Raw genomic sequence first — 104,868 nt, 5'->3', positions numbered from 1 at the left:
GGTCGCCGCCTTCCTCAAGGCCCTTCACAATACATGAAGGGCCTTTTTTGTTTTATATCCCTTCCGATTCACCTTCCTTTCGATTTTATCTTTTCTATAAACAAAAAACTCCCCAACAAAGAAATGCTGGAGAGTTGAAGTCTTTTAACTAAAAATATGTATCTCTGACCCTATACCCTAGGTAGGTCACCATCACCTTTCAAGGGTAGATTGGATTGCCCCATCAAGAAGGTGTCGACATGATGTGCAGCCTGTCGGCCTTCAGAAATGGCCCATACAATCAAAGATTGGCCCCTTCTCTGGTCACCTGCCACAAAAACACCCGGTACATTGGTCTTGTAGTTCAATGGAGAGGCATTGATATTGGTCCTTGGGTCCATTTTTAGCCCCAATTGATCAGCAATAGTGGTTTCGGATCCTGTGAATCCTAGGGCCAATAATACCAAGTCACATTCCCATTCTTTTTCTGAGCCTTCCACTTCTTTCAATACAGGTCGCTGTCCCGGAGCTTTTTCCCAGACTACTTCTGAGGTCACAAGACTTTTTATATTGCCATTTTCATCTGCATTGAAATGCTTTGTGGAAATGCTGAACACCCTTTCCGCACCTTCCTTGTGTGAAGTACTGGTGCGCAATCGCATCGGCCAGAATGGCCATGGTTGATCTTCGGGTCTGTCAGTTGTACCTTTGGGCATGATTTCAAAATTGGTAACGGATACGGCCCCATGTCGTATGGAAGTCCCAATACAATCGGAACCCGTGTCGCCTCCACCTATAACGATGACTTTTTTGCCTTTGGCAGTCAGTTCCTCACCTTTATAGGGAATACCGTCGACCTTGCGGTTGTTCTGTGGAAGAAAGTCCATGGCCTGGACAACTCCTTTCAAGTCTGAACCTGGTATGGGCAGGCTTCTTCGTACTGTGGCCCCTCCGCAGAGTAACACGGCATCAAAGTCCTTCTTCAGATCATTGGCATCTATATCCACACCTACATGTACTCCTGTTTTGAACTCGATACCTTCTTTTTTCATTACGTCAATACGGCGATCGATGATGTTTTTCTCCATCTTGAAGTCAGGTATGCCATATCGCAGTAACCCACCCACCTTTTCATCACGTTCAAAAACAGTGACATGGTGCCCGGCCCTGTTGAGCTGTTGGGCAGCGGCCAAACCTGCGGGGCCTGATCCTATCACGGCCACCTTTTTTTCGGTTCTCTTGAGGGGCGGCTCTGGTTGTACCCAACCGTTTTTGAATGCGGTTTCCACGATGTTCTTTTCAATGTTTTCTATGGAAACTGGGTCTTCATTGATGCCCAATACGCATGCTTCCTCGCAAGGGGCTGGGCACAATCGACCTGTAAACTCTGGAAAATTGTTGGTAGAGTGTAAAATCTTGGCCGCTTTTTCCCATTTTCCTTGATATACGGTATCATTGAAATCCGGAATCAGGTTCCCCAGCGGACATCCGCTATGGCAAAAGGGAATACCGCAATCCATGCACCTGGCCCCTTGGTTTCTAACCTCACCTTCTTGTAGGGGCAATGTGAATTCCTTGTAATTTTTGATACGTTCCTTGACAGGGGCATAGTTTTCATCCTTTCTGTCAAATTCCATAAATCCTGTAGTCTTTCCCATGTCCAAAAATTATAGGGTTTGCATTTTTTCTTGTTCCAATCGTATCAGGGCCTGACGGTATTCTTCAGGGAATACTTTGATGAATTTTGGCAAGTATTCCTCCCAATGTTCCAAAATTTCTTGGGCCAATGGGCTCAACGTGGCATTGTAGTGGTTTTCGATCAATTCCCTTAGTTCCTTGATGTCATTGTCCTCGTTTACGGGAAGCAGGTTCAGCGCCTCGCCGTTGCACTTCCGCTCAAAAGAGCCATCCTTGTTATAAACATAAGCGATACCACCGCTCATTCCGGCCCCGAAGTTTCTTCCCACGGTTCCCAAGATAACGGCAACGCCACCTGTCATGTATTCACAGCCATGGTCACCGATGCCTTCCACTACCGCTTTGGCACCAGAGTTTCGTACGCAGAAACGTTCCCCAGCTTTCCCATTGACATAAGCTTCCCCGGAAGTGGCCCCATATAGTGCCACGTTTCCAATGATCACATTTTCCTCTGGTTTAAAAGTGGATTTAAAAGGAACCTTGACCACCAATTTGGCTCCAGAGAGTCCTTTTCCTAGATAATCATTCGTATTTCCATTGACGACCATGGTGAGGCCCTTGGTGGCAAAAGCACCAAAACTTTGTCCGGCAGATCCTGTGAAATTCAGTCTAAGGGTATTGTCCGGAAGCCCGTCCGCACCATAAATTTTGGATATTTCATTGCTGATGATGGCCCCGACCGACCTGTCCGTATTGTAGATCGGGAAGTCCAAACTGGTCTTCTCTTTTCTGAAAAGTGCAGGGTGCGCCTTGGCGATGATACCAAACTCTATGGATTTGCTGATGTCATGCACCTGTTTTTCGGTATTGTAGAGTTTGGTCCCTTCGGGCACATCCACTTGGTACAATATTGGGGTAAGGTCTATCCCAGCGGCCTTGTAATGTTCTATGGCCTTCTTTCTGTCCAATTTCTGTACTTGGCCCACCATTTCGTTTACGGTCCTGAAGCCCAACTTGGCCATGATTTCCCGAAGTTCTTGGGCCACGAAGTACATGTAGTTGACCACATGCTCCGGTTTTCCTTGGAACTTTTTGCGCAATTCCGGATTTTGGGTAGCAATGCCTACGGGACAGGTATTCAAGTGGCACACCCGCATCATGATACAGCCAGAGGCCACCAAAGGTGCGGTTGCAAAACCGAATTCCTCTGCGCCCAAAAGACACGCAATCGCCACATCCCTTCCTGTCTTCAATTGTCCGTCACATTCCAGTACCACCCTATTTCTAAGGTCGTTCAGTACCAAGGTTTGCTGGGCTTCGGCAATTCCAAGTTCCCACGGTAGTCCTGCATGTTTCAATGAGGTCAACGGGGATGCCCCGGTCCCGCCATCAAATCCAGAGATAAGGATCACATCGGCCTTTGCCTTGGAGACCCCGGCGGCCACAGTGCCCACACCTACTTCCGATACCAGTTTCACATTGATCCTAGCTTCCCTATTGGCCGATTTAAGATCATAGATCAATTGGGAAAGGTCCTCAATGGAATAAATGTCGTGGTGCGGTGGTGGGGAAATGAGCCCAACATAGGGGGTCGAGTTCCTGGTCTTCGCAATGGCTGGGTTCACTTTTGGCCCTGGCAATTGTCCGCCTTCACCTGGTTTGGCCCCTTGCGCCATTTTGATCTGGATCTCCTGGGCATTGGTCAAGTAATTTGAGGTGACCCCAAAACGACCCGATGCCACCTGCTTTATGGCGCTGTTCTTCCAGTCGCCGGTCTGACTTCTATAAAAACGAGCCGGATCTTCTCCTCCTTCACCCGAATTGCTTTTTCCTCCGATCCGGTTCATGGCAATCGCCAGGTTTTCATGTGCTTCCTTACTGATACTTCCGTAGGACATGGCCCCGGTCTTGAACCGTTTTACAATCTCGGTCCAAGGTTCCACTTCCTCGATGGGAATAGGGTCATAGTTCGAAAAATCGAACAGTCCACGGATGGTCATAAGGTTTTTGGATTGCTCATTCACCAGTTCGGAATACTCTTTATAGGTTTCCGGCTCGTTATTGCGCACCGATTTCTGAAGTTTGGCGATAGTCAATGGATTGAACATGTGTTTCTCGCCATTCCTTCTCCAACGATACTCCCCACCAACCTCAATGTCGAGATTGGCTGCTAATTCCTGTGTTGTGAATGCTTTTTTGTGACGTTTGGCCACCTCTTTCTCAATTTCATATAGACCTATTCCCTGGATACGTGTTGGGGTATTCGGGAAATATTTGTCCACTACTTTGGTGTTTATGCCAATGCATTCGAATAGTTGGGATCCTCGATAGGAGTTCAATGTGGAAATCCCAATTTTGTTCATCACCTTCAAGATGCCCTTACCAACAGCTTTGTTGTAATTTTTGATGGCTTCCTCAAAAGTGTAGTCGGTAATGTTGTTCTCGGTCAGTTGTTCGCCTATGATCTCGTTCACCAAATAGGGGTTGATGGCACTTGCCCCAAAACCGAACAACAATGCGAAATGATGCACTTCCCGTGGTTCTGCCGATTCAATGATGATGCTCAACTTGGAACGTCTGCCCATTTTACTCAGGCCGCTGTTCACATAGGAACAAGCTAAAAGTGCAGGTATCGCTGCCATTTCGGAACTCACCATTCTGTCCGATAGGATAATGATGTTGGCTCCTTGGTCAATGGCATCCAGGGCCTGTTGCAATAAGGATTGCAAGGCTTCCTCTAGCCCGTTGTGCCCTTTGGCAATTTCGTAGAGCATGGAAATGGAGACGACTTTATAATCAGGACTGGCATCGTAATTTTTGATCTTGTCCAGATCCTCTTTGGAGATCACGGGGTTTTGGATCTTCAATTTTCTACAGTGCAGTTCGGAAATCTCGAAGATATTTTGGTCGCTTCCCAGTGTAAGGCTGATGTCGGTGATCAATTCTTCCCGGATACCATCCAAAGGCGGGTTGGTCACCTGGGCGAACAGTTGTTTGAAATAATTATAGATCAATTGGGGCCGTTCGGAAAGCACGGCAATGGGCGTATCCGATCCCATGGACCCAATGGGCTCCTTACCATGCTGTGCCATGGGCATGATGATGGTATTGATGTCCTCTTGGGTATAGCCAAAAGCGGCCCGTCTAGTTTTTAGTGGAAATTCCCCAAAAAATACGGGGCAATCATTATAGGGTATATCCTTCAGATGGACTAGATTGTCTTTTAGCCATTTTTGATAGGGATGCTTTTTGGCAATGGATTCCTTGATTTCCTCATCGTTCACAATGCGACCCTCTTCCATGTTCACCAAGAACATTTTACCAGGCTCCAATCGGCCGTGGAATTCAATGTCCTCTGGTTCCAGCTCCACAACCCCGGTCTCGGAGGACATGATCACATATCCTTTCTTGGTGACCGAATATCGGGATGGGCGCAAACCGTTTCTGTCCAATACCGCTCCGATATAGTTCCCATCGGTGAAGGGTATGGATGCCGGTCCGTCCCAAGGCTCCATCAAGCAGGAGTTGTATTCGTAGAACGCTTTTTTGGATTCTGACATTTCGGCATTTTTTTCCCATGCTTCCGGGACCAACATCATCATTACTTCGGGAAGGGAGCGACCTGTCATCAACAGGAGTTCCACGACCATGTCCATGCTGGCGGAATCTGATTTTCCGGGAAGGACTATGGGCAGTATTTTTTTGATATCGTCCCCGAACCAATCACTTTTCATCAATTCTTCGCGGGAACGCATACGGGACACATTGCCCCTTAATGTATTGATTTCCCCATTGTGGCACATGTACCGGAACGGCTGCGCAAGGTCCCAGGTAGGGAAGGTGTTGGTGGAGAACCTTTGGTGGACCAGGGCCAAACGGGTGACCACTCGGGGGTCCAACAAGTCTTCGTAGTATCTGCTGATGTCCTTGGGGACCAAAAGTCCCTTGAAAATGATGATCTTGGTGGAAAGGCTCGGCAAATAGAAGAACTGGCTTTGGGAAAGCTTGCTTTCTATGATGGTATGCTCGGTGATTTTCCGGGCAATGAAAAGCTTGAGGTTGAACTGGAAATCGTCCAATGCCTCTCCCTTTCCTATAAATACCTGTTTCAGATAGGGTTCGGTCTCTGCGGCAATCCTTCCGGGCACGGAACGGTTGACGGGCACATCGCGCCAGCCCAACAATTGCAGCCCTTGGGCTTTCATGTTTTCCTCAAGGGCCTTTATACAAAAGTCCCTTTGGTTTTCCTTTTGTGGAAGAAACACGTTGCCCACGGCATATTCCCCGGCTTCAGGAAGTGAAAATTTGCAGACATCTTTGAAAAAGTCATGTGGGATATCGATAAGGATCCCTGCTCCATCTCCTGTCTTTCCATCGGAACTCACTGCTCCTCTGTGCTCCAGTTTGTCAAGGATCTCGAGGGCCTTGTGTATGATATCGTTGGATTTTCTTCCTTTTAGGCTGCAAATGAACCCGGCACCACAGTTGTCGTGCTCAAATTCTGGCAGATATAGACCTTGCTTTTTCAATTTCATCATTAACGTATTTCTTCAAAAATATCAATTATGATGAATAAAATGCAGGGTTTTAATTGATTATCAGAATAATAATCAACGTATTGAATGAAGGGTTAAAATATATTTAAAATGAAAATAGGAGCAATGTTAATTTATCATTATCTCAAAATAACCTCTTTCAAACCCCTTATCCCTTAAAGAAGATAGGATGAATGGATGTTCTGAGTATATTTTGCAGGGAGAGCTCGTGAAAGTACGGGGGTGTGCTCCGTAAAAATACTTTTCATTGAATATAGCCCCTCAAATCGAAAGGGGTTAATCTTTGATTATGCTTCTGGAGATGACTATTTTCTGTATTTCAGACGTCCCTTCATAGATTTGGGTGATCTTGGCATCGCGCATCAATCGCTCTACGTGATAATCTTTCACAAAGCCATTGCCGCCATGGATCTGTACAGCCTCGACCGCCGTTTCCATGGCCACTTCGGATGCATAGAGCTTTGCCATCGCACCGGAGAGGGTGTAGTCTTTGCCATTGTCCTTGTCGGTGGCTGCTTGATATACGAGAAGGCGTGCGGCCTGTATCTTGGTGTGCATGTCGGCCAGTTTGAAGGCTATGGCCTGGTGGTTGGCGATTTCGGTGCCAAAGGCCTTTCGTTGCTTGGAATATTGGAGTGCCAGTTCGTAGGCGCCAGCAGCAATGCCCAATGCCTGTGCGGCTATGCCGATCCGTCCGCCGGCCAAGGTCTTCATGGCAAATTTAAATCCAAAGCCATCCGCACCGATACGGTTTTCCTTGGGGACCTTCACATCGTTGAAGAGTAAGGAGTGGGTGTCACTTCCCCTAATCCCCAACTTGTTTTCCTTGGGGCCTATTTCAAAGCCGGGCATTCCTTTTTCAACGATAAGGGCGTTGATGCCATGGTGGCCCTTTTCCACATGGGTTTGGGCTATCACCAAGAATACCTCGGCCCTACCGCCGTTGGTGATCCAGTTTTTGGTACCATTTAGGAGATAATGGTCCCCTTTGTCAATGGCTGTCGTTTTTTGGGAGGTGGCATCGCTACCTGCCTCAGGCTCGGACAGGCAAAATGCACCGATGACCTCACCTGAAGCCAAGCGGGTCAGGTATTTTTGCTTTTGCTCCTCCGAACCATAGGTTTCGAGGCCCCAGCACACTAACGAATTGTTCACGGAAACCATCACGGATGCAGAAGCGTCCACTTTGGAAAGTTCTTCCATGGCTAGGACATAGGCTTGGGTGCCCAGTCCGCTACCACCATATTTTTCATTGACCATCATGCCCATGAAGCCCAGTTCGCCCATTTTACGGACCAGTTCATCGGGAAACGTCTGTGCATCGTCCCGTTCTATGACCCCGGGCAAAAGTTCGCTATGGGCAAAATCCTTTGCCGCCTGTTGTATCATCAACTGTTCTTCTGTGAGTGAAAAATCCATAATACTGAAAAATAATTAAAAACGGAGTACAAATATAGTGTTCCAGTGATAATCTTGCATAAAAATGTTGTCATAAACGAGAATGATATAATTTTTTTGAAAACCTTAAGGAGATATTTTTTTTGCTTTCACAATATTTTAAGGGAATAAGATTATGCGGAAAAACTCATTTTGAATATCTTTAACGCTTAGATAACTGCTCAACAAAACGATTCCTTAATTAAACCAAACTTAACATGGAGACCCTCTTAGTTGTCATTTTTGTAATTGGATATTTGGCAATTACCCTTGAACACAATCTGAAGATAGATAAACTTATTCCGGCTTTGGCAATGATGGCCATCCTTTGGGCCATGATGGCCTTTGGCCTTGATGGGTTCACCACTTGGTTCGATTCTGCCAACCATGCGCTTTTGGAGAACTTTTCCTCTTTCGGCCATGAAGAAAAGACCCATCTTTTGGAAGAAACCTTGCTGCACCATTTGGGAAAGACCTCGGAAATCTTGGTCTTCCTTTTGGGAGCGATGACCATTGTCGAGATTATCGACTATTTTGATGGTTTCTCCACCATAAAATCTTTTGTGAAGACCAGGAGCAAGAAGAGGATTCTTTGGATATTTTCCTTCATGGCCTTCATCCTTTCCGCTATCATCGACAACCTTACCGCTACGATTGTGTTGATTTCCATTCTTCAGAAAATTGTCAAGGACAGGGAAATCAGGATTTGGTATGCAGGTCTTATCATCATTGCGGCCAATGCAGGTGGTGCCTGGTCTCCCATTGGGGATGTCACCACCACCATGTTGTGGATCGGCAACAAAGTGTCCACGGCACTGTTGATAGAGCATTTGTTGGTGCCATCGTTGGTATGTATGCTCATCCCTTCGTTTATCGCTTCTTTTCTTCCGGCCTTCAAAGGGGAGATTGATGTGGAGGATGAGGAAATCTCAAAATCAAAGTACAGTTCCATTATGCTGTATTTGGGCTTGGGGGCCATTGTGTTCGTACCTATATTCAAGACCATTACCCACTTGCCGCCCTATGTGGGCATGATGTTGTCCTTGGCAGTAGTGGCCACTTTTGCTGAAATTTACAGTAACCGAAAAATTGCAATCTCCTCTGTTGACCATGACAGCGATGCCGCATCGCACCATAGTCCGGTGCACAGTGCCCTTACTAAGATCGAGCTGCCCAGTATTCTCTTTTTCTTGGGGATTTTGATGGCGGTGGCCGCTTTGGAATCCTTGGGTCTTCTGTTCAATTTTGCTGAAAGCTTGAAACAGGGAATGCCGTTGATGGGTACCGAAATGGCAAGTACCCACGTTTCCGACTTGGTAGTACTTCTATTGGGAGTCGGTTCTGCCGTTATTGACAACGTACCCTTGGTAGCTGCCAGTTTGGGGATGTTCTCAGAGCCGTTGGATGATCAGTTGTGGCACTTCATCGCCTATTCCGCGGGTACGGGGGGCAGTATGCTCATAATCGGTTCCGCAGCAGGTGTTGTGGCCATGGGAATGGAGAAGATAGACTTCTTTTGGTATCTCAAAAAGATATCTTGGTTGGCCTTTTTGGGCTTCATAGGTGGAGCAATATGCTTCATGGTGATGCGATATTTGTTCTAAATCATACTTTAGTCCAAAAATCTCCGTTATAATTGCAACTTAAATTGGGGATATTATATGATTATTTTTCAAGAAGCAACGGAGGGAACCGAGGCTATGGCCTCTATTTCAGAAGAGAAGACCCTGTCCGTGATAGATCTTATCGTTAATGGGGGTACAGGAAGCATTTTGATCATTATTGTGCTTTTTGTGCTTCTGTTCGTAGCCATGTACATTTATTTTGAACGGATTTTTGCCCTCAAGGCGGCGTCCAAGATTGACAAGAATTTCATGAACCAGATTCGTGACCATGTCATGAACGGAAAGTTGGAGGCGGCCAAATTGCTTTGTGCCCAAACCGATTCGCCCGTGGCTCGGCTCACGGAAAAAGGGGTTTCCAGAATAGGCAAGCCTTTGGACGACATCAACACTGCCATAGAGAATGCGGGTACGCTTGAAGTCTACAAATTGGAGAAAAACGTGAGTGTACTGGCCACCGTGGCAGGAGCAGCGCCCATGATCGGGTTCTTGGGGACCGTGATCGGGATGATCCTGGCGTTCCACGAAATGGCAAGCAGTGGCGGACAGGCAGAAATGGGATCGTTGGCCTCGGGCATCTATACCGCAATGACCACAACGGTCGCGGGATTGGTGGTAGGGATTATCGCCTACATTGGCTATAACCACTTGGTGAACCGGACGGACAAAGTCGTCCACCAGATGGAAGCCAATGCAGTGGAGTTCCTGGACCTATTGAACGAACCCATATAGTATTTCTGTCATGAAACTGAAGGGAAGGAACAAGATAAGCCCGGAATTCAGCATGGCATCCATGACGGACATTGTGTTCCTGTTGTTGGTGTTCTTCATGCTGACGTCCAATGCACCCAACGCGCTGGATTTGCTCTTGCCAAAGGCAAAAGGGAAATCCACCAATACGCAGAATGTTTCGGTGACCATCAACAAGGACCTGAACTATTTTGTGAACAATCAGCAGATCAACAAAGAATACATTGAAATTGAATTAAAAAAGGCACTTGAAGGTCAAGACAAGCCAACCATCATCCTAAGGGCAGAAGAAAGCGTGGCCATTAAAGAAGCTGTCAACGTTATGGACATTGCCAATAGGAACAATTACAAGGTCATCTTGGCTGTGCGGCCAAAGTAATGTCATTTTTAGATACGAGACACAAGAAAAAATCCTTCACGCTTACCACACTTCTGTTAAGCGCACTCCTTTTATTGCTTTTTTATATAGGTCTCACCTATCTTGACCCACCCATTGAGAATGGCATAGCGGTGAATTTTGGTACCATGGATTTTGGTAGTGGGGAAGTACAGCCCAAAGAAAAAATAAGGTCCGAGCCACAAGAAGTGGTGAGCGAACCCGTGCAACAAGTACAGGAAGTACAACCACAGGAGGAGACCGTGGATGAGGCTCCCGTGGAGAAGGTGCTGACCAGCGACAACGAGGAGAGCATCAAGATAAAGCAGCAGCAAGAAGCCAAACGCAAGGCCGATGAGGCAGCCGAAAAGGCCAAGGCCGAAGCAGAACGGATCGCCAAGGAGAAAAGGGATGCGGAAGAGAAAAAGCGGCAGGAACAGGAAGCCAAGAAAAAGAATATAGACGCCCTTATCGGAGGCGTTGCAAAATCTGATGGTACAGCCACAGGCAGCGAAGGCGACGACAATAAGGCCGGGGACAAGGGACAGCCTGATGGCGACCCTTATGCTACCAGTTATTATGGCGCCCCAGGGAGTGGGAGCGGTACCGGAGGCTATGGTTTGAACGGGAGATCATTGGCCAGTCAAGGCAAGGTCCAGCAAGATTGCAATGAAGAAGGCAGGGTAGTCGTAAGAATAGTAGTGGGAAGGAACGGACAGGTCATCCAAGCGACCCCGGGCGTCAAAGGGACCACCAATAATGCACCGTGTTTATTGGAACCTGCCAAAAGAACTGCCATGCTCCACAAATGGAACGCCGATTCCAATGCGCCAAGTGAACAGATCGGGTTTGTGGTGGTCAACTTTAAACTGGGGCAGTAGTGACCTATAAGGAAACCCTGGACTGGATGTTCGGCCAGTTGCCCATGTACCAGCAAAAAGGTGCTGCGGCCCTGAACGCCAAGTTGGACAACATCATCCATTTTTCCGACCTTTTGGGCAATCCACACACAAAGTTCAAGACCATCCATGTGGCCGGGACCAACGGAAAAGGGTCCAGTAGCCATATGTTGGCCTCGATACTCCAAGAGGCAGGCTACAAAGTAGGGCTCTATACATCACCGCATCTCAAGGATTTTAGGGAGCGCATCAAAATCAATGGAAGACCCGTGGATAAGAAGTTCGTGAAAGAATTTATCGACGGAAACAAAACCTTTTTGGAGAAACATGGACTGTCTTTTTTTGAGATGACCGTGGGAATGGCCTTTAGCTATTTTGCCAAGGCGAAGATGGATATTGCTGTGATAGAAGTGGGTCTTGGCGGCCGATTGGACTCTACCAACATCATAACCCCAGAAGTGTCCCTCATCACTAATATCGGATTGGACCATGTGCAGATTTTGGGCGATACCTTGGAAAAGATAGCACTGGAAAAAGCAGGGATCATTAAACCTGGTGTGCCTGTGGTGATCAGTGAACGACAACCTGAAACAGAGACCATCTTCAATTTGATTGCCCATCAATTGAAATCCAAGATCGTTTTTGCGGATGAACTGTCCCTTCCTGTCCATACTACAGATTTGCTGGGAGATTATCAAGAGCGAAACATGAGAGGGGTTTTGGCCTGCGTTTGGCAGTTGGAAGGTTTTGATATTTCACAAGATCATATTTCCAATGGATTGAAGAAGGTGGTGGCCAATACGGGATTGATGGGAAGATGGCAAGTTTTAAAACAAAAACCATTGGTGGTCTGCGACACGGCCCATAACAAGGAAGGACTTTTGTGGGTGTTGCAACAGATCAAAAAGCAACAGTACAGGCAGTTGCATATCGTATTGGGTTTTGTGAACGATAAAGATGTGAAGGGTGTATTGCAGATGTTCCCCAAAGAGGCCAAATACTACTTCGTGAAACCGAATATTACTCGAGGTATGGATATGGAAGAGTTGGCATCATTGGCCTTGCAACAGGGGCTTAAAGGTATGGCCTACAAGACGGTGAAGAAGGGATTGAAAGCGGCAATGGCCAGTGCGGAAACAGAAGATATGGTCTATGTGGGTGGAAGTACTTTTGTGGTTGCTGAAGTAGTTTGATTTTTTTCATCCTTTTTGTTTTTTTAATCAAAAACTGTGTTATATTTGCACTCCAATTCAGGAAAATGAATGGGCGCTTAGCTCAGCTGGTTCAGAGCACCTCGTTTACACCGAGGGGGTCGGGGGTTCGAACCCCTCAGCGCCCACAACAATAAAGACAAGGCCTCCGAAAGATTCGGGGGCTTTTTTTATAGTGGTTTTTTGGTGGACGGAACATTTTGGTGTCCACGGATTTCTGAGGGAATTATGTGATGGTTCCCAACTTTTTTAATTGCTTTGCAATATGATTGCCACAATTTGTAGAAAGGCCCATTTCAATGCAGCACATAGGCTCCATAATCCCAAATGGAGCAAGGAAAAGAACATCGAAGTTTTCGGAAAATGTAATAGCCCGAGCTATCATGGCCATAACTTCGATCTTGAGGTGCGGATCAAGGGGGAGGTGGACCCCGATACCGGGTTTGTGATGGACCTGGCCGTATTGGGAAACTTGATAAGGGATGAGGTGGAGGAACGCTTCGACCATAAAAACCTCAATGAGGACTGTCCGGAGTTTCAAGACCTGTTGCCCACCACGGAACATTTCGTGAAGGTCATTTATGACATTTTGAAGCCCAAGCTGAAAAAGGACCAGTTGTTGCAAATTATTCTGCACGAAACACAAAAGAATTCGGCAGAGTATGGAGATTGGTAACTTTTTTCCGATATTGCACCGCTTTTCAATGGGATATTAGCTCAGTTGGTTTAGAGCGCTGCCTTGACAGGGCAGAGGTCACTGGTTCGAATCCAGTATATCCCACTTTTTCTACTCATATTCAGCAATCTTTTTCCGTAGTTTTTGGTTACTGCGCTCCAAGCGTTCGTTTTGGTGCCGTAATCGGGCCAATGCCTTTTGTATAGCTTGTAGGCTCTCTTGTTGTAGGCCGATGATTTCTTCCAGGTCAGATTTGGTGAAGGTTTTACTCATGGTGAATATTTATATTCAAAAAATACTTTAAAATGATAAAACGAATCTTTAAAAGCAACATAAAGATATTCAAAATATTTCAATGAATACAATAAAGCATAAAATTAAGCGAATTTCATGTGGGTCTAAGTGGCTATTTTTGAGATGAAACACCTTCCCATATGGAAAAAGAAGTATTCAATCGTATTAAAGCAGTTTTGGCTGAAAAAGGAAAAACCAATAATTGGTTGGCGGAAGAATTGGATATGAACCGAACAACCATTTCAAAATGGTGCCGAAATGATATGCAGCCAAGGGTTGAAACCTTGTTTCAGATTGCCAATGCATTGGATGTGGATGTACGGGAGCTTTTGGTCTCGACCAAATAACGTTCCTGATAGAAGATGGTCAAAGACATCAATTTTATGCCGTTTTGGGGGTATATAGATTATATAAACAAGTTTCCAACATTAACCAAAAATGAGTATAATTCGGCCAAGACTTACTGATTTTCATAATATACCTATAACTCAAGAAGAAGTCGATTTTGCTATTCCTTTTTTGGACGAGGATATTCCTCTTTATGTGGACCCTTTTCTGTTATGGAAATCGCCATCAATGCAAGACAATTCTTTGCACCTTTCAATAACAAATAGTTTTAACCATATAGGATATTTATTTAATAAAGGATATGAAAAAGATGCCATTGATTTAATAATTCGTGCTTCAGAATGTGATGAAGTTGGATTTGGAAATTCCAAAACCAAAACTGGTAAAAGAATTGGAATTAAACTAGCTTCGAAAATCACGAATCTTTTTAATTCGATACCACAAATTTCAAAGTCAGGATTTATTCATTTCGAAGAAATACAATTACTTGTAGATAATTTTTCAAAAGATAGAGTAAGTGATATAGCTTGTAATTATATCCAATCTTTTCTTGTTGATTATACGATTGAGCAATGCGAAAAATATAAAATACCAATTGAAAAAGTACAGCTTAATAATCTTTATGATTCTAAAACCAATAAATTTATTGAGGAAGAAACCTATCTTCCAATAAATCCAATTACAAAATTACCAATCTTACTTGTTCCCAAAAGATGGTTGCGATTCATTCCTTGGATTAACACAGATGATTATTTCAAAAATTATTACATTAAGAATCTATATGTTGATGGTCAAGAATTACCTGATAAGGTAAAACTTTTAGCATTTAATCGTTCTAATTACGATGTAGTAAAAACATATACAGAAATAAAAGAAAAACAATTTGAAAATTGTAAAAATGACCCTCTTTTTAATCAGATACCAGTAACATCTGCAAAAAGGAAAATTTCAATTATTGAGAAACTTCCAACAGGTAAAACTAATAATGCAGATATAAAATTTGAAGATAATGCTTGTCAACTCTTGGCATCTTTAGTGTATCCACATCTTGATTTTGCCAAAGAACAAAGTCGAACTGAGTCAGGTGTCCAAATTAGAGATATGATTTTTTACAATAATTGTTCTTTTGATTTTCTTAAGGAAATATATGATTCTTACGATTGTAAACAAATCGTGATGGAACTAAAGAATGTTAAAGAAGTAAAACAAGAGCACATTCTTCAATTAAACAGGTATTTAAAAGAACAGTTTGGTCGTTTTGGAATTATTATAACAAGGAATCCACCACCTAAAAAAGTCGTTAAGAATGTAATTGATTTATGGTCTGCACATAGAAAATGCATTTTAATTTTAGATGATTCTGATTTAAAATTAATGACACAAGTATTTAATAGCAAACAGAGATATCCTATTGAGGTCATCAAGAAAAAATATATCGAATTTACAAGGGCTTGCCCTTCATAAAATTAAATTATGACTGAAACAGAAGTATTTAAATTTGAAAAAATACAGAGTCAAATTGATGGAATTTATAAAGAGATAGGTTTGTTATCCCGCAAAAGTCCTAATGACGCAGTAAATAAATTCAAATTAAAATTTATTAATCAACTTTTAATTGATGCAAACGGTTTACTGACAGAAGATTATAAACCGTTACAAGGTTTTGATAGTTTTGATGATGACGATTTACCAACTAATAGTGATGTAACTATGATTTTCGAGCAATATCTTAATTGTCTAGAAAAATTGAGAAGCGATAATATCACTACAAAAGATTATGAACATGGTTGGTTTTGGATAGTTGACGGAGAAGCTTCAAGTATTAAAACTATCAAACCAAAAAAATTGAATATAAAATAAATGGCAAAAAAAAATCATTTACCAACTGAAGCAGAAATTGAAAAATTTGAGATGCTCGATAAATTGATAGAATCTATTTATCTTGAAATGAAAGAATTTTCCAAGAAAAAGCCGGACGAACCACTTAACAAGTTCAAAGTAAAAAGTGTTAATAGAGTTTTAGAGCAACTAAAGGACATACTTAAGGATGAACCGACTGTTGAATTTCTAGACCTTCTCGATGATGAGTCTTTGCCTTCTAACAGTGATTCGATACTGATTTTAGGACAATTTAAAGCATCTATGAAACAATTCCATAGTAAATATTGGCAAAGAGAACCTGGAATTGGATATAGATGGTCGACAAAGGAAAATCCAGTAAAATAACGTTGGGTAACAACGTATATAAAAAATAGCGGTCTTAGTGCGTAAATGAAAGATAAATAATATAATAAAGGTTATTTATAGACCGAAAATTAGCACTTAAAACCCGCTATTTTCATGTACAAGACCGTTAGCAATACTAAATTAAACGATAGGTCTACAGTACATCCAACACCCGCTCCAAGGCCATGCCACGGGAGCCCTTGATAAGGAAAGTGCCCTGTTCAAATGGATTTTTTAGAACATACTCCTTCAAATCTTCAAAGGTCTGGAACTTTTTGGCAATGGCATTTGTCTTGAAAAAGTTCTGGCCAACAAGAAAGACATTATCAAAGCCCAATTTCTGGGACAGGTCGGCCAAAGCTTGGTGTTCCTCGGCCGCAGTTTCGCCCAACTCGAACATATCCCCAATGATGAGGATTTTGTTCGTGGCGTCCATCAAACTGAAGTTTTCCAAAGCGGCCTTCATGCTCGTAGGGTTGGCGTTGTAGGCGTCCAGTATAATCTCATGACCGTTTTTGGATATGATCTGCGAACGGTTGTTTTGGGGTTGGTACGATTCAATGGCCGTTTTGATATCATCCAAGGGGACATTGAAATATTTTCCCATCAATATGGCGGCACAGCAATTGGGAAAATTATATTTCCCAATAAGTTGGGTTTGCATGCGTATTCCTTCCACCTCAAGGACCACATACGGATTGGCTTCAATGAATTTGATGTTGTAATACTGTGGGTCTTTTGTGCTGAACCCTATTTTTTTGATGTAGGTACCCAACTTTTCCAGTTGGATAGGGTCATCGGCATTCATGAAAATATGTCTGTCCTTCGAAATCAGATAATCATACAGTTCGCTTTTGCCTTTTATCACCCCTTCAACACCTCCAAAACCTTCCAAATGTGCCTTTCCAAAATTGGTGATGTACCCAAAATCGGGCTGGGCAATCTTGCTCAACATGGCAATTTCACCTATATGGTTGGCCCCCATCTCCACGATGGCCATCTCGGTATCGTCCTTTATGGACAAAAGGGTGAGCGGGACCCCAATATGGTTGTTCAGGTTGCCTTTGGTGGCGATGGTCCTGTACTTTTTGGAAAGTACGGCATTGATGAGCTCTTTGGTGGTTGTTTTTCCGTTGCTTCCGGTCAGGGAAACCACTTTGGCATTGCTTTGGTTCCTGTGGTATGTGGCGAGGTCTTGAAGGGTTTTCAAAACATCTTCGCATAGCACGAACCGATCCGAAGTCTTATACTCTTCCTCATCGATGATGGCGTATGCCGCGCCTTTTTCCAAGGCATCCTTGGCAAAGGCGTTGCCGTTGAAATTGGGGCCTTTTAAAGCGAAAAAAAGACAGCCGGGCGTTATTTTCCGGGTGTCCGTACATATGGTGGAGTGCTCTGAGAAAAGAGCGTGAAGCTGTTCCAAAGTCATGGACCGAAGATAGAAAAAAGCCCCGATGTTTTGATCGGGGCTTTTTTAAAATACTTTAGGATATGTGCTTATTTGGCTTTTTTATGTCTGACCGTTTTGTTGTTGGTCTTGGACTTGGATCCAACCCTTGACATCGCACATCGGAATCCAATATCGTCGGTTGCCATGTATTGGGGCAGGTACCTGCGTTGGGCAGGGTCTAGCCAGAAGGCCCTATCCCTCCATGAACCACCTTTGTACACACGTACCTCGTCGTTGATCAATGAGGTCCTGTAGTTGGAGGTGTCGTACTGGCGAACGAGTTTTCCTGTGGAATCACGCTCTACCTTGTGCTTGGGCGAATCATACATCTTTCTATTGTCCTCTTCATCGTTGAACTTGTCAAAGAACCTGGATGATCCTGGATCGCCATCCCTGAAACCACGGTTGTCACTTTTGTCAAAATTGGTCCTTAAATAGGTCTCCTGCTCGGTCACAGGGACTTCTTTGATCTCGCCGGGCAGATTGATGGCCACAATTTTTCCGTTGGGCAATGTGTCGTACACGATCTTGTCCTGTAGGATTTCGACCTTGCCATCTTCCCCGATGGCCTTTTTCATGAATACGTTTCCTCTATAGTAGTTGAAATCGCTGATCTCGTCATCCACAATGGGTCGATACACGTCGGCAACCCACTCGCTCACGTTTCCGGCCATATCATATAGACCAAAATCATTGGGCTTGTATGATTTTACCTCTGCGGTAATATCGGCACCGTCATCGGACCATCCGGCAATACCGCCGTAATCACCCTTGCCTTGCTTGAAGTTGGCCAATTGGTCCCCGCGTCCCACACGCTGTCCGTTACGGGTATAGTCACCTTCCCATGGATATTTTTTCCTTCCTCGGTAGTTGTTGTACTCCCGGGTACCCACGAGGGCCTGGGCCGCATATTCCCACTCGGTCTCAGTGGGAAGCCTATATTCCGGCATGATGACACCACTGCTTCTTTTGGCGAACGCATTGATGGAATCACGTTTTTGTTTTCCTTGAAGGGAATCTATCTGTCCCCCATAAACGGACTCAGGATTGTTCAGGTAGGCCTCGGTGCTGAAGGTGCCGTCGACTTCGCCGTTCAATACTTTGTATTTGGCATCCTCGGCCAAATAACCTTCCCTTTCCAGCATCACTTCGTTCACCCTGTCCGTTCTCCATTCGGCATATTGAGTGGCCTGTACCCAGTTTACACCGACTACGGGGTACTCGGCATAGGCGGGGTGTCTGAGGTAGTTGTTGGTCATGGTCTCGTTGAAGCCCAATCGGTTTCTCCATACCAAAGTATCGGGTAGGGCACCGGTATAGATGTTTGCGTAATTGGGGTTGTCCGGAGGGTAGACTGCCTTCAGGTAATCCAAATACTCAAGGTACATCACATTGGTCACCTCGGTTTCGTCCATGTAAAAGGATTGGACGTGCTGTTGTGTAGGTGTGTTGTTCCAATCGTGCATGATGTCGTCTTGGACTTGGCCTTTGGTGAAGGTTCCGCCCTCAACGAAAACAGTTCCTGGAGGGGTTTCCTGCTCCTTGAAGTCCGAATTGTATTGGAATCCGCCTTCTTTGGCATTTATTTTCCACCCAGTGGCTCTGGAAACATCCTTGGAAGAAGAGGAGTTTTTACAACTGGAAAAACTTCCCATTACAACGGTGCAAGAAAGTACAACTTTAATAAGGTGTTTTTTCATAATTTGGGCTTGAGTGCTTAAAAAACTTGGGGTTTCCGCCCCAGTCAATTCAACTTGTTTTGATCTTATTTAATCCTTTCGATGGCATTAGAACGATGTTTTTGCCATTATATTTTGTGCTCGTCAAATAATTGCGGCAATGTCGTCGCCAACATTTGCTATACATTTGTAACGCAAATGGATGTGAAATAGTATTGAATGTTTGGCTTTTAACGGTTCCATGGAAATTATGGCTGGTGGTATGGGCAGACCTCTACCTATTAATGCATTAAAAAAAACACGTCCCATTACAAGAATTTGAGTAAAACACCGTTTATGTTGTAATGTATCCAAAGCTTTTTGGAGCAAAACTTTACTAAACGCTTAAATCATAGAATGAAAAAGTTACTGATATTGGCAGTCCTTCTTACTGTAGCCTTAACCGAACAGACAAGTGCTCAGCAAGAAAGAGCGATCACAACGGCAGTCCCTTTTTTGACCATAGCCGCGGATGCGAGGGCATCTGGAATGGGGGATATGGGTGTTGCCACTTCTTTTGATGCGTATTCACAACAATGGAACCCGGCCAAATATGCTTTTGCCACCCAGAAATCTGGAGTTGGGGTGAGCTATACCCCTTATTTGGAGACCATTGTGAACGATGTGTCCCTGCTGAGCGCCAACTATTACAACAAACTCAATGATAGGAGCGCCTTTGCTTTTGGACTGCGCTATTTCGGTCTTGGGGATATAGAGCTTCGCCAGACCATTGAGCAAGAGGCTACTTTGGTTAAGCCCAATGAATTTGCTTTGGATGGGTCCTATTCCTTAAAATTGAGCCAGAGTTTTTCCATGGCCGTGGCGGGAAGGTTCATCAGTTCGAACCTAAGGTTCCAGGACGGGACACAGGATTCGCAGGCAGCCAATGCCTTTGCAGTGGATGTGGCAGGGTTCTATCGGTCTCCGGAAATAGCTTACAATAACTATAATGGCCGATGGAGATTGGGTTTCAATGTATCCAATATTGGTGGTTCACTTCAATATGACGAGGGCGGCCAAGAAAACTTTTTGCCCACCAATCTTAAGTTTGGGGCAGGGTTTGATTTCATCTTTGATCAGGACAATGTCCTGGCCCTTAATTCAGAGTTCAACAAGTTATTGGTGCCCACGCCCAGGGATTTTGATGGGGATGGGGACATTGATATCGAGGACAACACCGAATACCAAAACATCAGTTTTTTTAATGGGATTTTTGAGTCTTTTGGAGATGCCCCCGACGGTTTCAGTGAAGAACTCAAAGAAGTCACATGGGCGCTTGGTGCCGAATATCGGTTCAGGGAGGCCTTCATGCTGAGAAGTGGTTATTTCAATGAGAGCGAGGAAAAGGGATCTAGAAAGTTTTTCACTTTGGGTGCAGGGTTCAAGTACAAAACGGCGCAGATAGACCTTTCCTATCTGTTCTCCACTTCGCAGGTCAGGAACCCATTGGAGAATACCCTGCGTTTTTCGCTGACCTTCAACTTTGGGGAGGAATTTTTCAACGACTGATAAAGAACAACATAATATTATCCCAAAAACCTATCCCCGTGGATGGGTTTTCTTATTTTTGGGATACACCGAAACATGAATGGAGAAAAAAAGGATTGCCTTTGAACTGCTCATTTTCCAAAGCGATGATGAGTTGTCACAAAACGAGCAAAAATTGTTAAGTGCCGCAGTGCGTGCAAGGGAAAGTGCCTATGCGCCCTATTCGCGATTCAGGGTGGGTGCGGCCGTTCTGTTGGAAAATGGGGAAACGGTCATTGGGAGCAACCAAGAGAATGCTTCCTATCCATCCGGGCTCTGTGCCGAGCGGGTGGCCGTTTTTCAGGCGGGGGCAAGGTTTCCGGGTGTTCCCATTGTTTCCATTGCCATAACCGCAGCCTCGGAAGAACACCAAGTGGATGTTCCGGCAGCACCATGTGGCAATTGCAGACAGTCCATCATCGAATACGAGCAAAAGCAAAAATCACCCATTTCCATATTGCTCAAAGGGGAGAAAGGACCCATTTATAAATGTAGTTCGTTGGCCGATATTTTGCCCTTGGCCTTCAACAGTTCATTTTTGGGCGATTCTTAAATCAATTCTTTTTCCAAAAGGAGATATATATGTATTTTTGCTCCTCGCCCCGAAGGGGGATTTCAATTAATACTACAGTTGATGAAAAAAATCACCAAAGAAGTTTACCTCAAATGGTATGAGGACATGTTGTTCTGGAGAAAGTTCGAGGACAAATTGGCCGCAGTATATATTCAACAAAAGGTCAGGGGCTTTCTGCACCTGTACAATGGTCAAGAGGCCGTTCTGGCTGGATCACTCCATGCCATGGACCTCACCAAGGACCGGATGATCACCGCCTACCGTAACCACGTCCAGCCCATCGGAATGGGTGTGGATCCCAGAAGGGTGATGGCCGAGCTGTATGGCAAGGTGACAGGTACTTCAAAAGGGATGGGAGGCTCCATGCACATCTTTTCCAAAGAACACCGCTTTTATGGTGGACATGGAATTGTGGGTGGACAGATTCCTTTGGGTGCCGGATTGGCATTCGGTGACAAATATTTCAAAAGGGATTCCGTGACCCTTTGCTATATGGGCGACGGGGCAGTGAGACAAGGTTCCCTGCACGAATCCTTCAACTTGGCCATGTTGTGGCAATTGCCCGTGGTCTTCATCTGTGAGAACAACGGATATGCCATGGGAACATCGGTGGCCCGTACCTCACACTCCACCGAGATCTGGAAATTGGGCTTGGGCTATGAAATGCCCTGTGGTCCTGTGGACGGGATGGATCCTGCGATAGTGGCCAAAGAAGTGGACAAGGCCGTGGAAAGGGCCCGTACCGGGGGAGGACCTACTTTCTTGGAAATGAAAACCTACCGTTACCGTGGTCATTCCATGTCTGATGCACAGCACTACAGGACCAAGGAAGAAGTGGAAGAGTACAAGAAAATTGACCCCATCACCCAAGTGAAGGACATTATCTTGGAAAAAGGCTATGCAACTGCGGACGAGATCAAGAAAATCGATAAGCGAGTGAAAGATTTGGTGAGCGAGTGCGAACAGTTTGCCGAAGAGTCGGATTTCCCACCAAAGGAGCAATTGTACGACACCGTGTACGAACAAGAAGACTATCCATTTTTACAACATAAACTTTAAGTAGATGGCAGAAGTAATCACCATGCCTAGATTGAGCGATACCATGGAAGAAGGAACCGTGGCAAAATGGCTCAAAAAAGTAGGGGACAAAGTAGAGGAAGGCGATATATTNGCAATTGTACGACACCGTGTACGAACAAGAAGACTATCCATTTTTACAACATAAACTTTAAGTAGATGGCAGAAGTAATCACCATGCCTAGATTGAGCGATACCATGGAAGAAGGAACCGTGGCAAAATGGCTCAAAAAAGTAGGGGACAAAGTAGAGGAAGGCGATATATTGGCCGAGATAGAGACCGATAAGGCCACCATGGAGTTTGAATCCTTTCATCAAGGAACGCTCCTGCATATCGGCATTGAAGAGGGCGATGGAGCCCCAGTCGATTCACTTTTGGCCATCATCGGAGAAGAAGGGGAGGATATTTCCGCTCTTTTGAACGGAGGTGCGGCCCCTGCTAAAGAAAAAGAAGAAACAAAAAGCGAGCCCGAGCCCAAAGCCGAAAAAAGCGAAGCTCCGGCAAGTGCCCCCAGTTCAATTCCGGATGGCGTGGAAATTGTGACCATGCCCCGTTTGAGTGATACCATGGAAGAAGGAACCGTGGCCAGCTGGTTGAAAAAAGTAGGCGATAAGGTAGAGGAAGGTGATATATTGGCCGAAATCGAGACCGATAAGGCCACCATGGAATTTGAATCGTTCTATTCAGGGACATTGTTGCACATCGGTATCGAAGAAGGCCAAGGCGCCCCAGTCGATTCACTTTTGGCCATCATAGGCCCAGAAGGAACCGATGTGGATGCCATATTGAAAGCACAAGCAGGTGGAGGCTCCAGTGCCCCCAAAGCTGAAAAAACGGAAGAAGATAAACCTAAGGCTGAAAAAGCTGAGGCAGTTGAAGTCCAAACTACTTCACAGGATGGCAACCGTATTTTGGCATCGCCTTTGGCGAAGAAGATAGCCAGTGAAAAAGGAATCAACCTATCACAAGTAAAAGGTAGTGGAGACCACGGACGAATCGTGAAAAAGGACATTGAGAACTTTACACCTTCGCAAGCGACTTCACCAACCGTTGAAAAAGCAGCGGAAAAAGCGGCCCCAGTGGCTCCTGTCAATTTGCCGGTCGGAGAGGAAAGCTTCGAGGAGGTGAAAAATTCCCCTATGCGTAAGGCCATTACCAAGAGTTTGAGCGCTTCCAAGTTTACAGCTCCCCACTTTTATTTGACCATAGAAGTGGACATGGACAATGCAAAAGCTTCTAGGGAACAGATCAACAATCTGCCCGATACCAAGGTATCTTTCAACGATATGGTATTGAAGGCATGTGCCATGGCATTGAAAAAACATCCGCAGGTAAATACTACTTGGACCGATGAGGCCACCATATACAAACACCACATCCACATGGGGGTGGCCGTGGCCGTGGATGAAGGTCTTGTAGTGCCCGTGATCAAGTTTGCCGATCAACTTACATTGACCCAACTTGGGGCCGCTGTAAAGGATTTGGCAGGAAGGGCCAGGGCCAAGAAAATCAAGCTCGATGAAATGGAAGGAAGCACCTTTACGGTTTCCAACTTGGGAATGTTCGGTATCCAAGAATTTACGTCCATTATCAACAAACCCAACTCGGCCATATTGTCCGTAGGGGCCATCGTGGAAAAACCAGTGGTCAAGAATGGACAGATCGTAGTGGGCAATACCATGAAGGTGACACTGGCCTGTGATCACAGGACAGTCGATGGTGCGGTGGGAGCACAATTCCTACAAACCCTGAGGGCCTATTTGGAAAACCCCGTGACCATGTTGGCATAAGCTGTCAATTCGAGCATGCCTGTCGGCAGACAGGCGCAGTCGAGAATACATAAATCAAAAGGCATCCTTTTTTAGGATGCTTTTTTTATCTTTAGAAAATCCAAAAAAGCAAAAACATGAAGACAATCCTATATGCCTTTACTGCCCTTTTCATGATGACCTGTGGTCCAAGCAAAATTGAACAGACCACAGCATTGGGGGCAAAATCCAGATCTGAAGCGACCAAAAAGGGAGAAGGCACATTTACCGATGCAGAGCGCATTGGGAAAATAATGGACTATTTGGCTTCCGATGAGCTAAAGGGTCGGGACTCTGGCAGTGAGGGAATAGAGATGGCCGCAAAATATATTGAGAACCATTTCAAGTCCAGCGGAGTGAAGCCCTATTTTGAAACATATAGGGATACCCTTTCCAATTTTGAGAAACCATCTTTTAACGTTGTGGGAATTGTGGAAGGCAGTGACCCCGCACTCAAGAATGAATATATTGTTATCGGGGCACATTACGACCATATCGGTGTCGTGAAAGCAGAGAATGGGGACGACATAGCCAACGGGGCCAATGATAATGCCTCAGGTACCAGCACGGTAATGGAGTTTGCCCGATATTTTGGCACTCAGAAAACCAATAAGCGGACTTTGATCTTTGCCCTATTCAGTGCTGAGGAAAAAGGACTGTTGGGGTCCAAGCATTTGGCGAAAAAGCTCAAGGAGCAGGGACTTAACCTGTATGCCATGCTCAATTTTGAAATGACAGGGGTGCCCTTGCAGGGAAAGGACTATTTTATGTACATCACGGGATACGATATGTCCAACCTGGCCGAAGTGAGCAACAAATATGCTAAGGAAAACCTAGTCGGATTTTTGCCAACGGCCAAGGAATATAACCTGTTCCAGCGGTCGGACAATTATGCATTCTATCAAGAATTTGGAGTGCCCTCACACACTTTCTGCACCTTCGATTTCACCAATTTTGACCATTACCACAAAGTGGGCGACGAGACGGACATCATGGATTTTGCACACATGGCCACCTTGGTGAACAAAACCATACCCGTGTTGGAAGGCATTGCGAATGCACCAACGCAGGAAATCCAGAAAAAATAACATAGTATTGTCACTCCGAGTGGCGTAGCGAAGTAGGTGGGAATTTTTAGTTCCCAGAATGAATAAATAGTATCTGCCATGGCGAACATCATTATCACGGGAACCAGTAGGGGCATCGGTTTTGAATTGGTAAAACTTTTTGCTGAAGAAGGTCACCATGTCCTGTCCCTATCCCGAAATGCTCGACCTGTCCAGGATTTGAAACTCCCGAATGTCCATGCAATCCCCTTTGATTTGGGCAACCCTGATGATTATGGGCAACTCAAAGGATTTTTGAAGGAATGGAACACTGTGGACGTACTTATCAACAATGCGGGTCGCTTGCTCAACAAACCTTTTTTGGAGATTACCTCCAAGGAATTTGAGGACGTTTACAAAGTAAACGTGTTCGGTGTGGCCGAAATTACCAAGACCGTACTGCCCAAAATGGGTAAAAATGGCCATGTCGTCACCATTAGTTCCATGGGTGGCGTGCAGGGCAGTGTGAAGTTCCCGGGACTATCAGCCTACAGTTCCAGTAAAGGGGCGGTCATCACGTTGACGGAGCTTTGGGCAGAAGAGTTCAAGGAAACCGGCCCCAGTTTCAATGTGCTGGCTTTGGGTGCTGTGCAGACCGAAATGCTGGAAGAGGCCTTTCCAGGCTATCAGGCGCCCGTGACCGCTCTGGAAATGGCTACATATATCAAGGAGTTTGCGTTGACGGGGCAAAAGCTGTACAACGGAAAGTTGCTGCAGGTGAGCAATAGTACGCCATGACAATGACTGCGAGAGTGGTAGTCCGTACTTAAAATGTATCTTTGTTCCAGTGAACACCGCACTCGAAAAATACTTGCCGGAACGGGCCGTACCTCCATGTTTTGAACTCATCAAGACCCATGGGGTGCATCTCAAGATCGTGAACCACAGGGTCACCCGCCATGGCGATTACCGTAGGCTGCCCAATGGGCTTCACATGATCACGGTGAACGCATCATTGAACAAATACCGATTTCTGATCACGCTCATCCACGAAATTGCGCATTTGGTGGCCTTTGAACAATATGGCCGGCGAATATTGCCGCATGGGGTGGAGTGGAAACGTACCTTCCAACATCTAATGGTTCCGTTCATCCGGCCAGAGGTGTTTCCAAATCAATTATTGCCCATCATTGCGAACCATTTCAAGAACCCAAAGGCAAGCAGTAGTACGGATGCCCGTTTGTCCATTGCGCTCAAGGCATTTGATGAGGAGGAAAGAAAGGAGAGTTATGTGTATGAATTGCCAAAAGGCAGTATTTTTAGGCTATATAATGGAAGGTTGTTCCAAAAAGGGGACAAAAAGGTGAAACGCTATGAATGTGTGGAGTTGTCCACGGGTAGGTTATATTTGTTCCAGCCCAATGCCGAAGTAGAGTTGGTTCGAGATAGACCTGAAGGGCCATCAATGTAAAAGCAACAAGACAAATGAACAAGAATTATTACGCCGTCTTGATGGCGGGAGGAGTAGGATCTCGATTTTGGCCTGTAAGCACCACCGCCAACCCCAAACAGTTCCACGATATGTTGGGAACAGGGAAGACATTGATCCAAAAGACATTCGATCGGTTGAACAGGTTTATCCCCACAGAGAACATACTGATCTTGACCAACGAACGCTACAACGACTTGGTGCTGGAGCAATTACCAAAGGTAAAACCGGAACAGGTGGTCTTGGAACCCGCTATGCGCAATACGGCCCCCTGTATTCTTTACGCATCATTGAAAATCCAAAAAATGAATCCCAACGCTGTGATGATCGTGGCGCCCAGTGATCACTGGATCGAGGATGAAGAGGCTTTTGAAAAGGATGTCACCGCATGTTTCGATAAATGTGAAAAGGAAAACGTGCTCTGCACCTTGGGCATTCAGCCCACATTCCCCAATACGGGCTTTGGATACATCGAATTTGAAAAAGGAAGTGACGAAAAACTGAAAACCGTGTCCCAGTTTAGGGAAAAACCGGATTATGAAACGGCAAAGGAGTTTTTGGCCCAGGGCAATTTCCTTTGGAACGCAGGTATTTTCATGTGGAGTGTCCAGACCATAGTGGATGCTTTCAAGAGCTATCAACCTGGGCAGTATGAACTTTTTGGCAAGGGGATTTCCTGCTATAATACTGGGGAGGAGAAGGGATTCATCCAAGAGAACTATGCCAAGGCGGAAAACATCTCCATAGATTATGCCATCTTGGAACAGTCCAGTTCCATATACACCCTTTCTGCTTCCTTTGACTGGAACGATTTGGGGACTTGGGGAGCACTGTATGATAAATTGGACAAAGATCCATCCGGCAATGCCGTGGTCAATGCCAGTGTTGTGTTGGAAAATGCCAAGGGCAATATGATCCGTTCCCCAAAGGGGAAAATTGTGGTCGTGGACGGATTGGAAGATTACATCATCGTGGATAAGGAAGAGGTCTTGTTGATCTACCCCAAGTCCAAACAACAGGACATCAAAAAAGTATTGGGCCAAGTGAAAGAAACGTTTGGCGACAAGTTTGCATAAAAATATGAGCGAAGATCAACTGGAAAAAGGGGCTGTTCCCAATCAGGATAGTGGGGATGAGGTAAAAAAGGATTTCAAGGGGCTTGTGGGCAGTGTACGGAAGTTCCTTTCTGAGCTGTTAGAGATTCGTACCAATACGGATGCCACGGCGACCAAGGAATCCATCATTGCTGATATTACTTTTAAGGGCCACACCTCATGGATCTTGATCTGTTCCATTTTTATCGCCTCCGTTGGTTTGAATGCCAATTCCACGGCGGTGGTGATCGGAGCGATGTTGATCTCCCCCTTGATGGGCCCCATTTTGGGTATGGGCATGTCCTTGGCCATCAACGATATCGATACATTGAGGCGATCCCTGAAGAATTTCACGGTAATGGTGGTCCTGAGTGTGGTCACGGCCTTTCTGTTCTTCTACCTTTTCCCTCTTCGGGATGAATCCTCAGAACTATTGGCACGGACCAAACCGGATATCCGAGACGTATTGATCGCTTTTTTTGGTGGTTTGGCATTGGTGATTGCCCGGGCCAAAAAAGGGACCATAGCCAGCGTGATCTTTGGGGTGGCCATTGCCACAGCATTGATGCCGCCACTCTGTACGGTAGGTTTTGGGCTGGCCATAGGCAAACCTTTGTATGCGGCTGGCGCCATGTACCTGTTTACCATCAACACGATTTTTATTGGTCTGGCCACTTTTTTGGTCATCAAGTTTTTACGGTTCCCCATGGTGCGCTACGCCAATTCCCAGCGAAGGCGTATGATTGCGCGACTGGCTTCCATCACGGGTATTTTGGTGATGATTCCGGCGGGTTTCACCTTTTATAATGTCTTTCAGGAGTCCCTTTTCAGAAAACAGGCGCAGCAGTTTTTGGATGAGACCATCGAAGTGTACCAGTTCAACGGTGCGGGAAGGTATGTGGACAACCTCACGAAGATTGAATATGTGGACGATGGATCTTCACTCATCGAAGTGGTCTGTATGGGGGATGAGCTTATCCCTGAAAATGTAGTGAACACTTGGAGGACCCAAAAGAATCAATATTCCCGTTTGAAGAATGCGGAACTCCATGTCATACAAGGAGGAAGGGACGATTCCGAGGAAAAATTCAATTTTGTGAGCGAACTGTATGAAAGGAACAAGGCAGATCTGCTGAACAAGGATGAACAGATCAGGCTATTGGAAGAGGAAGTGGCCATTTTGACAAAGAACATGGGCAAACAGGTCCCTTTCAAAGATGTGAGTGCTGAGGCCAGGGCCAATTACGGCAACATCGAGCGATTGGGATTTTCGTACCAGATCCAGACCGATTTTAAGAAATTGGACACGGTTCCGGTCTTTGAAGTAAAATGGAAACAAGGGATACAGAATGCCCAAAAAGAGGCCGACATCAAAAAAATGCAGACGTGGTTAAAAATACGTTTGCGGGATTCTACCATCGTCGTGAAAGAAGTGGAGTGATTTAATGGTCATAAGCCAGAAGTCAGTTTGCAAGTTTCTGGTTTCAAGTGGCAAGTACAAGCACCAAATCATAAGTGCTCAGGCTGCAGTGAGCAATAACGGAACAACTGAATAACAAAAAACTAATTCCGTTCCTCGATATACATTTGCCGCACTTTTTTGAAAAGCTCGGAAGAATACACAAAGTCGGTCACTGCTTCGTTGTCCGTCTTGAAGATTTCCTTATTGGTACCTTCCCATTCTTTATACCCATTTTTGAGGAAGATGATCTTTTCACCGATTTCCATCACCGAGTTCATATCATGGGTGTTGATGATGGTGGTGATGTCATATTCTTGGGTGATCTCGTGGATGAGGTTGTCGATCAAGATGGCGGTCTTGGGGTCGAGGCCAGAATTGGGTTCATCACAGAACAGGTACTTTGGGTTCATGACGATGGCCCTGGCAATGGCCACCCTCTTTTGCATCCCTCCCGAGATTTCGGATGGATATCTCTTATGGGCATCGACCAGGTTCACGCGTTTCAGCACAAAATCCACCCGGTCCTGCATTTCCGATTTGGACTGTTTGGTGAACATGTCCAAAGGGAACATCACATTCCCCTCCACGGTCATGGAATCGAACAGGGCGCTTCCTTGGAACACCATCCCCATTTCTTGTCGCAGATCGCGACGTTCGCTGTTGGAAAGCTCCGAATAATATTGGCCGTTATAACAGATTTGTCCCTCGTCGGGTTCAAAAAGGCCCAGGAGACATTTGAGGAAAACAGTTTTTCCCGATCCACTCTGTCCAATGATAAGATTGGTTTTCCCTTTTTCAAAAACGGTGGAGATCCCTTTCAGGACATGGTTGTCCCCGAACGATTTATGTACGTCTTCAACTTCTATCATTAGCCTAGCAGTAATTGGGTTAGGATATAGTTCGTTATGATGATGACCACACTCGTCCAAACAAAGGATGTGGTGCTGGCCTTGCCCACTTCAAGGGCACCGCCTTTCATGTAGAAACCGTGGTAGGAAGGTACAGTGGCGATCACGAAGGCAAACACCACCGATTTGATGAAAGCGTAAGTCACATGGAACGAGTCAAAATCCAACTGGAGCCCTTTGATGAACTCCCCGCTTGGGGCATACCCCCCGAAAACTGCGGCTATCCATCCGCCCAATATGCCGACGAACATGGAAATGGCCACGGCAAAAGGGTACATCATGGTGGCGATGATCTTGGGGAACACCAGATAATTGAGGGAATTCACACCCATCACCTCAAGGGCGTCTATCTGCTCGGTCACCCGCATGGTGCCAATGCTCGATGTGATATAGGACCCCACTTTACCCGCCATGATGATGGAGGTGAAGGTAGGTGCAAATTCCAAGATCACGGACTGTCTTGTAGCAAAGCCGATAAGACTTTTAGGTAATAGGGGACTGTTCAGGTTTAGGGCTGTTTGGATGGTGACCACCCCACCGATAAAAAAGGAAATAAAGATGATGATTCCCATGGACCCATAAATCAGCTCATCTATCTCCTTTAGGATCAAGGACTTCATGATGGGCCATTTGGTCGGTTTTTTAAATACTTCCCAGACCATGATGAAGTATTTTCCAATCGCTTCTAGATGTTTCATGTGCTCGATATGGGCTTGAGGTGATAAAAATAAGAATATTGTTGGGCATTTAACCTTCATTTAAACTTTTTAAAAGTGATAATTGAATAGCTTTGTCCTAGTTTGATTAAATCCACACCATGAGAAAAACCAACCTCATTTTATTGCTGTTAGTAATGTTCATGACCAGTTTATCCTATGGTCAACGTAAAAAGAAGAGCATAACCGAAGAACAACAGCCCGAACCCATAGCCCATACGCCCAAATTGGTGGTAGGCATCATAGTGGACCAAATGCGCTATGACTACCTTACCCGTTTTTGGACACAATATGGTGAAGGCGGCTTCAAAAGGTTGGTGAACCAAGGGTTCAATTGCAAAAACCATCACTATAACTATGCGCCGACGAGCACCGGTCCAGGCCATGCATCGGTCTATACGGGAACAACACCTGCCACACACGGTATCATTGGCAATGATTGGTACAATAAGGAAACGGGCACCGATGTCTACTGTGCCGGGGATGATAGTTATACTTCAATAGGGACCACTTCCGATGCTGGGCAAATGTCGCCCCACCGAATGCTGACCACCACGGTTACCGACGAGTTGCGGATGCATACCCAAAAAAGGGGCAAAGTAATCGGTGTGGCCTTGAAGGACAGGGGTGCCGTACTTCCTGCGGGCCATACGGCCAATGCCGCCTATTGGTTTGAAGGTGGGGCGGCAGGAAACTGGATCACCAGTTCCTATTATATGGATGCGTTGCCACAATGGGTGGTTGACTTTAACAATTCAGATGCCGTGGAAGCCTATAAAAAACCATGGAATACCTTGAAGCCTATCGAAACCTATGTGGAAAGCGGTATCGATGCCAACAGCTATGAAGGAATGTTCAAGGGGGAGACTACCTCGGCTTTTCCACATGATCTTCCCGCTTTGTGGGAGGCCAACGGACAGTTTGGTCTATTGCGGAGCACACCTTATGGTAATAGCATGACCGCTGATTTTGCTTTGGCGGCCTTGGAAGGAGAGGATTTGGGTGTGGATACCATTACCGACTTTTTGGCGGTAAGCTTTTCCAGTACGGATTATGTGGGCCACTTTTTTGGGGTGAATTCAAAGGAAATTGAAGATACGTACATACGGTTGGACCAAGATTTGGCCCGTTTTTTTGCTGCTTTGGATGAAAAGGTGGGCGAGGGCGAGTACACGGTTTTTCTTACGGCCGACCATGCTGCCATCGATGTGCCTGCTTATTTGAAGGATTCAAAAATACCAGCGGGATATTTGGATATGAAAGGGCTTCAGGCCAAGTTTGCAGAATTCCTGAAATATAAATATGGGACTACCGATGTGGTAAAGGACCTCTCCAACCATCAACTTTTTCTGGACCATAAGATTTTGGCCAATTTGGACATCGATCTAAAAGAAGCGCAAGAGGATATTGCAAAGGAGCTTTTGAGCTATGAGGGCATTGGTGAGGTCTATACGGGCCATCAAATGTGGGCGAACAATTATACCAAGGGCATCCCCTATATTTTACAGAACGGCTACAACCAAAAACGGTCGGGAGATGTGCTCATCGTGCCCAATCCAGGGTTCATTTATTCAAGTGGCAGAACAGGTTCCACTCACGGTTCCCCTCAGGTGTATGACACACATGTGCCTCTATTGCTCTACGGAAAGGGCATTAAGCAGGGCAGTACAGTGAACCGAACCGAGATTCCGGACATTGCTCCAACCATTTCCGCCCTATTGGGCATCGCGTTCCCGAGCGGGACCACGGGCAGGCCCATTGGGGAGGTGTTGGAATGAGAGCATCTCTTATCTTGAGATGATTATTTTTTTTCTGATGACTTGTCTTAAAGAGGGGTCTGAATAGATCAATACATAGGTTCCACTGGAAAGATGGTCAATCGACAGTACTTTATGATTTTTCTCGCTCAAGATCAACCTTCCATTGATGTCAAAAAGTTTAATCAGAAAATCTGAATCATAGTCTTTTTTGATAAATATTTGATCTCTTGCTGGGTTGGGATAAATGATTACTCCATAATTAATTTCTGGTTCTGGTTCTGGTTCTGGTTCTGGTTCAGAGATAGGTGTGGTCTCCAATATTCCGTCGCAGTTCTCATCAACTTCATTATCGGGCATTTCATGAGCTAGGGGGTTGATGTTGGGGTTCAGGTCATCACAATCATTTGCATTGGCAAAGCCATCTTGGTCGAGGTCATCGTCCCAGGTCGCAGGGTCACAGTCCTCGTCGATGCCGTTGTACGGGATTTCAATCGCACTGGGGTTGATGTTGGGGTCATTGTCGTCACAGTCATCCGCATTGGCAAAGCCATCTTGGTCCAGGTCGTCGTCCAAGGTTGAAGGATCGCAGTCGTCATCAATGCCATGGAAGGGGATCTCCAACGTCCTGGGATTGATGTTCGGGTTCAGGTCATCACAGTCATTTGCATTGGCACAGCCATCTTGGTCAAGGTCGTCGTCCCAGGTTGAAGGATCACAGTCGTCATCAATGCCATTGAAGGGGATCTCCAACGTACTGGGATTGATGTTCGGGTTCAGGTCATCACAATCGTCCGCATCGACAAAGCCGTCCTGGTCCAGGTCGTCGTCCAGAGTGGCGGGATCACAATCGTCGTCAATGCCGTTGTATGGGATTTCTAAAGCATTCGGGTTAATGTTGGCATTGCTGTCATCACAATCGTCCGCATCGACAAAGCCGTCCTGGTCCAGGTCGTCGTCCAGAGTGGCGGGATCACAATCGTCGTCAATGCCGTTGTAGGGGATTTCTAAAGCATTCGGGTTAATGTTGGCATTGCTGTCATCACAATCGTCCGCATCGGCAAAGCCGTCCTGGTCCAGGTCGTCGTCCAAGGATGAAGGGTCACAGTCGTCGTCAATGCCGTTGTACGGGATTTCCATTGCACTGGGATTGATATTGGAATCGTTGTCATCACAATCATTTGCATTGGGAAAACCATCTTGGTCGAGGTCGTCGTCCAAGGTTGAAGGAGCACAGTCGTCATCGATACCGTAGTACGGGATTTCAATCGAACTGGGATTGGTGTTGGGCTCGGTGTCATCACAATCATTTGCATTGGCAAAACCATCTTAGTCGAGGTCATCGTCCAAGGTGGAAGGATCACAGTCGTCATCGATACCGTTGTACGGGATTTCAATCGAACTGGGATTGATGTTGGGATTGGTGTCATCACAATCATTTGCATTGGCAAAGCCATCTTGGTCGAGGTCGTTGTCCAAGGTTGAAGGATCACAGTCGTTATCAATGCCATTGTAGGGGATCTCGGCGGCACTGGGATTGATGTTGGGGTCATTGTCGACACAATCGTCCGCATTGGCAAAGCCATCTTGGTCGAGGTCGTCGTCCAAGGTTGAAGGATCACAGTCGTCATCAATGCCATTGTAGGGGATCTCGGCGGCACTGGGATTGATGTTGGGGTCATTGTCGTCACAATCGTCCGCATTGGCAAAGCCATCTTGGTCAAGGTCATCGTCCAAAGTGGCGGGATTACAGTCGTCGTCAATGCCGTTGTACGGGATTTCCATGGCACTGGGATTGATGTTGGGATCGTTGTCATCACAATCATTTGCATTGGCAAAGCCATCTTGGTCCAGGTCATCGTCCAAGGTTGAAGGATCACAGTCGTCATCGATACCGTTGTACGGGATTTCCATTGCACTGGGATTGATGTTGGGATCGTTGTCATCACAATCATCCGCATTGTCAAAACCATCTTGGTCAAGGTCATCGTCCAAAGTGGCGGGATCGCAGTCGTCGTCAATGCCGTTGTACGGGATTTCCATGGCACTGGGATTGATGTTGGGATCGTTGTCGTCACAATCGTCCGCATTGGCAAAGCCATCTTGGTCAAGGTCATCGTCCAAAGTGGCGGGATTGCAGTCGTCGTCAATGCCGTTGTACGGGATTTCCACTGCACTGGGATTGATGTTGGGATCATTGTCGTCACAATCATTTGCATTGGCAAAGCCATCTTGGTCGAGGTCGTCGTCCAAGGTTGAAGGATCACAGTCGTCGTCAATGCCGTTGTATGGGATTTCCATGGCATTGGGATTGATGTTGGGTTCATTGTCGTCACAATCATTTGCATTGGCAAAGCCATCTTGGTCAAGGTCATCGTCCAAGGTTGAAGGATCACAGTCGTCGTCAATGCCGTTGTAAGCAATCTCCAAGACATTGGGATGGATATTGGGATTGTCATCATCACAATCTTGATCGGAAGTGAACCCATCTTGGTCAAAATCTATAACACCGACCCCATAATGTAAACTCAAATATTGGATGAGGGATTGTGCCAAGGATTCCGCAAAGAGTGCTCTATCCGCTTGGTCGAAGCGGACATCTTGATTGACTTCAATCTGGATGCCATCAATTTCACCAGCATTTAATCGAGATCCATGTATCCAAACATTGTAACCGCCATTGAAGTAATCTTCATTTTGATTGGGGAAGGGATCTTGTGTACTTGGTACCGATGGAAACCCTTTTTCATGCAATAAGGTTCCAAAACTCTTTGCACCCTTTAATAATTGTACATGCGTCAATCCATCACTATTATCATTGATCAAGGTTCGGACGCTGCTTCTGTTGATATAGGCATTGGTATTCAAAGTAGCATCGGAAAGCCGAAGTTCCGCTCCGGTAAGCGTATATCCGAGCTCGACCCTTTCAATGGCATGCGAATGTCCGTGAAGGTCTATAAAAAGACCCCTGCCGAAGTTTTGGATGATATCTGTCTTGGCAGATTCTATGAAATCATGATAATTGTCGAAGGCCAACTCCACGGTTGGATTGCCGTCCGCTGCTTCAGGTTTTTCGCGGTTTGCATCAAATTTTGCCCGGGAGAGCCTGTTGATGATGACATAGGGATAGAAACCGGTTTCATTAAAATAGGCCTGGGCAATGGCCCTTCCCATCTCTTGAGTATGGGTATCGTTTCCGTAGATGCAGTCCATACAATTTCGATCAGGTATCTCAATCGGGTTTAGGTCCCCATCATGTGGAATGGAAATGATAATGGGATGGTTCCCATAAATGTATTCCACATAACCCGTATTGTCGAAATCGGATTCACCAGGTTGCTGTGCCATGGCCCAACTGGAGAACAAGCCAAGGACAAGGGTATAAAACACTGCCGAAGGGGAAAAAGGATATGTTTTCATTTTGCATAACCGTTTTGCGGCCCTTCCCCGATAATCATATCAGGTACGGTTGCCATGGATTTGGGTTATGCTACAGACACAATAAAGATAAAAAACTTGATTTTCGGAAAGGCGTTGAATTGATGGATGCCCCTTTCCAATTGACGGATTGATTTTTGTTGGAAACTTTGTAGGACAATCAATACGATATGGGCTGTAAATACGTGTAAAATCCTATATTTTGGACCAAATTCCCTTCCAACGGTATTTCCGGATAAACCTTCCCTCTGCCTTGGAAACATAGAAAGGTTTTTGTTGGAAAAACGCCTTTAGAAACCCAAAAATGGTTTGAAAGTACAAACTTGGACTCTTGGCCTGCCATGCCATTTTGAGTGCAGCCACTTTGGTCAGGACAATACCGTAGCGCATTTTGTAGAGCGCTGTTCCCTTGGCCTGGTAGTTCGTGGAACTATACCCATGTCCGGTAGGGCGGAGGTGCTTGACCTTCAGCTTTGGAACGGTCTGCGTCTCAAAACCGTGGTATTTGGCCAAGAGGGTGTCCACAGTGTCCCATCCCACTCCAGGTCGTAATCCTCCAATCTTATTGAAACAGGCCTTGTGGTACAGTTTAATGGGACCACGGACATGGGTCTTGTCGGCGATATTTTCATAAACCCAATCGTTTCCTTTTCGGATATAGAGCAGACCAGAGCACATACCCAGTTTCCAATTGCTCTGAAATTGGTTGACCATGGTCTCAAAATAGTTGGGAGGGAGAATGATGTCCGCATCAAACTTTCCGATAAGGTCAAACTCTGCGGTGCGCCGCAGCCCAAAATTAAAAGTGTCCACCACTTTCCTGCCGGGGATATGTTCATCCACGGATTTTCGCTTTAATACTGTGATCCATGAAAATTTTTCTGCGAAGCTCTGGGCAATTTCAAAAGTATTGTCAGAAGAATTGTCGTCCACCACAATCACCTCGTCGGGCAAATGGGTCTGTCCCACAAAGGAATCCAGACAATCCTTTAAATAAGCTGCCTCGTTATGCGCTGGAATGACAATGCTGATCCACATGCGCTAAAATTCCAAAAAACAAACCACAAATCCCAAATAAGTTGTTGGGTTATTTAGTTGTTGGGTTCCTGTTTCTTGAATTTCGCTTTCTTTTTTGCAGCTGAACTTGAGCTTGTTGTTTGGTCATTGCGGTCCTATTTCTTGATTCCTGGGTCCTGTGTCTTGTGTCTGCCGAAGGCAGGAATTCCACAAACCTTTTTGCAATTGAATTTGAAACTTGAACTTGTTCTTGTCAATTAAACTATCGTTCCGCATAAACAATATAGTATCGATTGGTGAAATACCGCAACAGCGGTCGGATTCCAATCTTTTTGGCTGGATTGGTCCATTTTGCAGAATCTTTTATGGTCCATCCGGCCTTTTCCAACAACCAATCGAATTGCCAGTCCTCAAATTCATGGTAGTGTCGGTCCCAAAGATCGGTCTTGCTCCGATAAGCTGGGGAGAACCAAAGTCGCATGGGGATACTGGCCACCAATTTATTGGCCTTGATCTCTTTTAGCACATTGTACGGGGCCACCATGTGTTCAAAAATCTCAAAAGCGGTCACCACACTGGCATTGGATCGGGAAACGGCTTCATAATCCACATCCAGATCTTCACCTTTGGTGTTTTCCACTTGGTATCCATTTGCCTTCATGATTTCTGAAAAAGGATTTTCGACCCCTAGGTCCAAAATGGATTCCGAAGTGCCAATATGCTTCTGCAGAAACGCCAAAGTGTGCCTGTAACGTTTGTTGGGAAAGTTGTTCTCGTACATGCGCTAAAATTCCAAAAAACAAACCACAAATCCCAATTAAGTTGTTGGGTTATTTAGTTGTTCAGTTATTTAGTTGTTCAGTTATTTAGTTGTTCAGTTATTTGGTTCTTATTTCTTGCATCCTGCATCTTCGTTCGGCGAAAATAGAAACGAACGTATTTGCAATTGAACTTGATTCTTGAACTTGTTGTTTAGTATCGATAAACAATTGCATTGACATTCATTCCCGCACCGACACTGGCAAAGATGACCACATCACCCTTGTTGAGTTGATGTTCGGGTAGTTGTCCCTTCAGAACCAGGTCATAGAGGGTCGGAATGGTGGCCACGGAGCTGTTTCCCAATTCATGGATGCTCATGGGCATGACGTTCTCAGGGGCATCCTTTCCATAGAGTTTATAGAATCGTTTGATGATGGCCTCGTCCATTTTTTCATTGGCCTGGTGGATGAATATTTTTTTGACATCATCAATGGCCACACCACTGTCGTCCAAACAAGCTGCCATGGCCTTGGGCACATTGATACAGGCAAATTCGTAGATTTTGCGCCCCAGCATTTTTATGTATCGGGTGTCCTTGCAGCCCTCTGCGCTGTTGGTCTTGTCAAAATAGAGATAGTAGGCCTCTTCTCCTGCATAAGTTACGGAGTCGTGCGCCAAAATTTCACCTGAACTCTCTGTTGATTCTATGATGGCCGCCCCGGCACCATCGGAAAAGATCATACTGTCACGATCATAGGGATCCACCACCCGCGAAAGTGTTTCGCCACCGATCACCAAGCATTTTTTTGCCATGCCGCTTTTGATGAACGCCGAAGCTTGTATGACCCCTTCAATCCATCCTGGACAACCAAAAATAAGGTCGTATGCCACACATTTTGGGTTTTTTATCTGCAAAAGATGTTTTACCCGTGTTGCAAGGCTTGGTAAAGTGTCGCCTTGGATTTTACCAAGGGTCATATCGCCGAAATTATGGGCGAAAATGATATAGTCCAACTCCTCTTTATCGATTCCAGCGTCGGCAATGGCCTTTTCTGCGGCCAAATACCCTATATCCGATGTCTTGAACTCGGGCTCTGCATATCTTCGTTCAGCAATTCCAGTGATGGCCTTGAACTTTTCAATGATCACCGAATTTTCCTGTTCGATCTTGCTTCCATCAACACCCAAGAATTTATGCTGCAAAAAAGCTTCATTTTTGGTGATGATGGATGGGATATAGCTGCCCGTTCCCGTAATACCGATTTTCATATCGAGGTTGTTTGGTACTTAAAGGTAAGTTATTCAGAATTCATTGTTATGCATGCATAATAAATTGTACAATGCTCAATAAACCTTCCAATATGTCACAGAAAGAAAAAAGCCTTGGGCAACTTGTTTGTTCCAAGGCTTTTTGTTTGTATCTGCAAGGGTTTGCTATGCTTCTGCGTAAGCTTCAATGGGTGCACAGGTGCATATCAAATTACGATCCCCAAACGCTTCATCCGTTCTTCGGATGCTGGGCCAAAACTTGTTTTCGGCCACATAGGGCAGCGGAAACGCGGCTTTCTGACGGCTATATGGGTGTTCCCAGATGTCGTTGGTGATCATCCCCAACGTATGTGGAGCATTTTTGAGTACATTGTTTGGTTCGTCCGCACTCGCCTCATCGATTTCTTCCCTAATGGAAATCATCGCGTTACAGAAACGGTCAAGTTCGGCAAGGCTTTCACTTTCGGTGGGTTCTATCATCAACGTTCCAGCTACAGGGAAAGATACGGTCGGGGCATGGAAGCCATAGTCGATCAAGCGTTTGGCAATGTCCGTTACCTCAACGCCATTGGCCTTGAAAGGTCTGCAATCGATGATCATTTCGTGGGCTGCCCTGCCTCTTTCGCCAGTGTAGAGCACATCAAACTTGCCCTTGAGGCGGTCTTTGATATAGTTGGCGTTCAGGATGGCGGCTTTTGTGGCATTCGTAAGGCCTTCGGCACCCAACATCTTGATGTATCCGTAAGAGATCAAACAGACCAATGCACTTCCCCAAGGGGCAGCGGAAATGGCTGTGATGGCTTCTTTACCTCCCGTTTTGATCACAGGATTGGAAGGTAGGAAGGGTTTCAATTGCTCCGCCACACAGATGGGCCCTACTCCTGGTCCACCACCTCCGTGTGGGATGGCAAAGGTCTTGTGCAGGTTGAGGTGGCACACGTCCGCACCAATGGTGGCAGGGTTGGTCAACCCGACCTGTGCGTTCATGTTGGCGCCGTCCATATAGACCTGCCCTCCGTTGTCATGGATCAATTGGGTAATCTGTTTGATGGACGATTCGAAAACACCGTGGGTGGATGGGTAAGTCACCATCAATGCTGCCAAATTTTCGGCATGCAACTGTACTTTTTCTTCCAAGTCGGCCACATCGATGTTTCCTCTTTCATCGGTTTTGGTCACCACCACTTTCATGCCTGCCATTACGGCGGAAGCTGGGTTGGTCCCGTGCGCGGAAGCGGGAATCAAACAGATGTTGCGGTGTCCCTCGCCCCTGGACTCATGATAGGCACGGATGACCATCAGGCCAGCATACTCGCCCTGTGCCCCGGAATTGGGTTGAAGGGAAGTAGCGGAGAACCCGGTAATGACATTCAACTGGTCTTCCAACGATTTCAATACGTCTTGATAGCCCTGTGCTTGTTCCAAAGGAACAAAGGGGTGGATGTTGCCCCAATGGGGCCAGCTCAAGGGAAGCATTTCGGAAGCTGCGTTCAATTTCATGGTGCAACTGCCCAAGGAGATCATGGAATGGTTTAGAGCAAGGTCCTTGCGCTCCAATCGTTTGATGTAGCGCATCAACTCGGTCTCGGAATGGTAGGAATTGAACACCTCATGTTCCAAAAATGCCGTTTTTCGTTGCAGAGCAGTTGGTATGGCCTCTTCTTTGGCAATATTGGCTTCTTTTCTTTGGATGTTATGGGCTTCCAAAAAGCAGGAAACCAATACTTGCACATCTTGATCGGAAACAGCTTCGTTCAACGAAATGGAGACGGTTTCAGGGTCAACATAATTTAGGTTGATCCCTTTTCCTTCAGTGGCTTGTTTTAGTTTTTCGACTTGTTTTACTTTGACCGTTATCGTATCAAAATAAGCGGTATTGGTCTGCTGGAATCCATGGGACTCCAAGGTGCTGACCAATACCCTGGCATGCTTGTGCACTTTGTTTGCAATGTATTTCAACCCTTCAGGGCCATGGTACACGGCATACATGCCTGCCATGACGGCCAACAATACCTGTGCGGTACAGATGTTGGAGGTGGCCTTGTCCCTTTTGATGTGCTGTTCCCGGGTCTGTAGCGCCATGCGCAGGGCACGGTTGCCATCCGTGTCCTTGGTCACGCCAATGATCCTTCCGGGAATACTTCTTTTGTATTCTTCCTTGGTGGCAAAAAAGGCCGCATGGGGACCTCCATAGCCCAATGGGATCCCAAATCGCTGGGTAGTGCCCACCACTACGTCCACACCCCATTCACCGGGGGCCTTCAACAGGACAAGGCTCAGGATATCGGCAGCTACGGCCACTTTGATCTCGTTGGCCTTTGCTTTTTCCACAAAGGACCCATAATCGTACACTTGCCCATACTTTCCGGGATATTGCAAGAGGACGCCATAGTATTCGGAAGAGAAATCAAAAGTTTCATGGTTGCCGATCACCAATTCAATACCTAAAGGTATGGCACGGGTCTCGAGAAGGCTCACCGTTTGTGGGAGCACTTCTTCCGAAACAAAGAATTTGGAAGCGTTATCCTTTTTTTGTTGCCTGTTGCGCAGCTCAAACAGCATGGTCATGGCCTCGGCGGCAGCCGTACTTTCATCCAAGAGCGATGCATTTGCGATTTCCATGCCAGTGAGATCGCTCACCATGGTCTGGAAATTGAGCAGGGCCTCCAGCCTTCCTTGGGCAATCTCTGCCTGATAAGGCGTATAGGCGGTGTACCATCCTGCATTTTCCAAAATGTTCCTTTTGATGGGGGAAGGAGTGAGCGATTCATGGTAGCCCAGGCCAATATAGGTCTTGAAAACCTTGTTCTTTTGGGCCAGCTCCTGCAAATGGTCCAGGAACTCATGCTCACTGATCCCTGCGGGAAGGTCCAGTGGTTTTTTAAGTTTGATATCGTCGGGAATGGTCTCATGGATGAGCTGTTCCACACTATCCACCCCAATCGTTTTGAGCATTTGGGGAAGGTCTTTTTCTGATATGCCGATATGTCTGGCGGCAAACACTTCTGTATTCATGTTCAATCCAATAAAGTGCACAAAATTAGGGATAAATTCAATGAAAATAGGCAATTTTGAAGGTGAGTGAAGCAAAGTTGTTAACCACTGATCAACCTTTTGGGAACGAAGGGAAAACCCGTAAAGATGAAGACCTTGAAGTCTATTTTTGATTTTTATTTGGATGCCAGTATCCATGTGGCCTTGGCCGTGTTGTCGTTGGCGGGTGTCACCTTTCATTTGTTGGGCATTTCTTCCGATATTGATTTGTTGGGATTCATTTTTTTTGGGGTGATCGTCTGTTACAATTTCATCAAATATGGGGTGGAGGCCTACAAATATTTGATCGTGTCCAATGCCTATCACAAGATCATTCAGATCTTCAGTTTTGTGTCGTTTGGTTTTGCACTCTATTTTTTGCTGCAACTGGATGCCAAGATTTGGTGGGCCACGGTGATCTTGGGCCTATTGTCCGCATTGTATGCCGTTCCGTTTTTGCCAAGCGCGAAAAACCTAAGGAGCCTAGGAGGGTTGAAAATCTATATTGTGGCCTTTGTGTGGGCCGGTTTTACTGTCCTGTTGCCTGTTTTGGATGTGCAAATGCCCATTGGTTGGGATTTTTGGGTGCTTTTCCTGCAACGGGTGTTGTTGGTGTTGGTGCTCATCATCCCTTTTGAGATCAGGGATATGCAATGGGACGATAAAGATCTTCGGACCTTGCCGCAGGTATTGGGGGTTAGACGGACCCAAAATTTGGGCATCGTCCTAGCGGTCGTTTTTTTTCTCCTAACTTTTTTAAAAGATGGGGTCCATCAAGTCGAAATCGTACTGAGATTGGCCCTCACGCTAGTCTTGATCTTTGTGCTTATCGCCAATAAAAAAATGACATCCCGATACTTTGTATCGTTTTGGGTAGAGGCTATCCCTGTCTTCTGGTTTGGGATGTTCTGGTGGGTGGAGCGGTTTTTTTAGAGTCTTTTTTCCAAGTCACGTTTCATACATTCCTTGTCATGGTCAGAGAGTGTGGAAAGTCCTGCACGATCACAAAGGGAGGTCAACTTGGAATTCTTTTTGGAATATGTTTTACAGGTCTTGCAATTCCAAAGATGGAACCGAAGCTTTACAATGTCCCAAAAGCTTGCCTCCTTGTATTGGGACTTGTTACAGATATGTGACGCCTCTTCGCATGAAATCTTCATAGCTAAAACCAATTTTCGTTCAAACAACCCATAAGCGAGGTCCTTGCCCTATGGATCATTACCCACAAGTTGGACGGATTTATGTCCAACTCATTACAAATATCTTCAGTTTCCATTCCCTGGATGGTCTTCATCTTAAAGACTTGGGCCTGCTTTTTGGGCAATTTGTCCAAACACTCCTGCAAGGCCAGCCCAAGCTCCTCGTTCTCCAATATGTTGTCCCCATCCCTGGTAAATGGGTCGGCCACTTGCTCTTCCAGCCAATCACCTTCGGATTCGGAATCCGTACTATAATTGATGCGGACCTCTGCCTTTCCTTTTTTGGAATTGCTCTTGCGGTAATGGTCTATGACCTTTCTTTTCAATATGGAGACCAACCAAGTACGCTCGGCGGCATCACCCTTGTAGTTTTTGGAAGAATTGAGGCCTGCAAAAAAAGTTTCCTGCACCAGATCCTTGGCAATTTCCGCATCGCTGACCCTGGCCACGGCGTAGTTGAAGAGGTAATCTGCATAGAGATCTACCCAATTCTGAGGATGGAGTTCGTGCTTGCCCATAGTTTCGAAGTAGCAAAAATAGTGGTTTTTACGCTGCAAAGGATGCTCGTGGGTAAGATGTGTCCCAATTTTCGCCCAAAACCATCTGTCCATTGCGCAGCTACTGCATTTAGCTTGCTTTTTTGATGAGTCCGGCCCTTTCCAAAAGCGCATCGATATTGGGTTCCGCTCCCCTGAAACGTTTGTAGAGTTCCATCGGGTTCTCCGTCCCTCCTTTGGAGAGTACATTTTCCTTGAACTTATCGGCGACCGTTTTGCTGAAAATGCCATTCTCCTTGAAATGGGCAAAAGCATCTGCATCCAGCACCTCGGCCCATTTGTAACTGTAATATCCTGAGGAATACCCTCCTTGGAAAATATGGGAAAACGATGTGCTCATACAGGTTTGAGGGGTGTCGGGGAACAAGTCCGTGCCCTCAAACGCCTTGGCCTCGTAAGCCTTCACATTGTTGATGTTTGATGGATCTTTGCTATGCCATGCCATGTCCAAAAAGCCAAAGCTCAACTGGCGCACCGTGGCCATTCCCTCCTGAAAGGTGGCGGATTCCTTAATTTTTTCCACCAGCTCCATGGGAATCAATTCCCCGGTCTCGTAATGAAAGGCGAAAAGCTCCAGGGCCTCTTTCTCATAACACCAATTTTCCATGACCTGACTGGGCAGTTCCACAAAATCCCAATAGACCGAAGTGCCCGAAAGGCTGGGGTAGATGGTGTTGGCCAACATACCGTGTAGCCCGTGCCCAAATTCGTGGAAAAGCGTGGTCACTTCATTGAAAGTGAGCAGCGAGGGTTTTGACTTGGTCGGTTTGGTGAAATTGCAAACGTTGGAAATGTGTGGCCTGTTATTTTTTCCGTTCAACGTGTATTGGGATTTGTATGAGGTCATCCAAGCTCCGCCACGCTTTCCGGGTCTGGGATGGAAATCGGCATAGAAGAGCGAAATGAAGTTGTTTTTGTCATCATACACTTCATACGTCTTCACATCTGGATGGTATTTTTCAATGGTCTGGACCTCTTTGAATGTAAGTCCGAAGAGTTTTTCAGCCACTTTAAAAACGCCGTTGATCACATTTTCCAGTTTGAAATACGGTTTCAGTTTCTCATCATCCAAATTGAAGAGCTTTTGCTTCAACTTTTCGGAATAGAAGGCACTGTCCCATTTTTCGAGCCGATCAATGTTGTCCAAACTTTTTGCAAAGGTTTCCAGTTCCCCAAACTCCCTTTCTGCGGCCGGTTTTGCCTTTTCAAGCAGCTCGTTCAGAAAATCCATTACTTTTTGCGGGGTCTCCGCCATACGCTCCTCCAATACAAAATGGGCATGGGTGGCATAGCCCAAAAGATTTGCGCGTTCGTGGCGAAGAGAGACTATTTTCAGGATGTTTTTCTGATTGTCGAGTTCATCCTTGTGAAACCCTTTGCTGCCAAAGGCAATGGAAAGCTCCTTGCGAAGCTCCCTGTTCTCCGCATATTTCATGAAAGGGATATAGCTGGGGTAATCCAGTGTGATGAGCCATCCATCTTTTCCTTTGGATTCGGCCAACTGTGCAGCGGCTTCTTTTTCACCTTCGGGCAGACCTTTAAGGTCTTCCTCATGGGTAAGATGCATTTCATACTTATTGGTTTCGGCCAACACATTTTCCCCGAACTTCAATTTCAGTTTGGAAAGTTCGGCATCGATTTCCCGTAATCGCTTTTTGTCCGAATCGTTCAAATTGGCCCCGTTCCTGCTAAAGCTTTTATATTTCTTTTCCAAAAGGGTTTCCTGCTCAGGAGTGAGTTCCAAAGTATCTTTTTGGTCATAAACAGCCTTGATGCGTTCAAAAAGGCCTTGGTTCAGGGTAATGTCATTGCTGAATTCGGACAATAGGGGGGACACTTCTTGGGCTATCTTTTGGATTTCCTCATTGGTCTCCGCCGAATTCAGATTGAAAAAAACGCTGGAAATGCGGTCCAACTGCTGACCGGCAAAATCCAGGGCCTCCAAGGTGTTTTGGAAGGTGGGCGCATCGGGGTTTTCCACGATGTCGTCGATTTCCTTTTTGGCAGCATCAATGGCCTGAAGAAAAGCCGGTTTGAAGTGTTCGTTCTTTATTTTGGAAAACGGAGCTTGGTCAAAAGGCTCCAATAGTGGGTTGTTCATGGGTAAATCAGTAATAGTATATGATAGCCAGAGGCTTTACAAAGTAAAGTGGTTTTGTTTAGGACGAGTTACTTCATTTTTCTTACTTCCTCGGCTCCTTTGATGACTTTTTCCTTTAGTCCTTCCTTGTAGGATTGGATTTTGTTCAGTACTTCAGCGTCGGAACTGCCAATGATCTGTGCAGCCAAGATACCTGCATTCTTGGCACCGTTCAGCGCCACGGTGGCAACGGGTACCCCGCCGGGCATCTGGAGTATGGAGAGGACGGAATCCCACCCGTCAATGGAGTTGCTGCTCTTTACGGGCACACCTATCACGGGCAATGGGGACAATGAAGCTACCATTCCGGGCAGGTGGGCTGCCCCTCCGGCCCCGGCAATGATCACCGAATATCCATTTGTGTGGGCATTTTTGCCAAAATCGAACAGTTTTTCGGGAGTACGGTGCGCGGAAACAATGTCCACATCAACGGTGATCCCGAATTCTTTCAATATATCGATGGCTTCTTGCATAACGGGAAGGTCGCTGGTGCTTCCCATGATCACGGCTACTTTTTTCATAAAATTCCAAACTGTAACTTCCAAAAACCTTTAGTCTAGCATTTGGAATTTGATTATTGTGATTTGTTTGTTGTTACCTTGATGGTTTCCTTTACTTCTTGGGCAACTTTTCTGGCCCTGGCCATATCCTCGTCCACAATGGTCACGTGTCCCATTTTCCGGAAAGGTCTTGTCTCTCTTTTTCCATAAATGTGCGGGGTCACGCCTTCCATTTCCAAGATGTCTGCCATGTTTTCATAGACCACATCGCCCGTATGTCCTTCGGCCCCTACCAAGTTGACCATGATACCGGCCACTTTGCTGTCGGTTTTTCCCAAGGGGAGCCCCAAAATAGCGCGGATGTGTTGTTCAAACTGGTTGGTATAGCTGGCTTCAATGCTGTAATGTCCACTGTTGTGCGGTCTTGGCGCCACTTCGTTCACCAAGATCTCATCGTCCTGGGTCTGGAACATTTCCACGGCAAGCAGGCCAATGTGTTTCATTTGTTCCGAAACCTTCAGCGCAATTTCCTGCGCCTTTTGGGCCACGGTCGCATCGATTCTAGCGGGACAGATCACATATTCCACTTGGTTGGCCTCGGGGTGGAATTCCATCTCCACCACAGGGTAGGTCTTTACCTCACCTTTGGTGCTCCTTGCCACGATAACGGCCAATTCGTTTTTGAAACCGATCATTTGCTCCGCAAGGCACTCCACATTGGGCAGGCCTTGGAGGTCTTCCATTTTCCTGACCACCTTCACGCCCTGGCCATCGTAGCCAAACTGGGCACTTTTCCAAACAAAGGGCAGTTGGAGCCCTCCGTTATGGATGCTGTCCTCGATTTCCGAAGTATAGGCAAAACGGGTGAACGGTGCCGTTGGGATGCCATGGTCCGTATAAAAAAGCTTTTGTGTGGCCTTGTTCTGTATGGTCCGCAGGGTTTTGGTGGGAGGGTAGACCTTGATGCCTTCGTATTCCAGTTTTTCAAGGGCGTCCACATTTACGTTCTCAATCTCGATGGTGAGTACGTCCACGTCCTTCCCAAAGTGGTAAACGGCGTCAAAATCCATCAGATCGCCCAGCACAAATTCGTTGCAGGCTATTTTGCAGGGGGCTTCTGGCGAGGCGTCCATCACCTTGGTGTGGATATCCCATTTGCGGGTCTCGTAGAGCATCATTTTGCCCAATTGTCCCCCTCCCAAGATGCCCAGTTTAAAATCGGATGAAAAAAATTGCATTGATCAGCGAATTGGAATGAAAGCAAAAATACATGAATTCCTCGAAGGGATAAAAGATAGGTGGACATACCACCCCAAAAATACTATCTTTGCCAACCTGACCATTTAATCGCAGCACATTGATCAAACTTCACGACAAGTTTTTTAAGCCCTATTTAAAGGAAGAGGAAATCCTTGCCGCCATCAAGAAAATGGCCGATGAAATTGCCAAGGATTACAAGGACGAGACGCCTCTCTTTGTGGGGGTGTTGAATGGGGCCTTTATGTTCGTGTCCGATTTTTTGAAGGCCTATCAGAATCCCTGTGAGGTTTCCTTTGTGCGGTTGAGTTCTTACCAAGGGCTGACTTCCACGGGAATTGTGGAAACCTTGCTGGACGCGCCGGAAGAGATCGAGGGCAAGAGCGTGATCATTTTGGAGGATGTGGTGGACACGGGTCGTACCCTGAAACAATTGGTGCACCTGTTTTCCCATACCAATGTGAAGGAATTTAAGATAGCGGCCCTTTTTTACAAGGCCGAAGTATATAATGGTGAGTATGCCATCGACTATGTGGGTCTGGAGATCCCCGACAATTTTATCGTGGGATATGGGCTGGACTACAACGAATTGGGCAGAAATCTTAGGGAAGTTTACCAATTAAACCAATCAGATATGATCAACCTAGTGCTTTTTGGAAAGCCAGGAGCTGGAAAAGGGACCCAAGCGGGGTTCTTGAAGGAAAAGTATAACCTGAAACACATATCCACAGGGGATGTTTTCCGCTACAACATTAAAAATGGTACCGATTTGGGCAAGTTGGCCAAGTCCTTTATAGATAAGGGCGATTTGGTACCGGATGAGGTAACGATAGACATGCTGAAGGACGAGGTGGAGAAAAGCCCGGACGCAGCAGGTTTCATTTTTGATGGTTTTCCACGTACGGCCGCCCAAGCAGAGGCACTGGACAACTTTTTGGAGTCCAAGAACATGAAGGTGAACGCCACCATTGCCCTAGAGGCCGATGATGATGTCTTGGTGGCACGCTTGTTGGAACGCGGCAAGAGCAGTGGTCGTTCAGACGATCAGGACGAAGACAAGATCCGTAACCGTTTTGACGAATACAACGAGAAAACTGCCCCGCTGAAGGCTTACTACGAAAAACAGGACAAGTTCCATTCCGTGAACGGGATAGGCAACATCGACGATATTACAGAACGACTGAGCAAAATAATCGAAACCTTGTAATAAAGGACGGGCAGTTTTAAGGCTGCTGTCGTTTCATTTACTAACAATACCAAGAACATGACCGAGGGGAATTTTGTGGATTATGTAAAAGTGTTTGTCTCCTCCGGAAACGGGGGCAAGGGCTCTGCGCATTTGCACCGCGAAAAGTATGTGGCCAAGGGAGGTCCTGATGGAGGCGATGGAGGCCGAGGCGGACATGTCATCATAAAAGGGAACAAAAACCTATGGACCTTGGTCCATTTCAAGTTCAAAAAGCATTTTAAGGCCGAACATGGGGAACACGGCAGTAAAAACCGGAGCACTGGGGCCGACGGTTCCGACGTGTATCTGGAAGTGCCCTTGGGTACTGTGGTCAGGGATACGGAGACCAAAGAGGTGCTTTTCGAGATAACCAGGGACCAAGAGGAAAAGATTGTTCTGGAAGGAGGAATGGGAGGCCGTGGCAACTGGCATTTCAAGAGCCCCACCAACCAGACACCCCGCTATGCGCAACCAGGCATACCTGGGCAAGAAGCCAATATCACATTGGAACTCAAAGTGTTGGCAGATGTTGGTTTGGTCGGTTTTCCCAACGCCGGAAAATCCACATTGCTCTCCGTAATGACGTCGGCAAAGCCCAAGATCGCCGATTATGAGTTCACCACGCTCAAGCCCAATCTGGGTATCGTGGAATACAGGGATTTTAGGAGCTTCGTCATGGCAGACATTCCCGGGATCATCGAGGGTGCGGCCGAAGGCAAGGGACTGGGGCACTATTTCTTGCGCCATATAGAGCGAAATGCCACATTACTTTTCCTGATTCCGGCCGATAGCAAGGACATCAGCCAGGAATATGCCATTCTTTTGGATGAATTGAGAAGGTATAATCCGGAGTTGTTGGACAAAAACCGACTTGTGGCCATTTCCAAGTGCGATATGCTCGATGAAGAGCTCATTGAAGAAATGAAAGAGGATTTAAAAAGTGATTTCAAGGACATGCCCTATTTGTTCATCTCGTCGGTAAGTGGTTTGGGCATCCAGGAACTCAAGGATAGGCTTTGGACGCTTTTGAACGAATAAAACACTTTCCTCTAATCTCATAATCAATATATTGATTAATTTTAAGGAATCCAGAAACGACCGTTATGCGCAATATTTTGATGGTGTTTTTTAGTTTGCTTTTGGCAGCCTGTTCTTCCGTTCGGGTGAATTATGACTACGACAAGGAAGTCGATTTCTCCGGCTATACCACCTACAATTATTTCCCTGACATGAATTCTGGATTGAGCCAGTTGGACGAAAAGCGGCTCGTCCGTATTTTGGATTCCACCCTTCAATCTAGAGGATACCGCTTGGCCGAGGAGCCTGAAATCTTTGTAAACATACTGAGCAACGAATACCAGGCAGCCCCCAAAAATTCTGTAGGCGTTGGTCTTGGTGGGGGCGGAAGAAATGTGGGCGGAGGGATATCCGTGGGATTGCCCTTGGGCAGCCCAAGTGTCCAACGTAGCATTCAGTTCGATTTTGTGGATGCCCAACGAGATGCCCTGTTCTGGCAGGCCACTGCAGAAAGTGGGTACAGGGAAAACGCATCGCCCAGTGAAAGGGAACACAGGCTCGAAGTATTGGTGAAAAAGGTGTTTTCCAAGTTTCCCCCCAAGAACTAGTACAGTTTTTCCACAGCTTTTTTGAAGGAAGTCAGAGTGTCATTACCGTTCAGGTGATCCATATGACCATTGGTCATAAACCCATTTGGTACGAGGCCATCATCCACTACTTTAGCCTTGTGTAACCTAAAAAGCAAACCACCATGATAGCACTGGCAAAATTGATCATCACCCTTTTGGTTAGCATCCTTCTTTAAATCACTAGTTTGAAATTCAACAAAATGAGAAAATTCAACACATCCCAAAAAGTGGTCATGGCCATGGGAATTTTAGGAGGGATCATAGGTGTTTATGGTAAGTTCAACGATTGGGAATATGCGGACTACTTTCCGTTCTTCTATACCGGCATGACCATGGTCTGGATTGTTTTTTTGCCTTCCAGCAGATCATGTTGCGGATTGTTCAAAAGAAAGAAGGCGCAAGAATCATAAGGACATTGGACAAATTTCAAGGAAACAATGGATTATATTTGGCAGCATAGCCAAGTGATATGGAATTGAGCAAAAAAAGAAGAAACCAGATCTTTTGGATCCTGCAGTTTTTGGGTTGGGGCTTTATCAATTCCATAGCGGCATTTGTACCGAAGGGCATCAGTATGGAATTGACCATCTATTCGGTGGTTGTTGGAACTTTCATTGGGATTCTCCCCACATCCATATTGAGATGGTACCTAAAACGGAATGTGCATTTTGATAACTTTGGGCCAAGGGATATTCTAAAAATCCTAGCTTCTTTTGTATTGACATCCGTGGTGTTTGGGCTGCTGAACATGTTCTTTGGATTTCTATACGGCAAATTTGGTCCTGCACTTACCGAGAACGAGGTCCATATGTTCAAGAGCTATGACAATTTCTGGATCCAAGTGCTGAACTCACTCTTCTTGGTAGGTGCCTGGGTAGTCACCTATTTGGTCATCACCCTATTGCTCAAGCTCAATCAGGACAGGATAGAGCGTTTGGAACTGAACACAAACCTGAAACAAGCACAACTGAACACCTTGAAGGGGCAGATCAATCCACATTTTATGTTCAACAGTTTGAACAACATACGTGGCTTGATGTTGGAAGATGTGGAAAAATCCAGGGAAATGCTCACAAAGCTATCCGAGATCTTGCGGTACTCATTGACGAAGAACAACATCAACGATATTGCAGTAAGGGAAGAGCTGGAAGTGGTGGACAACTACATCGACCTTTCCAAGATCCAGTTTGAGGACCGATTGGAATTTGTCAAAGAAGTGGATACCGACACCCTCGACCTAAGGATTCCGCCCATGGTGATCCAGTTGCTGGTGGAGAACGCTGCCAAGCACGGAATCGCCAATCTGAAAAACGGGGGCAGGATCCTTTTGAAAATCGTCCAAAAAGAAGATCATTTGCTCATAGAGGTCAGGAACACGGGACAACTGAACATATCCAAGGATTCCACGCAATTGGGATTGAAAAATATAAAACAACGACTGAAATTGTTGTATGCCGACCGTGCATCATTTAAATTGGATGAAGTGGCCGATGATGAGGTCGTGGCCCAAATAACCATTCCACTCACATGAATATCAGGGCAGTCATAGTAGAAGATTCCAGATTGGCGCGCAATGAGCTCAAAGAGCTCTTGAAAAAGTATGATGACATAACGCTTGTGGGGGAAGCGGAGAACGTGGATGAAGGCTATGAACTGATCCAGGCTGAAAATCCCGACCTCCTGTTCCTGGACATCAATATGCCCGAGAAGGATGGTTTTGAGCTTCTTGAGATGCTGGATGAGGTGCCCATGACCATTTTTACCACGGCCTTTGATGAGTATGCCATCAAATCGTTCGAATACAATGCCCTCGACTATCTGCTCAAGCCCGTAAACGAAAACCGTTTTGCAATGGCCTTGGAAAAAGTGAGGGCCAAGATGGAAACGGCGAAGCAGGACAATGACAGAACGAAGAAACTAACGGAAAATAGCCAAATATTCATCAAGGATGGCGAATCTTGCTGGTTGGTGAAGATCGGGGACATTTCGCTGTTCGAGATTGTCGGCAATTACACCAGGGTGTTTTTTGATGACAAAAAACCGTTGCTCTACAAATCGCTCAACCAAGTGGAGGAAAAACTCCCAGAGGATACTTTTTTTAGGGCCAACCGGCAACAGATTGTCAACACCAACTACATCGAGAATGTTGTCCCTTGGTTCAATGGAAAATTGAAACTGACCCTGAAAAATGGTGAAGAGGTGGAAGTGTCCCGAAGGCAGTCCTATATTTTTAAGGATCGGATGAGTTTATAATAGGGCAGAAGACTGAAACTTGGATTTTGTCAGGTTGAGCGCAGTCGAAACCTCTTGATTGTGAGCAACCAATAATTTCTCGACTACGCTCGAACTGACAGAAAGTCTCTTTTTAGTCTTATGGACGAAGCAGATCCTTGTACCGATCTTTGTACCCGATCAATACGATAATGTTCAATATCAAAAGACCCAAGGCAGGACCAATACCCTCAGGAGCCAATGTAGCGTGGAACATAACGGCATTTACAGATACGCTCATCAAGATCAATGCCATGAGGGCACCATACTTGTTGAGTATCAAGGCAAGTCCCGCCAAGACCTCAACAATGCCCACCAAGCTTATGGTGTGCGTGGAAGAGATTGCACCGAAATAGTTCATTGCGGGTTCGGGCATTTCACCGCCAGCAGGTATAAAATTTAAGAACTTGTTGAGCCCAAATACTAGGATAAGCAGTCCTAAAAGTATGCGGACCACCAAAAAAACTTTTGAATTCATAGAGTTGGATTTTATGGTTTATCCAATAAATGTATTCAAAAAATAAACATATGTTAATTTTTTTGGATTATATTTTTATTTATAATAAAAATGATTATAGGGATTTCAATAATCCTCCATCAATGGGGATGTTGGTCCCGGTAATAAAAGCAGCTTGGTCCGAAGCCAGAAAAGTGACCAAAAAACCATACTCTTCGGGCCTTCCTATCCGTTTCATTGGAACTTGTTCTTCCATGTTGGCGAGCACTTCATCGGGTGATATGCCCAGGTTCTCTGCTTTTTTCATATTGAGTTGGGCAATGCGGTCCGTATCAAAATACCCTGTCAAGGTACTGTTTATGGTGATTCCATCCTTTGCCACATCATAGGCCAGGCTTTTGGCCCAGGTCACCACGGCTGCCCTGATGGAATTGGAGAGCGCCAAATAGTTCAGCGGTTCCTTCACCGAAATGGAGGCCACGTTGATGATCCTTCCCCATTGGTTCTGTTGCATGTGTTTCAAGGCAAGTTCCGTGGTAAAAACCACGGATTTGAACAACAGGTCAAAAGCTTCTTGGTAATCATCGACCTTCTTTTCCAAGGCACCGCCTGCTTTTGGGCCTTGGGTATTGTTCACCAAAATATTGATGGTATTGTGTTCAAAAAATGCTGAAATACTAGTTTTGAACGCTTCAAAATTGGAGAAATCGACCACTAGATACTGATGTTGCTGTCCCTGAGAAGAATCCATTTCCTTTATAATGGCCTTCATGCGCTCCTCGCTCCTCGCCATAAGTGTCACACTGGCCCCACTGGATGCCAATTGTCTGGCAATGGCCTCGCCGATTCCCTTGCTGCTCCCGCCAACTAGGGCTTTTTTTCCTTTGAGTGAAATGTCCATGGCTATCTGTATTCTTCCCGGACAGGACTGAAAATGTCCATCAATTTGCAAGCTGTGATGGCTTTTCCACTATGTGGGGCATGGGAAGGGATGATGACCACATCCCCTGGGCCATAGGTGTCTGTTTTTCCATCAAGGGTAAATTCAAAAGTTCCTTCCACCACGTGCATGATCTGCTCGTGCATGTGACTGTGCTCTGGCACCACGGCGTTTTTTTCCACGTCCCAGAACACCCAGCTCATCTGCTCCCCGTGGACCAGTTTTCCATGATAGCCCGGCATGATTTCCTTTGATTTTAGTTCATATAGGTTCATCGGATTTTTTAGCCAAAATAGGCATATCCTATGAAAAATGGGATGATTTTTACTTTACATCCCTTCAATGACCACAAATTCACAACGTCTGTTCAGTTCGTGGTCCTCTTCGGAGCATTCATCGTCGGTTTCACATTTGACAAGGGGTCGCGATTCCCCATACCCTTTGGCAATAATCCTGTCGGGGCCAATACCTTTGCTCACCAGAAAATCTTTTACGGAATTTGCCCTTTTTTGGGAAAGTTCACGGTTATATTCTAAGTTCCCTCTACTATCTGTGTGGGTTCCTACTTCGATGATACTGTTTGGATACTTTTGTAGAATGTCAAGGACCACTCCAAGTCTATCCTTTGCCTCATTTCTTAAATACCACAAATTATAGTCAAAATGAATTTGCTCGGCCTTGATCATTATCCTGTCGCCGTTCTTTACCAGGGTGCTTTCCATTTCCACTATATCGGTAGTTTTGATGGCATTTTGGCTCTTTTCCATTTCTTTTGGTTGAAGGATGAGTGGTTTGGTCTCCTCAAATGAATAGACGTCATCACTACCCTTGCCAGATGGACGGTTGGATGAAAAATATCCTTCGCTTGGCGAATGGAACGAAATGGCAAAATCATCGTAACCGCTATTTACGGGCAATCCCAAATTATCGGGGTTTTGGTGGTTGCCGGATTCATATTTGGAGATAAAAATATCCAAAAGGCCAAACCCTGGATGTCCATTCGAAGCAAAGTATAGGTTGTTGTGGGTATCCAAAAATGGAAATTGCTCTTTTTTATCTGTATTGATGGAGGAACCTAGGTTTTTTGGGACGCCATAGGATCCATCGGAAATGATATCAACGCTATATAGATCAAAAGATCCATAACCGCCAGGACGGTCGGAAGAAAAATAAAGTTTGGTCTCATCATGGCTCAATGCTGGATGCTCTGTTGAATAATCGTCGCTGTTAAATGGTAATTCTGTAATGTTCGACCATTCGCCATCAATCCATTCCGCTTTGTAAATTTTTAAATTCGAAATCTTCTTGTTGTCTGTTCGTTTTCTTCCTTTTATAAAATTGTTCCGGGTAAAGTAAATGGTTTTCCTGTCTTTGGTAATGGCATAGGTCCCCTCGTGCATTTTGGTATTAACCTTACCGGAAAGGCTGTTGCTGAAACTATCATTTTGCCCAATTTTATCCATGGGATGGATGTAAATGTCCAAATAGTTTTGGTTGTTCCAACGGTAAACTTTTTTCAAGGATGTATTCTTCTTTCTAGCTGCGGTGTAAATCAGGTTGGAATCGATTTGTATCGCTGCAAATTCCGAAGCAGGGGTGTTCAAAGGGAGGTTTTGAATGGCAAACCTATCTCCAATGGATTGAATACTGGCCAGATAAAGATTGTCCTGCCCTATCTTGTTGATCGATACCGAATCCCCCAAACGCTGATAATATTCTTGCAATACTCTTTCGGCTTCTTGATACTTGCCTATGGCTTTCAAAGATTGATTGAGTTTGAAATAATAGGAGGCATCGACGTTTTTCCCTGACCTAGAGATCAGTGTATTGTACCATCTTGCTGCCGAATGCATATCATAAGTTCGATAGTAGGCATCCGCTAGGTTCTGTAAAACTTGTTGGCTGCGATTGGTTGATAGGACTTGCTCGTACAAGGGGATGGCATCACTATAGAATGCCCGTTCAAAATAGGTGTTGGCTCGCTCCAGTTCCTGTTGTGCCAGAACAGGCTGTACGCCGATCAGTATGATAAAAAGCAGTCTTTTCATAATCTTAGTAGAATCTGGGGGATTTGTCGTATCCTTTTCTTAAGCCGAGCAAATCAAGATCAAAAAGGGCAAAAATCTCGTGGGACCCTGAACTGAAACTCCCCAAATTGGACAGTGTGTAATCGTAGGCATAGCCTATTCTTACGGAAGGCACCACGTAAACATTGAACATGGCATTCACGGCATCGCCCCATCTATAGGAAAGCCCTGTTTCAAACTTGTTGTTGAACAGCACATTGATGGAGGTATCCAAAGAAATGGGTGACCCTTCCACCATTTTTGTCATCACGGAAGGTTTTATCTTCAAGTCTGGGTTTATGGTGTACACATAGCCTGAAGTGAAAAACAGATGTATTTCTTCGGAACCTATTCTTTTTATCCCATCCTGGTTGTCAATATGTTTGGAAGTGAGCAAGTTTGGAGCGGACACTCCTGCATAAAAGTTAGGTCTGTTATAAAAAACACCCACCCCGACATTGGGAAAAATACTATTTATGTTTTCATTGAAAGCATCGTCATCTTGATATTCAGGAAGTACAAGGTCAGTGAAATTGGTTTCAAAAGTAGTGATGCCTCCCTTTAGCCCCAAAGCCAAATTGCTTTGATCGTCAAGTTGTAGAATGTATGCGAAATCCGCATTTATATTGTTTTCTGAAAGTACACCATCCCCAATCTCATCTTTAATGATGGAAATTCCGGTTTCCACTTTGTCGCTTAAGGTGGCATGGGCAAAAAAGGTCAATGTTTCTGGGGCGCCCTCAACATTTTGCCATTGCGAGCGGTAGAGCGTCCCTAAATTGATCAGTCCTCTTTCGTTGGTGGTATAGGCTGGGTTTATAATGCTCAGGTTATACATATATTGGGTGAACTGGGGATCTTGCTGCGATTTTGCCCCCAATGAACACCATAGAAACAACAAAGTTGTCAGTATTCTTTTCATGGATTTGCTTACTTATCGGTTTAGGTATAATCTTCCTTGTTTAGGGTCATACCCATCCCTATTGAAGTGGATGAGATAGAAATAGACCCCATTGGGAACGGTTTTTCCGCTGGGTCCTGTTCCGTCCCAAGCAGGTTTCGAGGAATTGCCCTTGAAAAGTGAATTACCATATCGGTTAAAGATTTCCAAAGTGAAATCGGGGAAGATTATTTCAATGTTGGGAATATAATAGGTGTCGTTTCGACCATCGTTATTGGGAGAAAATGCATCGGGAATGAAAAAACCGTATTTTTCCGGGTCGCAATTGTTCAGGTCCACTGTTACGGGAACTCTGTTTTTGTTGATACAGCCCGTATCTGGATCATAACTCTGCGCATAGTAGATGGTATCATCTTCCAATGGCCCATAACTGGGTATTGCGGTACCTCCTTCAGCTACATTGAACCATTCAACTTCTGCTCCAATGGCATTTTCAAGATTTATCAATTCAGCCACGGTCGGGTTGTCCAGTGCACAGACCAAGAGTACATCGGAAAGTAAATCGGGCAATGGCGGTTGAATTATAACTGGTGCAATTTCCAATCTAGTATCGCTTTCACAGAACCCGTCCAATTGCTCGGCAGCAAAATAAGATTGTCCATCAACGAGTATTTCGGTTGAGTCCAATATATTACCGCCCGAGGTTGCATCGTACCAAACAATATCTCCTCCATTGGGGGTTGCTATGTCCAAACCGGCAAGGGTTACTTCATCTGAAGCACAATAAATAGGGAAGGGATCGATGGTAGTTGGTATCCCGGCGGCATAAAAGGACACTTGGACCCTTGTCCGTTCTTCGCTGGCGCAATTGTTGTTTTCATCGGAGCTGACAACATAGTAATCTTCACCCTCTTCCAAAGGTGTGTTAATAGGTAAAGCTTCTTGACTGTCAATGGTTGGGTAAAATGCGATGGGACCAGTAGTGTTGACATCTATGTCTTCCAACGTTGGAACACCTTCATTTAAGCAAAAGGATTGTTGCTCTTCTGCCTCTAGTACAATAGGTTGCCCACCAATGGAAAAGCCTTCCTGTAACTCAAATTCAAATTGGAGCCTGCAAGGTGTGGAATCGTTTTGGGTGCTTTTTAGTACAACAATATAATCTCCATCAGCTAGGTTGGCAATGTCGATTCCATAAACAGCGACCCCACCAACAAAGTTGATGGTATTGTCCGTTAAGGTTGACTGTGTATTTTGTTCAACCACGAAGTAATCAATCGTATAGCTTCCATTGGGTAGGGTCGGGGCATTTACGAGTACATCAATGGAAGTTGCATCACAACTGTTGTCCACCGCAATGTCCAGGTCAATATCTTCGGGAATGGGAAGAATCTCGAACCCTGTATTTATGGTACAGCCTATCTCAAAACTGTTTTCCACAATAATTTCCAATGAGTATGTTCCTGACTGATTTAAGTGTTCCGAAGGGATGTCAAATGATGCGGAGCCATTGGAAAATACAACATTCTGTTCCGATAGATCCACAATGGAATTGTCGGGAATTGTTAGGGTGTAATTAATGGTGTGGATTTCGTTGGTAGGATTGGCCATTGGGTCCAAAATGTTCTCCAAATTGATGGTCACCTCATTATTGGGACATACATTCACGCCAGAAGCAATGGAGTTTGATACCAGAAATTCGGTTTCCAAAACACCAATGTCGCCACACACCACTTGTTGCATTCCCTCAATGGCAATGATGTTCACTTGTACCATTTCATTTATGGGAACTGCCAATGGGTCAACATTGAATGTACCTGTTCCATTCACCAAAGAAATATTGGTGCTTCCATCCCAATCACCTTCGGTACTGCCCACACGATATTCAATTTCATATTGGCCCGAGGGCAACAATGATGGGTCATAGTTTAAAGTAATTTCGTAAGGTGTTCCCGAACAATAGTTTTCGGATTCCAAGGACCCATTCAATGTGGGAAGTATGATGATGAAAACGTCCGTGGAAGATTCTGGACAAACCGGATGGGAGGGTTGTACGGTATAAGTAAAGCCGTAACTGCCAAATCCATGGGTGGCATTGATTTCTTCCACATTTACGAAGTGGTCAAGAAAATCATCGATTTGATTGGTGCCCATCTCGCTCCATACACCATTGGGGTCTTCATTGGTCAATAGATTGTTCAAATCCAGATTGGTATAACCTGACAGGTCATCGGTGGTACATACAACAAGGTTTGATGGAGTTCCAGAGTTTGGGGCAAGATGGACTTCCAAAAAAACGGTCGATTGCATACCGGGACAAGCATCTACGGCAGGAACGGTATAGGTAAATATATACTCCCCGGGACCTGCTGCCTCGGCATTGAACAAGTTGCCCGACAAGAACCCTGTCTGGGTCATGGGATCCTCTTCCCAAAAACCATTAAAGTCGGGGACTACATCGTCCACAAGGCTCCCGAGGAAAGAAAAAAGATTTACGGCAGAGTCCTCACTACAGGCGTTCGCACTGCCATCAACATTGTCTTCTCCAGAATAGCCGCCCAAAAATAGGGTCACCGTTGCCGATTCTCCGCAATTTCCGTTGGTGTAAATAAATTGGTGTTCCCCAAAACGGTTGACCATCCAAAGATCAACGATTCCTGTGTTGATGTCCAATGCACTTAGGTTTGTCGGATTGGGCGTTGACCACGAACCTCCAGGTGAGGGCATACCGTTCAAGTTTGCAAAAAGGTCAAAGTTTCTATTGGAAATATCATCAAACTTATTGCAGATGGTGACACTGTTGTTTTGTCCAGCACATTGGGAGTATACAGACATTCCACATGCCAAAAGAAGAAATATGGCCAAAATGACTTTTATGCCGATGGGACCATATCCTGAACGAATAAGGCTGTTTCGCATAGTGATAAGTAGGTAAAAAGTATTGCATTTTGATTTTGGGGAAAATCAAAAAACAACTAGTTAAAAAAACTGATGATCCGTTGTGGGGTTACAACTGGATAAATTCCTGAGGTTAGAAGGCGTAAAACTAATCAAAAAACACAAATGGAAACCTCAGGAATGTACTTATTGTACATAATTGCTGGTAAATGGCCGTAAAAAAGCACAATATGACATTTTATGGACCCCTTGTTTCTTGAAGAATGGGTTGGGGTATCATTATCTTTGCCCTGAAAATAAATTTTGATGCACATACACTTTATAGCCATCGGGGGCAGTGCCATGCACAACCTAGCCTTGGCATTGCAGGAACAGGGCCATGAAATAACAGGGAGCGACGATGTCATTTTTGAACCGTCCAAGAGCAGGTTGCGGGCCAATGGTCTGTTGCCTAAGGATTTTGGTTGGTTCCCCGAAAAAATCCATAGCGGTCTGGATGCCGTGATCTTGGGCATGCATGCCAAGGCCGATAACCCAGAACTGTTGAAGGCCCAAGAACTGGGGTTGAAGATATTTTCCTATCCTGAATTTCTCTACGAACATTCCAAGCACAAAACCCGGGTGGTCATTGGAGGTAGCCATGGCAAGACCACCATTACCTCTATGATCTTGCATGTGCTTCGCTATCATGACATTGAGGTGGATTATATGGTTGGGGCCCAGCTGGATGGCTTTGATAAAATGGTGCATCTTACCAAGGAAAACGATTTTATGGTTTTGGAAGGGGATGAATACCTTTCATCACCAACGGACAGAAGGCCCAAGTTCCATTTGTACAGGCCCAACATTGCCCTCTTGAGCGGCATTGCATGGGACCATATCAATGTTTTCCCCACTTTTGAAAACTACGTGGAGCAGTTCCGCATTTTTGTGGACAGCATTGTAAAGGGTGGCAGCATCACCTACAATTCGGAAGATATCGAAGTAAGGAAAATAGTGGAGACCACGGAAAATCCCATACGGAAGTTCCCGTACAGCACCCCTTCGTACCGAGTGGAAGATGGCAAGACCTTACTGGACACACCAGATGGCGAAATGCCCCTTGAAATTTTTGGAAGACACAATTTGGGCAATTTGGCGGGTGCCAAGTGGATATGCCAACAAATGGGGGTGGACGAAATGGATTTTTATGAGGCCATGGCCACCTTTAAAGGGGCTTCCAAGCGTCTGGAAAAACTGGTCGAGGGACGGGATAGGGTGGCCTTCAAGGATTTTGCCCATGCGCCGAGCAAGGTCAGTGCCACTACAAAAGCAGTGAAGGAGCAATATCCCCAACGCCGGTTGATCGCCTGTTTGGAACTGCACACCTACAGCAGCCTGAACCCTGAGTTTTTGGAGCAATACCGTGGGGCTTTGGATGCAGCGGACACAGCGGTGGTCTTTTATTCCCCGGAATCGGTTAAGGTGAAAGGGTTGCAGGAAGTGACCAAGGAGCAGATCATGGAGGCCTTGAATCGGATGGATGCCCAAATTTTCACGGATTCCTTGGCCTTTCAGGACTACCTGTTCGCCCAGAATTTTAAGGATACCACATTATTGTTCATGAGTTCAGGGAACTATGGCGGCATCGATTTTGAAAAATTGAGGACTGTGTTTTTAAAATAGGTCTAAACACCAAACTGCCTCAAATGGTGGTCCAGGTGTTTGTACTGCATCTGTCCCCATTGATGATGGGTGAAGTGACCAAAAACGGGATGGGGTTCCCACACTTTCTTGTCCTTTTGCTGATGGAAATCATCGATCAGCTTGATCAATTTTTTCTTTTCCGTTGAAAAATCCTTGTCATCAGTAACCTTGAGGCCCTTGGCGGTAGGCAGGTTGTGTCGCCAGGGCTTGTCATCGTACATACTTTTTTTGAAACTTTTCATAAGGAGTTTCATAATCGGATTGACCTTCTTTGAAGGACCATGATCCCCAAGGGCAACCTTGAGCGGGAACTGGCAATGGCACAGCATTTGGCCCACGGTCATTTTGCCCCATTGCCCTACGGAAGCCTCGGACAGTTGGTCTGCCCTGGATAAGATTTCAGTATGTGCGGCAGGGTCAAAAAGTGATTTCATGGGATGGAATTTATCTATGTAAATTACATAAAATTAATCTCCTATCTTTAGGCCATGCAAGAAAAATTAGCTTCCTTTTCCATTAAGAATTGGGCCGACGATGACAAGCCAAGGGAAAAATTGGTCCAGAAAGGCTGTTTTGTCTTGTCGGATGCAGAACTGATAGCCATTCTGATAGGCTCTGGAAGCCGTGATGAAAGTGCCGTGGAGCTCGCCAAACGCATTTTGGCCTCTGTGGGCCACAATCTCAATGAGTTGGGCAAACTTTCCGTGAACCAATTGATGAGGTTCAAGGGCATTGGGGAGGCAAAAGCAGTGAGCATAGCCGCTGCACTCGAAATGGGCCGCCGAAGGAGGACGGACGATACCAAGAAAATCACGGCCATAACAAGCAGCAAAGATGCCTTTGAGTTGTTATATCCGTTGATAGGGGAGTTGCCGCACGAAGAATTCTGGATCCTGTACCTGAACAATTCCAACAAGGTCGTCCATAAATCACAGTTGAGCAAGGGAGGCATCACGGGTACTTTGGTAGATGTGCGGTTGGTGATGAAACAGGCGTTGGAACTGGGAGCCGTGGGCATCATTTTGGCACACAACCATCCATCGGGAACCCTAAAACCCAGTTTGGCGGACAAACAGATCACGGAAAAGCTGAAAAAAGCATCGGAAGCGTTGGATATAAGGGTCTTGGACCACTTGATCGTGGCCCAGCACCAATATCTTAGCTTCGCAGACAAAGGAATCCTATAGCCATGTTGCTGATATTCACCCATAAGATCACGAACAGACTCACCTACACGGCAAGACAGCTATTTGAAAAAATATTGGGGATAGAAATCACCTTTACCACCAAGGTGGAGGATTTTATCAAGCATACCGGCCCCAAGATGACCTACTCCAAGCAGCCCCTCCAAAATGAATTTTTTATACGAAGCAATGACCTCTTGTTCGAGCAGGGTATCAACGATTTGGATATCAAGGTAGTGGACTGGGAAGGTGTGCCCTGTTTTTTCTCGTCAGGGGACAAGAGCACTTTGCCTTTCGATATTTTTTCGGCTAGTTTTTTTCTTCTGAGCCGTTACGAGGAATACCTTCCCCATGTGAAGGATAGCGTAGGCCGGTTTCCGGTCAAGGAGAGCATTGCCTACCAGAACAACTTTTTGGAACTGCCCGTGGTGGATCTATGGGCCTTCAAACTATTGGATGCGCTCCAACAGCGTTTTCCAGACCTTGAGCACAAGGAAAAATCGTATCGCTTCACGTCCATCATCAATGTCACCACTTCGCATGCCTTTGCCATGCGCGGTTTGGCCAGGACCCTTGGGGGTTTTTTCATCGACCTTGGGAATTTTAAGTTTCGCAGTATACTGGACCGATTCTCAGTCCTGTTGGGCTTGAAGAAAGACCCGTTTGACAATTTTTACGAGCTCATCGACATCCACAAAAAGTTTCCCATAAAGACCATGTTCTTCTTTCAGTTTGCCAGACATTCGGCCCATGATAAGAATGTCTCCACAAACCATAACAAGTTCAGGTATCTGATAAAATCAGTGGCGGATTACAGTGAGGTGTCGCTCAGCACTTCATTTTTATCCTCTACGGACAAAACCGTGTTGAAACAAGAGAAAAATCAATTGGGCAATCTGATCAACAGGCCGGTTACCTACTCTAGACTACGGTACAACAGGGTGAATGTTCCCGCCACCTATCGTAATTTGGTGGAAACAGAGTTTACGGACGATTTCTCCATGGGCTATACCCACGAAGTCGGGTTCAGGGCCGGGACCTGCACACCCTTCCATTTTTATGACATCAATATGGAAGTGAGGCAACCGCTGAGAGTGCATCCCTTTGCCGTACACGATTATGCCTTGGTGAACTATCGCAGCAAGGAGGAGATCTTCGAGAAAATGGATAAGATGTACCGCTTGGTCAAGCAAGTGAAAGGGGATTTCATTGTTGTGTTCTCCAACGAATTGTTGGGCGGCAAGCAACACCTGGACTGGATGGAGCTCTATCAATCTTTTTTAAAGAGATACTATGTTTGATCATAAGGTAACGGATGTTTTCTTTGACCTTGACCATACGTTATGGGACTTTGAAAGAAATTCGGCACTCACCTTTGCCAAGATTTTGGAAAGTAACCGGGTGAAAGTCGATCTCAACGGGTTTTTGGAAATCTATTCCCCGATCAATTTTGAGATGTGGAAGCTCTACCGCGAAAATGGGATCACACAATCGGAACTCCGCTACCAACGTTTACGGCGCACTTTTGACATCTTGAAAGCGTCCGTGACGGACGAGATCATCGATGCCTTGTCCCATGAATATATAGAACATCTGCCCTCGTTCGTCCATCTGTTGCCCAACACTGTCGAAGTACTGGAATACCTTTTTCCAAAGTACCGATTGCACATCATCACCAATGGTTTTGAAGAAGTCCAGGAACGAAAGCTCAAGGGGAGCAATATCCATCATTACTTCGATCAGATCATCAATTCTGAAATGGCCGGGGTAAAGAAACCCGACCCCTACATTTTTGAGCTGGCCCTGAGCAGGGCCAAAGTTGAACCAAGGCATACACTCATGGTGGGCGACAACTTGGAAGCGGATATTTTGGGGGCCAAGGCCATGGGAATGCAGGTGGTACACTTCAATTCCAATAACGAAGCCAACCATGATGTTTGCAAAACTATCTACGATCTTATTGAAATAAAAAGCATTTTATAGAGTTATATAGTAAGAACGGCATACCTCTGTTACACTACTCTTGAAAATGCTTTTGGCTATGAAAAAATTGTTTTTCCATGTGCTTTTTGCTTCAATCATCATGTTGTTGCTTTCTTCCTGCACAGAAGAACAGGATTTTAGCCAAATTGATGACCTCAGTGTGACACCAACCTTGGCTTCCGGCATATTCTATCTGGAATCGGATGAGGAAACCATCAATTCGGCCGGGGGATTTGGTACATTTTATTCCCAAACCATAAACTTTGATGCGTTCAACGAAACGTACGTGGCAGAGCGCTTATTGGAAGGCGTGATCATCTACGAAATTGAGAATACGACCAGCAAACGAGCGGATATCAGGATTGAGTTTTTGGATGAATCAGGAAATCCCCTATACCAAGAAGCATTTACAGTAGAGGCCAATCCTTCGGAAACATTTACCCGGGAGGTTACTTATGGTCCAGGCGGTCTAAACCTTTCCATTCTCACAAATACCTCCAGTCTGAGGGTCACGGGCAGGAATTTGGGTGATGCAACAAGTGTTTCTTCCCACCCGGAACCCAAAATCTCGTTGAGTTCCGCTGCAGAATTTATATTCCGTTTAAAATGAGAGGATTCCTCAAAACTATACTTATAGCTGTTTTTGGGATTTCTTCCATCCATGCCCAAAATAGACAATTGCTCTACGATTTCAATGAAATCCCACAGGCGTTGATGCTCAACCCGGGGATGAAGACCTCGCAGCGTTGGCATGTTGGGGTTCCCATGATTTCAGGGCTATTTTTCCAAGCTTCGACCAGTGGGGTCACCGTGAATGACCTTTTTGCCGATGACGGAGTGGATTTTACCACAAAGGTACAGGAGCGTGTTTTGGACGTGATGACCAGAAGGGACGATTTTGGTTCCACCAGCCAGATAGAGGGCTTCAATATCGGTTTTCGGGGCAAGAATAGACCAGATGACTACTATTCCTTCGGGATGTACGGTGAAATGGACATCATAAGTTACTGGCCCAAGGATTTGGCCCTGTTGGCCTTTGAGGGCAATGGCGGGAGCAATATCGGTAGGAGTTTTGACCTGGGCGATTTGAGCCTAAGGGGGGAGATGGTGAATGTGTTCCATTTTGGCATCAATAGGAAAGTCAACAATACTTTGACCATTGGGGCCAGGGCAAAATTATATTCCAGTATTTTTCAGTTTCAGTCCATCAAAAATTCAGGCTCGTTCCGAACCGTGCAGGGACAGGACAATATTTATAACAGTATCATAGTGGCCGACATGCAATTGCAGACCTCTGGTGTGAAAGGATTTTATGACATTGTTGACGAGGATACCGGGACCACCAGAAAAGACCTCACCAGCCTGTTCACCGAGCGTGTATTGCTCGGGGGGAACCTTGGACTGGGTTTCGATGCCGGATTCACCCATCAACTGAACCCGCAGACCACTATAACGGGCAGTATTTTGGATGTGGGTTTTATTTATAATTCAAACGATGTTTGGAACTATACTCTTGAAGGCACTGCAAGCACCGAGGGAATCACGGTTTTTCTACCCGAGGATATCGACAATGTTAACAACGACCTTTGGCAAGACCTTGTGGATGAAATTGATGAGGCACTGCCCCATGGGGAAAACCAGTCCAGTTATATTTCGTTAAGACCGATAAAGGCCTATGGCTCCATTCGATATGATTTTGGGGAAGGAGGGAGAAGCTGGTCGGAGAACTGTGGCTGTGCCATAAACACAGGAGATGGGGCCAACAGTGATTTTTATAGGAACAGCGTGGGAGGTCAGCTCTATATGATCAAAAGACCAAGGGGCATTCAGGCCGCATTGACCGGATTTTATCAAAAAAGAGTAGGAAGGGGCCTTTCGTTGAAGACGACCTACACCGTCGATAAATATTCGTTGACCAACATCGGTCTTGGACTGAATTTGCAGGCAGGTCCCATAAATTTTTATGTACTGGGCGACAATCTTTTGGGCTACGGGAACATCGCCGATAGTCACTACGCTTCTTTACAGTTCGGATTTAATATCATATCTTGGAACGATAATTGAGTTATTGTTCAGTATGAAACCGAAATTGCTATATATTTTGTTGTTTGCCCTAGGGCTGAATTATTCCGTGAGTGCACAATTGAATGAGTACAAGTACATCATTGTGCCCAAAAAGTTTGGAAGTTTTAAATCGGAGAACCAATATCAGACCAGTACCTTGGTCAAACATTTTTTTGGGGAAAACGGTTTTACGGCGGTATATGACGATGCCCTTCCGGCGGACTTGGCGGCCAACAGGTGTTTGGGACTTATGGCCGACCTTTTGGACAATTCTTCCATGTTTTCCACAAAACTGCACCTTACCTTGAAGAACTGCCAGAACGTTGAAGTGTTCAGGACTGCAGAGGGAAAGAGCAAGACCAAGGAGTTTGATGCCGCTTACAAAGAGGCCTTGGAACGTGCCTTTGCTTCTTTTTCCACGATAAACTATCAGTACGAGCCCAAAGCGCAGGAAGTTGTTTCACAGGATAAGCCAGTGACCATCAGTTTTAAGGACGATGTAAAATCTTTGGAGGAAAAGCCGAAGGAGCATGTAGTGGAGCAAAAGGCCACTTTGGAAGAGCAGACCTATAAGAGTGTGGAACCACGCCCTTCCAACATCCAAAGACCGACAACTGTCTCAGAACCACAGACCCAAGAAGCACCATCAGGTGTCCTGTATGCCCAACCGATAGAAAACGGTTATCAATTGGTGGACAGTACCCCAAAAATCGTATTGAAGTTAGCAGAGACTTCCATGGAAAAAGTATTCCTGACGGAGTATGCCGGCAACAGTGCCGTGGTTTTCAAAAAAGACGAAAAGTGGGTTCTGGAATATTCCGAGAACGGGGAGAAAAAAATGATGGAACTCGATATTAAGTTCTAAAAATCATATTTGCCCTTCCATCTGCTTTTTAAAAAATCCCTCATGCCCTTTTCCCTGGGATTGTTCCCGGGTTTGTAGAAAGTGGTGCCCGAAATTTCATCGGGAAGGAACTCAAATTCCGCAAAATTGTTCTCATGGTCATGGGCATAGGCATAGCCTTTGCCATAACCAAGATCTTTCATCAACTTTGTTGGGGCATTCCTGATGGCCATCGGGACGGATAGGTCCCCCGTCTGTTTCACCGTTTGCAGGGCCTCATTGATGGCCATATAACTGGAGTTGCTTTTGGCAGAACTGGCCAAATAGGTGGCACATTGGGCCAAAATGATCCTCGCTTCCGGATATCCAATAATGTTCACGGCCTCAAAGGTGGCATTGGCCATGACCAGTGCCGTTGGGTTGGCGTTTCCTATGTCTTCCGATGCCAGAATGATCATACGACGGGCAATGAACTTCACATCCTCGCCACCCTCTATCATGCGGGCCAGCCAATAGACCGCAGCATTGGGGTCACTTCCTCTGACCGACTTGATGAATGCCGAAATGATATCATAATGTTGCTCTCCGGTCTTGTCATAAAGCACCGTGTTCTTCTGGACCTTGCTAAGGACGAGATCATTGGTGATTGTGATACTGTCGCTGGCTTCCGAGTTGATAATGAGTTCAAAGATGTTGAGCAGTTTTCTCCCATCACCGCCGGACAAACGTAGAAGTGCCTCGGTTTCCTTCAGCGTTATTTTTTTGTTTTTCAGTGCACTGTCCGTTTTGATGGCCCTTTCCAGCAAGGCCACGAGATCCTCTTTGCCAAAAGGGTTCAGGACATAGACCTGACATCTGGACAGTAATGCGGGAATCACTTCAAAGCTGGGGTTTTCCGTTGTGGCGCCGATCAGGGTCACCCATCCCTTTTCCACGGCACCCAACAGGGAATCTTGCTGGGATTTGCTGAACCGATGGATCTCGTCAATGAACAAAATGGGGTTTTTGGAGGTGAACAGGCCTCCACTTTGCTTGGCCTTATCGATGACTTCCCTTACATCCTTTACACCACTGCTTATGGCACTAAGGGTATAGAAGGGCCTCTGACTTTCCGTGGCAATAATGTTTGCCAATGTGGTCTTTCCAGTGCCCGGGGGTCCCCAAAAAATCAAAGAGGGGATGACCCCATTTTTGATTTGGGTGGTCAATGCGCCATGTTCGCCCACCAAATGTTGCTGGCTGATATAATCTTCCAGTGTTTTTGGGCGTATCCGTTCTGCCAAAGGTTCGTTCATAGGTGTAAAAATAAGACAATTTTGATGGTGATTTTGACCTCCTTTTTCGATCTAATGTTCAGGAATATGACAATTTGTGTATTTTCAGGGTTCTGGTAACATATTTGTATTGTTGGAATTATGGAATTGTCCAAAACCTATACATTTTCCCAAAGTGTAGTGCTGTCGCCCCTTTTGGCGGTACTGGCCATATGGGCCGTGTTTTGGGCAGAAGTGCGCTTTGGCATCAACCTGAACGAATATGGCATATATCCAAGAACTGTTTCTGGGTTGAAGGGTGTAGTGTTGAGTCCGTTTATCCATGGGTCGGTGGAACATCTTTATAACAATACGGTTCCTTTGGCAGTGCTATCCTCCTTTCTGTTCTATTTTTATCGCGAAGCAGCTTTTAGGGTCTTGTTGTTGGGGGTATTGCTTTCCGGACTCATCACTTGGCTGATAGGCAGACCCTCTTACCATATTGGTGCAAGTGGGCTTATCTACGTGCTGTCCAGTTTTATATTTTTTAAGGGCATTTTTGCCAAGCACTATAGATTAGTGGCCCTTTCCTTGGTTGTTGTTTTTATCTATGGCAGCATGATTTGGTATATTTTTCCCATTAAGGAGGATATTTCATGGGAAGGACATTTGGCAGGTTTTGTCACAGGATTGTTATTGGCGTTGACCATAAGGGTCAAGATACCCCAAGAAAGGAAATATGAATGGGAGCGCGAAGATTATAGCGAGGACAACGACCCTTTCCTCAAACATTTTGATGAGAATGGTAATTTTATTGAGAATAAGGAAGAAGAAGGTGAAGATATAGTGGAGGTCAGGTACCACTATCGCACCGATAAAAAGGAATGATGCTACTTTCTTCGTTGCCTGACCACTTCGTATAGGAATACCCCACATGCCACAGATACGTTCAGCGAACCTATTTTGCCCAAAAGGGGCAATTTTGCCTTTTGGTCCACAATGCCAAGGATGGAAGGGGAGATGCCTTTTTCTTCCGATCCCATGATGATGGCCGAAGGTTGGTCAAAATCCACGCCATAAATCTCATCTTCGGTTTTTTCAGTGGCCGCGGTAACGGATATCCCTGATGATTGTAAATAGAACACAGCGTCCTTTAGGTGGTCCACCTTGGCAATCGGGACATTGAAAGCTGCCCCGGCAGAAGTTTTTACGGTATCGTTCGTTATGGGCGCAGCTCCATTTTTTGGAACGATGATACCGTGTACCCCACAACATTCGGCCGTTCGGATAATGGCGCCAAAATTCCGGACATCGGATACTTGGTCCAAAAGCAAAAAAAGTGGAAGTTTTTCCTTCGAAATCACTTCCTCCACAAGTTGTTCAAAATCGTGAAAGGTTACAGGGGAAATCTGTGCTACCACGCCTTGATGGTTGTTGCGGGTAAGACGGTTCAGTTTCTCGATGGGCACATACGATGCACTGATGCCATTTTTTCGAATAGAGGCTTCCAGCTCTTTGAAAAGCTCTCCTTTAAGGCCCTTTTGCAGGAATATCTTGTTGATGGGCTGTTCGGCTTTTATGGCTTCAACTACTGCCCTTATGCCATAAATGTGCTGGTCGTTCTCCATGCGGGCAAAAGTAGGTAAAAACCTTGTTTTATTTAGTCATAAGGCAAAATGAAATCAAGGCATCAAGCTGGGTAGGATTATCAAAATCTATGTTCTGTGCCTTTACATAATTTTTTATCTCCTTTTTGAGATCTGGATATGCCTTTGCAATGGCCCTTTCATTTAGATTGCTGGATTCTATGTATTTGCCTTCAGGGCCTTTTACATAAAATGTATTTTTTGTCCTATACTCCTCATAGGATTTTTTGTCGAAGTTGTTCGTCGTGTCTGTGGCGTTGTCATGGAGTCTTTTACTGATTTCTTCAATGACATAGTCTGAATCTTTTGTACGTTGTCTGTAGTATTTCGTTTCTTTTACCGAAGCATCAAAATCAGAAGGCGATTTTTTTACAAAAGTGTCAGTGGTGGAACCATTTGCCTTGTCCCCAACCTGGGTAAGGGTAAATTTTTCCACGGTATTCATGTTCACTATGGTCCCTTTAGTATCATCTTGGTCGTCTTTGATAAGCAGGTTGTTCAATTCGAGATCGATCTGGATGAGCATGGGTTTGGAAGTAGTCTGGTCTGAAAAGGTAATCTTCCCAGCACCCCAACCATTGAAATAATATTTTGTCCCCTTGATGGAGCTGTCGGTCCCCATGAAACCATATTTTCCTTGACTTCCACCCTCAATAACCAAAAGTTGTTGTCCAATACTTAGTTGACATGCAAGAAGTGAGATGAAAAAGATGAAATTTTTACGCATGATGCAGAATGTTTGAATTCATTTAAAAGATAAGAATAAAATACGAAAAAGGGAGGGCATTTTGCCCTCCCTTTTGAAGTTTATAGTTGTGCTAAGCCCAATTATTATTGTGCCCACCAAAGAACTGTGTCCAAGTTGTCTGGACCTTGGGTGGCAACGGCAGCATTGTAGTTTTCCTCGTTACTGGCGCTTGCATTGGTGGCATAGGCCTGTCTTTGCGGAATTCCAGTACCGCTCAAAGCAGTGGCGGGAGCCACAAGGGTAGGGGCGTTAGCACCAAATTTTCTCCATTCTGCCCATGACTCATAACCTTGCAGATATAGGGCCACATATTTTTCATAGGCAATATCAGCTATGTCTGTATATGGGTTCGCTGCAATATAGGCGGCTGCATCAGCAGGGTCAACACCCCATTGGTCCATGGAGGCGGCAATACCTTCTTCGTAGAAAGTTGCGGCACTTCCACCTATCCAACCCAATTCAGCTGCTTCTGCTCTGGCAAAAGCAACTTGGGCATAGGTGAACATGTAGCCAGGGGCCTCTTGGTTGTAGATTACATCTGGTGTGATAAAGGAATAATCTGGAGTGTTTCCATTTTCTTCACCATAGGGAGCTCCAACAAAAGTACCTGAAATTTCCGAAGGCACGGCATATTGCTCCAAGCGAGGATCTTCAGGTGCTGCAGGTGTTCCACTACCCACAAGGAAGTTGACAAATGTATCGCTCAAAAGGTAATCCAAACGGAAATTGGGAGCGAGAAAACGGTCTTCCCATGGGTTGTCGTTATTTTCCTCGGCGAGGAAGGTGTAGTACAGGTTGTCATCATTTGAAGCGATGGCTCCTGAAATTGCCTCGTTGAACTTGGTGGCTGCATAGCCCCCTGGAGCAGGGAACCTTTTGGAAAGCCTAATGGCCATGTTCATTTTTAGCGTATTTGCAAACTGTCTCCATCTGGCCATATTCCCGCCCAAAATGATATCACCTGTAGGACCAGGGTTTCCATTTTCGATAAGTGCCAAGGCCTCGTCTATCTCATTGAAAAGCCCATCATAGATGACTTCTTGGGTGTCATAGGAAGCGAAGATGTCGTCCAAACCTTGCAAAGCTTCAGTGTAAGGAAGCATACCCCAACGATCGGTCATCAATTGATAGGTGTAGGCAGTAAGGATTTTTGCCACGGCTATCTGATTGTTGTTCGATCCATTGGCCTGAGCGGCAATCATGGTGCTTTCATCCATGTTGAGGTCCATGATTCTTTTCAAAACCACAAGGATACTTGTATAGGAAGCTCCATAATCATAGTTGACGGTAGCATACTGTGATTCTTCCGGATACTGTCCGTTGCTCAAATATTGCACATACAGGTTGGGCGTAGTGGCCGTTGTGTAACCGCTAAGCGAAATCTGTGCACTGGTCATCAACGATGCAGTTGAAGGGTCGCTAGGGTTGTTTGGGTCAATATTCATATCTCCATAGTCCACATTGTCGCAGGATAATATGGTGAGGGAGATAATCGTAAAAAGTACTTGTTTTATATTTTTCAGTTTCATCTTTTTTACTTTTTAGAATGTTAAGGTCACGTTTAGACCTATGGTCCTTGCGGGAGGCAACTGACCACCTTCAATGAACTTGTAGTTGCTGGCTCCGGTACTCCATCCAATGTTTTCCAACTCAGATGGGTCAACAAAGTTGAGGTCTGAATCGATCAACCAAAGGTTGTTTGCATACAGGGCGATATTTGCTTCTGTAAACGGGGTTTGGTCCAATAACTTTTTAGGTATGTTGTAGCCCAATCTAACCGTCCTCAATTTCAAATAAGTGGCATCGTGAAGGAAAAACTCCGAAAGTCCGAATAGTCTTCCGTAGTATGATACTGGGTCAACATAATAGGATGCAGGGGCCCCTGTAGTGGCATCTACACCTTCAACCAATATACCTCCTGAATCTGCTCCGGCAGTCGCTGCAGGTACGGCAATACCACCAACAATTCCTGTTCCGGTAAGTGGGTCACGTTTTGGGTTGCCCAAGGCATTGTCCCCAACGGATTCGATTCCCAAACCTGAGTAGTTGATGAACATGTCGGTCACAGAGAAATACTGTCCACCTTTTTGGAAATCGAATCCAAGGAAAAGGTCAAAATTCTTATACCTCATGTTGCTGGTGAAACCACCAGTGAAATCTGGCAATACGTTGCCCAAAAATTGGTTGGTGTCATATTGTATGGCACCAGTTGAAGAAAGCAATAGGTTGCCGGCATCGTCCCTTTGGGCTTTTCTACCGTAAAGTACACCCCATTCCTCACCTTCACGCTCTTGTAGCAACAGTCCACCCCAACCTTGTGAGGTTCCGTCAAGTGTATTGACAAGAACACCTTCGGCTAGTTTGTTTACCCAACGTGAAAGTGTGGCCAAGTTGGCGGAGATTTCCCACTCGAAATTCTCGGTCCTGATCGGAGTTGCGGTAAGTCCGAATTCCAAACCTTTATAGAACTGCTCTCCTGAGTTGGTACTAACCGATGTAAAACCAGTAGAGGAATCCAAGGTCAAACCAACAGGAAGGTCTTTATCTGTTTTTTCAAAATAAGTGACATCCAACCCAATCCTGTTTTTGAAGAATTTAAGCTCACCACCTATTTCAACCTCACTTCTCACACCACCGGTAAGTTGTGGGTTTCGGAGTCCGTTTGGCACGGTCATGGCACCACTGCTACCGTAAGGGTTTTGGTTTTGATAGATAGGGTTCAAAATGTGTGCGTTGGGAAAAATGGGAGCTTCTGCATAACCGGCTCTCAGTTTACCAAAGGTAAAGAAGTCATTCTGTGAAATAAACTCTGAGAACACAAAGCTACCGGAAACACCGTAGGTCTCCACTTTGTTGTCTTCAGGATTTGCCGTTGAGCTCCAATCCCATCTTGCGGTACCGTCCAAGTACAAGAAACCGCCATAGCCCAAGGAAGCAGCGGCAAACACGGCCCTGTTCTGGGATTTGGTTCGATTGCTGTCCACATTGGGGCGGTCAACTGAGGTGTCCAAGGAATAATAGTTTTCCACGGTCATCCCACCATTTGTGCTGGCCAATAGATTTTTAAAGTAGTAGAAGCTAAATTCACTACCTAATTTTGCACTGATGTCAAAATCTCCGAAACTGTTCTGATAGTTCATGATACCGAACAATTCATCACGGGTTTCGGTGTTTTCGTTTTCAGCATAGCCTTCTTGGGTCAATCCTCCCCATCCTGTGCGAGCTTCATAGTCGTAAGCATTGTACGTTTTACGGGCTTCAATGGACAAGTTCAAGTTCTCACTAAAGGTATAGGTTCCACCAAGTCTTCCGTTGAACATGTTTTTAACCTCGTTGTTCACGCTTTCATGCAGTAGGAAGTAGGGAGAATCCCAATAAAGTGGCCTTGGGTTGGTTGGTCCATTGATGTTCCAAGATACGATCTGGCCATTCCTGTTGTAATCCCTGATGCGGTCCATGTCTATTTGACGTTGCCACCATTGGTTGAAGTTGGACCCTATACTTCCATACCCAAGTGCGGCAAAGTTCTTTGTCTTCCTGGTTTGGAAAGATAGGTTGGTGTACATCTTGAATTTTTCGCTCAAGGTAATGTCCGCATTGGTAGAGAAGTCATATTGTGTACGCCTAGTATTGGGTACGATACCTTCTTTTTCAGTACGTGTCACCGATGTACGGACACCATAGTCCTCGCCACCTTTCATAAAGGTAACGTTTGTCCTGTTGGTCATACCGGTGTTGTAGAAATTCTTGATGTTGTTGGGGTTTGGAGAGAAAGGTCTCAACTTTCCAAATTCTGGATCTCCTTCGATCCAACTGTCCCAGTGCCTAACGGGAGTCCCGTCCAGACGTGGTCCCCAGCTTTCATCAGCGTAGTACTCTACCATGGGTTGGCCATCGAAAGCCTGCCATGAGGCGGGGTGCTGTGCAGCGTTGTATGTGAAGGTTGGGAACTCCTGTTCGTAACCACCACCATATTCATTTTGGTATTCAGGAAGTAGGTACACATTTTCCAGAGATGTGTTCTGGTTGATTGTAATCGTGGCCTTTCCATCTTTGGCTCTTTTCGTTGTGATGACAATGGCACCATTACGTCCTTCAGGACCGTATAGGGCGGTCGCAGTAAGACCTTTCAGCACTGTCATGTCCGCAATATCGTCAGGGTTAAGGTCCGTAGAGGAGCCTATTTTGATGTTGTCGACGATGTATAGTACGTTGGTGTTACCTCTAAGTCGTATGCTGGATTCCCTGAAATCCGAACTGGGGGCGCCCAAGAACTGAACACCCGAAACTTTACCGGCCAAAGCATTGTTGACATCGGTGTCCCGTGCTTTGACAAGGTTTTCCCCATCAACTTTCTGGGCGGCAAAACCGAGTGATTTTTGCTGACGGGTCAAACCTAGGGCGGCTGTGACCACAACTTCATCAAGACTCTGCGCATCCTCTTCCATCTGTACGTTGACCACATTGCTGGCACCGACTGCCCTACTGGTAGCTTTTAGGCCGATATAGCTAAAAAGTAGTGTCTGTCCTTGACGGGCGCTGATCACATAGTTTCCGTCAAAATCAGTTTGGGTACCCGTGGTGGTCCCTTCAACGACAATATTGACCCCAGGCAGTGGGAGGCCATTGGCATCCGTAACTGTACCCGTGATCGTTTTGTCTTGTGCAAAGGAAATATGCACAACAAACGCCAATAATAGCGTTAACAATCCATTAAGTTTTGTTCTCATTGTTAAATTATTTGAATTAGCTGGCTGCTAAAGTCATAATTTCATGTTAATAATCCAAACTAATTTTACAAAATGTTTAAGAAGGGATAACTAAATGCAATAAGCGTAAAATGTGTGTTGTTGATTATTGACTCTTCAATTTTTAGGGGGTGATGTTGTTGTAAATGCAAATATTTGCGCACATACCCCCTTAAAAATTCCAATTGAGAGGCCATTGGATTTAAGGCTGGGTTTTTAGGTTGTCATCTGGCGGCATCCTTCCTTTTGTGTGTGTTAAGTTAATTTTAACATAAATTAAAAAAATACTTTTCCTTATACCTATTATATATAGAGTAAAAAAAAATGGGGTTGAATGTTTGAATGGGGTGGATATGTAGGTCGGCCCAAATATTTTTTTCCTGTTCCGTCAAAATTAAACGGTTAGGATTTGAATTATTCCGAAATATCACTACATTTGCAGCCCTCAAAATGAGGGTTATTCAGTTTTTAAAAGAAATTTAATGCCAACAATTTCACAATTAGTACGAAAAGGAAGGGCCACGATTACCAAGAAGAGTAAATCGGCTGCTTTGGATTCGTGTCCTCAACGAAGAGGGGTTTGTACGCGTGTGTACACCACTACACCGAAGAAACCAAACTCTGCAATGCGTAAAGTTGCAAGGGTAAGGTTGACCAACGGGAAAGAGGTGAACGCCTACATCCCTGGTGAGGGCCACAACCTCCAAGAGCACTCGATAGTATTGGTAAGGGGCGGAAGAGTAAAGGATTTGCCTGGTGTTCGATACCATATCGTTCGCGGTGCGTTGGATACTGCCGGTGTTGCCGGTAGAACACAGCGTCGCTCGAAATATGGTGCTAAGCGTCCTAAAAAGTAATCAACTTTAAGAAGAAGCGATGAGAAAAAAGCAGGCAAAGAAAAGACCATTGTTGCCAGACCCAAGATTTAACGATCAGCTTGTGACGCGTTTTGTGAACATGATGATGTGGGATGGTAAAAAGTCGATTGCATTCAAGATTTTCTATGATGCGATCGATATCGTTGACGAGAAAAAGACGGACGAGGAAAAAACAGCCTTGGAGCTATGGAAAGATGCCCTTTCCAATGTAATGCCCCATGTCGAGGTCCGCAGTAGAAGGGTTGGAGGTGCTACCTTCCAGATTCCGATGCAGATCCGTCCGGACAGAAAGATATCCACTGCCATGAAATGGTTGATCAATTACTCTAGAAAGCGTAATGAGAAATCCATGGCTCAAAAACTGGCCTCTGAGATTTTGGCAGCAGCCAAGGAAGAAGGTGCGGCAGTGAAGAAAAGGGTGGATACGCACAAAATGGCCGAGGCAAACAAAGCATTCTCACACTTTAGATTCTAATCAGTACAATGGGAAGAGATTTAAAATATACAAGGAATATAGGTATTGCAGCTCACATCGACGCTGGGAAAACAACTACTACAGAACGTATTCTTTTCTATACAGGTGTGAGTCATAAAATTGGTGAGGTGCACGATGGTGCGGCCACCATGGACTGGATGGAGCAAGAGCAGGAGCGTGGTATCACCATTACTTCCGCCGCTACCACCTGTACATGGAAGTTCCCCATGGAAAATGCACAACCATTGCCCGAGACCAAGGATTACCACTTTAATATCATCGATACCCCCGGTCACGTGGATTTCACCGTTGAGGTAAACCGCTCGCTCCGTGTATTGGATGGATTGGTTTTCTTGTTCAGTGCAGTGGATGGAGTAGAGCCGCAATCCGAGACCAACTGGAGGTTGGCGGACAATTACAAGGTGCCACGTATCGGATTTGTGAACAAAATGGACCGTCAGGGTTCCAATTTCTTGAACGTGTGCAAGCAGGTTCGTGAAATGTTGGGTTCCAATGCGGTGCCGATCGTTTTGCCTATTGGTGATGAAGCTGATTTTAAAGGAATCGTTGATTTGGCAAAAAACAGGGCCATTGTTTGGCATGATGACAACTTTGGTTCTACTTTCGATGTGGTTGACATCCCTGCTGATATGCAGGATGAAGTAAAGGAATATAGGGCTTCCTTGATCGAAGCTGTTGCCGAATATGATGAGAACTTGATGGAGAAATTCTTCGAGGATGAAGATTCCATCACCGAGGAAGAAGTGCATGCCGCTTTGCGTGCTGCTGTTATGGACAGGGCCATCATCCCGATGATCTGTGGTTCATCCTTTAAGAACAAAGGTGTTCAGTTCCTTTTGGACGCTGTTTGCCGTTACTTGCCTTCTCCAATGGATAAAGAGGCCATCATTGGTATCAATCCAGATACTGAGAAAGAAGAAAAAAGAAGACCTGACCCCAAAGAACCATTTGCCGCTTTGGCGTTCAAGATTGCCACTGACCCGTTTGTGGGACGTTTGGCATTCTTCAGGGCATATTCAGGTCGTTTGGATGCAGGTTCCTATATCTTGAACAATCGTTCAGGCAATAAGGAGCGTATCTCCAGGATCTATCAAATGCATGCCAATAAGCAAAATGCGATCGATTTTATCGAAGCTGGTGATATTGGTGCTGCTGTAGGGTTCAAGGACATCAAAACGGGTGATACCCTTTCTGATGAAAAACATCCGATTGTATTGGAGAGCATGCAGTTCCCCGATCCCGTAATCGGTATTGCTGTTGAGCCCAAAACAAAGGCTGACGTGGATAAGATGGGTATGGCTTTGGCCAAATTGGCTGAAGAAGATCCAACCTTCCAGGTGAAAACCGACGAAGCTTCAGGACAGACCATCATTTCAGGTATGGGTGAGCTTCACTTGGATATCATCGTCGATCGTCTTCGTCGTGAGTTCAAGGTGGAGGTGAACCAAGGTCAACCCCAAGTGGAATACAAAGAGGCCCTTACTGCCAAGGCAGATCACAGGGAAGTTTACAAGAAACAGACCGGTGGTCGTGGTAAGTTTGCGGATATCGTATTCTCCATGGAGCCTGCTGCAGAAGGAAAAGTGGGTCTTGAGTTCTCCAATGAGATCAAAGGCGGTAACATTCCTAAAGAATATGTTCCTGCCGTGGAGAAAGGTTTCAGGGAAGCTATGAAGAACGGACCTTTGGCTGGATTTGAGATGGACAGTATGAAGATTACCCTTAAGGATGGATCTTTCCACCCTGTGGATTCCGATTCATTGTCGTTCGAATTGGCAGCAAGACTTGGTTACAAGGTAGCGGCCAAAGCAGCTAGAGCGGTGTTGATGGAGCCTATCATGAAATTGGAGGTGCTTACGCCTGAGGAAAACATGGGTGATATCGTAGGTGACTTGAACCGTAGAAGGGGTCAAGTGAACAACATGGACGATAGGGCCGGTGCCAAGGTGATCAAAGCTGAGGTTCCCCTTTCGGAAATGTTCGGATATGTGACCTCGTTAAGGACCTTGTCTTCAGGTAGGGCAACATCCACCATGGAATTTTCACACTATGCAGAAACTCCTTCCAATATTGCAGAGGAAGTGATCAAAGCAGCAAAAGGAGTAACCGCTTAATAATTCAGCAAGATGAGTCAAAAAATCAGAATAAAATTGAAGTCTTACGATCACAATTTGGTGGACAAATCTGCTGAGAAGATCGTGAAAACAGTAAAGACGACTGGTGCTGTGGTAACCGGACCCATTCCGTTGCCCACCAACAAGAAGATATTCACCGTTTTGCGTTCACCCCACGTGAACAAAAAATCAAGGGAGCAGTTCCAATTGAGCTCTTACAAGAGATTGTTGGACATTTATAGCTCTTCATCAAAGACCATCGATGCCCTTATGAAGCTTGAGCTTCCCAGTGGTGTTGAGGTGGAGATCAAGGTGTGATAGTCTTACTGTCTTTAGGACAGGAATAACATGTCCCTGACGATGGTCAGGGAAAAACGGAGAAAGAAAAAAATCTGGGTCAGAGCAGAATTCTTTTCTTGACCCAATTTTTTTGCCGGGAAATCGGCGCAATTAAAAAGTAAACAATTAATAATTATAAATATGTCTGGGTTAATAGGTAGAAAAATCGGTATGACCAGCATCTTCGACGAGAATGGAAAGAACATTCCATGTACCGTTCTTGAAGCTGGACCATGCGTGGTTACCCAAGTCAGAACCGAAGAGGTGGACGGGTACAGTGCCCTTCAACTAGGTTTCGATGACAAGGCAGAAAAACGTGCTAACAAGGCCGAATCAGGCCACTTCAAAAAAGCAGGTGCTTCTCCCAAGAAAAAAGTCATCGAATTCCAAGGATTTGAAGGAGAATACAAATTGGGCGATACCGTTGGTGTCGATATTTTCATGGAGGGTGAGTTTGTTGACGTTGTCGGCACATCCAAAGGAAAAGGATTCCAAGGGGTTGTCAAGCGCCATGGTTTTGGTGGAGTAGGTCAAGCGACCCACGGTCAGCACAACAGGTTGAGGGCTCCCGGTTCCATCGGTGCCGCATCCTATCCTGCCCGTGTTTTCAAAGGAATGAAAATGGCCGGTAGAATGGGCGGTGATCGTGTAACGGTCCAAAACTTGAGAGTGTTGAAAGTGGTTCCGGAAAAAAACCTTTTGGTTGTAAAAGGATGTGTGCCTGGCCATAAAAATGCATATGTAACTATTCAAAGGTGGCAATAATGAAGGTAGCAGTTTTAGATATCAACGGAAAAGAAACAGGAAGAAAGGTTGACCTTTCTGACGATGTTTTTGCGATAGAGCCCAATCAGCATGCCATCTATTTGGATGTGAAGCAATATTTGGCCCATCAGAGACAAGGTACGCACAAAGCTAAAGAAAGAGCTGAAATTGCAGGTAGTACCCGTAAGATCAAAAAACAAAAAGGTACAGGTACCGCAAGGGCCGGTAGCATCAAGTCCCCAGTTTTCAGGGGCGGTGGTAGAATCTTCGGTCCAAGACCAAAGGACTACACCCAAAAGCTGAACAAGGGGCTTAAGCGTTTGGCCAGAAGATCGGCCCTTAGCCTAAAGTCCAAAGAGAACGCTTTGGTGGTTGTGGAAGACTTCAACTTTGAAGCGCCTAAGACCAAGGATTTTGTTGCTTTCCTTACTTCTTTGGGCATCGACAATAAAAAGTCCCTGATAGTGTTGGGTGATACAAATAATAATGTATATTTGTCGTCGCGTAATTTGGAACGTTCCGAAGTTGTAACTAGCTCACAATTAAATACTTACAGTATAGTTAACGCTAAAAGTCTGGTATTGACCGAGAGTGCTTTGGAAGGAATTGAATCGAATCTAAAGAAATAAGAACATCATGAGTGTGTTGATAAAACCGATCATTACGGAAAAAATGACCGCTGACAGCGAGCTTTTCAATCGCTATGGTTTCTACGTTGAGCCCAAGGCCAACAAGTTGGAGATCAAGGAAGCGGTAGAGGCTACTTATGGTGTTTCAGTGGAAAAGGTAAGGACCATGAACTATGGCCCTTCCCGTAAGAGCCGCTATACAAAAACAGGTATCCAGCATGGCAAGACCAATGCCATGAAGAAGGCGATCGTAGATGTTGCCGAAGGTGATATCATTGATTTTTACAGTAATCTATAAAGACGAGAGATGTCAGTTAGAAAATTAAAACCTATAACCCCTGGTCAGCGTTTTAGAGTAGTGAACGGATTTGACGCGATCACTACTGATAAGCCGGAGAAAAGCTTGCTTGCTCCGTTAAAAAAGACAGGTGGTAGGAACAGTCAAGGAAAAATGACCATGCGCCACAGAGGTGGAGGTCATAAAAGAAGATATCGTGTTATCGATTTCAAAAGGGACAAGCAGGGAGTGGATGCCACAGTGGCCTCCATCCAGTATGATCCCAACAGAACTGCATTCATCGCCTTGGTGGAATATCCTGATGGTGAGAAAAGATATGTGATTGCCCAGAACGGCTTGCAGGTGGACCAAAAGATAACTTCTGGTACCGGTTCTGCCCCCGAAATTGGAAATGCTCTGCCTTTGGGTGAGATTCCATTGGGAACCATTATCTCCTGTATCGAGCTTCGACCAGGTCAAGGAGCCATTATGGCGCGTAGTGCCGGTACCTTTGCCCAGTTGATGGCGAAGGACGGTAAATTCGTTACCATTAAACTTCCTTCTGGTGAGACCCGTATGATCCTGGCCACTTGTTTGGCCACTATCGGAGCGGTTTCCAACTCCGACCACCAATTATTGGTGTCCGGTAAAGCTGGTAGAAGCAGATGGTTGGGAAGAAGACCAAGAACAAGACCAGTTGCCATGAACCCTGTCGATCACCCAATGGGTGGTGGTGAAGGAAGGGCTTCCGGAGGTCACCCAAGATCTAGAAACGGTATTCCTGCAAAAGGTTACAGGACCCGTTCCAAGACCAAGGACACCAATAGATATATCATCGAACGTAGAAAGAAATAAAAGAAAAAGGAAATGGCACGTTCATTAAAAAAAGGACCATACGTTCATCATAGCTTGGAGAAGAAAGTCCAAGGTAATATAGAATCAGGTAAGAAAACAGTTATCAAAACGTGGTCCAGGGCCTCTATGATAACCCCGGATTTTGTGGGACAGACCATCGCGGTACACAACGGAAAACAATTTGTTCCCGTTTATGTCACAGAGAACATGGTAGGGCACAAACTTGGAGAATTTTCACCTACGCGATCTTTCCGAGGTCACGCAGGGGCCAAAAACAAAGGTAAAAAGTAAGTAAGCTATGGGAGTTCGTAAAAGACAAATGGCCGAAAGGTTAAAGGAAGAAAAAAAGCAACTTGCTATTGCAAAGCTTAACAATTGCCCTACATCTCCAAGAAAGATGCGTTTGGTAGCCGACTTGGTTAGGGGAAAACAAGTGGAACTGGCATTGGCCATCCTTAGGTTCAACTCCAAGGAGGCATCCAGAAAATTGGAAAAGCTGTTGCTTTCCGCCATTGCCAACTGGGAAGCCAAGAATGAGGATGCCAGCATCGAGGATGCGGATCTTTATATCAAGGAAATCCGAGTGGATGGAGGAACCATGTTGAAACGTTTGAGACCCGCTCCTCAAGGAAGGGCCCATCGAATCAGAAAGCGTTCCAACCATGTGACCATGATCGTGGAATCCAATAACAACGTTCAAAGCTAGAAGATATAATATGGGACAGAAGACCAATCCAATAGGAAATCGCTTAGGAATTATCAGAGGATGGGAATCCAACTGGTACGGAGGAAACGATTACGGCGACAAGCTGGCTGAGGATGATAAAATAAGAAAATACGTTCATGCGCGTTTGGCCAAAGCCAGCGTGTCGAGAGTGATCATTGAAAGGACTTTGAAACTGATCACCATTACCATTACCACGGCCAGACCTGGTATCATCATCGGTAAAGGTGGGCAAGAGGTGGACAAACTTAAGGAAGAGCTTAAGAAGATCACCAACAAGGAGGTCCAGATCAATATCCATGAAATAAAGAGACCGGAGCTTGATGCCAATTTGGTCGCTGCCAGTGTGGCAAGACAGATCGAGAGCAGGATTTCATACAGAAGGGCCATCAAAATGGCGATTGCAGCTGCAATCCGTATGAACGCCGAAGGAATCAAGATCCAGATATCAGGACGTTTGAACGGTGCCGAGATGGCGCGTTCCGAGTCCTACAAGGAAGGAAGGATTCCATTGTCCACTTTCCGTGCCGATGTGGATTACGCATTGCAGGAAGCCCACACTACCTACGGTAGATTGGGGATCAAAGTGTGGATCATGAAAGGAGAGGTCTATGGAAAAAGAGAACTTTCCCCATTGGTAGGATTGTCCAAGGCCCAAGGAACAAAAGGCGGTAAACAAGAAGGTGGCAAAAAACCACGCCGTAGAAAGTAATAAGATAAAGTAAGGTAAGATGTTACAGCCAAAAAGAACAAAATTTCGTAAGACCCAGAAGGGGCGTATGAAAGGGATATCCCAAAGGGGACACCAACTTTCCAATGGAATGTTCGGTATCAAATCCATGGATTCGCATTTCATCACTTCCCGTCAAATCGAGGCTGCGCGTATTGCTGCAACTAGGTACATGAAAAGGCAAGGCCAGTTGTGGATCAAGATATTCCCGGACAAGCCCATCACCAAGAAACCTCTTGAGGTTCGTATGGGTAAGGGTAAAGGTGCTCCAGAATACTGGGTGGCCATCGTGAAGCCAGGTAGGATCATGTTCGAGGTAGCCGGGGTTCCCATGGATGTTGCCAAGGAAGCTTTGAGACTGGCGGCACAAAAGTTGCCAGTGAAGACCAAATTTATCGTAGCAAGGGATTATTCCGCCTAATTTTTTAATTGGAGAAGAAAGATGAAACAATCAGAAATAAAAGAACTTTCAATTGAAGAGCTAAAGGAGAAGTTGGTCGAGTTGAAGAAACAACACGCCGACCTCAAGATGGCACACGCCATCACTCCTTTGGAAAATCCTTTACAGATCAGAAAGACGAGAAGGACGGTGGCAAGACTTGCGACAGAATTAACAAAAAGGGAATTACAATAATTGGTTCTGCCTTATGGAAAACAGAAATTTAAGAAAAGAAAGAATAGGCGTTGTTACCAGCAACAAAATGGAGAAATCTATTGTGGTTTCTGAGGTAAAACGAGTGAAGCACCCCATGTACGGGAAATTCGTTTTGAAGACCAAGAAGTATGTAGCCCACGATGAGAAGAACGATTGCAACGAAGGTGACACCGTTAAAATAATGGAAACAAGACCATTGAGCAAAACAAAATGCTGGAGATTGGTCGAAATCCTTGAAAGAGCTAAATAATTATGGTACAACAGGAATCAAGATTAAAGGTTGCGGACAACACAGGTGCAAAAGAAGTTTTGACCATCCGCGTACTGGGAGGAACCAAAAGAAGGTATGCTTCCCTAGGTGACAAGATTGTTGTGTCCGTCAAGGAGGCAACTCCAAACGGTACTGTAAAGAAGGGTTCTGTTTCCACGGCCGTTGTGGTGCGGACGAAAAAAGAAGTAAGAAGACCTGATGGCTCTTACATCCGTTTCGACGACAACGCCTGTGTATTGTTGAACGCTGCTGGCGAGATGAGGGGGACCCGTGTTTTCGGTCCTGTTGCAAGAGAGCTTAGGGACAGACAGTTCATGAAGATTGTTTCATTGGCGCCCGAAGTGCTATAAAAGAAATATCAGAGAGATGAAGTTGAAAATCAAAACAGGGGATACGGTAAGAGTCACGGCAGGCGACCACAAAGGTAGCGAAGGCAAGGTGCTCGTAGTGGACCGCGAAAAGAACAAGGCCATCGTGGAAGGCATCAATATGGTGTCCAAACACGAAAAGCCAAGTGCAAAAAACCCTCAAGGAGGCATAACAAAAAAGGAAGCTCCCATACACATTTCTAACCTTTCCTTGATCGACCCTAAGTCTGGCGAAGCCACAAGGGTAGGTTATGAAGTAAGGGATGGCAAGAAAGTAAGGGTCTCCAAAAAATCCAATGAAGTAATTTAGTCATGAGTTACATCCCAAGATTAAAGCAAGAATACAAGGAGCGTGTGATCAAGGCTCTTACCGATGAGTTTGGTTACAAGAACGTAATGCAGGTTCCAAAGTTGGAAAAGATAGTTGTGAGCCGAGGTGTTGGTGCCGCCGTGTCCGACAAAAAGCTCATAGACCACGCTGTGGACGAACTGACCAACATTACAGGTCAGAAAGCCGTTGCCACCATTTCCAAAAAGGACGTTGCTACCTTTAAATTGAGAAAAGGAATGCCCATTGGGGCAAAAGTGACCCTTAGGGGAGAGCGTATGTACGAATTTTTGGATAGATTGATCACCACAGCCCTTCCAAGGGTGCGTGATTTCCAAGGAGTGAAAGCCACCGGTTTCGACGGCAGGGGCAATTACAATCTAGGAATCACCGAGCAGATCATCTTCCCGGAGATCAACATAGACAGGATCAACAGGATCAATGGAATGGATATTACCTTCGTTACTTCTGCCGATACTGATAAAGAAGCAAAATCATTGTTAACCCAATTGGGAATACCCTTTAAAAAGAACTAGTATGGCCAAGGAATCAATGAAAGCCCGTGAGAGAAAAAGGGCAAAAATGGTTGAGAAGTATGCCGAGAAAAGAAAGGCACTGAAAGAGGCTGGAGATTATGAGGCACTTCAGAAGTTGCCAAAGAACGCATCTCCCGTACGTATGCACAACCGTTGCAAATTGACCGGTAGACCGAGAGGATACATGAGAACATTTGGCATATCCAGGGTCATGTTCAGGGAAATGGCCAACCAGGGCTTGATTCCAGGTGTTAAAAAGGCAAGTTGGTAATTTAGATAAAGAAAAGAAATGCTTACAGATCCAATTTCAGATTATCTGACCAGAATTAGAAATGCCAGCAAGGCAGGTCATAGGGTAGTGGATATTCCCGCTTCCAATCTTAAGAGACAGATTACCAAAATATTGTTCGATCAAGGCTATATTTTGAGCTACAAGTTCGAGGAGGACAAGGTACAGGGGAACATCAAGATAGCCCTTAAGTATGACAAATCCACCAAGGAGCCCATCATCAAGAAGTTGCAAAGGGTGAGCAAGCCCGGTCTTCGCAAGTATGCGGCCTCTGATGAGCTTCCAAGGGTCTTGAACGGTTTGGGTATTGCCATCGTGTCAACTTCCCACGGAGTGATGACCAGCAAGCAGGCCAAGCAGGAGAACGTTGGTGGCGAGGTATTGTGCTACGTATATTAATAGAGAAAAGAGAAGAAAAATGTCAAGAATAGGTAACAATCCAATTACAGTTCCAGATGGCGTCACCGTAGAGGTGAAGGATGCCGTGGTGACCGTAAAAGGAAAATTGGGAGAACTTTCCCAGGATTTCTCGGAAGTTGATGTAAAGGTTGAAGATGGGAGTGTTGTAGTGGAAAGACCATCGGATTCCAAAGAGCACAAAGCAAAGCATGGTCTATACCGCGCTCTTGTGGCCAATATGATCAAAGGTGTATCACAGGGTTGGACCAAGCAATTGGAATTGGTGGGTGTTGGATACAGGGCCAGCAACCAAGGACAAAAATTGGACCTTGCCCTGGGATTCTCGCATAACATCGTCATGGACATTGCTCCTGAGGTGCAGATAGAGACCATATCCGAAAAGGGAAAGAACCCTATCGTGAAACTAACATCTCATGACAAACAGTTGGTGGGCCAAGTGGCCGCCAAGATCAGAGGCTTCCGCAAGCCAGAACCTTACAAAGGAAAAGGTATCAAGTTTGTTGGTGAGCAACTAAGAAGAAAAGCAGGTAAATCAGCTTAATGATATAAGACTATGGGATTATCTACGACTGAAAGAAAATTACGCATCCGAAGAAGAATACGCAAAGTGTCCTTCGGAACTGAAGCAAGACCAAGATTGTCCGTTTTCAGGAGCAACAAGGAAATATATGCCCAGTTGATCGATGACAACAAAGGGGTCACCCTTGCTGCTGCATCATCAAGGGACAAAGGTGTTGACGCGAAAGGATCCAAATCCGATGTGGCCACTGCCGTTGGTAAGGCCATTGCCGAAAAAGCCCTTAAGCTAGGTGTGGATACCGTGGCCTTTGATAGGGGAGGAAACCTATACCACGGAAGAGTAAAATCATTGGCTGAAGGAGCTAGGGAAGCAGGACTAAAATTCTAATAAGAGCTATGTACCAAAATTATAAGAACGTAGAGATTGTTAAGCCAGGTGGACTGGAGTTGAAAGACCGTTTGGTTGGAGTACAAAGGGTTACCAAGGTGACAAAAGGTGGTAGGGCCTTCGGTTTTTCTGCAATTGTTGTGGTTGGTGATGAAAATGGAGTTGTTGGACATGGTCTTGGCAAATCAAAAGAAGTTGCAACTGCTATAGCAAAAGCCATCGAGGATGCCAAAAAGAACTTGGTCCGTATTCCTTTGAACAAAGCCACACTTCCCCACGAACAAAAAGGGAAGTATGGAGGTGCAAAGGTTTATATCCAACCAGCTTCCCATGGTACCGGAGTGATCGCAGGTGGTGCGGTCAGGGCCGTACTCGAAGCAGTCGGTGTACAGGATGTATTGTCAAAGTCACAAGGATCATCCAACCCCCACAATGTGGTAAAGGCAACTTTTGATGCCCTATTGCAATTGAGGAGCGCCGATACCGTGGCAAAACAAAGAGGCATTTCTTTGGAAAAAGTCTTTAAAGGATAAAAAGAGGATATGATGTCAAAGATTAAGGTAAAACAAGTAAAGAGCGCCATCAAAAGGCCACAGAACCAAAAAAGGACTTTGGAGGCCCTTGGACTGCGCAAGATCGGGCATGTTGTTGAACACGACGCAACGCCTAATATCCTTGGAATGATAAATAAGGTAAAACACTTGGTTTCCACAGAGGAAGCCTAAAAATATAACGGCACATGGATTTACATAATCTTAAACCAGCGGAAGGCGCTGTTCACAAAGAAGGAAAGCGTGTAGGAAGAGGAGAGGGCTCTGGAAAAGGAGGAACCTCCACCCGTGGACACAAAGGAGCCAAAGCCAGATCTGGATATTCCAAGAAAATTGGTTTTGAAGGAGGTCAGATGCCTTTGCAAAGAAGGGTTCCCAAGTTTGGTTTCAAGAACATCAACAGAAAGGAATACAGAGGGATCAACTTGGCCAAGCTTCAGGAATTGGTGGACAATGCCGGTGTGAAGAACGAAGTTACACTGGACACTCTGATCGCGAACGGATTGGCGCACAAGAACGATTTGGTCAAGATTTTGGGCAACGGAGAGTTGAAAGCGTCCCTAAAAGTAACTGCACATAAATTTAGTGCTTCCGCAAAAGCTGCCATCGAGGCTGCCGGAGGTGAGGCAATAAGTTTATAAGTACGTATAGCATGAAGAAATTTATCGAGACCATATCAAATATCTGGAAAATTGATGAGCTGAGACAGCGCATCATCCTTACCCTCGGCCTATTGTTGGTGTACCGTTTTGGTGCCCAGGTCGTGCTTCCCGGTATTGATACTGCCCAATTGGCCCAATTGGCCTCCCAAACCGATTCGGGTATTTTGGGGATTCTTAATGCTTTCACAGGAGGTGCTTTTGCCAATGCATCCGTATTTGCATTGGGGATCATGCCCTACATTTCTGCATCCATCGTGGTACAGTTGATGGGAATCGCCATCCCCTACCTGCAAAAATTGCAGAAAGAGGGAGAAAGTGGTAGAAAGACCATCAATCAGATTACACGTTGGTTGACCATCGGTATCTGTATTGTACAAGCCCCAGCCTATTTGTACGGTCTTGGAGCTTTGGGAGTGCCGGACAGCGCCTTTATTTTGGGCAAAGGTTTGGATTTCATCATCCCTGCCGTAGTGATCTTGGTCACTGGATGTGTGTTTGCCATGTGGTTGGGTGAAAAGATTACCGATAAAGGTATTGGAAACGGTATCTCTTTATTGATCATGGTCGGTATCATTGCCACCATGCCGCAATCCTTTGTGCAGGAGTTCATTTCCAGGACCACGAACAACACCGGAGGTATCATGTTCATGTTGATAGAGGTGATCGTATGGTTCTTGGTGATCTTGGCCTGTGTACTCTTGGTCATGGCCGTGAGACAGATACCTGTGCAATATGCCAGAAGAACAGCCTCTGGAGGTTATGAAAAGAACATCATGGGAGCTAGACAATATATCCCATTAAAACTGAACGCTTCCGGGGTAATGCCCATCATCTTCGCACAGGCGATCATGTTCGCACCAAGTTTGTTGGGAAGAACGTTCAACAATACTGCAGTGGGACAGTGGATGGAAGTCCAGTTCGCAGATATCTTCGGATTGGCCTATAACATCCTGTTCGCTGTACTGATCATTATATTTACCTACTTCTATACGGCCATCACCGTGCCTACCAATAAAATGGCCGATGACCTAAAAAGAAGTGGCGGTTTCATACCCGGTATCAGACCCGGAAAAGAAACCGGGGATTATTTGGACAAGATCATGTCATTGATCACCTTGCCAGGATCTATTTTCTTGGCGTTGTTGGCCGTGTTGCCCGCATTGGTGGTCAAATTGATGGATGTGCAGGCAGGCTGGGCCCTGTTTTACGGTGGAACATCGCTGTTGATCATGGTCGGTGTGGCCATTGATACGGTACAACAAGTCAATTCCTATTTGTTGAACAGGCATTATGATGGCTTGATGAAAACCGGAAAAAACAGAAAAGTAGCATAACCCTATGGCAAAGCAGTCAGCAATAGAACAAGATGGGACTATCATTGAGGCATTGTCAAACGCAATGTTCAGGGTAGAACTGGAAAACGGGCATGTTGTAACGGCGCACATCTCCGGGAAAATGAGGATGCACTACATCAAATTGCTCCCAGGGGACAAAGTAAAGTTGGAAATGAGTCCATACGATTTAACAAAAGCAAGAATTACTTATAGATACTAGTTACGATGAAAGTAAGAGCATCAATAAAGAAGAGGAGTGCCGAATGCAAAATAGTTCGCAGAAAAGGCAGATTGTACGTAATCAACAAAAAGAATCCTAGATTTAAACAAAGACAAGGGTAGTTATGGCAAGAATTGCAGGTGTAGATATACCTAAACAAAAGCGTGGCGTTATTTCACTTACCTATATTTTTGGAATAGGTAAAAGCAGGGCGCAAGAGATTTTGAAGATGGCCCAGGTAAGCGAGGATACCAAGGTATCCGAATGGAACGATGACGAGATCGGTAGGATCAGGGACGCCGTTTCCACTTTCACCATCGAAGGAGAGCTCCGCTCAGAGACACAGATGAACATCAAGCGTTTGATGGACATCGGTTGTTACCGTGGAATTCGTCACAGAGCTGGACTGCCACTAAGGGGACAACGTACCAAGAACAACTCTAGGACCAGAAAAGGAAAACGTAAAACAGTTGCCAACAAGAAAAAAGCAACTAAATAATAAGAACAGTCATTAGTCTTTAGACGTTAGAAGAATCTGTTTGAAATGTAAAAGTCTAGGATTCCAATAACTAAGAGCTAACAACTAGAAACTAAAAGATATGGCAAAAGCAAATACCAAAACAGCTGCCAAAAAGCGCAAGGTGATCGTAGAATCTACCGGAGAAGCGCACGTAGTGGCATCTTTCAACAACATCATCATTTCCCTGACCAATAAGAAGGGCGATGTGATTTCTTGGTCCTCAGCAGGAAAAATGGGGTTCCGCGGATCTAAAAAGAATACTCCCTATGCCGCGCAGGTGGCAGCAGAGGATTGTTCCAAGGTAGCCCACGAAGCAGGATTGAGAAAAGTGAAGGTATATGTAAAAGGACCAGGTAACGGTAGGGAATCTGCTATCCGTTCCATCCACAATTCAGGGATCGAGGTCACCGAGATCATCGATGTGACCCCACTACCGCACAACGGTTGTAGACCACCCAAAAGAAGAAGAGTTTAATCAAGTATAATCAAATGGCCCCAAAAGGGTCTTCACAGAAGGCGCAGTTAGATTATCGAAGGATAAGCCTTAATTCATAATCGCGCTTTCCAAATTAAAGAAGATGGCAAGATACACAGGACCAAAAACAAAGATCGCTAGAAAGTTTGGAGAAGCGATTTTCGGGGACGACAAATCCTTTGAAAAGAAAAATTACCCTCCAGGACAACACGGTAACAACAGACGTCGCGGCAAGAAATCAGAATACGCCGTGCAGTTGATGGAAAAACAAAAGGCCAAATATACCTATGGTATTTTGGAGCGTCAGTTCCGTAACCTGTTCGCAGAGGCCAAAAGAAAAGAAGGAGTTACCGGTGAGGTATTGCTCCAGTTGTGCGAATCCCGCTTGGACAACGTAGTCTACAGAATGGGAATCTCCCCTTCAAGAAGGGGCGCACGCCAGTTGGTCTCGCACAGGCACATCACTGTAAACGGTAACGTGGTGAACATTCCTTCATACAAGTTGAAAGCAGGTGACGTTGTCGGAGTAAGGGAAAAATCAAAATCCGTTGAATCCATCGTAGATTCATTGGCTGCCAATAGTTCCGTTTATGAGTGGATCACTTGGAATTCTGAAAAGAAGGAAGGTACTTTCGTATCTGTTCCACAAAGAATCCAGATTCCTGAAAACATCAAGGAGCAGCTGATCGTCGAATTATACTCTAAATAAGAATTCAACATTAATCCAATTATGGCATTACTTAATTTTCAGAAGCCCGATAAAGTTATAATGATAGATTCAACAGATTTCGAAGGGAAATTTGAATTCCGCCCTTTGGAACCTGGTTATGGCTTGACAGTTGGGAACGCGCTGAGAAGGGTTTTGCTTTCCTCTTTGGAAGGTTTTGCCATCACTTCTGTGCGCATAGATGGAGTTGAACATGAATTTTCTGTCGTCCCTGGCGTTGTTGAGGATGTAACTGAAATCATATTGAACCTAAAACAAGTTAGGTTCAAAAGACAGATTGATGATGTTGAGAGCGAGACCGTTTCCATCTCTGTGAGCGGAAAAGAACAATTGACTGCCGGTGATTTCCAGAAATTCATTTCAGGATATCAGGTGCTCAACCCAGATTTGGTGATCTGCAACATGGGTCCCAAAGTGAGCATCAACATGGAGATCGTCATCGAAAAAGGACGTGGGTATGTTCCTGCCGAGGAGAACAAGAAATCCAATGCACCGCTTGGTAGCATCGCAGTGGATTCTGTGTACACTCCCGTTAAGAACGTAAAATATAGCATCGAGAACTACAGGGTAGAACAAAAGACCGATTATGAGAAATTGGTTTTTGAGATCATTACCGATGGTTCCATCCACCCAAAAGATGCATTGACCGAGGCCGCCAAGGTTTTGATCCACCACTTTATGTTGTTCTCCGATGAGCGCATCACCCTTGAGGCTGATGAGATCGCACAGACAGAGACCTACGATGAGGAGTCATTGCACATGCGTCAACTGTTGAAGACCAAATTGGTGGACATGGACCTGTCCGTCAGGGCATTGAACTGCCTGAAAGCTGCCGAAGTGGATACTTTGGGAGACTTGGTTTCCTTCAACAAGAACGACCTAATGAAATTTAGGAACTTTGGAAAAAAATCCTTGACCGAATTGGAAGAATTGGTGATCAACAAAGGACTTCAGTTTGGAATGGATTTGGGCAAATACAAATTAGATAAAGACTAATCAATCATATTTTGCTCTCCCTATGAACATGGGATTTGGTAGCAAGATGATAAACTGTAAACATGAGACACGGTAAAAAAATCAATCACCTAGGAAGGAAATCGGCCCACAGAAAGGCCATGTTGGCCAATATGGCCTGTTCCTTGATAGAGCACAAGAGAATCAGTACCACTGTTGCCAAGGCCAAGGCCTTGAAGCAGTTCGTTGAGCCTTTGATCACCAAATCAAAGACCGAGAACAACCAGACTGCCGAAAAAGGCACGCACAACAGGAGGATCGTTTTCAGCAATTTGAGGAGCAAGGAAGCGGTGACCGAACTTTTTGGAACAGTGGCCGAGAAAGTGGGCGACAGACCAGGAGGGTACACCCGCATCATCAAGTTGGGCAACCGTTTGGGTGACAACGCCGATATGGCGATGATCGAGTTGGTGGACTTCAACGAGCTTTACAACGCTGGTAAGACCGCCAAGAAATCGACCCGAAGAAGCCGTAGGGGAGGAACTAAGAAAGCAGAGGTGGTTGCACCGGTCGCTGAAACCAAAACCGACGATTCTGAAGAGTAAGAAGAATGTTATCAACTATTATATTAGTGGAAAAGGATAAGTGAGAACTTATCCTTTTTTTATGTTTTTTTGTCAAATAGAAAATAGAACACAGCATGAAGTATCACACAAAGAAAAGCGCATTGATTTTGTTGGCCGATGGGACCATTTTCTATGGTAAGTCCGTTGGGGGAAAAGAAGGTACCGCCGTTGGGGAAGTCTGTTTCAACACAGGGATGACCGGGTACCAGGAAATTTTTACCGATCCTTCCTATTTTGGACAGTTAATGGTGACCACCAATGCCCATATCGGCAACTATGGTACCCAGGAAGATGAAGTGGAATCCGAAACCGTCAAGATCGCAGGGCTTATCTGTAAAAATTTCAGCTATGAGTATTCCAGACCAAGCGCCGATCTGAGCCTTTTGGAATTTTTGGACAAGAACAACCTTTTCGCCATTTCCGATGTGGATACCCGCGCCTTGGTGAGTTATATCAGGGACAATGGAGCCATGAACGCCTTGATTTCCACTAGGGTCGATGAGATCGATGCCCTGAAGGAAGAGCTCAAACAAGTGCCCAGCATGGAAGGATTGGAGCTTTCTTCCAAGGTTTCCACCAAGGAGCCCTATTATTATGGGGACGAAAATTCAACATATCGCATCTCTGCCTTGGACATCGGGATCAAAAAGAACATTTTGAGAAACTTGGCAAAAAGGGGTGCTTATATCAAAGTGTTCCCTTACAACGCTTCTTTTGAGGAAATGCAAGCTTGGAACCCCGACGGCTATTTTATATCCAACGGTCCCGGTGACCCGGAGCCACTGACGGACGCCATTGCAGCGGCCAAGAAGATGATAAAATCGGACAAGCCCTTGTTCGGGATCTGTTTGGGCCACCAAGTCCTGGCCTTGGCCAATGGTGTGTCCACCTACAAGATGCACAATGGACACAGGGGGATCAACCACCCTATATTGAACTTGGTGACGGGCAAGGGAGAGATCACTTCCCAAAACCATGGCTTTGCCGTGAACAGGGAGGAGACCGAAGCACACCCAGAACTGGAGATTACCCACGTGCACCTGAACGACCAGACCGTGGCGGGAATCCGGATGAAGGACAAGGACGTTTTCTCGGTGCAATACCACCCAGAGGCCAGCCCTGGACCCCACGATGCCGACTATCTGTTCGATCAGTTCTTTGATATGATCAAAACAGGGAAAAACTAGGGAGAAATACAGGTTTTTTTTTAAAGCATCCCTATGACATAAAAGTAGAAAGGGTCTTCCTATATAGGAAGACCCTTTGTTATTACATGTTATTCATCTTGTTCAAGTGCCAGAATAGACTCCGACAATTTGCTTGTTGATGTCCTTGTTCACATCCAACTTTGCATTTTTGATAAAGAAGTTGACATGGCCTTCACCCATTCCAAAGCAGAAAAATACCAAGCTGGAATAGTAGTCATCATATTCATCTTCAGCATCTCCTTGATAGAAGCAAGCATCGCCAAAAAGGTAATCACCGGATATGATGTGACCTCCTTCATCCTCATCATCTAGGATAAGGTGATCGCCCAGTTCTTGTTGCAATTCATCAATAAGGTCACTGGATAAGTCGCCCAGTTCTTCTTCCCAATAACTGTCTGTCTCCATTACCAATATTTCTGATTCCTCAAAGGAAATGGTACGGGGTTCGATCCTGAACTTTTTCTCGTAGAAAAGTTTTCCCTTTTGTTCAGGGTAGTCCTGAATTTTCAATTCATTCAATGGACCATCGTAATAGTGGCAAGACGTCTCAACACCAGAATCATCCACGAAGAAATAAAATATGCCTTTATCAGGCAAAATGTCATCGACATCATATGGCTTCAGTTCACTGCAGTTGAACTGTGCGATGAAGTTTAGACCCAGTGGAAACTTAATGGAGTCCGGCAAATGGGGCAGGCCGTAGATTTTTGAAGCCCCCAATGGCACACTCGCCTCATCTTGGGGATTGATTCGGATTTGCTTGAATTTCAAATAGTAAGTCAAGCTTCCCTTCACATCGTCATCAAATTCGGAAAATTCATTCTTTTCCAAGAAATCGTCGATGATTTCCATTGCTTTTTTGTAGTACATAATAAAAGATTTGGTTAAAAAAATTTTTCCAAAATAGGGAAAATGAGTATTCATGTGGCATAATTTTATTAACAATATGTCTCTTTAAATCAAAGGATTAAAAAGGGTTGGATTGAAGCATATTTGTCAGGAGACTGTTGAAGAAATGGACCAGACCTCGGTCGATGGCAATTCTCCAATGGTTCTGGGATTCGCTGTGGGATACGTGTCTCAAAAATGAGGACAGTACGTTTTTCAATCGGGCAAGAAGGTTAAGCGCAGTGATGCTGAGTAAAGAACGGCCAATCGTTCGCTCAAGGTAGGGAAAAACTAGGGAGTGATACAACTGCTTTTTTCAAGCAATCTTAAATAAGATGTACAAAGGGCCTTCCGATTATGGGAAGGCCCTTTGTCATCACACATTTTTATGATTTAGGTGAATAAACCGCAAAAATCTGCTTTTTGAGTTTCTTTTTGGGATTCAGTTTTCCTTTTCTTATAAAGAAATTGACATGTCCCTCTCCCATACGGAAACAGAAAAATAGCACATGGCGCTCAAAATCATCAAAATGGTCTTCATTCTGATGAAAGCAGGCTTTACCAAAAATGTAATCGCCTGATAGCACGTTGACATGGCCTTGTACATCATCAATAGTGATGATATGATCACCCAGTGCTTGTTTCAATTCGTCTATAAGGACGAGGGAAAGATCGCCAATTTCCCTGTCCCAATATACATTTGTACTTAGTACAATCACTTCCGATTCTTCAAAGGAAATGGCACGGGGTTGGCCCTTGAACTTGTCTTCGTAAGGAAGTTTCCCCTCTTGCACGGGATAATCCTGGATTTTCAGTTCATCCAATGGGCCATCGTAATAATGGCAAGATATCCCTTCCAAGGTTTCATCGACAAAAAAGTAAAAAATGCCATTTTCGGGCAAAATATCATCAACATCATAAGGCTTTAGGTCACTGCAGTTGAACTGGGCAATAAAATGAAGGCCCAGTGGAAAATCAATGGAATCGGGCAAGTGGGGCAGGCCGTACATTTTTGAAGTTCCCAATGGCACACTTGCCTCATCTTTGGGGTTGATAGGGGTTTGCTTAAAATCCAAATAGGTGGTCAAGCTTGCCTCGAGGTAGATACTTAAGTGGGGGATTTTGTTCCTTTTCAGGAAATCGTCAATGATTTCCGTTGTTTTTTTGTAGTACATAATAAAAGATTTGGTTAAAAAAAAATTTTTCCAAATTATGCAAAATGAGAATAGGTGTTGAAAAATGTTATCAACAGTATGTATCTTAAATCTAATAGGTTAGAAAGAAATGAACAGAGTGGGACACTTCCGGTTTGGGGATGTCTTTTGTCCAAATGGAACAAACCTCGGCAGATGGCCATTCCCAAATGGTTCCAAGGTCCGCTTTTGGGGTTTTCACTGGAACAATATTTTGAAGATCCTTGCTGGACAAGCTGAAACTAAAACGATATAGTTTTATTTTTAGGTTATCAAGAGGGTTTTATCGAGAGCAACATAGTATCAAAAAGCCGCTCCTTTTGTATCTTAGCCCAATAAAACCACAATATTAATAAAGCGTTACAATGAGCATTATCATCAACATTCATGCAAGACAGATATTAGATTCAAGAGGTAATCCTACGGTAGAAGTAGATGTCGTTACCGAAAATGGTATTTTGGGAAGGGCCGCAGTGCCATCAGGAGCCTCTACAGGAGAGCACGAAGCTGTTGAATTGCGTGATGGGGGAAGCTCGTTTATGGGTAAAGGCGTGACCAACGCTGTCAACAACGTCAATACCATCATCGCTGAGGAATTGGTCGGGACTTCGGTCTTTGAACAAAACCAGATAGACCAGACCATGATCGAGTTGGATGGCACGCCGAACAAATCCAAGCTGGGTGCCAATGCCATTTTGGGGGTTTCCCTCGCTGTGGCCAAAGCGGCCGCTAACGAGTTGGGCATGCCATTGTACCGATATGTGGGTGGAGTAAGTGCAAACACGCTTCCCGTTCCCATGATGAACATTATCAATGGCGGTTCGCACTCCGATGCACCCATAGCGTTCCAGGAATTTATGGTAATGCCCGTAAAGGCAAAAAGTTTCACCCATTCCATGCAGATGGGGACCGAAATTTTCCACAACCTTAAAAAAGTGCTGCACGATCGTGGATTGAGTACCGCTGTAGGGGATGAAGGAGGTTTTGCACCCAACTTGGCCGGAGGTACCGAAGATGCTTTGGACACCATCGCAAAAGCTGTGGAAAAGGCCGGGTACAAATTGGGCGATGATGTCATGATTGCCTTGGATTGTGCCTCTGCGGAGTTCTACGTGGACGGAAAATACGATTACACCAAGTTTGAGGGTGACAAGGGAATGGTGAGGACCTCTGCCGAGCAGGCACAGTACTTGGCCGACCTTTGCGCAAAATATCCCATCATTTCCATTGAGGACGGAATGGATGAGAACGATTGGGACGGATGGAAACTATTGACCGAAAAAATCGGTGATAAAGTGCAATTGGTGGGCGATGACTTGTTCGTGACCAATGTGGAGCGTTTGTCCAGAGGTATCGAGAATGGCATTGCCAATTCCATTTTGATCAAAGTGAACCAAATCGGAACCCTTACCGAGACCATTGCAGCCGTGAACATGGCCAAAAACGCAGGATACACTTCAGTGATGTCGCACCGATCTGGGGAAACCGAGGACAACACCATCGCCGATCTCGCAGTGGCACTTAATACAGGTCAGATCAAGACCGGTTCAGCTTCGAGGAGCGATCGTATGGCCAAGTACAACCAGTTGCTCAGAATAGAGGAGGAGTTGGGAAGTGTGGCCTACTATCCTCAGGAAAAAGCCTTTAAGATCAAATAAAAAGATTGATTTTTTTAATTATAAAAGCCCTTCCAAATTTGGAGGGGCTTTTTTTTGTTACAGTAACAAACTTTGGTTAAATTGATGTTCAACTAAACACACCATTTAAAATTTCCCTCATGAAGAATTTTCTTTTCGTAGCGGCCGAAAATGATGCCCTGGAAAACTGCAAGGCAGGAGGCATGGGCGATGTGGTCAGGGACGTCCCAAGACAGATTTCCGAGCGTGGGGACAGGGCACATGTCATCGTACCGGCCTATTCAAGGCTCCACCATGGGGGACTGCCCAAGACCACGCTCAATTTCTCGCTGAGGGGATTGGGCTATACCGCAGAACTCTATGAAGTAAAACCGAAGAAGGAATTTCCGAACATCTTTCACTATGTACTGCACCACCCAGAGATCGAGGCTGGGGACATTGCCCACATTTACCACAACGACCCCGAAGAACCCTTCTATACCGATGCCATAAAATATTTCATCTTTTGTACCGCAGTGGCCGAGGCCATCAAAAAAGGCGCTTTTGGAAAACTGGATGTGGTCCATTTGCACGATTGGCACTCCAGTCTTTTGCTGTTCCTGAGAAAATTCCATCCCGAATACACCAACCTGAAAGATATCCGGTTCGTGTACAGTATCCATAATTTGGCCATTCAGGGCATTCGGCCGTTCGAAAACAACTATTCGTCCGTGAGGAACTGGTTTCCCGATATTGCCATTGACCACAGGGCATTGATGGATTACCGGTACCGGGATTGCATTAACCTTATGGCCGTGGGCATCCGCTTTGCGGATGCGGTGCACACCGTTTCCCCATCCTACAAGGAAGATGTACTGTTGCCCAGTTCCCCGCCCGAGTTCATAGGGGGGGAAGGTCTGGAACGTGACCTGCAAAAGGCCGACGCCGAAGGAAGGCTCTTTGGAATCTTGAACGGCTGCAATTACAAGAACATCAACAAGGAGAAAAAAGGGAACATCTACCGCAACACCGTCAAGGCACTGTTCAGATGGTTGCAAGAGGAGTCCAAGAAGTATAAGGCCGACTTTCTGGCCCATACCGGGGAAAAGATCATGGAGTATGTGGAGAACAAACCCAAGTTCATCGCTTCCAGCGTGGCCCGCTTGACGGAACAGAAGTTCTACTTTTTTATGCGTTCCCCCGAAGCCTTTGTGGAAATCCTGAAACGTTTGGAGAAAGTGGATGGGATTTTCATACTCTTGGGAACCGGGGCGCCCGAGTACGAAGAGCTTTTCAGAAAATTAAGCTACCAGCATAAGAATTTCATCTTCACCAACGGCCAATCGGAGAAATTGATCGACTCCATGTATCTGGAGTCCGACCTCTATTTTATGCCGAGCCTTTTTGAGCCGTGCGGCATCAGTCAGATGCTGGCCATGCGTAACGGGAATCCATGCCTTGTGCATCATACCGGCGGATTGAAGGATACAGTGGAACACATGGTCACAGGCTTCAGTTTCGATGGGGAAAGTTATGATGAAAAGATCAAAAACATGTTGGAAGCCTTCGATGAGGCACTGGATGTGTTTGAAAACGACAAGCCCAAATGGAAGAAAATCCAAGCTTCCGCCAAAAAAATGCGCTTCACTTGGCAGAAGTCCGTGGACGAATATTACAAACAACTTTACAAAACAAATTGAAGATTTTCCACCGTTGATATTTTATTGTTAATAACAGCACAAATCACAACAGTAAATTGTTAATGGTTCCGCTTTTTCGTAAATTCCGCATTCTATTTTTACTAATCTATTTAATTGTATAAATGTCGGACAAAGCTATACTCGAATATGGGGGTAAACGGTATGAATTCCCTGTAATCAAAGGTACTGAAGATGAATTGGCCATAGATATAAAAACGTTGAGGGCAGAAACAGGAATGGTGACCATAGACCCGGGTTACAAGAACACGGGATCCTGTGAAAGTGCCGTTACCTTCCTCGATGGTGAAAAGGGGATATTGCGATACCGGGGTTACTCCATTGAAGAGTTGGCCGAGAAAGCTGACTTTTTGGAAGTGGCTTACCTGCTCATCTTTGGCGAACTGCCCAATAAGGCACAGCTGGCAAAATTCCATAGCGACATTAAAGAGGAATCCCAAGTGGATGAGGAGATGAAGAAGATCTTGGACGGGTTTCCAAAATCTGCCCACCCTATGGGCGTACTTTCGTCCCTGACAAGTGCTTTGGTCGCCTTTAACCCCACATCCGTAGATGTGTCTTCTGAGACGGCCATGTACAATTCCATTGTGCGCATTCTGGCCAAGTTCCCGGTATTGGTGGCGTGGACCCTTCGCAAAAAGAAAGGACTACCGCTCGATTATGGCGATGATTCATTGGGATATGTGGAGAACATCCACAAAATGATGTTCAAAAGACCCAACCAGGAATACAAAAAAGACCCTATCGCCATAGATGCATTGGACAAGTTGTTGATTTTGCACGCAGACCACGAGCAAAACTGCTCCACATCCACTGTGCGTATCGTGGGTTCTTCACATGCAGGTCTGTTCGCTTCGTTGTCCGCCGGTATTTCGGCCCTTTGGGGACCACTTCATGGAGGGGCCAACCAAGCGGTTCTCGAAATGTTGGAAGCTATCGAAGCAGATGGTGGTGATACCAAAAAATATATGGCCAAGGCCAAGGACAAGGACGACCCGTTCCGATTGATGGGCTTTGGGCACCGTGTCTATAAAAACTTTGACCCAAGGGCCAAGATCATTAAGAAAGCGGCAGACGATGTGTTGGGTAATCTGGGCATCCAAGACCCCATTCTTGACATAGCCAAGGGACTGGAGAAAGAAGCTTTGGAAGACCCTTATTTCGTGGACAGGAAACTGTACCCCAATGTCGATTTTTATTCCGGGATCATTTATCGCGCCCTTGGCATCCCCACAGAGATGTTCACAGTGATGTTCGCACTCGGAAGATTGCCCGGTTGGATTGCCCAATGGAGGGAGATGCGATTGCGAAAAGAGCCCATAGGAAGGCCCCGCCAAGTATATATCGGGGAAAACCTAAGGTCTTTTGTGCCGTTGGAAAAAAGGTAAGATTTGGGACAACGACTTTACAGAAAGGGCGATTTATCGTCCTTTCTGCATTTATAACCTACTGGCTGAACCTAAGTTCAGTGCCTTGTCGGTATCATAGCATATCCGCATGACCTCCCGGTGGTAATGCTTTTGTATTTCCGAAAGCTCCCTGTTCAGCAGATAGTCCTTGGAACGTAGGAACTCTTGATGGATAAAATTATGCGCATCGATGTAGTTCAGGTTTTTTGTCACTGTTTCCATGGAAACTTTATACTTTGCCAAGGAATTATCCACCTTTTTGATGTCCCAGTCATTGTTGACTCCCTCATCCGAAGCAAGGCTTTCAGGAAAATCCTCCTTGCCGATACAGTCCTTATACTTGGCAGCATAGATGGACGGTGCCCCATCATTGGAAACAGTAGTGTCATCAACCCCTCTTTCACCATGAAACGCATCAATCCCTCCAAGTACGGCAAAGGCACCTGCGAGGAGTGAGGTCAATAATAGTATTTTCTTTATTTGTAGGAAAAATCTTAATACAAATGTAATGAATAAAAATGTATTGACCACATTTGATAAAGAGAAAATGGACCAAAAAATGGTTTTTTAACTAACTGAAAAACATTTGGTTACAGCGTGGCAGTTTTTCTTTTTCAGGCTGGGGAAAATCACCATGATTATTGTGTTTTTTCCTTTTTCGTAGGAGGGAAATAGGGAGTAAAACACTAGATTTGCCCCAGAAATTTTAAGGTATTTGTTCAACGGTCAATACGGTCCACCAGATGATACGATTGCACATAGAAAACGAGACGAGTCCATTGAAGGCGGTGCTGTTGGGAACGGCCAAAAGCTGCGGTCCCACGCCGACACCTGAGGAAGCTTATGACCCCAAATCGTTGGAACATATCTTGGCGGGCACCTATCCCAAAGAGGAGGACATGGTGCAGGAAATGGACGCATTTGCCCAAGTATTCCAAAAATATGGGGTGAAGGTGTACAGGCCCGAGGTCCTGGAAGATTGCAACCAGATCTTTACACGAGACATTGCCTTTGTGATAGGGGATAAGCTGTTCCATGCCAACATACTGCCCGATCGGGAGCAGGAATTTGAGGCCATCCACGAAGTGTTGGACATGATCGCCTCGGAAAACATCATCAGGCCGCCAGTGGAGGTACACATCGAAGGTGGGGACGTAATGCCTTGGAACGACCATATTTTCATCGGTACCTATACTGGGCCCGACTATGCAAGCTATATCACCGCCCGCACCAACAAAGCGGCCGTGGACTATATCCGGGAGCTATTTCCCCACAAAACGGTGAGATCTTTCGAGCTGCGGAAATCCAACACCGACCCTAGGGAAAATGCCCTACATCTGGACTGTTGTTTCCAGCCTGTGGGCAAGGACAAGGCCATTCTGCACAAAAATGGGTTTTTGGTGGAGGAGGAATACCGTTATTTGGTAGATTTTTTTGGACCGGATAACATTTTTGAAATTGATAAGAACGAAATGTACCAGATGTTCAGCAACGTATTTTCCATCTCCCCAGAGGTGGTGGTCTCCGAGAAAAACTTTACCCGCCTGAACAACTGGCTCCGTGATCAAGGATTTACCGTAGAGGAGATTCCCTATGCTGAGATTGCCAAACAGGAAGGGCTGTTGCGCTGCAGCACCATGCCCTTGATCAGAGAAAAATAAGAATGTCCCCTTGAGAGCTCGCACTGAGCAAAGTCGAAGTGGGACTTAAGAGGTGTTGTGATACACACCCCAATACAAAAAAAGCAAAGTAGAATAGTGAAAAAACAGATTACCGATACCATTCTTATGGTCCGTCCCGTAAATTTTAGGATGAACGAGCAGACCGCCGTGAACAACTATTTCCAGGAAGACCTGGATGTGAAGAACGCAGAGATCAATCAAAAGGCACAGCAGGAGTTTGACCAGTTTGTAAAAGTGCTCCGCGAGCAAGGTGTGAACGTGATCACGGTGGACGATACCAAGGAGCGCGACACCCCCGATTCCATTTTTCCGAACAATTGGGTGTCCTTTCATGAGGACGGGACCGTTTGCATCTACCCAATGTTTGCCGAAAACCGCCGGAAGGAACGCCGGGAAGATATTTTCGCACTGTTGGAGGAAAAGGGATTTGTGATCGACCATGTGATGGACTATACCGCTGCGGAAGAGGAAGGTGTTTTTTTAGAGGGCACGGGCAGCATCTTGTTGGACCGGGTGAACCAAAAGGCCTATTGCGCCCTTTCCGAGCGCGCGCACGAGGAGCTTTTTATTGAGTTCTGTGAAGATTTTGACTGTTTCCCTGTCATTTTTACGGCCAACCAGACCGTGGATGGGCAGCGGTTGCCCATTTACCACACCAATGTGATGATGGCCATGGCGGAGACTTTTGTGGTCATCTGTTTGGCCACCATTGACGATAAAAAGGAGCGTAAGAACGTGGTGGACCACATCAAAAAGGATGGTAGGGAGATCATCGACATCAGCGAGCAGCAGATGTACCACTTTGCGGGCAACATGCTCCAAGTGATCGGTGCCAACGATCAACGCTATATGGTGATGAGCTCCGCGGCCTACAACAGCTTGCGCAAGGATCAGATCGCGGCCATGGAAAAGCATTGCGGTATCATCCACAGTCCGCTGGACACCATCGAGACCTGCGGGGGCGGCAGTGCCCGTTGCATGATGGCCGAAGTGTTCTTGCCAAAATCATGAATTGTCCCCTTGAGGCCTGCCTGCCGTTTCATAAATTCCAAATGACAAATTCCCATACGTTGTCAGGTCGAGTGTTCCAAATGGGCTTGGAATGTATCGAGACCTCTTCCAGGGAAAAT

108 protein-coding genes, 2 tRNA genes and 1 pseudogene are annotated in these 104,868 nt (G+C 45.4%); 76 read left to right on the top strand and 35 right to left on the bottom strand.

Annotated features, from left to right (window positions below; all coding sequences use genetic code 11):
* Positions 1-170 precede the first annotated feature (170 nt).
* The 3 genes from FOT42_RS15275 to FOT42_RS15265 all read right to left on the bottom strand — a co-directional run bounded on the left by FOT42_RS15275 (position 171) and on the right by FOT42_RS15265 (position 7,592).
* Positions 171-1,637 (bottom strand): glutamate synthase subunit beta, encoded by a 1,467-nt coding sequence (locus FOT42_RS15275; RefSeq protein ID WP_151891391.1) that lies wholly within the window; start codon positions 1,635-1,637, stop codon positions 171-173.
* Between the two features lie 9 nt (positions 1,638-1,646).
* The gene (gene gltB / locus FOT42_RS15270; protein WP_151891390.1) at positions 1,647-6,152 is read right to left on the bottom strand and encodes a glutamate synthase large subunit; all 4,506 of its coding nucleotides are present in this window, start codon (positions 6,150-6,152) and stop codon (positions 1,647-1,649) included.
* Between the two features lie 297 nt (positions 6,153-6,449).
* Positions 6,450-7,592, bottom strand: a complete 1,143-nt coding sequence (locus FOT42_RS15265) for an acyl-CoA dehydrogenase family protein (protein ID WP_151891389.1) — start codon at positions 7,590-7,592, stop codon at positions 6,450-6,452.
* 236 nt (positions 7,593-7,828) lie between these two features.
* Between FOT42_RS15265 and nhaD the strand changes: the two genes are divergently transcribed.
* From nhaD to FOT42_RS15225, 8 genes are all read left to right on the top strand, one after another.
* Positions 7,829-9,214 (top strand): sodium:proton antiporter NhaD, encoded by a 1,386-nt coding sequence (gene nhaD, locus FOT42_RS15260; RefSeq protein ID WP_151891388.1) that lies wholly within the window; start codon positions 7,829-7,831, stop codon positions 9,212-9,214.
* 57 nt (positions 9,215-9,271) lie between these two features.
* Positions 9,272-9,964, top strand: coding sequence for a MotA/TolQ/ExbB proton channel family protein (locus FOT42_RS15255; protein ID WP_072881090.1), 693 nt, complete (start codon positions 9,272-9,274; stop codon positions 9,962-9,964).
* A gap of 10 nt (positions 9,965-9,974) precedes the next feature.
* A complete protein-coding gene (locus tag FOT42_RS15250) occupies positions 9,975-10,361 on the top strand; it encodes an ExbD/TolR family protein (protein WP_072881092.1) in 387 nt (128 codons plus the stop codon).
* On the top strand, positions 10,361-11,239 hold the full coding sequence (locus tag FOT42_RS15245) for an energy transducer TonB (protein ID WP_151891387.1): 879 nt from the start codon (positions 10,361-10,363) through the stop codon (positions 11,237-11,239). Before FOT42_RS15250 ends, FOT42_RS15245 begins: the two co-directional genes overlap by 1 nt.
* Positions 11,239-12,450 (top strand): bifunctional folylpolyglutamate synthase/dihydrofolate synthase, encoded by a 1,212-nt coding sequence (locus tag FOT42_RS15240; RefSeq protein WP_151891386.1) that lies wholly within the window; start codon positions 11,239-11,241, stop codon positions 12,448-12,450. Before FOT42_RS15245 ends, FOT42_RS15240 begins: the two co-directional genes overlap by 1 nt.
* A gap of 71 nt (positions 12,451-12,521) precedes the next feature.
* A tRNA-Val gene (locus FOT42_RS15235) sits at positions 12,522-12,596 on the top strand.
* 137 nt (positions 12,597-12,733) lie between these two features.
* On the top strand, positions 12,734-13,144 hold the full coding sequence (locus FOT42_RS15230; RefSeq protein ID WP_151891385.1) for a 6-pyruvoyl trahydropterin synthase family protein: 411 nt from the start codon (positions 12,734-12,736) through the stop codon (positions 13,142-13,144).
* A 30-nt stretch (positions 13,145-13,174) separates the two neighbouring features.
* Positions 13,175-13,249 (top strand) — tRNA-Val (locus FOT42_RS15225).
* Positions 13,250-13,255: 6 nt separating this feature from the next.
* Here FOT42_RS15225 and FOT42_RS18125 read toward each other — a convergent pair.
* Positions 13,256-13,417, bottom strand: coding sequence for a hypothetical protein (locus FOT42_RS18125; RefSeq protein WP_192938416.1), 162 nt, complete (start codon positions 13,415-13,417; stop codon positions 13,256-13,258).
* Between the two features lie 161 nt (positions 13,418-13,578).
* On the opposite strand from FOT42_RS18125, the gene FOT42_RS15220 reads away from it, so the two are divergent.
* From FOT42_RS15220 to FOT42_RS15205, 4 genes are all read left to right on the top strand, one after another.
* Positions 13,579-13,785: a helix-turn-helix transcriptional regulator gene (locus tag FOT42_RS15220; RefSeq protein ID WP_151891384.1), complete on the top strand. Its 207-nt coding sequence runs from the start codon at positions 13,579-13,581 to the stop codon at positions 13,783-13,785.
* Between the two features lie 91 nt (positions 13,786-13,876).
* Positions 13,877-15,250, top strand: coding sequence for a GxxExxY protein (locus FOT42_RS15215; protein ID WP_151891383.1), 1,374 nt, complete (start codon positions 13,877-13,879; stop codon positions 15,248-15,250).
* Between the two features lie 9 nt (positions 15,251-15,259).
* Positions 15,260-15,646 carry a hypothetical protein gene (locus FOT42_RS15210; RefSeq protein WP_151891382.1) on the top strand — a complete coding sequence of 129 codons (387 nt, stop codon included), beginning with the start codon at positions 15,260-15,262 and terminating at the stop codon, positions 15,644-15,646.
* Entirely contained in the window at positions 15,647-16,012 is a 366-nt protein-coding gene (locus tag FOT42_RS15205) for a hypothetical protein (RefSeq protein ID WP_151891381.1), read from the top strand. It abuts the gene before it with no gap.
* Positions 16,013-16,166: 154 nt separating this feature from the next.
* On the opposite strand, the gene FOT42_RS15200 is transcribed toward FOT42_RS15205, so the two are convergent.
* Together FOT42_RS15200 and gldJ are read right to left on the bottom strand one after the other, a co-directional pair.
* Positions 16,167-17,441: a UDP-N-acetylmuramoyl-tripeptide--D-alanyl-D-alanine ligase gene (locus FOT42_RS15200; RefSeq protein WP_151891380.1), complete on the bottom strand. Its 1,275-nt coding sequence runs from the start codon at positions 17,439-17,441 to the stop codon at positions 16,167-16,169.
* Positions 17,442-17,509: 68 nt separating this feature from the next.
* Entirely contained in the window at positions 17,510-19,162 is a 1,653-nt protein-coding gene (gene gldJ / locus FOT42_RS15195) for a gliding motility lipoprotein GldJ (RefSeq protein WP_151891379.1), read from the bottom strand.
* A 375-nt stretch (positions 19,163-19,537) separates the two neighbouring features.
* Between gldJ and porV the strand changes: the two genes are divergently transcribed.
* From porV to FOT42_RS15145, 10 genes are all read left to right on the top strand, one after another.
* Positions 19,538-20,689, top strand: coding sequence for a type IX secretion system outer membrane channel protein PorV (gene porV, locus FOT42_RS15190; protein ID WP_151891378.1), 1,152 nt, complete (start codon positions 19,538-19,540; stop codon positions 20,687-20,689).
* A 79-nt stretch (positions 20,690-20,768) separates the two neighbouring features.
* The gene (gene cdd, locus FOT42_RS15185) at positions 20,769-21,260 is read left to right on the top strand and encodes a cytidine deaminase (protein WP_151891377.1); all 492 of its coding nucleotides are present in this window, start codon (positions 20,769-20,771) and stop codon (positions 21,258-21,260) included.
* Between the two features lie 81 nt (positions 21,261-21,341).
* Positions 21,342-22,340, top strand: coding sequence for a pyruvate dehydrogenase (acetyl-transferring) E1 component subunit alpha (gene pdhA / locus FOT42_RS15180; RefSeq protein ID WP_072881139.1), 999 nt, complete (start codon positions 21,342-21,344; stop codon positions 22,338-22,340).
* Between the two features lie 4 nt (positions 22,341-22,344).
* A complete protein-coding gene (locus FOT42_RS15175; protein WP_417938423.1) occupies positions 22,345-22,506 on the top strand; it encodes a biotin/lipoyl-containing protein in 162 nt (53 codons plus the stop codon).
* An 11-nt stretch (positions 22,507-22,517) separates the two neighbouring features.
* A complete protein-coding gene (locus FOT42_RS15170; RefSeq protein WP_151891376.1) occupies positions 22,518-24,149 on the top strand; it encodes a pyruvate dehydrogenase complex dihydrolipoamide acetyltransferase in 1,632 nt (543 codons plus the stop codon).
* Positions 24,150-24,265: 116 nt separating this feature from the next.
* On the top strand, positions 24,266-25,255 hold the full coding sequence (locus FOT42_RS15165; protein ID WP_151891375.1) for a M28 family metallopeptidase: 990 nt from the start codon (positions 24,266-24,268) through the stop codon (positions 25,253-25,255).
* A gap of 78 nt (positions 25,256-25,333) precedes the next feature.
* Positions 25,334-26,011 carry an SDR family NAD(P)-dependent oxidoreductase gene (locus FOT42_RS15160; protein ID WP_151891374.1) on the top strand — a complete coding sequence of 226 codons (678 nt, stop codon included), beginning with the start codon at positions 25,334-25,336 and terminating at the stop codon, positions 26,009-26,011.
* Between the two features lie 49 nt (positions 26,012-26,060).
* A complete protein-coding gene (locus FOT42_RS15155) occupies positions 26,061-26,684 on the top strand; it encodes a SprT-like domain-containing protein (protein WP_151891373.1) in 624 nt (207 codons plus the stop codon).
* Between the two features lie 14 nt (positions 26,685-26,698).
* Positions 26,699-27,778 carry a mannose-1-phosphate guanylyltransferase gene (locus tag FOT42_RS15150; protein WP_151891372.1) on the top strand — a complete coding sequence of 360 codons (1,080 nt, stop codon included), beginning with the start codon at positions 26,699-26,701 and terminating at the stop codon, positions 27,776-27,778.
* Between the two features lie 4 nt (positions 27,779-27,782).
* The gene (locus FOT42_RS15145; protein ID WP_151891371.1) at positions 27,783-29,237 is read left to right on the top strand and encodes a DUF389 domain-containing protein; all 1,455 of its coding nucleotides are present in this window, start codon (positions 27,783-27,785) and stop codon (positions 29,235-29,237) included.
* Positions 29,238-29,359: 122 nt separating this feature from the next.
* Here the strand turns inward: FOT42_RS15145 and FOT42_RS15140 are convergent, their stop codons facing one another.
* On the bottom strand, positions 29,360-30,127 hold the full coding sequence (locus FOT42_RS15140; protein ID WP_151891370.1) for an ABC transporter ATP-binding protein: 768 nt from the start codon (positions 30,125-30,127) through the stop codon (positions 29,360-29,362).
* Positions 30,127-30,864 (bottom strand): MlaE family ABC transporter permease, encoded by a 738-nt coding sequence (locus FOT42_RS15135; protein WP_151891369.1) that lies wholly within the window; start codon positions 30,862-30,864, stop codon positions 30,127-30,129. Before FOT42_RS15135 ends, FOT42_RS15140 begins: the two co-directional genes overlap by 1 nt.
* A 119-nt stretch (positions 30,865-30,983) precedes the next feature.
* Between FOT42_RS15135 and pafA the strand changes: the two genes are divergently transcribed.
* The gene (gene pafA / locus FOT42_RS15130) at positions 30,984-32,660 is read left to right on the top strand and encodes an alkaline phosphatase PafA (protein WP_151891368.1); all 1,677 of its coding nucleotides are present in this window, start codon (positions 30,984-30,986) and stop codon (positions 32,658-32,660) included.
* Between the two features lie 9 nt (positions 32,661-32,669).
* On the opposite strand, the gene FOT42_RS15125 is transcribed toward pafA, so the two are convergent.
* The 7 genes and pseudogenes from FOT42_RS15125 to gcvP all read right to left on the bottom strand — a co-directional run bounded on the left by FOT42_RS15125 (position 32,670) and on the right by gcvP (position 42,140).
* Positions 32,670-33,860, bottom strand: coding sequence for a T9SS type A sorting domain-containing protein (locus tag FOT42_RS15125; RefSeq protein ID WP_151891367.1), 1,191 nt, complete (start codon positions 33,858-33,860; stop codon positions 32,670-32,672).
* Between the two features lie 18 nt (positions 33,861-33,878).
* Positions 33,879-33,935 (bottom strand): annotated as a pseudogene (locus FOT42_RS18505) (hypothetical protein); the annotation flags it as partial.
* Between the two features lie 33 nt (positions 33,936-33,968).
* Positions 33,969-36,059 carry a MopE-related protein gene (locus tag FOT42_RS15115; protein WP_151891366.1) on the bottom strand — a complete coding sequence of 697 codons (2,091 nt, stop codon included), beginning with the start codon at positions 36,057-36,059 and terminating at the stop codon, positions 33,969-33,971.
* A gap of 213 nt (positions 36,060-36,272) precedes the next feature.
* Complete coding sequence (locus tag FOT42_RS15110; RefSeq protein WP_151891365.1) at positions 36,273-37,115, bottom strand: glycosyltransferase family 2 protein; 843 nt, start codon at positions 37,113-37,115, stop codon at positions 36,273-36,275.
* 241 nt (positions 37,116-37,356) lie between these two features.
* Positions 37,357-37,875 (bottom strand): class I SAM-dependent methyltransferase, encoded by a 519-nt coding sequence (locus tag FOT42_RS15105; RefSeq protein ID WP_151891364.1) that lies wholly within the window; start codon positions 37,873-37,875, stop codon positions 37,357-37,359.
* Positions 37,876-38,066: 191 nt separating this feature from the next.
* Positions 38,067-39,125, bottom strand: a complete 1,059-nt coding sequence (locus tag FOT42_RS15100; RefSeq protein ID WP_151891363.1) for a 3-oxoacyl-ACP synthase III family protein — start codon at positions 39,123-39,125, stop codon at positions 38,067-38,069.
* 165 nt (positions 39,126-39,290) lie between these two features.
* Entirely contained in the window at positions 39,291-42,140 is a 2,850-nt protein-coding gene (gene gcvP / locus FOT42_RS15095) for an aminomethyl-transferring glycine dehydrogenase (RefSeq protein ID WP_151891362.1), read from the bottom strand.
* 126 nt (positions 42,141-42,266) lie between these two features.
* On the opposite strand from gcvP, the gene FOT42_RS15090 reads away from it, so the two are divergent.
* A complete protein-coding gene (locus FOT42_RS15090) occupies positions 42,267-43,091 on the top strand; it encodes a UbiA prenyltransferase family protein (RefSeq protein ID WP_151891361.1) in 825 nt (274 codons plus the stop codon).
* On the opposite strand, the gene FOT42_RS15085 is transcribed toward FOT42_RS15090, so the two are convergent.
* The 5 genes from FOT42_RS15085 to FOT42_RS15065 form a co-directional block, all read right to left on the bottom strand.
* A complete protein-coding gene (locus FOT42_RS15085; RefSeq protein ID WP_151891360.1) occupies positions 43,088-43,318 on the bottom strand; it encodes a hypothetical protein in 231 nt (76 codons plus the stop codon). The genes FOT42_RS15090 and FOT42_RS15085 overlap by 4 nt on opposite strands.
* A gap of 2 nt (positions 43,319-43,320) precedes the next feature.
* Complete coding sequence (locus FOT42_RS15080; protein ID WP_072881173.1) at positions 43,321-43,875, bottom strand: sigma-70 family RNA polymerase sigma factor; 555 nt, start codon at positions 43,873-43,875, stop codon at positions 43,321-43,323.
* A gap of 109 nt (positions 43,876-43,984) precedes the next feature.
* Positions 43,985-46,015 carry a M3 family metallopeptidase gene (locus FOT42_RS15075; RefSeq protein ID WP_151891359.1) on the bottom strand — a complete coding sequence of 677 codons (2,031 nt, stop codon included), beginning with the start codon at positions 46,013-46,015 and terminating at the stop codon, positions 43,985-43,987.
* A 68-nt stretch (positions 46,016-46,083) separates the two neighbouring features.
* Positions 46,084-46,575 carry a 5-(carboxyamino)imidazole ribonucleotide mutase gene (gene purE / locus FOT42_RS15070; protein ID WP_151891358.1) on the bottom strand — a complete coding sequence of 164 codons (492 nt, stop codon included), beginning with the start codon at positions 46,573-46,575 and terminating at the stop codon, positions 46,084-46,086.
* A gap of 53 nt (positions 46,576-46,628) precedes the next feature.
* Positions 46,629-47,792, bottom strand: coding sequence for a 5-(carboxyamino)imidazole ribonucleotide synthase (locus FOT42_RS15065; protein ID WP_151891357.1), 1,164 nt, complete (start codon positions 47,790-47,792; stop codon positions 46,629-46,631).
* A gap of 119 nt (positions 47,793-47,911) precedes the next feature.
* Here FOT42_RS15065 and FOT42_RS15060 point away from each other — a divergent pair, with 119 nt between their 5' ends.
* The 6 genes from FOT42_RS15060 (at position 47,912) to FOT42_RS15035 (ending at position 52,938) form a co-directional block, all read left to right on the top strand.
* Complete coding sequence (locus FOT42_RS15060) at positions 47,912-49,018, top strand: adenylate kinase (protein WP_151891356.1); 1,107 nt, start codon at positions 47,912-47,914, stop codon at positions 49,016-49,018.
* A 57-nt stretch (positions 49,019-49,075) separates the two neighbouring features.
* Positions 49,076-50,077: a GTPase ObgE gene (gene obgE, locus FOT42_RS15055; RefSeq protein ID WP_151891355.1), complete on the top strand. Its 1,002-nt coding sequence runs from the start codon at positions 49,076-49,078 to the stop codon at positions 50,075-50,077.
* Positions 50,078-50,142: 65 nt separating this feature from the next.
* Entirely contained in the window at positions 50,143-50,664 is a 522-nt protein-coding gene (locus tag FOT42_RS15050; RefSeq protein ID WP_151891354.1) for a DUF4136 domain-containing protein, read from the top strand.
* Between the two features lie 221 nt (positions 50,665-50,885).
* Positions 50,886-51,095 (top strand): hypothetical protein, encoded by a 210-nt coding sequence (locus FOT42_RS15045; protein WP_151891353.1) that lies wholly within the window; start codon positions 50,886-50,888, stop codon positions 51,093-51,095.
* Positions 51,096-51,154: 59 nt separating this feature from the next.
* A complete protein-coding gene (locus tag FOT42_RS15040) occupies positions 51,155-52,216 on the top strand; it encodes a sensor histidine kinase (RefSeq protein WP_151891352.1) in 1,062 nt (353 codons plus the stop codon).
* The gene (locus FOT42_RS15035; RefSeq protein ID WP_151891351.1) at positions 52,213-52,938 is read left to right on the top strand and encodes a LytR/AlgR family response regulator transcription factor; all 726 of its coding nucleotides are present in this window, start codon (positions 52,213-52,215) and stop codon (positions 52,936-52,938) included. The genes FOT42_RS15040 and FOT42_RS15035 overlap by 4 nt, the downstream gene beginning before the upstream one ends.
* 118 nt (positions 52,939-53,056) lie before the next feature.
* On the opposite strand, the gene FOT42_RS15030 is transcribed toward FOT42_RS15035, so the two are convergent.
* The 6 genes from FOT42_RS15030 to FOT42_RS15005 all read right to left on the bottom strand — a co-directional run bounded on the left by FOT42_RS15030 (position 53,057) and on the right by FOT42_RS15005 (position 60,239).
* A complete protein-coding gene (locus tag FOT42_RS15030; RefSeq protein WP_151891350.1) occupies positions 53,057-53,434 on the bottom strand; it encodes a DoxX family protein in 378 nt (125 codons plus the stop codon).
* A 94-nt stretch (positions 53,435-53,528) separates the two neighbouring features.
* Positions 53,529-54,314, bottom strand: a complete 786-nt coding sequence (locus tag FOT42_RS15025; RefSeq protein WP_151891349.1) for an SDR family oxidoreductase — start codon at positions 54,312-54,314, stop codon at positions 53,529-53,531.
* A gap of 2 nt (positions 54,315-54,316) precedes the next feature.
* Positions 54,317-54,628 carry a cupin domain-containing protein gene (locus FOT42_RS15020; protein ID WP_151891348.1) on the bottom strand — a complete coding sequence of 104 codons (312 nt, stop codon included), beginning with the start codon at positions 54,626-54,628 and terminating at the stop codon, positions 54,317-54,319.
* A 54-nt stretch (positions 54,629-54,682) separates the two neighbouring features.
* Positions 54,683-56,401, bottom strand: coding sequence for an OmpA family protein (locus tag FOT42_RS15015; protein WP_151891347.1), 1,719 nt, complete (start codon positions 56,399-56,401; stop codon positions 54,683-54,685).
* Between the two features lie 4 nt (positions 56,402-56,405).
* On the bottom strand, positions 56,406-57,341 hold the full coding sequence (locus FOT42_RS15010) for a PorP/SprF family type IX secretion system membrane protein (protein WP_151891346.1): 936 nt from the start codon (positions 57,339-57,341) through the stop codon (positions 56,406-56,408).
* Between the two features lie 12 nt (positions 57,342-57,353).
* A complete protein-coding gene (locus tag FOT42_RS15005; protein ID WP_151891345.1) occupies positions 57,354-60,239 on the bottom strand; it encodes a T9SS type B sorting domain-containing protein in 2,886 nt (961 codons plus the stop codon).
* Positions 60,240-60,524: 285 nt separating this feature from the next.
* On the opposite strand from FOT42_RS15005, the gene FOT42_RS15000 reads away from it, so the two are divergent.
* On the top strand, positions 60,525-61,883 hold the full coding sequence (locus FOT42_RS15000; protein ID WP_151891344.1) for a UDP-N-acetylmuramate--L-alanine ligase: 1,359 nt from the start codon (positions 60,525-60,527) through the stop codon (positions 61,881-61,883).
* A gap of 2 nt (positions 61,884-61,885) precedes the next feature.
* Here the strand turns inward: FOT42_RS15000 and FOT42_RS14995 are convergent, their stop codons facing one another.
* Complete coding sequence (locus tag FOT42_RS14995; protein WP_151891343.1) at positions 61,886-62,338, bottom strand: DUF1569 domain-containing protein; 453 nt, start codon at positions 62,336-62,338, stop codon at positions 61,886-61,888.
* Between the two features lie 54 nt (positions 62,339-62,392).
* Between FOT42_RS14995 and radC the strand changes: the two genes are divergently transcribed.
* From radC to FOT42_RS14965, 6 genes are read left to right on the top strand one after another with little or no spacing between them, the layout of a single operon-like run.
* Positions 62,393-63,091 (top strand): RadC family protein, encoded by a 699-nt coding sequence (gene radC / locus FOT42_RS14990; protein ID WP_151891342.1) that lies wholly within the window; start codon positions 62,393-62,395, stop codon positions 63,089-63,091.
* Between the two features lie 2 nt (positions 63,092-63,093).
* Entirely contained in the window at positions 63,094-64,389 is a 1,296-nt protein-coding gene (locus tag FOT42_RS14985) for a polysaccharide deacetylase family protein (protein ID WP_151891341.1), read from the top strand.
* Positions 64,382-65,071, top strand: a complete 690-nt coding sequence (locus FOT42_RS14980) for a YjjG family noncanonical pyrimidine nucleotidase (protein ID WP_151891340.1) — start codon at positions 64,382-64,384, stop codon at positions 65,069-65,071. Before FOT42_RS14985 ends, FOT42_RS14980 begins: the two co-directional genes overlap by 8 nt.
* A gap of 58 nt (positions 65,072-65,129) precedes the next feature.
* On the top strand, positions 65,130-65,681 hold the full coding sequence (locus tag FOT42_RS14975) for a hypothetical protein (RefSeq protein WP_151891339.1): 552 nt from the start codon (positions 65,130-65,132) through the stop codon (positions 65,679-65,681).
* On the top strand, positions 65,678-67,135 hold the full coding sequence (locus tag FOT42_RS14970; RefSeq protein WP_151891338.1) for a DUF5723 family protein: 1,458 nt from the start codon (positions 65,678-65,680) through the stop codon (positions 67,133-67,135). The genes FOT42_RS14975 and FOT42_RS14970 overlap by 4 nt, the downstream gene beginning before the upstream one ends.
* 13 nt (positions 67,136-67,148) lie before the next feature.
* Positions 67,149-68,000 carry a hypothetical protein gene (locus tag FOT42_RS14965; RefSeq protein WP_151891337.1) on the top strand — a complete coding sequence of 284 codons (852 nt, stop codon included), beginning with the start codon at positions 67,149-67,151 and terminating at the stop codon, positions 67,998-68,000.
* On the opposite strand, the gene FOT42_RS14960 is transcribed toward FOT42_RS14965, so the two are convergent.
* Positions 67,997-69,274 (bottom strand): replication-associated recombination protein A, encoded by a 1,278-nt coding sequence (locus FOT42_RS14960; RefSeq protein WP_151891336.1) that lies wholly within the window; start codon positions 69,272-69,274, stop codon positions 67,997-67,999. The genes FOT42_RS14965 and FOT42_RS14960 overlap by 4 nt on opposite strands.
* Positions 69,275-69,394: 120 nt before the next feature.
* On the opposite strand from FOT42_RS14960, the gene FOT42_RS14955 reads away from it, so the two are divergent.
* A complete protein-coding gene (locus FOT42_RS14955) occupies positions 69,395-70,120 on the top strand; it encodes a rhomboid family intramembrane serine protease (RefSeq protein WP_151891335.1) in 726 nt (241 codons plus the stop codon).
* Between the two features lie 2 nt (positions 70,121-70,122).
* On the opposite strand, the gene rlmB is transcribed toward FOT42_RS14955, so the two are convergent.
* The 4 genes from rlmB to FOT42_RS14935 form a co-directional block, all read right to left on the bottom strand.
* Positions 70,123-70,860: a 23S rRNA (guanosine(2251)-2'-O)-methyltransferase RlmB gene (gene rlmB, locus FOT42_RS14950; RefSeq protein WP_151891334.1), complete on the bottom strand. Its 738-nt coding sequence runs from the start codon at positions 70,858-70,860 to the stop codon at positions 70,123-70,125.
* 28 nt (positions 70,861-70,888) lie between these two features.
* Positions 70,889-71,500, bottom strand: a complete 612-nt coding sequence (locus FOT42_RS14945) for a hypothetical protein (protein WP_151891333.1) — start codon at positions 71,498-71,500, stop codon at positions 70,889-70,891.
* 209 nt (positions 71,501-71,709) lie between these two features.
* Entirely contained in the window at positions 71,710-73,155 is a 1,446-nt protein-coding gene (locus FOT42_RS14940; protein WP_151891332.1) for a SusD/RagB family nutrient-binding outer membrane lipoprotein, read from the bottom strand.
* 12 nt (positions 73,156-73,167) lie between these two features.
* Positions 73,168-76,356, bottom strand: coding sequence for a SusC/RagA family TonB-linked outer membrane protein (locus tag FOT42_RS14935; protein ID WP_151891331.1), 3,189 nt, complete (start codon positions 76,354-76,356; stop codon positions 73,168-73,170).
* Between the two features lie 500 nt (positions 76,357-76,856).
* Between FOT42_RS14935 and rpsL the strand changes: the two genes are divergently transcribed.
* The 33 genes from rpsL to carA all read left to right on the top strand — a co-directional run bounded on the left by rpsL (position 76,857) and on the right by carA (position 95,211).
* Positions 76,857-77,231, top strand: coding sequence for a 30S ribosomal protein S12 (gene rpsL / locus FOT42_RS14930; RefSeq protein ID WP_013305196.1), 375 nt, complete (start codon positions 76,857-76,859; stop codon positions 77,229-77,231).
* Between the two features lie 19 nt (positions 77,232-77,250).
* Positions 77,251-77,727: a 30S ribosomal protein S7 gene (rpsG, locus tag FOT42_RS14925; protein WP_072881223.1), complete on the top strand. Its 477-nt coding sequence runs from the start codon at positions 77,251-77,253 to the stop codon at positions 77,725-77,727.
* 8 nt (positions 77,728-77,735) lie between these two features.
* Positions 77,736-79,862, top strand: coding sequence for an elongation factor G (gene fusA / locus FOT42_RS14920; RefSeq protein WP_151891330.1), 2,127 nt, complete (start codon positions 77,736-77,738; stop codon positions 79,860-79,862).
* Between the two features lie 12 nt (positions 79,863-79,874).
* A complete protein-coding gene (rpsJ, locus tag FOT42_RS14915; protein WP_026915146.1) occupies positions 79,875-80,180 on the top strand; it encodes a 30S ribosomal protein S10 in 306 nt (101 codons plus the stop codon).
* Positions 80,181-80,342: 162 nt separating this feature from the next.
* Positions 80,343-80,966 (top strand): 50S ribosomal protein L3, encoded by a 624-nt coding sequence (rplC, locus tag FOT42_RS14910; RefSeq protein WP_151891329.1) that lies wholly within the window; start codon positions 80,343-80,345, stop codon positions 80,964-80,966.
* Entirely contained in the window at positions 80,966-81,595 is a 630-nt protein-coding gene (gene rplD, locus FOT42_RS14905; RefSeq protein ID WP_119619486.1) for a 50S ribosomal protein L4, read from the top strand. Before rplC ends, rplD begins: the two co-directional genes overlap by 1 nt.
* Positions 81,596-81,602: 7 nt before the next feature.
* The gene (gene rplW / locus FOT42_RS14900; RefSeq protein WP_151891328.1) at positions 81,603-81,893 is read left to right on the top strand and encodes a 50S ribosomal protein L23; all 291 of its coding nucleotides are present in this window, start codon (positions 81,603-81,605) and stop codon (positions 81,891-81,893) included.
* Positions 81,894-81,902: 9 nt separating this feature from the next.
* Positions 81,903-82,727, top strand: a complete 825-nt coding sequence (gene rplB / locus FOT42_RS14895; RefSeq protein ID WP_151891327.1) for a 50S ribosomal protein L2 — start codon at positions 81,903-81,905, stop codon at positions 82,725-82,727.
* A 12-nt stretch (positions 82,728-82,739) separates the two neighbouring features.
* Positions 82,740-83,018 (top strand): 30S ribosomal protein S19, encoded by a 279-nt coding sequence (gene rpsS, locus FOT42_RS14890; protein ID WP_151891326.1) that lies wholly within the window; start codon positions 82,740-82,742, stop codon positions 83,016-83,018.
* Positions 83,019-83,025: 7 nt separating this feature from the next.
* A complete protein-coding gene (gene rplV / locus FOT42_RS14885; protein ID WP_108423770.1) occupies positions 83,026-83,433 on the top strand; it encodes a 50S ribosomal protein L22 in 408 nt (135 codons plus the stop codon).
* A gap of 10 nt (positions 83,434-83,443) precedes the next feature.
* Entirely contained in the window at positions 83,444-84,163 is a 720-nt protein-coding gene (gene rpsC, locus FOT42_RS14880) for a 30S ribosomal protein S3 (protein WP_072881240.1), read from the top strand.
* A 19-nt stretch (positions 84,164-84,182) separates the two neighbouring features.
* A complete protein-coding gene (gene rplP, locus FOT42_RS14875; RefSeq protein ID WP_151891325.1) occupies positions 84,183-84,602 on the top strand; it encodes a 50S ribosomal protein L16 in 420 nt (139 codons plus the stop codon).
* 21 nt (positions 84,603-84,623) lie between these two features.
* Positions 84,624-84,815 carry a 50S ribosomal protein L29 gene (gene rpmC, locus FOT42_RS14870; RefSeq protein WP_072881243.1) on the top strand — a complete coding sequence of 64 codons (192 nt, stop codon included), beginning with the start codon at positions 84,624-84,626 and terminating at the stop codon, positions 84,813-84,815.
* A 13-nt stretch (positions 84,816-84,828) separates the two neighbouring features.
* Positions 84,829-85,086, top strand: coding sequence for a 30S ribosomal protein S17 (rpsQ, locus tag FOT42_RS14865; RefSeq protein ID WP_014032003.1), 258 nt, complete (start codon positions 84,829-84,831; stop codon positions 85,084-85,086).
* Between the two features lie 2 nt (positions 85,087-85,088).
* Entirely contained in the window at positions 85,089-85,457 is a 369-nt protein-coding gene (rplN, locus tag FOT42_RS14860; protein WP_072881245.1) for a 50S ribosomal protein L14, read from the top strand.
* Between the two features lie 16 nt (positions 85,458-85,473).
* Positions 85,474-85,785: a 50S ribosomal protein L24 gene (rplX, locus tag FOT42_RS14855; RefSeq protein ID WP_072881247.1), complete on the top strand. Its 312-nt coding sequence runs from the start codon at positions 85,474-85,476 to the stop codon at positions 85,783-85,785.
* 2 nt (positions 85,786-85,787) lie between these two features.
* Positions 85,788-86,339: a 50S ribosomal protein L5 gene (rplE, locus tag FOT42_RS14850; protein WP_072881249.1), complete on the top strand. Its 552-nt coding sequence runs from the start codon at positions 85,788-85,790 to the stop codon at positions 86,337-86,339.
* Between the two features lies 1 nt (position 86,340).
* Complete coding sequence (gene rpsN, locus FOT42_RS14845) at positions 86,341-86,610, top strand: 30S ribosomal protein S14 (protein ID WP_151891324.1); 270 nt, start codon at positions 86,341-86,343, stop codon at positions 86,608-86,610.
* 18 nt (positions 86,611-86,628) lie between these two features.
* Positions 86,629-87,027 (top strand): 30S ribosomal protein S8, encoded by a 399-nt coding sequence (gene rpsH / locus FOT42_RS14840; RefSeq protein WP_151891323.1) that lies wholly within the window; start codon positions 86,629-86,631, stop codon positions 87,025-87,027.
* A gap of 19 nt (positions 87,028-87,046) precedes the next feature.
* Positions 87,047-87,589 (top strand): 50S ribosomal protein L6, encoded by a 543-nt coding sequence (gene rplF / locus FOT42_RS14835; RefSeq protein WP_151891322.1) that lies wholly within the window; start codon positions 87,047-87,049, stop codon positions 87,587-87,589.
* A 12-nt stretch (positions 87,590-87,601) separates the two neighbouring features.
* Positions 87,602-87,955 (top strand): 50S ribosomal protein L18, encoded by a 354-nt coding sequence (rplR, locus tag FOT42_RS14830; protein ID WP_151891321.1) that lies wholly within the window; start codon positions 87,602-87,604, stop codon positions 87,953-87,955.
* An 8-nt stretch (positions 87,956-87,963) separates the two neighbouring features.
* Positions 87,964-88,488, top strand: a complete 525-nt coding sequence (gene rpsE, locus FOT42_RS14825) for a 30S ribosomal protein S5 (RefSeq protein WP_151891320.1) — start codon at positions 87,964-87,966, stop codon at positions 88,486-88,488.
* 12 nt (positions 88,489-88,500) lie between these two features.
* Positions 88,501-88,680: a 50S ribosomal protein L30 gene (rpmD, locus tag FOT42_RS14820; protein ID WP_072881262.1), complete on the top strand. Its 180-nt coding sequence runs from the start codon at positions 88,501-88,503 to the stop codon at positions 88,678-88,680.
* A 14-nt stretch (positions 88,681-88,694) separates the two neighbouring features.
* Complete coding sequence (rplO, locus tag FOT42_RS14815) at positions 88,695-89,147, top strand: 50S ribosomal protein L15 (protein ID WP_151891319.1); 453 nt, start codon at positions 88,695-88,697, stop codon at positions 89,145-89,147.
* Positions 89,148-89,158: 11 nt separating this feature from the next.
* Entirely contained in the window at positions 89,159-90,502 is a 1,344-nt protein-coding gene (gene secY / locus FOT42_RS14810; protein WP_151891318.1) for a preprotein translocase subunit SecY, read from the top strand.
* A gap of 4 nt (positions 90,503-90,506) precedes the next feature.
* On the top strand, positions 90,507-90,722 hold the full coding sequence (gene infA / locus FOT42_RS14805) for a translation initiation factor IF-1 (protein WP_008239515.1): 216 nt from the start codon (positions 90,507-90,509) through the stop codon (positions 90,720-90,722).
* A 5-nt stretch (positions 90,723-90,727) separates the two neighbouring features.
* Entirely contained in the window at positions 90,728-90,844 is a 117-nt protein-coding gene (gene ykgO, locus FOT42_RS14800) for a type B 50S ribosomal protein L36 (protein ID WP_013621733.1), read from the top strand.
* A 2-nt stretch (positions 90,845-90,846) separates the two neighbouring features.
* Entirely contained in the window at positions 90,847-91,221 is a 375-nt protein-coding gene (rpsM, locus tag FOT42_RS14795) for a 30S ribosomal protein S13 (protein WP_151891317.1), read from the top strand.
* Between the two features lie 100 nt (positions 91,222-91,321).
* Complete coding sequence (gene rpsK / locus FOT42_RS14790) at positions 91,322-91,717, top strand: 30S ribosomal protein S11 (protein ID WP_151891316.1); 396 nt, start codon at positions 91,322-91,324, stop codon at positions 91,715-91,717.
* A gap of 103 nt (positions 91,718-91,820) precedes the next feature.
* Positions 91,821-92,426: a 30S ribosomal protein S4 gene (gene rpsD / locus FOT42_RS14785; RefSeq protein WP_151891315.1), complete on the top strand. Its 606-nt coding sequence runs from the start codon at positions 91,821-91,823 to the stop codon at positions 92,424-92,426.
* A gap of 21 nt (positions 92,427-92,447) precedes the next feature.
* Positions 92,448-93,440: a DNA-directed RNA polymerase subunit alpha gene (locus FOT42_RS14780; RefSeq protein WP_151891314.1), complete on the top strand. Its 993-nt coding sequence runs from the start codon at positions 92,448-92,450 to the stop codon at positions 93,438-93,440.
* A gap of 62 nt (positions 93,441-93,502) precedes the next feature.
* On the top strand, positions 93,503-94,003 hold the full coding sequence (gene rplQ, locus FOT42_RS14775) for a 50S ribosomal protein L17 (protein WP_151891313.1): 501 nt from the start codon (positions 93,503-93,505) through the stop codon (positions 94,001-94,003).
* A gap of 95 nt (positions 94,004-94,098) precedes the next feature.
* Positions 94,099-95,211, top strand: a complete 1,113-nt coding sequence (carA, locus tag FOT42_RS14770) for a glutamine-hydrolyzing carbamoyl-phosphate synthase small subunit (protein ID WP_151891312.1) — start codon at positions 94,099-94,101, stop codon at positions 95,209-95,211.
* 102 nt (positions 95,212-95,313) lie between these two features.
* Here the strand turns inward: carA and FOT42_RS14765 are convergent, their stop codons facing one another.
* A complete protein-coding gene (locus tag FOT42_RS14765) occupies positions 95,314-96,102 on the bottom strand; it encodes a DUF1963 domain-containing protein (RefSeq protein ID WP_192938415.1) in 789 nt (262 codons plus the stop codon).
* 404 nt (positions 96,103-96,506) lie between these two features.
* Positions 96,507-97,295, bottom strand: coding sequence for a DUF1963 domain-containing protein (locus FOT42_RS14760; RefSeq protein WP_151891310.1), 789 nt, complete (start codon positions 97,293-97,295; stop codon positions 96,507-96,509).
* Between the two features lie 383 nt (positions 97,296-97,678).
* Between FOT42_RS14760 and eno the strand changes: the two genes are divergently transcribed.
* From eno to FOT42_RS14745, 3 genes are all read left to right on the top strand, one after another.
* Complete coding sequence (gene eno, locus FOT42_RS14755) at positions 97,679-98,971, top strand: phosphopyruvate hydratase (RefSeq protein WP_151891309.1); 1,293 nt, start codon at positions 97,679-97,681, stop codon at positions 98,969-98,971.
* 119 nt (positions 98,972-99,090) lie between these two features.
* Complete coding sequence (locus tag FOT42_RS14750) at positions 99,091-100,629, top strand: glycogen synthase (RefSeq protein WP_151891308.1); 1,539 nt, start codon at positions 99,091-99,093, stop codon at positions 100,627-100,629.
* Positions 100,630-100,751: 122 nt separating this feature from the next.
* On the top strand, positions 100,752-102,035 hold the full coding sequence (locus FOT42_RS14745) for a citrate synthase (RefSeq protein ID WP_151891307.1): 1,284 nt from the start codon (positions 100,752-100,754) through the stop codon (positions 102,033-102,035).
* A gap of 51 nt (positions 102,036-102,086) precedes the next feature.
* On the opposite strand, the gene FOT42_RS14740 is transcribed toward FOT42_RS14745, so the two are convergent.
* Positions 102,087-102,518, bottom strand: a complete 432-nt coding sequence (locus FOT42_RS14740) for a hypothetical protein (RefSeq protein WP_151891306.1) — start codon at positions 102,516-102,518, stop codon at positions 102,087-102,089.
* 281 nt (positions 102,519-102,799) lie between these two features.
* Between FOT42_RS14740 and FOT42_RS14735 the strand changes: the two genes are divergently transcribed.
* Complete coding sequence (locus tag FOT42_RS14735) at positions 102,800-103,717, top strand: dimethylarginine dimethylaminohydrolase family protein (RefSeq protein WP_151891305.1); 918 nt, start codon at positions 102,800-102,802, stop codon at positions 103,715-103,717.
* Positions 103,718-103,843: 126 nt separating this feature from the next.
* Entirely contained in the window at positions 103,844-104,749 is a 906-nt protein-coding gene (gene ctlX / locus FOT42_RS14730; RefSeq protein ID WP_151891392.1) for a citrulline utilization hydrolase CtlX, read from the top strand.
* Positions 104,750-104,868: the final 119 nt, after the last annotated feature.

Source organism: Flagellimonas hadalis (assembly GCF_007785775.2).
GTDB lineage: Bacteria > Bacteroidota > Bacteroidia > Flavobacteriales > Flavobacteriaceae > Flagellimonas > Flagellimonas hadalis.
The sequence above is the reverse complement of the archived record's forward strand: the minus strand, read 5'-3'. Positions and strand labels throughout refer to the sequence as shown.

Excerpts from the sequence above, each read along its gene's own strand:
- nhaD (WP_151891388.1), top strand. The coding sequence starts at position 7,829 with ATGGAGACCCTCTTAGTTGTCATTTTTGTAATTGGATATTTGGCAATT.
- rlmB (WP_151891334.1), bottom strand. The coding sequence starts at position 70,860 with ATGGAGAACGACCAGCACATTTATGGCATAAGGGCAGTAGTTGAAGCC.
- FOT42_RS14745 (WP_151891307.1), top strand. The coding sequence starts at position 100,752 with ATGTCGGACAAAGCTATACTCGAATATGGGGGTAAACGGTATGAATTC.
- obgE (WP_151891355.1), top strand. The coding sequence starts at position 49,076 with ATGACCGAGGGGAATTTTGTGGATTATGTAAAAGTGTTTGTCTCCTCC.
- FOT42_RS14985 (WP_151891341.1), top strand. The coding sequence starts at position 63,094 with ATGTTGCTGATATTCACCCATAAGATCACGAACAGACTCACCTACACG.
- FOT42_RS15275 (WP_151891391.1), bottom strand. The coding sequence starts at position 1,637 with ATGGGAAAGACTACAGGATTTATGGAATTTGACAGAAAGGATGAAAAC.
- FOT42_RS15020 (WP_151891348.1), bottom strand. The coding sequence starts at position 54,628 with ATGAACCTATATGAACTAAAATCAAAGGAAATCATGCCGGGCTATCAT.
- FOT42_RS14935 (WP_151891331.1), bottom strand. The coding sequence starts at position 76,356 with ATGAGAACAAAACTTAATGGATTGTTAACGCTATTATTGGCGTTTGTT.
- ykgO (WP_013621733.1), top strand. The coding sequence starts at position 90,728 with ATGAAAGTAAGAGCATCAATAAAGAAGAGGAGTGCCGAATGCAAAATA.
- rpmC (WP_072881243.1), top strand. The coding sequence starts at position 84,624 with ATGAAACAATCAGAAATAAAAGAACTTTCAATTGAAGAGCTAAAGGAG.
- FOT42_RS15085 (WP_151891360.1), bottom strand. The coding sequence starts at position 43,318 with ATGAAGATTTCATGCGAAGAGGCGTCACATATCTGTAACAAGTCCCAA.
- rplF (WP_151891322.1), top strand. The coding sequence starts at position 87,047 with ATGTCAAGAATAGGTAACAATCCAATTACAGTTCCAGATGGCGTCACC.
- rplX (WP_072881247.1), top strand. The coding sequence starts at position 85,474 with ATGAAGTTGAAAATCAAAACAGGGGATACGGTAAGAGTCACGGCAGGC.
- rpsJ (WP_026915146.1), top strand. The coding sequence starts at position 79,875 with ATGAGTCAAAAAATCAGAATAAAATTGAAGTCTTACGATCACAATTTG.
- rplR (WP_151891321.1), top strand. The coding sequence starts at position 87,602 with ATGGGATTATCTACGACTGAAAGAAAATTACGCATCCGAAGAAGAATA.
- FOT42_RS14975 (WP_151891339.1), top strand. The coding sequence starts at position 65,130 with ATGAAAAAATTGTTTTTCCATGTGCTTTTTGCTTCAATCATCATGTTG.
- FOT42_RS15145 (WP_151891371.1), top strand. The coding sequence starts at position 27,783 with ATGAGCGAAGATCAACTGGAAAAAGGGGCTGTTCCCAATCAGGATAGT.
- FOT42_RS15140 (WP_151891370.1), bottom strand. The coding sequence starts at position 30,127 with ATGATAGAAGTTGAAGACGTACATAAATCGTTCGGGGACAACCATGTC.
- FOT42_RS14760 (WP_151891310.1), bottom strand. The coding sequence starts at position 97,295 with ATGTACTACAAAAAAACAACGGAAATCATTGACGATTTCCTGAAAAGG.
- gldJ (WP_151891379.1), bottom strand. The coding sequence starts at position 19,162 with ATGAAAAAACACCTTATTAAAGTTGTACTTTCTTGCACCGTTGTAATG.
- FOT42_RS15165 (WP_151891375.1), top strand. The coding sequence starts at position 24,266 with ATGAAGACAATCCTATATGCCTTTACTGCCCTTTTCATGATGACCTGT.
- ctlX (WP_151891392.1), top strand. The coding sequence starts at position 103,844 with ATGGTCCGTCCCGTAAATTTTAGGATGAACGAGCAGACCGCCGTGAAC.
- FOT42_RS15100 (WP_151891363.1), bottom strand. The coding sequence starts at position 39,125 with ATGAAAATCGGTATTACGGGAACGGGCAGCTATATCCCATCCATCATC.
- FOT42_RS15000 (WP_151891344.1), top strand. The coding sequence starts at position 60,525 with ATGCACATACACTTTATAGCCATCGGGGGCAGTGCCATGCACAACCTA.
- FOT42_RS15160 (WP_151891374.1), top strand. The coding sequence starts at position 25,334 with ATGGCGAACATCATTATCACGGGAACCAGTAGGGGCATCGGTTTTGAA.
- FOT42_RS15005 (WP_151891345.1), bottom strand. The coding sequence starts at position 60,239 with ATGCGAAACAGCCTTATTCGTTCAGGATATGGTCCCATCGGCATAAAA.
- rpsK (WP_151891316.1), top strand. The coding sequence starts at position 91,322 with ATGGCAAAAGCAAATACCAAAACAGCTGCCAAAAAGCGCAAGGTGATC.
- FOT42_RS14955 (WP_151891335.1), top strand. The coding sequence starts at position 69,395 with ATGGAATTGTCCAAAACCTATACATTTTCCCAAAGTGTAGTGCTGTCG.
- FOT42_RS15200 (WP_151891380.1), bottom strand. The coding sequence starts at position 17,441 with ATGACTTTGGAACAGCTTCACGCTCTTTTCTCAGAGCACTCCACCATA.
- FOT42_RS15265 (WP_151891389.1), bottom strand. The coding sequence starts at position 7,592 with ATGGATTTTTCACTCACAGAAGAACAGTTGATGATACAACAGGCGGCA.
- FOT42_RS15065 (WP_151891357.1), bottom strand. The coding sequence starts at position 47,792 with ATGCAATTTTTTTCATCCGATTTTAAACTGGGCATCTTGGGAGGGGGA.
- rpsD (WP_151891315.1), top strand. The coding sequence starts at position 91,821 with ATGGCAAGATACACAGGACCAAAAACAAAGATCGCTAGAAAGTTTGGA.
- rplW (WP_151891328.1), top strand. The coding sequence starts at position 81,603 with ATGAGTGTGTTGATAAAACCGATCATTACGGAAAAAATGACCGCTGAC.
- carA (WP_151891312.1), top strand. The coding sequence starts at position 94,099 with ATGAAGTATCACACAAAGAAAAGCGCATTGATTTTGTTGGCCGATGGG.
- FOT42_RS15110 (WP_151891365.1), bottom strand. The coding sequence starts at position 37,115 with ATGTGGATCAGCATTGTCATTCCAGCGCATAACGAGGCAGCTTATTTA.
- FOT42_RS15215 (WP_151891383.1), top strand. The coding sequence starts at position 13,877 with ATGAGTATAATTCGGCCAAGACTTACTGATTTTCATAATATACCTATA.
- rplD (WP_119619486.1), top strand. The coding sequence starts at position 80,966 with ATGAAGGTAGCAGTTTTAGATATCAACGGAAAAGAAACAGGAAGAAAG.
- rpsM (WP_151891317.1), top strand. The coding sequence starts at position 90,847 with ATGGCAAGAATTGCAGGTGTAGATATACCTAAACAAAAGCGTGGCGTT.
- rplB (WP_151891327.1), top strand. The coding sequence starts at position 81,903 with ATGTCAGTTAGAAAATTAAAACCTATAACCCCTGGTCAGCGTTTTAGA.
- FOT42_RS15040 (WP_151891352.1), top strand. The coding sequence starts at position 51,155 with ATGGAATTGAGCAAAAAAAGAAGAAACCAGATCTTTTGGATCCTGCAG.
- FOT42_RS15170 (WP_151891376.1), top strand. The coding sequence starts at position 22,518 with ATGGCAGAAGTAATCACCATGCCTAGATTGAGCGATACCATGGAAGAA.
- FOT42_RS15205 (WP_151891381.1), top strand. The coding sequence starts at position 15,647 with ATGGCAAAAAAAAATCATTTACCAACTGAAGCAGAAATTGAAAAATTT.
- FOT42_RS15025 (WP_151891349.1), bottom strand. The coding sequence starts at position 54,314 with ATGGACATTTCACTCAAAGGAAAAAAAGCCCTAGTTGGCGGGAGCAGC.
- FOT42_RS15035 (WP_151891351.1), top strand. The coding sequence starts at position 52,213 with ATGAATATCAGGGCAGTCATAGTAGAAGATTCCAGATTGGCGCGCAAT.
- FOT42_RS15090 (WP_151891361.1), top strand. The coding sequence starts at position 42,267 with ATGAAGACCTTGAAGTCTATTTTTGATTTTTATTTGGATGCCAGTATC.
- secY (WP_151891318.1), top strand. The coding sequence starts at position 89,159 with ATGAAGAAATTTATCGAGACCATATCAAATATCTGGAAAATTGATGAG.
- pafA (WP_151891368.1), top strand. The coding sequence starts at position 30,984 with ATGAGAAAAACCAACCTCATTTTATTGCTGTTAGTAATGTTCATGACC.
- gcvP (WP_151891362.1), bottom strand. The coding sequence starts at position 42,140 with ATGAATACAGAAGTGTTTGCCGCCAGACATATCGGCATATCAGAAAAA.
- FOT42_RS15030 (WP_151891350.1), bottom strand. The coding sequence starts at position 53,434 with ATGAATTCAAAAGTTTTTTTGGTGGTCCGCATACTTTTAGGACTGCTT.
- FOT42_RS15010 (WP_151891346.1), bottom strand. The coding sequence starts at position 57,341 with ATGAAAAGAATACTGACAACTTTGTTGTTTCTATGGTGTTCATTGGGG.
- rplE (WP_072881249.1), top strand. The coding sequence starts at position 85,788 with ATGAGTTACATCCCAAGATTAAAGCAAGAATACAAGGAGCGTGTGATC.
- rplN (WP_072881245.1), top strand. The coding sequence starts at position 85,089 with ATGGTACAACAGGAATCAAGATTAAAGGTTGCGGACAACACAGGTGCA.
- infA (WP_008239515.1), top strand. The coding sequence starts at position 90,507 with ATGGCAAAGCAGTCAGCAATAGAACAAGATGGGACTATCATTGAGGCA.
- FOT42_RS15150 (WP_151891372.1), top strand. The coding sequence starts at position 26,699 with ATGAACAAGAATTATTACGCCGTCTTGATGGCGGGAGGAGTAGGATCT.
- FOT42_RS14970 (WP_151891338.1), top strand. The coding sequence starts at position 65,678 with ATGAGAGGATTCCTCAAAACTATACTTATAGCTGTTTTTGGGATTTCT.
- gltB (WP_151891390.1), bottom strand. The coding sequence starts at position 6,152 with ATGAAATTGAAAAAGCAAGGTCTATATCTGCCAGAATTTGAGCACGAC.
- FOT42_RS15255 (WP_072881090.1), top strand. The coding sequence starts at position 9,272 with ATGATTATTTTTCAAGAAGCAACGGAGGGAACCGAGGCTATGGCCTCT.
- rplO (WP_151891319.1), top strand. The coding sequence starts at position 88,695 with ATGGATTTACATAATCTTAAACCAGCGGAAGGCGCTGTTCACAAAGAA.
- rpsQ (WP_014032003.1), top strand. The coding sequence starts at position 84,829 with ATGGAAAACAGAAATTTAAGAAAAGAAAGAATAGGCGTTGTTACCAGC.
- FOT42_RS14980 (WP_151891340.1), top strand. The coding sequence starts at position 64,382 with ATGTTTGATCATAAGGTAACGGATGTTTTCTTTGACCTTGACCATACG.
- cdd (WP_151891377.1), top strand. The coding sequence starts at position 20,769 with ATGGAGAAAAAAAGGATTGCCTTTGAACTGCTCATTTTCCAAAGCGAT.
- FOT42_RS18125 (WP_192938416.1), bottom strand. The coding sequence starts at position 13,417 with ATGAGTAAAACCTTCACCAAATCTGACCTGGAAGAAATCATCGGCCTA.
- rplC (WP_151891329.1), top strand. The coding sequence starts at position 80,343 with ATGTCTGGGTTAATAGGTAGAAAAATCGGTATGACCAGCATCTTCGAC.
- radC (WP_151891342.1), top strand. The coding sequence starts at position 62,393 with ATGCAAGAAAAATTAGCTTCCTTTTCCATTAAGAATTGGGCCGACGAT.
- rplP (WP_151891325.1), top strand. The coding sequence starts at position 84,183 with ATGTTACAGCCAAAAAGAACAAAATTTCGTAAGACCCAGAAGGGGCGT.
- FOT42_RS15250 (WP_072881092.1), top strand. The coding sequence starts at position 9,975 with ATGAAACTGAAGGGAAGGAACAAGATAAGCCCGGAATTCAGCATGGCA.
- rplV (WP_108423770.1), top strand. The coding sequence starts at position 83,026 with ATGGGAGTTCGTAAAAGACAAATGGCCGAAAGGTTAAAGGAAGAAAAA.
- FOT42_RS15080 (WP_072881173.1), bottom strand. The coding sequence starts at position 43,875 with ATGGGCAAGCACGAACTCCATCCTCAGAATTGGGTAGATCTCTATGCA.
- FOT42_RS15015 (WP_151891347.1), bottom strand. The coding sequence starts at position 56,401 with ATGAAAAGACTGCTTTTTATCATACTGATCGGCGTACAGCCTGTTCTG.
- FOT42_RS14995 (WP_151891343.1), bottom strand. The coding sequence starts at position 62,338 with ATGAAATCACTTTTTGACCCTGCCGCACATACTGAAATCTTATCCAGG.
- FOT42_RS15045 (WP_151891353.1), top strand. The coding sequence starts at position 50,886 with ATGAGAAAATTCAACACATCCCAAAAAGTGGTCATGGCCATGGGAATT.
- FOT42_RS15115 (WP_151891366.1), bottom strand. The coding sequence starts at position 36,059 with ATGAAAACATATCCTTTTTCCCCTTCGGCAGTGTTTTATACCCTTGTC.
- rpsH (WP_151891323.1), top strand. The coding sequence starts at position 86,629 with ATGCTTACAGATCCAATTTCAGATTATCTGACCAGAATTAGAAATGCC.
- FOT42_RS15050 (WP_151891354.1), top strand. The coding sequence starts at position 50,143 with ATGCGCAATATTTTGATGGTGTTTTTTAGTTTGCTTTTGGCAGCCTGT.
- rplQ (WP_151891313.1), top strand. The coding sequence starts at position 93,503 with ATGAGACACGGTAAAAAAATCAATCACCTAGGAAGGAAATCGGCCCAC.
- FOT42_RS14735 (WP_151891305.1), top strand. The coding sequence starts at position 102,800 with ATGATACGATTGCACATAGAAAACGAGACGAGTCCATTGAAGGCGGTG.
- rpsE (WP_151891320.1), top strand. The coding sequence starts at position 87,964 with ATGTACCAAAATTATAAGAACGTAGAGATTGTTAAGCCAGGTGGACTG.
- eno (WP_151891309.1), top strand. The coding sequence starts at position 97,679 with ATGAGCATTATCATCAACATTCATGCAAGACAGATATTAGATTCAAGA.
- rpsG (WP_072881223.1), top strand. The coding sequence starts at position 77,251 with ATGAGAAAAAAGCAGGCAAAGAAAAGACCATTGTTGCCAGACCCAAGA.
- rpsC (WP_072881240.1), top strand. The coding sequence starts at position 83,444 with ATGGGACAGAAGACCAATCCAATAGGAAATCGCTTAGGAATTATCAGA.
- fusA (WP_151891330.1), top strand. The coding sequence starts at position 77,736 with ATGGGAAGAGATTTAAAATATACAAGGAATATAGGTATTGCAGCTCAC.
- FOT42_RS15210 (WP_151891382.1), top strand. The coding sequence starts at position 15,260 with ATGACTGAAACAGAAGTATTTAAATTTGAAAAAATACAGAGTCAAATT.
- rpsL (WP_013305196.1), top strand. The coding sequence starts at position 76,857 with ATGCCAACAATTTCACAATTAGTACGAAAAGGAAGGGCCACGATTACC.
- FOT42_RS14750 (WP_151891308.1), top strand. The coding sequence starts at position 99,091 with ATGAAGAATTTTCTTTTCGTAGCGGCCGAAAATGATGCCCTGGAAAAC.
- FOT42_RS15220 (WP_151891384.1), top strand. The coding sequence starts at position 13,579 with ATGGAAAAAGAAGTATTCAATCGTATTAAAGCAGTTTTGGCTGAAAAA.
- rpsN (WP_151891324.1), top strand. The coding sequence starts at position 86,341 with ATGGCCAAGGAATCAATGAAAGCCCGTGAGAGAAAAAGGGCAAAAATG.
- FOT42_RS14940 (WP_151891332.1), bottom strand. The coding sequence starts at position 73,155 with ATGAAACTGAAAAATATAAAACAAGTACTTTTTACGATTATCTCCCTC.
- FOT42_RS15075 (WP_151891359.1), bottom strand. The coding sequence starts at position 46,015 with ATGAACAACCCACTATTGGAGCCTTTTGACCAAGCTCCGTTTTCCAAA.
- FOT42_RS15105 (WP_151891364.1), bottom strand. The coding sequence starts at position 37,875 with ATGTACGAGAACAACTTTCCCAACAAACGTTACAGGCACACTTTGGCG.
- pdhA (WP_072881139.1), top strand. The coding sequence starts at position 21,342 with ATGAAAAAAATCACCAAAGAAGTTTACCTCAAATGGTATGAGGACATG.
- FOT42_RS15245 (WP_151891387.1), top strand. The coding sequence starts at position 10,361 with ATGTCATTTTTAGATACGAGACACAAGAAAAAATCCTTCACGCTTACC.
- FOT42_RS15230 (WP_151891385.1), top strand. The coding sequence starts at position 12,734 with ATGATTGCCACAATTTGTAGAAAGGCCCATTTCAATGCAGCACATAGG.
- FOT42_RS14765 (WP_192938415.1), bottom strand. The coding sequence starts at position 96,102 with ATGTACTACAAAAAAGCAATGGAAATCATCGACGATTTCTTGGAAAAG.
- rpsS (WP_151891326.1), top strand. The coding sequence starts at position 82,740 with ATGGCACGTTCATTAAAAAAAGGACCATACGTTCATCATAGCTTGGAG.
- purE (WP_151891358.1), bottom strand. The coding sequence starts at position 46,575 with ATGAAAAAAGTAGCCGTGATCATGGGAAGCACCAGCGACCTTCCCGTT.
- rpmD (WP_072881262.1), top strand. The coding sequence starts at position 88,501 with ATGTCAAAGATTAAGGTAAAACAAGTAAAGAGCGCCATCAAAAGGCCA.
- porV (WP_151891378.1), top strand. The coding sequence starts at position 19,538 with ATGAAAAAGTTACTGATATTGGCAGTCCTTCTTACTGTAGCCTTAACC.
- FOT42_RS14960 (WP_151891336.1), bottom strand. The coding sequence starts at position 69,274 with ATGAACGAACCTTTGGCAGAACGGATACGCCCAAAAACACTGGAAGAT.
- FOT42_RS14965 (WP_151891337.1), top strand. The coding sequence starts at position 67,149 with ATGAAACCGAAATTGCTATATATTTTGTTGTTTGCCCTAGGGCTGAAT.
- FOT42_RS15135 (WP_151891369.1), bottom strand. The coding sequence starts at position 30,864 with ATGAAACATCTAGAAGCGATTGGAAAATACTTCATCATGGTCTGGGAA.
- FOT42_RS14945 (WP_151891333.1), bottom strand. The coding sequence starts at position 71,500 with ATGGGGACCGACAGCTCCATCAAGGGGACAAAATATTATTTCAATGGT.
- FOT42_RS14780 (WP_151891314.1), top strand. The coding sequence starts at position 92,448 with ATGGCATTACTTAATTTTCAGAAGCCCGATAAAGTTATAATGATAGAT.